The organism is Luteolibacter flavescens, from assembly GCF_025950085.1.
Lineage (GTDB): Bacteria > Verrucomicrobiota > Verrucomicrobiia > Verrucomicrobiales > Akkermansiaceae > Haloferula > Haloferula flavescens.
In genome coordinates, this window is record NZ_JAPDDS010000001.1 from 516,558 (window position 1) to 631,900 (window position 115,343).

The window sequence follows — 115,343 nt, forward strand, 5'->3', positions numbered from 1 at the left end:
CTTCCACTTGTCACCCAACAAGCTCTGGAGCTGGCCGGGATAGGAATTCCTCGCGGGATCGGCGATGCCGGAGCCCTGCGTGATGCTGTCGCCCACGCAGGCTACCTTCACGGGCTCCTTGTAATCGGCGGGATCGATGGGCTTCGGCGCGGCTGCTTGCAGCGAGCCGATGACGAAAAGAGGCGCGAGGACGCGGTGGATGAGTTTCATAACGTATGGGAACCTACCCATACGCCCCGTGGCGTCTAGGCTTTCCCCGGCAGCACGGCCCAGCGTAATTTCGCGGGGATACTGCGGGGGTTGTTCCTGCGCTCGTCAGGTCCCGCGAGGATCACCTCCCCGCTGACCTCCGCGTAGGTGCCGTCCCGCTCTCCCGTCTGGAAGGCCTTCTTCACCCGCCGGTCTTCACCGGAGTGGAATGTGAGGATTGCCACCCGGCCACCCGGCTTCACGCAAAGCGGAAGCTGCCGCAGGAAGGCATCCAGCGATGTGAACTCCTCATTCACGGCGATCCGGATGGCCTGGAAGACTCTGCGCACCGCGAGTTCGGATCGCTCTGCATCGAGCTTCGCCACTGCCGGAACGGAGCGAATCGCCGAGACCAATGCCTTCGTCGTGGGCACTTTCCTGCCTGCGAGCACGACGGCAATTTCCCCGGCCAGCGGCTCGTCGGCATTTTCCGAAAGTACCGCCGCCAACTTCTCCTCATGCACCTTGGCCAGCCAATCGGTCGCGGGGATTCCCCGCTCGGGATTCATGCGCATGTCGAGCGGCCCATCGGACTTGAAGGTGAAACCGCGCGCCGGATTGTCGAACTGCATCGAGGAGCAACCAAGATCTGCAAAGATGAAATCCACGGCTTCCAGCCCGAGGCCGTCCAGCACCTTGCGGATGCCGGCGTAGTTCGACCGCACGGCGGTGAAGGCATCTGCGCCATAGCCGGCGGCCTGCAGTCGGGCGGTCGTCTTCGGCTGCTCGATGGGATCGACATCCAGGCCGATCAGGCGTCCCCCGGGCGAAATCCGCGCCAGGATCTCCCGCGCATGGCCGCCATAGCCGAGCGTACAATCGATGCCGGTCCGGCCGGGAGCGAGGCCGAGGGCATCAAGGCATTCCTCCATCATGATCGGCACGTGCATGCCTGCCGGGGTCCTGCCCGACTCCAGCACCTTGCCCACGGTGCTCGCATAGCGCTCCGGCTCGTGCTCCTTGTACTTGTCCTCGAAGCGCCGCGGGTTCTTCCCCGAGTAGCGCTTGCGTCGCGGCGGCCGCGGCATGTCGTCCATGAAGGAAAGCGTAACGCGGGCGGATGCATTTCGCCAAGGCGAGGATGCCGGCTCAGAGGAATGACACGAGGTCAATGCCTGCGAGCCTCTCGACGACAAGGATCACTCCAGCCAACGCCACTGCCGCCGAACCGATCCGCTTCACCCAGACGAAGCGCTTTTCACCCCACCAGGCAAACGTCGCGAAGGCCATGGCCAGCACGGTGATCTGGCCGAACTCGACACCGACGTTGAAGCCGAACAACGCCGCCGGAAGCTTCTCCGGCTGACCTGCCGGCAGCAACTCCGCCAGCACACCGGCAAAGCCGAGGCCGTGGACCAGACCGAAGATGCCGACCAGGACCAGCCTCCCCTTCCCCAGTTCCTTCGCCCAGAAATTCTCGATGCCCACCCATGCAATGCTCGCGGCAATCAGGACCTCGACCGGTGTCGAGGGGAACCGCACCCAGCCCGACGCCGCAGCCGCGAGCGACAAGGAATGGGCGAGCGTGAAGACGATCGTCTGCTGCAGCAACGGCTTCCACCGCGGCACCAACAAGAAGAGGCCGAGCACGAAGAGGATGTGATCCACGCCCTCCGGCAAAATGTGGACGAATCCGAGCCGGATCCACCCCGCGAACGAGGTTTCCGCAGGCCTCATCTCCGAAGCATCCGCCGCCCTCTCGGCGACCACCGCGGACTCCCCGCTGACCAGCGGCTTCGTTTCGGCGGATGCTCCCTCGCCCGTCGTGACGATGAGATTCACGCCGAAGGGCTCCTTCCAATCGATGCCGAGTTTCGACGCTCCGGGCGGAAGCACCGCCTCGATTCGCACGGCCAGCATCGGCAGGTCCTCCGGGTCTCCCTCCTCCAAAAACCCCGGCTTTTCCTTCGCAAGATCCGGCACCGAAAGAGTCCATGCGAGGTCCGCCCCGTCCGCCTTCAGGCGAAAGCAGGACCGCCAGTAATCCTCACACTCCCCCGCTATCCTCCGCCAACCCGCCGGGTCCTGCTCCCGCAGCCACGCCAGGTCCTTCGCCTCCACATCCTCGTCCCCTCGGAACTCCGGCAGCATGTAAGCCGCATCCGCCTCCGCAATGGCCGTGACGCGATCCCCATCGAGCACCACCGAAATGGAAATCTCCTCGATCTGATGCGCAAGTCCCGCCCCGGCAAACAGCAGCCAAACCAGCAGCAGGCGGATCATGATTACCGGGCTAGGACGCTAAAAGAGCGGAGGGGGTGGGATTCTCCTCCTTCAAGCACAACACACTGAAAATCCGTCACGACTTCTACTGAAACACCCGAGCAGTGAGGAAGTATCTATTCGGGCCTTTTGTGGGCGTCGAAGAAATGCGCGGCATTAATAACCAGCATCGCAAGCGTCGACTCGGCTTCCTTGGTTTCGAGCCGGTGATAGGAACGAATCGACAGCTCGCAAAAAGTCAGCTCAACCGCAACCCATGGCCATAGAATCAGCGGCTCTCGCCATCGTCGCTGGAGTTCGGACCGCATCCAGCCACAGTAGGATATTACCACTTCCGGCCCTTTAGTCAGATTCTTCTCCCAATCCGCGAAAGCGTTTACACATTCCAAAATTCGAGCCGTCGTCACATCATCGGCTTTATCCGAAAATGAGGCCAAAACTCTGCGGGCGTAGCAGCAGGCATCCTCCTTGGTAGCCCCGCGCAGACCAGCGGCCCAGTTACCGCTGCCCATGGATTCATCCAACCATCGAGCCACTACCCGCTCGTCGGTGCCGTCTGGCACAATCATTCCCACCTTGCCTCTTTCAAATTCCTCCGGGTGCTCGTCGATATAATCGCCGACCAGTTCGTGAACGTGCTTCATAGTCTGAGATCCGCTCATTTTGCGAGTTCTTCGCTGGCATCGTAACGCAAATCCCACGCGAGATTGTGTGCCCTCGAATTCACGCGGAAGATCTTGTCCATGAAACGGGACTTCCCCTTAAAAGAGGGAATTTTATCGAAATCCGCAATGATCGACTTGAGCCGTTTCTCGATGTTTTCAGCCAACTCAGCGCGGCGAACGAGGCGAGGTTTTTCTTTCACGCATCCCAACTGCCCGACTTTCCCAATCTTGTCCAACAGTAACGATCGTTGGGCGAACTCGTCCTAACCTAGGCCCTGTTGTGATGCTTTTCTGCTAACCGCCGCTCCGAAAAATCGCACCTGCCCACACCCCGTGCTCTCGTGCGAAAATGAAAGGGTTGCCTACAATGAAGACCCTATCGAATTCACGCACTGCGGAACCAAAGTGGATTCCCTTTTGAAGGTTGTAACAGTAGGTCTCGATGTCGTAGGAAAACCAGATCTGACGGTCGAAAATAAGAAGCCAGTTTTGATCGAAGGTGCGATAGTCGCTTCGGTTTAGATTGCGAGTCTTTCTCATAATCTTGGCCGCCATTCGTTCGATCCAAAGTCTGTTCGACTCCAGAAGGTCCTCATAGGTTCCCGAGGCGGTTACGTCGATGAGCTCTTCATTGGATCGCCGTTCGTCGCGATCCTGCAAACCTCCAATATTCATCACGAACGGGGTCAGCCCTTTCTTCGATAGTTGGCCTACCCGGTGATGCTCCGACGAGGCTCCACTTGTGACCTCAAGGCCGATAGAAATCCCACCTAGATTCGAGACCATATCTGGTGATTCGCCTTCGGAATCGATGGCGTTGGGAGAAATTTGGAGATAGTTGGCCAGATAGCCCGCATCGAGCACCTCTTGATGCTTTCCCTTAGAATTCGGATTCACATTCTCCACAGACGTTTGCTGCTCGAATCAGCTTTATAGGAAGTAGTTTCAAGCCATGGCCGATCGTTCGCTTGGCCTGTCGGCCATGCCCCATAGTCAGAATGCAAGACTCTGATTACAAGCAGGATAACTGATGCTCAGCAAACTGCATTGAAGTGGCGGAGGGGGTGGGATTCGAACCCACGGTTGGTTGCCCAACTTCGGTTTTCAAGACCGACGCGATAGACCACTCTGCCACCCCTCCAGTTTGTTGTTTCCCAATCGCTTGGGAGTTCCGATCCGTCTTTCGGTGGACCGGCGACGCCTTTTTACCCGGGGATGCCCGTCAACGGCAAGCGCGCATGCAGCGGACCGCCGACAATTGCCACTCAGACCGCTTCGGCGGTGTAGATGGAGGCGACGCCGCAGGTCAGCGGAGCGGCCTGCGCCTCGCGGTAGCCTTGGGCGGTGATGAGGTCGCACATTTCCTGCCCCATCGGGAATTCCTCAATGGAGCCGCCGAGGTATTCGTAGGCGTCCTTCTGGCCGGTGAGGTAGCCCGCCATCTTGGGCAGGACGTTGTGAAGATACCAGCGGTAGGGCTTTCTGAGGGCTCCCTCCGGCAGCGAGAAATCGAGAACGAGAAGATGGCCGCCGGGTCGCAGCACGCGGCGCATCTCGCGGATGGCGGCGGCGTAATCGGCCATATTTCGCAGGCCGAAGGCGACGGTCACGACGTCGAATTCGCCGTCCTGGAATGGGAGCGCGAGGGCGTCCGCGACCAGGGTGCGGGCAAGGCCGCGGCGGCTGGCATGGGCGAGCATCTCCGCGCAGAAATCGCTGCCCGTCACCTCCGCCTCCGGACAAGCGTCCTGGATCTCCAAGGCAAGATCACCGGTACCGGTGGCCACATCGAGCACACGGCGGGGCTCCCATGCGCGAACGATCCGGGCGACCTTTCGCCGCCACAGGATATCGGTGCCGAGGCTGAGGACGTGATTCGTGGTCACGTAGCGGTCTGCGATGCGTGCGAACGCTTCGCGGACATAAGACGGGTCTTGAATGGTTCCGGCACCCACGGGGTGATCGGTACGCGGGATCGGCGGGCTGCCAAGTCCGGAGTCGGTCTGATTTTGCGAAGATCACCTTCGCAGGTGATCCGGCCGCCCTCACTTCCCGCCATTCCCCTGCTTCCGGGCTCCCAGTTTCGGCCCCTCGTCCGGGGGCATCGAGGCGTGCCACTCGACGGCAGCCTTTGAAAGTCGGGCGACTATCTCGGGCTTTTCCACCGCGATGTTCTTCGATTCCGCCGGGTCCGTAGCGAGGTCGAAGAGCCGCCCCTGCGAGCCGTCGTACTCGCAGAGCAGCTTCCAATTCCCCTCACGCACGGCGAGGTCCGGCTGGCGGCGTCCCTGCGGGCCCGTCACCTTGCGATCCGGCGGACGACGCCAGAAAATGGACGCCTTCCGCGAGGCATCCGATTTCCCGAGCAGCGTCGCGGAAAGGTCCTCACCGTCGAAAGCCACGCCCTCCGGAGCCGGAGCACCGGCGATCTTCACCAACGAGGGAGCGAGATCGAAGGCGGCGAAAACCGAGCGGTCGTTGATCCCTCCGGCCTTGCCCTCTTCCATCAGCCCGGGGGCCCAGACGACGAGGGGCGAGCGGATGCCGCCCTCCCATAGCGTGCCCTTTGCCCCGCGAAAGGAACCCGCAGAGCCCGCCCCCGGCTCGGGACCATTGTCGGAGCAGACGAGCACGATGGTATTATCCCGGATCTCCGGCGTGGCGCGGAGATGGTCGAAGAGCTTGCCGAGCTGGCGGTCCATGTTTTCCAGCACCGCGAGATACTGCGCCCGCTTGCCCTGCTTCCACGATTCGACCGGCGGCCAGAAGGGAGAGTGGACGTCGTCCGGCCAGAGATTGATGAAGAACGGCTTCTTCTCTTTCGCCGCGGCGTCGATGAAGGGGATCGCGGCATCGACGAAGCTGCCCGTGATTTTCGAGCGCAGCGTCCACGTGACCGGTCCGCCGAGGCGCTCCGCATCCTGCCAGATCTTGCCCGGCTCCTTGTCGCCGGGCTTCAGCGTCAGCGGCAGCAGCTTCGGCCCCATGCCTTCGAAGTTGGTGAGGCTCCGGTCGAATCCGTAGGAGGTGATCGCGGGCGCATTGTCCACGTCGCGCTGGCCACCGAGATGCCACTTGCCGAAGTGCCCGGTGGCGTAGCCCTTCTCCTTCAGGATGCGGGCCAGCACCGGGGCCTTCGGGTCGAGCCACTGTGCCATGCCGCGGCGCTCGTTGGCCGCCCGGTTTTCGAGGAAAGAGGTGATCTTCCACCGCTGAGGATATTGCCCCGTGGTCAAGGCACAGCGCGATGGCGAGCAGATCGACGAGTTTACGTAGAACTGCCGGAATTGCATCCCCTCTTTCGCCAGGCGGTCGATGTTCGGCGTGGATGCCTCCTTGTTGCCGAAGCACGAGAAGTCGCCCCAGCCCAGGTCATCGACGAGGACGACGACGATATTCGGCGATGGCTTGGCCGCGGCGAAACCGGCGAGCAGGACGAGGGAAATCAGGGAACGCAGGAGCATGGCAGGCGGGTAGAGCGATGGATCACCCTTACCATTTTGCAGCGGCTTGTCGTGTTCCGGATTTCTTCCGCTCGCCCCGCTCCGCGTCATTATGCAGCCGGCCCCCGCGGCCAGCGGACGCGGGGGCCATTTGGATTCACTTCGCAGCAGCGGCCTTGCCAGCGTTGTAGCTGTTGATGAGGCAGCGGTAGTTCGGCAGGTGATTCGAGAACAAGGTGCCGAGGCCTTCGACATCATTCCGCCAGTCGCGGTGCAACTCGCAGGCCACGCCGAACCAAGTCATCAACTGCGCACCTGCGGCCTCCATGCGGGACCATGCCGCCTGACGGGTCGTTTGATTGAAAGTGCCCGATGCATCGGCGACCACGAAGACCTCGTAGCCCTCCTCCAGCGCGGACAGCGCGGGGAAAGCGACACAGACCTCGGTGACGATGCCGGCGATGAGCAGTTGTTTCTTTCCCGTGGCCTTCACGGCATTCACGAAGTCCTCGTTGTCCCAGGCATTGATGTTTCCCGGGCGCGCGATGTAGGGAGCATCGGGAAACTGGGCCTTGAGTTCCGGCACGAGCGGGCCGTTCGGGCCGTCCTCGAAGCTGGTGGTCAGGATGGTCGGGAGCTTGAAGTATTCGGCGATGTCGCCCAGCGCGAGGACGTTGTTCTTGAAGTCATCCGGCGAGAAGTCCTGCACCAGGTTGGTCAGGCCGGTCTGGTGATCGACGAGGAGCACTGCGACGTCGTTCTTGTCCAGGCGGCGGTATTGGAAGTTGCTCATGGTAGTAGTTGTTGTTGGGTTGGCTGCCCGTCGTGGGCTCACGGCATCGGCAGCTTCTTCCTTGATATCACTCCGACTCATTTCGTGGAAATGCCATCGGGACATGCTGAGCATGCACACGCTACCGGGGCCTTCGCATTGTTGAGAAATTGCTGTAACCTTCCACAACTTGCCGACGAATAGCCTCTGACAAACACGCTCCATGAAATCCCTGGTCATGCCTTTTTCCGGGAAGGCGGCATTGCTCGCCCTCCTCATTGCTCCCCTTTCCTCACTCGCGGACGAAGGGAAGGATGTGCCAGCGCTTCAGGTGAGGGTCACCGGGGGAACGATCGAGGGGAGCACCGGCACCGACGCCTCGGTGCGGGCTTTCAAGGGCATTCCTTTCGCGAAGCCTCCGGTGGGCGAGCTGCGCTGGAAGGCACCGCAACCAGCCGAGGCGTGGGACGGAGTGAAGAAGGCCACGACGTATGCACCGGGGCCGATCCAGGAGAGCGTGCTGAACCTGATGCTGGGCGCGCCGACGGATTTCTCCGAGGACTGCCTCTATCTGAATGTCTGGACGCCCGCGAAATCTGCGGGCGAGCGCCTGCCGGTGATGTATTGGATTCACGGCGGTGCCTTCGCGATGGGCTCCACCTCCACCCCGATCTACGATGGCAGCCAGCTCACGAAAAGGGGCGTGGTGGTCGTCTCCGTGGGATACCGGCTCGGAGCATTCGGCTTCCTCGCGCATCCGGAGCTGACGAAGGAGGGCGGCAAGGGAAACTTCGGGCTGCTCGATCAGATCGCGGGGCTGAAATGGGTGCGGGAGAACATCGCCGCATTCGGAGGTGATCCCGGCTGCGTGACCATTTTCGGCGAGTCGGCTGGCTCGGTATCGGTCGGCCTGCTGGCGACCTCGCCAAAGGCAAAGGACCTCTTCCACCGGGTGATCGCCCAGAGCGGCTCATCGTTCTCCCCGCCGAAAACGGCGAACGAAGCAGGCCACTTCGTCCCGACTCTCCAGCTCGCCGAAGTCGAGGGCGTGAAGTTTTTGGAGAAGCTCGGCGCGAAGGACATCGCCGCAGCACGCGCGCTCCCCGCGAAAAAAGTCCTGAAGGGCGGCTTTGCCCCCATGCCGTGCATTGATGCCGATGTCGTGCCGATGGACTCACACACGGCTTTTCTCCGTGGCGAATTCAATGACACGCCCGTGATGACGGGCAGCAATTCCGACGATGGCGGGATGTTTGCGCTCGCGACCACGCCGGGGAGATTCCGCGAGACGGCCGCCACCTTCGGCGAGCACGCGGACAAGATCCTCGCTGCCTACCCGCACGCGAAATGGAGCGAGTCATCGCGCGCCGGAAAGGATGCCATCCGTGACATCTGCTTCGCGTGGCCCGCGTGGACCTGGGCACGGCTCCAATCTGCCCACGGGAAAAACAAGGCATTCCTCTACTACTACGATCATCGTAATTCGCCGGACAAGGGTGCCGACCACGGGGCGGAGATCGCCTACATCTTCGGGAATGTCGCCCGCTCAAAGCCCGCGGACCGGGCGATGAGCGACCTCGTGAGCAGCTACTGGGTGAACTTCGCGAAGACCGGCGACCCCAATGGCCCGGGCTTGCCGGAGTGGACCGCCTTCACGGGCAAGAGCGGCAAGGCGATGGATCTCGATGCCCAGCCGGGGATGCACCCGGTGCCGAACCTGGAACAGCTCAAGGTCTGGGACGCATACTACGAGTCGTGCCGCGAGAAGGCGCAGGCTCCGTAAAAGGAAAATGCCGCAGCAAGCTCCGAGATCCGGAACCGCTGCGGCATTTTTTCAAAGCAAAGCCGGTCAGGACGCCTCGCGTGCAATGTGGCGGGCGACCAGCGCCGCACCCACTGCCTGCGAAAGCTCGCCAAGCGTCGCAGGGACGATGCGCAGCGTGGTGCGCTGGGTCGGCCAGAGATACTTCAGCGCGGTCTCGCGGATGCCACCGAGGTAGCGCTCGCGGAATTCCACCGTGGTCGCATCCGGGTCGATGAGTCCTCCGCCGACAACAAAGCAACCGGGGTCCACCGCCATGGAAAGCTCGGCCACCAGCAGGCCCATCGCCTTTGCCTGGAGGTCGAAAAGCTCGAGCGCCAGAGCGTCGCCATCCTGGGCGAGGCCGCGCAGCTTCAGCACGCGCTCCTTCTTCCCGAGCGACGGATCCGCCAGCACGTGACCCGGGTAGCGAGGCAAGGCGCGCTCCAGCAGGCCCGGCAGACCGGCGAGGCTGGTATACATCTCGTAGCATCCCCAGTCGCGACCGCAGCCGCAGGTCAGCGCGTCCACACCCAGCAGATGCAGCGGCGCGGCGAGGTGGCCCGCCTCCATGCCGGCCAAAGTATCGCCATCCAGCGGCAGGCCGGAGGCATCGACATAGGCACCACCCAGACCGGAGCCGGGAGCCAGCATCACCACACTGCACTCATCTGTGCCGCGGGCACGATGCGCCTCGGCGACACCGCCGAGATTCCCGTCATTGCCCAGCGCCAGCGGCAGTATGCGGCCGGACTCGCGCTCCAGGGCGACGCGGAGATCGTGCTCCACGTTCCAGCCGTCGAATTCGGCAGGGAGATTCGGCGAGGTATCCAGCACACCGTAGCTGCGGCGCGGGCCGGGGACGGCGAGGCCGACACCCTCCACCTGCGACCACTCCAGCCCGTGCTGGGCGAGGAATTCGTTGATCGCGCCGATCCATGCCGCGATCACCGCCGCCGGGCCTCCTTCCGAGGAGGTGGGGCGCTGGAGCAGCTCGCTGGGGAAGATGGAGCCGTCGCTTTGCACCGCGGCGATCTTGGAGGTGGTGGCACCGCTATCGATGCCGATGAAAATTGGGTCGCTCATGGGTAGTTAGATCGCGGCGAAGCTACGGAGCGGCCTTCCGGCAAACAAGCCCGCCGCTGAGGAATCTTGGCATCACGGCAAAACCCAGCCCCCGTTTGCCGGTTTTCCCCGGAACTCCACCACCCGGCCGGGGCCATCGTTTCCCGTGATGCCCCTGTTCCAAAAAGGCGATTGGGCGGATGCCGGGGAATCGTGGATAGTGCCGACGTCAACCCGCCGCCATGGAACTCTATCAACTGCGCACCTTCCTCACGATCGCCGAAGAGGGAAACCTGACCCGCGCCGCGGAAAAGCTCTTCACCAGCCAGCCTGCCGTGAGCGCGCAGGTCAAGCAACTGGAGGAAGAACTGGGCGTGAAGCTCTTCGAGCGCAGCGCCCGCGGCATGGCGCTGACCCGGGAAGGCAAGATGCTACAGGAGAAGGCGCGGCGCATCGTGGAGGCGGCACGCGATTTCAAACACAGCGCCGAGAGCCTGCGGGAAACGGTCTCGGGCGAGCTTGTCTTCGGCCTGAACAACCGGCCGGAGGTGCTGAAGATCGTGGAAGTGCTCGGAGCCCTCACATCCGAACATCCCGAGCTGAACTACGATCTGGTCAATGGCAGCAGCGGGACGATCCTGGAAGGCATCGACGACGGTTCGATCTCCATCGGATTCTTCGAGGGCGTGTGCGAGTTCCCGCGGATCGAGTCGCATGTCCTGGAGCCCATCGAGCTCTGCATCGCCGCTCCTGCGGCTTGGGCGCGCGAGCTTTCCTCGCCGGATTGGAAGGTGCTGGAAACCAAGCCGTGGATCTTCGTGTCTCGGGCGTGCTCGTATTTCCGGGCGATCGAGTCAATCTGCAGCGACCAGGGGCTAAAGCTCCAGCAGCGCTTCCGCGTGGATGAATGCCTAACGGTGCTGAATCTGGTGGCGGAAGGCCTCGGCCTCACCCTGGCGGCCCGCAATCACATCGAGGCACCGGAGTTCCAAGGACGCATCATCGCCCTGCCCCATTTCCAGACCACGGTGAATCTCTCCATCGGCTACCTGCGGGAAAATGCCGACCGCCCCGCCGTCGCTGCGGCGCGTGATGTCGTCCTCGGATTGTGGAAAAACGATCTGGCGGCGCGGGATAGCTCAGTCACCCGAGGCCGGGGTATCCGCGCAGCGCGACCGAAGGGCCGCAGCCATCGCTGACCGAAAGACTGGTCCCGTTTCGCCCGGGAGAACCGTGCCCGGTTCCCCCGCCCTCAACCCTTCAATCATTCATTTCTCATGAAGATCTCCCTGAAAAACCGGGCGGTCGTGTCGCTCGATCTTTCCACCGGCGATCGGCTCAGGCTTGCCACGGATGCCGGCACCGCTTGGGTGACCATGGAAGGCCGTGCCGATGACTTGGCACTGACCGCCTCGCAGGCACTCGCTTTCTCAGGCCCTGGTCGTCTCGTCATCGAGGCGATTGATGGCGGGATGACCATCCACGCAACCAGGACGACCCATCGTCCAGTCACGGAAGGGACGACCGCGGCCCTCCCCCACACCCGCCAGGATCTGGCGAGGCGGTGAGGGATATCATGGATCGTAATTACATCCGCTCCGGGCAGCGGATGCCGAGCAGGCCGAGACCCGTGCTGAGCACGCGGCTGGTCAGCTCGCAGAGCGCGAGGCGGCTGGAGCGGACGGGCTCATCCGCCTTGAGCACCGGGCAGGCCTCGAAAAAGGAGTGGAAGGCACGGGCCAGCTCCAGGAGGTAATTCGTTAGCAGGTTCGGACGATGGTCGTCGAGCACCTGCGGCAACACTTCGCCGAAGCGGGCGAGGAGACGCGAGAGGTGGACTTCCGCGTCCTCCGCCAGATGAAGCTCCACGCCCGTCGCCTCGAAGGGGCCATCGAGCTTGCGGAAGATCGAGCGGATGCGCACATGGCTGTATTGGAGATACGGTGCGGTGTCGCCTTGAAGCGCAAGCATCCGATCCCAAGCGAACACGTAGTCGGTCAGGCGGTTCTGCGAGAGCTCGGCGAACTTCACCGCGCCGATACCGACGATCTCGGCGACCTCCTTTGCCTCGTCTGCCGGCAGGTCCGGGTTCTTCTCCGCGATGGCCGCGGCGGCGCGCTCGACCGCTTCGCCGAGCACTTCGATGAGGCCGACGTTTTCGCCGGAGCGCGTCCGCATCAGCTTGCGGTCCTCGCCGAGAATAGAGCCGAAGGCGATGTGGCGGAATTCCCCCTTCTTCCCCCAGCGGTGGGCGGCGTCGAAGATCTGGCGGAAATGGAGCTGCTGCGGGACGCCGACGACATACCAGATCTCGTCCGCTTTCCACTCGTCCACACGGTATTCCAGCGTGGCGAGGTCGGTGGTGGCATAGAGGAATCCGCCGTCGCCCTTGCGGATGATCGAGGGATTGTCCGTCCAGCCTTCCTCGCGGTGGATCTTGAAGGGGTCCTGCTCCGGAGCCTTGGTCTCGTCGGAGAAAATGCAGACAGCTCCCTCGCTGACGCGTGCGAGGCCCTTTTCCAGGAACTCCTCGACGAGACTCGGGAGGCGGTCATTGAAATAGCTCTCGCCCAGCCAGTGGTCGAAGTGGACGTCGAGGCGGTCGTAGATCTTCTGCAGGCCGGCCTTCGAGACATCGATGCAGCGCTGCCAGATGGCGAGGTTCTCGGCGTCCCCGGCCTGGAGCTTCACCAGCTCGGCCTTGCAGGTATCCAGCACTCCCGGCTGTTCCTTCGTGGCATTCACCTCGCGATAGACCCGCAGCAGCTCGGCGATGGGATCTGCGGCGAGCGCATCTTCGTTCAGAAGCGTCTTCCAGCCGTGGAGGATCATGCCGAATTGCGTGCCCCAGTCGCCGATGTGGTTGTCGGTGATGACCTTGAAGCCGAGGAATCGGGAAATGCGGGCCAGCGAGTCGCCGATGATGGTCGAGCGGATGTGACCGACGTGCATGGGCTTCGCGACGTTCGGCGCGGAGAAATCCACGACTACCGTCTTGCCCGCGCCGATGTCCGGCACGCCGAGACGGGTGTCGGCAAGCTGGGCCTGCGCGCGTGCGGCGAACGTCGCCGGGCTGATCTTGAAATTGATGAAGCCGGGTCCGGCAATGTCCGCCGTGCCGAGGTCGCCGAGATCAATGGCGTCGATCACCTGCTGGGCCAGCGCGCGCGGGTTCGTCTTGCGCTGCTTGGCCTGTGCCATGGCGGCATTGCTCTGGTAGTCGCCGAAGCGCAGGTCGGCAGCGGCCACCACGGGCGCATCGACGGATTCACCGAGCACCTGCTGGAAGGCGGCGGACAGGCGGGATTCGAGGTCCTGGATCAGGGTCATGGGAAAGAGATGTGGGATTCACCGCCAAGACGCCCGGGACGCCAAGTGCAGAGTGAGCCGGGGTGCGGGATGCATACGAAAGAGTCGGGACGAGCGGAAACGGGGCCCGGGCAGGGTCCGCCGGATCAAATCCGCGGCGAGACCGGGAAAAATCCCCGATTCAAGGAGGAAGAGCGGGCGCAGTAGAGGCAGCAGCCAAGGGGCCACGCAGACCGGATCACGCCAAGCCTGCGGCCTTTGGCGGCTTGCCAGCGAAGATATCGAGGATCTCCTGATGGCAGCCTGCCTCGCCAAGTCGTCGTCGGATCTCGGCATTCGTGAACATCTTCGCGATCGCGGCGAGGGTCTGGAGATGGAGGTGGTAGTCCTTCTTCGGCACCAAAAAGAGGATCACGAAGTGGACCGGCTTGCCATCCAGCGCCTCGAAATCGATGCCCGACTTCGAACGGCCGAAGATGGTGATCACCTTGTCCAGCTTGTCCGAGAAGGCATGGGGGATGGCAACGCCATGGCCGACTCCGGTGCTGACCTGCTCCTCGCGGATCTTCAGGGCGGCGAGGACTTCCTCGCGCATCTCGGCAGGGAGCGCACCACAGGAGACCAAACGGTCGATCAACTCCACGATGGCGGGCCAATGCTCCCCGGAATTCATCTCAAGGATGATGCGTTCGGGATTGAGCAGATTGGCCAACTTCATGCGTTTTCGATTCTTGGTAAGGTGGTTTGCTCGCCGGAGGGGGCGTCGGAGGTAACGAGGCGGCTAAGGATTTGCAAGCGGATTTCGGGCCGGGTTCCTGCGTTCCGCGTGCGGGATTGGCGCTTGCGGAGCCCGCCATGCCCTCCCTAGCCTCCCCGCTCATGAGGTGGATCTCGCGCGGACTGATGGTCGTAGGAACGATGGTACTCTGCCAATGCGCAGGATCGATGGGGGCCGGCAACATGGGCGGGCCCACGGTCGAGGAACGCAAGGCGGCCATCGCCAGCGAGCCCAGCGGGGACTTTTTCTACGGTCGCCGCTACTATATCGAGAAGACCCGCTTCTGGGGATATGTGAAGCGTCCCCGCCAATCCTGGGACAAGGCGAAGCTGGCGATCATCCGCGAGGACAAGAAGCGCCAGCCTGACCGCCTGCCTGAAAACGGCCCGCAGGGTGCCCGCTACGGCTACGACCACAATTTCGAGTATCGCCTGAACGGCTACTTCACCGGCAAGGAAGCCTACGACCCGAACAGCAACCAATTCCTCCCGGAATTCATGCTGACGGGCTATGAGGTGGTGAACCGGAATCCAGGCTGGCTCTTCCGCCCGGACGACAAGTATGATCCCTACCGGATCACGGTTTATCCCAGATAAAGCCCCCTCCCCATGAAGAAGCCCCCCCGCGACGGACTCGGTCATCAGACAGTGAATTCCAGCGGGGGGAAGTATCGTTCGGGGTCCTCGCCCCGGGCGCAGGATGGGCTCGGCTTTCAGTCTCCCGGCCGAAGGAATAGCCGGGAGACTGGATTGGGCTCTGCGCCAAGGATCGGCCACGTCCACCGCTCGGTGAAGAACCGGCGGGAGCGCGTGAAGGTCCGATATGTGACTGCGGCGATGATGTGCCTTTGCGGTGGCGCTTTCCTGCTCTTCGGAGCCGGAGTGGCGGCGGCCATCCTGTGGTGGAACGGGGATCTGGGCGGCAGCGGTCGGCAAGAAAAGTCGGCCCACGTCGCGAACAGCATTCCGGAGCATGGCAGTGTTTCCACGACATCAGTTGAATCCGACGAGCTGGTGAAGATCGTCACGGACTTCCTGGCAGCACGCACGACGCAGGATCTGGCACCCCTCGTGCGGGGAAGCAGCCTCCGCCCGGAAGAGATCGCGGCCCGCCTGGCAACGCTGGAAGCCGATGACGGGAAAGTAAGCAGGGTCAGCTACATGCGGCCGATCGACAGCCGCGCGGCCCGGCTTGAGAGCGTGATCGTCACCTTCGAGGGCGGAGGGAATCGCATCGCCCTGCTTGCTCCCGATGCGGACGGACACTGGCGCGTGGATTTCGACGCCTTCGTCCGGCACGTCCATCCGTCGTGGGACAAGATTCTCGCCGGGACTGCCGGGGAATCCACAGTGCGTGTGAAGGTCGTCCCGGACAGCTACTACAATGGCATCTACCGCGACGACAAGGCATGGGCCTGCTTTGCCCTGCTCTCGCCCGATCAGGGGACCGTGATGCTCGGCTATGTGACGCGGGGAACTCCCCAGTATGAGGCGCTGGCAAGCTCGATGAACCGGGCAGAGAGACGGGCACAAGGCGGAGCCCTGCGCATGACCCTGATGATCCGTCACACCGAGGGTGCCGAGGCGCGGCAATTTGAAATCACCCGCGTGCTCTCCGACGAATGGGCGCTCGGAGACCAACCGCTGGACGACATGCTGGCCAAGCCCGGCATGAAGTAACAGCCAGCACCCGGAATCGCCGCCCTTGGGACGACTGAAGCCGCCATATCATGAACATCCGCAAGCTCGCCGTACCACTCTGCTTTCTGCTGTTTGGCATCGTGGTGATGACGCTGGTTCTGACCGGCACCGTGAAAATCTTCGAGATTCCCACGGGCAGCATGACGCCGACCATCCAGCCGGGCGATCACGTGACGGCGACCCGGATCTTCAATCCCGCCGGCAAGGTCGAGAAGGGGGATCTCGTGATCTTCGACGCGATCAAGGCAAGTGCTCGGCTGAGCGACTCAAAATACGTCCAGAGAGTTACCGCGATCGAAGGAGATACGGTCGATCTGATCGATGGCCGGCTCCACGTGAATGGCCGGCCCTTGCCTGACCGGGATGGCAAGATTCCCGGCGGGGCGCATCCCTTCGCCCGTGACTGGCCGCAGCCCAGCTATCCCCACGTGGTGCCTGCGGGCCGGATTTTCACGCTGGGCGACAATCATGAGAACGCTCTCGACAGCCGCTATTTCGGCTCCTTTCCGGTGGAGGCCGTGACGCATCGTCCCGGCCGGATCATCTTACCGCTTTCCCGAGCCGGAAAGATCGAGTGAGCTTCCCGCCGTCCATGGACGACTTCTTCGACCAGCCTGCCCCGGAAGCCCGCATCCGCCAATTGCGTGCGGAACTTGAGCGCCACAACCGGCTCTACTACACGGATGCCGCGCCAGAGATCTCGGATGCGGAATACGACAAGCTCTTCCGTGAGCTGGAGGGTCTGGAAGCGAAGCACCCCGAATACGACGACGAGAACTCCCCCACCCATCGCGTCGGTGGCGCGCCGCTCGATAGCTTCCAGCAAGTCCGGCACCTCGTGCCGATGCTGAGCATCGACGATGTCTTCGAGCTCAAGCCACCGGATGACGCCCCCGCGGACTTCGTCGCGGAAGCCGAGCTGATCGACTTCTACAAACGGCTGCAAAAGAACCTCAGCCGCGAGCACATCGCCGTCACCGTCGAGCCGAAGATCGACGGCGTGGCAGTCTCGCTCGTCTATCGCGATGGCAAGCTCGCCTATGCCGCCACCCGCGGCGACGGCACCACCGGCGACGACATTACGAACAACGTGCGGACGATTCTTTCCGTCCCGCTGGAACTGAAGGTCCCTTCGCCCAAGGGGCTGGATGTTGACTTGGACCACCTCCTCTTCTACGATCCACCCAATGGCAGCAGCGGCTCAAGCACAGTTATTGGCGGAACGCTTGAAGACAGCCCGGCGGAAAGCCTCGGCCGCAAGCTCGCGTATGACCTCGAGCCAGATGATGGAGCAGATCTTTCGGAACGGCTCCGACGTGAAGCCGAATCCATTCTTGAATGGGGAACTGAAGCTGGACGCCTCATCGACCCCGGCAAACTCCTCGCCCTCGTAGGCGATTGGAAGAAGCTAGGGGGCCAATCCGAGCATACTGTCTTCGCCGTCGAATCGTCGAAGCGGGTCATCAAGTTCACCCTTCCCCCAAACTTCGGGGCCCAAGGGGCAGAAATGTATTTGAAGAACATCAGTTCCTCAAACCGGTTGTTCGTCGATGACATCCGTTTCCATGGTGTCCTGCAAACCCACAAAGGGCCCGCATTTGTCATTTCTCAGCCTTTCGTAAAAGGTGACGAGCCGACGTTAGAGGAAGTAGCCACATGGTTTGAATCCAATGGTTACCATTCTGTAGGACACAACCGTTGGCTGAATAAGGTCACGGGCACCGAGATCGCCGATGCCCACACTGGAAACCTTATCAAGACGGCCGACGGGGAGCTTGTTCCCATCGACCTCCAGGTGCTCACCGAAGGCGAAGGCGGGCTCATGAGCCTTGTTCTCTCATTGCCTCAATCCATCCCTTCCCTGCTTGAAGTCCGCGGCGAGATCTTCATGCCGAATGAAGCCTTTGCGGCAATGAATACGGAGCGCGACGAGGCGGGTCTGCCGACCTTCGTCAATCCGCGCAATGCGACCGCCGGCACGCTGAAGCAGCTCGATCCGAAGATGGTGGCGAATCGCCCGCTGGCCTTCCTCGCTCACGGGCTGGGCGCATATGAGGGCCCGGAACTGCCGACCGAGCACGACTTCCACGCGCTTCTGGATGCGACCGGCATCCCGCGCAACCGTCCTGTCTTCATCGCGGAGTCCCTGGATGAGTTGTTAGACGCTGTTCGGTTGATCGACCGCGAGCGGCACCACCTCGGCTATGGCACGGATGGCGCCGTGGTGAAGGTGCTTGCCCGTGCCGAACGCGAGCGACTGGGCTACACCTCGCGCGCACCGCGTTGGGCAGCCGCTTACAAGTTCCTGCCCGAGCAGAAGGAGACGCTGCTCAAGGACATCACTGTCCAAGTCGGGCGCACCGGAGTCCTTACGCCCGTGGCGGAGCTCGAGCCGGTCTTCGTTTCCGGCACCACGGTATCGCGGGCCACGCTGCACAATGAGGAGGAGATCCAGCGCAAGGACATCCGACTCGGCGACATCGTGATCATCGAGAAGGCAGGCGAGATCATCCCAGCGGTCGTGCGTGTCGTGATGGAGAAACGCTCCGCCGGTTCCAAGCAGTTCTCCTTGTTAGAACACATCAGCGGCCAGTGCCCTTCGTGCGGTGGACCGGTTTCCAAGGAAGAAGGCTTCGTGGCATGGCGCTGCACGAACTTCGAGTGTCCCGCCCAAGCGGTGTCGAAGATCCGCCAGTTCTCCTCCAGAAAGGCGCTCGACATCGAGGCCGTCGGCGGGACCGTGGCCGAGGCACTGGTGAACCGCGGCCTGTGCCGCACGCCACTCGATCTCTTCACCCTCACGGCTGATAACCTTCCGTCGCTCAATCTGGGAACCGACGAGGCTGCTCGCCGCTTCGGCGAGAAGAATGCCACGAAGGTGATGGAAGCCCTGCAAGCCGCGCGCGAGAAGCCGCTGGATCGCTGGCTCTTCGCCATGGGCATCCGCCAGGTGGGCGAATCCGCGGCGAAGGAGTTGGCAAGACTTCACGAATCGCTCCACGGCTTGGCCCATATCCAAGATGGCGAGGTGGTGTGCTCCTCCATCTTGGAAACCATCCAAGCCATCACCCGCAAGGAGGCGGAAGCAAAACTCATTTCTCCGCGCAACAAGGAGAACCCGCCAGCCGATGCCGAGGACAAGAAGTCGCGGGAAAGCGCTTATAAGGCACTCAAGGCGGAGATCGACGAACTCAAGAAGCAGAACGCCGGATATGCGGTATCAGCCGATGTCGGGCAGGTCGTTGCGGAGTCTGTCCTCGCCTTCTTCGGCTCCGAGGGTGGCAAGCACGTGCTGGAACGACTGGCAGACCTCGACATCAATCCGAAGTCCGAGAACTACCTGCCGAAGCTGGCAGAAGCCGACCTTTCCGAACTTCCCCTCGCTGGCAAGACCTTCGTCATCACCGGCACGCTCTCGAAGGATCGCGATGAGATGAAGCGTTTCCTCGAGTCCAAGGGAGCAAAGGTCTCCGGCTCCATCTCCGCGAAGACCGACTACTTACTCGCCGGTGACGGCGGAGGCTCGAAGCGCGATAAGGCGGACAAGCTGAAGGTGACGGTGATTGATGAAGCTCAGTTGAACGAGCTCCTTCAATCATGATCACGGCTTCCGGCGTTTCCCGCGGAAGCGCACGCCTTCCAGCGTGAGCTTGCCCACCAGGGCACCGTCGAAATCCCGGCTGCTGACTTGGAGCGAGGCATCCACCCCGAGGACTGATCGATTCAGAACCTCAACCCGGTCCGACGCCTCCACACCTGCAAGATACGGAGGGGACAGATCGGTGAAGCGCACCGTCACTACGTTCGGATAACGGCGCGCGTTGTAATTCCCGATGAAGGCGATCTCCAGCGAGATCCGGTCGGGGCCAATCACTTCGACAATCTGGCCCCGTACACGATCCATCAGAGTCCCATGATCACCTCGCAGCCCGGCAGCTTTTCCTTCAGCGCCTGCACTCCGGCGGCATCCACCTTGGTTTGCCAGAGGTAGAGCTTCTTGAGGTTCTTCAACTCGGCGAGCTTGAGGATACCATCGTTCGTCACCTGGGTGCCGTAGAGATTGAGCGACTCGAGCTTCGGGAGCTTCGCCAATTCGTCGAGAGCAGCGTCGGTGATGGCGGTCTCGGACAGGCGCAGCGTCTTCAGCTCGGCGGCTTCTGCGAGCAGCTTGGTGCCGGTGTCCGTCACGGTGCTGGACGAGAGATCGATCGAGACCATCGCCGGGATGACAGGCTGGAGTTTTGCGAGGTCATCGTCGCCGAATTCCTTCCGCATGCTGACGGCGGTGAAGACCAGCCCGCTGGACGCCTGTGACTCGAAATTGAGCGCGGCGGGGAACTCCTTGCGGAGACGCTCAACATCGGCAGCCACCGAATCGCGCTTCTCGGCTTCCTGCTTCTCCTCGGCCGCGGCGGTGGCCTTCTTCTCGGCCAGATCCTCGGCAGGCACGAGCTTGGTGATCGCAGCCTTGATCTCGTCGGTGGGCTTCAGGTCGGAGAGCTTCGCTTCCGGCGAGGCACCGCTGTCGATCCACCACTTGATGAGGAGCACCTCGTGATCGACCAAGTGGATGTCTTTCTTTTCCGGCGGCGGCATGTGCTCTTCATCGTCCGACGGCAATTCGATGCGAACGACGACATTGCTGTCGGCAGAGTTACCGGGGACGATGCCTTCGCCTTCCGACCCGCCCTTGAGCAGCAGGTCATACTCCTCCATGCGATACTTGCCGCGCACCTTTTGCTCGGCGCTGTGGCAGCTATAGCACTTCTGCTCGAAGATGGGGACGATGAGATTCGTGTAAACCACCGGGTCCGTAGATACCGGGGCTGGGGCCGCAGGAGTGCCAGCGGGAGCTTCGCCGGTGCCGGTGGCTGCCAGATCGGTGGCTGCTGGGGTGGGCTTGGGCTTCTCCTTTTTCTCAACCTTTTCCGGCAGACCCATCGCCTTGCGGATCGGATTCGGAGCAAAGGCGGTCAGGTAATCCTCGCCATGGGTGAGCGAGCCGCCGTCATGACTGGCGATGCCCATGACCCCGGTGCTGCCGATGAGCAGGGTCCAATAGATCCAGGTCCCCTTCCCCGCGTGGAAATCGACCCACACCTTCACGATGAATGCCGCGACCATGCCGCAGGCGAAGATGATACCGCCATAGAGGTGACGCTCGGCGAGTTCGTCGCGGTAGTTCCCCGTGCCGTAGTAAAGCAGGAGCCCGAGAATGGTAGCCACTACCGAGGACGCGGCGGCGAAGAACATCGCCATGCGGGTGGAATACCCGGCGCGATTCCGCGGGATGAAGTGGCCGATTTCCAGCACGAGCACGAGCAGCAGCATGCCGATCGGCAGGTGCAGGAAGACGGGATGGAAGCGTCCGAGGAATTTCGTGATGTCCGGGAGACCTTCTTCGGTAGGAGCGCCGGCCACGAACGGCACGGACGCGAGGGCGGCAATCACCAACAACCCGCACAGGGTCAGGAAGATGGGGCCAGTGGAGGAACGTCTCGGAGTCTCGGAATCGGTCATGGGCGGGTGCTCTACGGCGTGGAGAGACCGGCTATTGCGCAGAAATTCGGACAATTTCAAACATCAACCACAGGTCCGGGCGATTTAGCTGCTTGCTTGGATTTCTTTCCAAGGAAGGGAACGAATCTGGTCAAATCTATTCCCAAGACTCCCATCGATTTCACGAAAATCAGCAAGGCCGTGGCCTCGTCAATGATCGGCACCGGATCAAGCGGCCCGACCATCGGCCCCCAGATCAGCAGATACAGCCCCGAGAACAGGGCAAATATGAAAGCGAAGAACTTTTTCACGACGGGATATTACGCGAATATCCCGGCATTTCTAGCGACGTTAGCATCGCAGCAGACAAGGCAGATCACTCCTTCGCCTTCGCATTGCTCTCCCATCGGTCGGCCTTGATCAGCACTGACTTGGAGCCGCTGCCATTCAGCCACTTCTTGGCCGCTGGATCGCCCTTCAATTCGGCATCCCAGAATGCCGTGGTGAGGGCAAGAATCGCCCGGTGATAGCGCGTCGGTTTCGCCAGTGCGCCAGCCTTTGGCCGCTGGCCGAAATCCATGTGGGTCGCCTGGTCGAACACCACCTGCCATGCCGGGGCTTGCTTGAGGTATGGGAAGACCAGCAAGCGGCTCTCCGGCGTGGTGTTCCCGATCGGACTGTCGTCGTGCGTGCCGGTCATGAGCAGGCATGGGATTTTGACATTGGCGAATGCCCGCGCCGGGTCGCCCGCTGCCGGGGGGCTCGGGCTCATCATCACGGCGGCGTCGATCCTCGGCTCCGCGAGGGAAAGCCGCGGCCGTGCCCCCTGCCCTGCCAGAGCCTGCGTGGTGTGCGCGCCAAAGGAATGACCGGACATACCGATGTGCTCCAGATCGAGCTTGCCGGAGAGAGCATGGCCTTTCTCGCCATTCCAGCGGGTGAGCGCATCGATTACTGCCGGAACATCCTTCGCGCGATCGAGGTAGTTTTCGAGCGATGCCGCACGCTTCAAGGTGCTACGCCGCTCCACCGCTGCGGCCTCTTTCCACACCGCTTCATCACTGCCGGGATGCTGGATGAAGACGGCCACATAGCCGCGCTTCGCCCAGTGATTCCCGAGATAGGGACTATTGTCCCGCGAGCCGCCGAGACCGTGGGAGAAGAGCACCACGGGTGCCGGCTTCTTGCTCTCCGGTCCCGGCAAATAAACCCGAATCGGCAGGGTGCGACTGCGCGAGGTGTCTTTCACGTCAAAGGTCTTCGAGACCGGCTCGCCGTCTTTCACCTTCAGCGGATCATATGCTCCGGTTGGCTCCGCATGGACGATCGCGCCCAAAACGACGGCACCAGCCAGCAAGAACGGACGGATCGCTTTCATGTCGGCGAGAACCTCGGGATGCGGGCGAAGTTGCGGCCGCGGACGACTGTCAATTCCACGGCCAAGCAAAATCACTTGCACGATCAACGCCCTCGCTAACTTGGTCGGCCATATCATGACCCTCCCTCCATCCGACGACGACACCCGCATTCACATCCGCGAAGGCTACTACTACCTCATCATCGTGGAGAACGAAGTGGTCACGCACCACACGGCAAATTTCGGGCTGTCCCACGTCGAATTCGTGAAGCGAAGCGTCGGCGAATTGCCGGATGGTGCATGGGTGGGTTCGGCCACGAAGAATGACGGTCGACTCTCCGCAGTGAATTCCTTCACTTTCTACCGGAACCAGCTTCCCGGACCAGAGTCCACGCAGCGAGCAGTCTTCAAGAAGTTCCGGTGATCTGCCGGGCAGGCTTCACACCGAAAGCACCGCGCCTTCTTCCGCGCCTCCGACGAGTGCGGCGTATCGGGCCAGGTATCCTGTTCGTGATTTTGGTTCGGGCCGCTGCCAGTGTTGGCGGCGTTCGTCGAGGACGGCGTCACTCACGAGGAGTTGCAGGGAGCGGTTCGGGATATCGATCTCAATCATGTCTCCGGCTTTCACGAGGGCGATGGGGCCGCCTGCCGCTGCCTCGGGAGCGACGTGGCCGATGGCACCGCCACGCGTCGCGCCGGAAAAGCGACCGTCGGTGATCAGCGCGACACTCTCTGAAAGCCCGCGCCCCACGATCGCGGACGTGGGGGCCAGCATCTCGGGCATGCCGGGGCCGCCCTTCGGGCCTTCGTAGCGGATCACCACCACGTCGCCCGCCTTTACCATTCCCGTGAGGATTCCCGTGGTGGCCTCCTCGCCGGACTCGAAGACCACGGCGGGCCCGGTGAATTTCATCATCGCGGGGCTCACCCCCGCCGACTTCACCACGCATCCGGCGGGCGCGATATTCCCATGCAGCACGGCCAATCCGCCACGGGAAGAATAGGCCCGATCCAAAGAACGGATCACCTCGTCATCCTTCACCGTCGCGGCCGAGATCGTCTCGCCAATCGTGAGCCCGCTGACCGTGAGAGAGTCGCCGTGAAGGATCCCGGGCAGCCCGGCTAGGATCTTGAGAATTGCGAAGATGCCTCCCGCTCGGTCGATGTCCTCCATGTAGTGCTTCCCCGACGGCGCGACCTTGCACAGGTGCGGGACGCGCCCGGCCATCTCATCGAAGTCCCTCACGCCAAGCGGTACTCCGGCTTCCTTGGCAACAGCCAAGGTGTGGAGAATGGTATTCGACGAACCGCCCATCGCCATGTCCAGGGCGATCGCATTCAGGAATGCCTCGCGAGTGAGGATGTCGGAAGGACGCACGTCATCACGGACGAGGCGGACGATGGTGCGGCCCGCCCGCTCGAAAAGGGCATCGCGTGCAGGATCGGTGGCAAGGATTGAGCCATTGCCAGGGAGTGCGATCCCGAGCGCTTCGCAGAGGCAATTCATCGAGTTCGCCGTGAACATGCCGGAGCACGATCCGCATGTCGGGCAGGCATTGCGCTCGATGGCGTCGAGTTGCGTCTCCGTGATCGCATTCGCAGAGAGCTTCCCCACCGCCTCGAAGACGGATGCGAGATCGAGCGAGTCTCCCGTGAGAGGATTCTTCCCGGAGCGCATGGGGCCGCCCGAGACGAAGACTGCCGGGATATTCACCCGCGCTGCGCCCATCATCATGCCGGGCACGATCTTGTCGCAATTCGGGATGCAGACCACGCCATCGAAGCAATGCGCGCGCAGCATGGTCTCGATGCTGTCCGCGATGATCTCGCGGGACGCCAGCGAGTAGCGCATGCCGCCGTGCCCCATGGCGATGCCGTCATCCACGCCGATGCAATTGAACTCGAAGGGCACGCCGCCCGCGGCGCGAATGGCTTCCCGCACCTTCCGCCCGACCACATCGAGGTGGGCATGCCCGGGGATGATTTGAACGAAGGAATTCGCCACGGCGATGAAGGGCTTCCCCCAGTCATCCTCGGACTGGATTGCGCCCGTGGCGCGGAGGAGACTGCGGTGCGGAGCGCGGATGGCGCCCTTCTTAATCGTGTCGCTGATTGCCATGCGACAACGGTCGGCAAATCTGCCGCCATATTGGAATGACTGTATTCGTCGCCTTGTGATACCGTTTCGGTATGGACTGCTCGTTTCGCGAACTGGAGTGCTTTCTGGCCGTGGCGGAGGAATTGTCATTCACCCGTGCGGCGCAGCGGCTGAATCTCGCCCAGCCTCCCCTCTCCCGCCACATCCGGACGCTTGAGGAGAAAATCGGCGCGGACCTCTTCATCCGCGGTCATCGCGGCGTCTCGCTGACGGCAGCGGGCGATCGCTTCTACGAGGACGCCCGGACGATTCCCGGCAGGCTTTCGCGCGCGAGTGAAGCGGCTAGACGCACCGCGGCCGGGGAAATCTCGCGGCTCCGCATCGGCTTCGTCAGCGCGGTGATGAGCGATGGCGTCGTGGCCGTGCTCCGCCGCTTCCGGGCCACCGTGCCGGGCGTGCAAATCCTGCTGCACGATGCGCCGCCGAACGACCAGCTACGAGCCATCGCGGAGGGCAGGCTGGACGGCGGATTCGTGGGAATCGAAGATCCCCGAAACCAGAGCGGAATCGAGGTGATCCCGTGGCACAAGGAAGCGCTCGAATGCTTCGTGCCAGAAGATCATCCGCTGGCATCCCGCGGCAGGATCGCGCTGGATGAACTGGCCGGTGAATCGTTCGTGGCCGTGGCGCACGAGGCCGCCACGTCATTCTCAAATCTCGTCCGGCGTCTTTGCGGTGATGCGGGCTTTCGACCGCGCGTCATCCTGGAGTCGCCACGGGCACAGGCCGTGGCGGTGATGGTCGCCGCGGGATCCGGCATCGCGATCCTCCCCTCGGCACTTGCGAAGGTGGCGGGCAGCGGCGTCCGGGCCATTCCGCTGAAGGGGCGGCCTTCGATCACGCATCACTTTGCAAGGAGGGCGGGGCGAGCGGATGAGAACATGAAGAGATTCGTCGGGGTATTGAGAGGCAAGTGAGAGTGAGGATGTGGGGCGTCCGGGCCGGTCTCATGACCGGCGCTCCTAGGCGTGAAGCCCCTTCAACTCAAGCACTTCATCACTGCGTCATATTTGTCGATCAGCGGTTGATGGATGCAGCAGTGAGGGTGACTCGGGCGGAATGAATTCCGCGCTCCCAGTGGGAGGCAAGAGAAAGGGCGGACCTTGCGGCCCGCCCTTTGCGTGACGTTTCGTCAACCTGAGGTCAGCCCTCTTCGTCTTCGCCGCCGTGGTTGAGGATGAACTGGAGGTCTTCCAGTCCGAGGTTCGAGGCGAAGCCTTCGTCGCCGAGGACGTTCGTGACGAGCTGGGTCTTCTGGTGCTGGAGGATACGGATCTTCTCTTCCACGGTGTCGCGGGTGAGGAGACGGTAGGCGATGACCTTGTTCTTCTGGCCGATACGGTGCGTACGGTCGATGGCCTGGTTTTCCACGGCCGGGTTCCACCACGGATCGTAGAGGATGACGTAGGACGCCGAGGTCAGGTTCAGACCGGCACCACCAGCCTTCAGCGAGAGCATGAAGACGGACGGGTCCTTGGTCGTCTGGAAGCGCTCGATCTCGCCCTTGCGGTCCTTCGTCTGACCGGTGAGGTAGTGGAACGGGCGGGCTTCCAGCTCGAGGCGCGCCTTGATGAGGTCGAGCATCGAGACGAACTGCGAGAAGACGAGCACCTTGTGGCCTTCCTCGTGAAGCTGGTCCAGGAGGTAGAAGAGCGACTCCATCTTGGCGGACTCTTCCTTGAGATACTTCGGATCGATGAGGCCCGGGTGACAGCAGATCTGGCGCAGGCGCATCAGGCCTTGGAGAATGGCGAAGGAGTTCTTCTTCACCGCTTCATCCGAGTCGAGGCCGAGCAGGGCCTTCTGGATGCGCTTCAGCTCCGCCTTGTAGAGCTCCTGCTGGATGTTCTCCATCTTGGAGTAGACTTCCTCTTCCGTTCTCGGCGGCAGGTCTTGTGCCACCTGCAGCTTGGTGCGGCGGAGCAGGAAGGGACGCAGGCGGGCAGCCAGGCGGTTCTGCGAAAGCGGGTCCTTCCGCTTGTCGAAGCGCTTCTTGAAGTAGGCGCGGCTCCCCAGCACGCCGGGCATGGCGAAGGCCATGAGCGACCACATGTCGAGCAGGCGGTTCTCAATCGGCGTACCGGTGAGGACCAGGCGGTTCGCGGAGTCCAGCTCGCGGGCGCACTTGGCGGCCTTCGAGTCCGGGTTCTTGATCTGCTGGCCTTCGTCGAGGATGGTCGTGAGCCACTTGATCTCGTTGAGCAGGTCGCCGCAGACGCGGAGCTGGGCGTAGTTCAGCACCAGCATGTCGATATTCTCCTGCGTATCCTTCACGTCGAGGTCCTCGCGGTTGCGGAGCACCTTCACGCGGACACCGGGGGCGAACTTCTGCGCCTCGCTCGCCCACACGTCCAAGACGGACTTCGGACAAACGACGAGCACCGGTCGGTGCATTTCCTTGCTCTTCTCCGCCTCCTCGATGAGCCAGAGGACGTAGGTCAGCGACTGGATCGTCTTACCCAGACCCATGTCGTCAGCGAGGATGCCGCCGAAGCCATTGGTCGAGAGATATGCCAGGAACCGGAAACCATCGACCTGATAAGGACGCAGCGTCGCATTCAGCTTCGTCGGCACGTCGGGAGTGACCTCGATCTGGATGTCGCCGGCGCGGTCCTTGATGCGTTTCCACGCCTTCGGATCGAATACATCGGCAGCCTTCGGGTCGGCGAGCTGCAGCGCGTGCATGCGGTGCGTCTCGCCGGAAAGATCGAAGGGATCGAGACCCAGGCGGGTGACTGCCTCGCGCTGGTCGGCATCGAGCTTGATCTCAAGCCGCATCCACGAGCCGTCCTCCATGCGGACGTAGCCGCCACGGGCAGCGACGAGCTGGCGAATCTGCGCCTTGGAAAGATTGACGCCTTCCACATCGATGACGATGCGCAGGTCGAACCAGTCGATCTCCTGATTGACCACCTCGAAGCGGACCGCGGCGGTGACCGGGTCGGAGAGGATGGACTTCAGGCGCAGGTCGATGTCGAGGTCCACGGACTCCGGCATCGCCTTGATCCACTCGGCGAATTTCTCGGGGAACTGCTTCGTGATGCGCGACTTGAAGGAAAGCAACTTCTCGTCGTAGGTGAGGCCCATCTCGTCCAGCAGGCTGGGCACGGGATAGAGCTCTTCACGGGCGAAGCGCAGGAGCTGCTTGCCCTTGAGCGGCTGTTGCTCGACGAGCTCCCAGCCTTCCTTGGTGAGGCGCTCGGTGCGGCGCTCCTTCGACTCGATCGCGGTGACATCCACCACGAGGTGTTCGGTTTCGGCGGCGGTGAGACCGGCGACGAGCTTGAGCTCGAACTTCGGCTTCAGCTCCAGGTCCACCACGCGCTTCTTCAGCGACTCGGGTAGCGTGGCACCGATCTTGCGGAGGAATTCGACGCCCTCCAGCGAATCGATCACGCGCTTCGGGATAAGGTAGCGCGGCATCACTTCCGTCTCCTCGAGCCAGCGGGGTGGGCCGGGGAAAACGGTCTCGTCGGACTGATAGAGTTCCTTGCGGCCCGGCAGCATGCGCACCGAGTGGGAGACATTCTCGCCACCGGCGGTCACGAGTTGCAGCGCGAAGCTGTTAGGATCGTACGGATCATCCTCGCAGACCCACTTGAGTGCATCGGTGACGACCTTGAACTCGCGCTCGTCAAGGTTCACCAGATAGCCCTTCAGGGCCGGCTGGCGGAAGACGCGGTTCATGAAGCGGCAAGCTTCTTCCTGGTCGAAGTCGAAGGTGATGTCGTTCTGGTCGCGGTAGTAGGCGAGGAAGTGCTCCCACAGCACCTGGCTGGAGGCGTCCATGCGGAGCGCCGCCTGATGGTGCATCTGCACGAGGCGCTCGATGTCGCCCTTCTCGCGAATCTGGGTCCAGAGGCCATTGACGCCTTCTTTCACCTCGACGCGGGCCTCGTTGATCGTGGCCACGAGGCGGAAGGCGACTTCCACCGGAGGATCCTGCGGCGGGCGTTCGTTGACCTGCTCGATGCGGTCATACCAGGAGGCGACCTCGCGCTCCTGCTCCCAATCCGCCATCTTCTTCTGAACATGAGCGAGATCGGTGATCACGTTCATGAACTCCGGGTAAGGGAGCTTCTTCTTGTAGAAGGCGTAGGCGAGGTAGTTCCAGAACTCGAGGATATCGCCCGGCGGCATCGGCCACAGCTCGAGCGGCTCGTAGGTGGTGATTTCCCAGCGCGGCGTGATGCGGACCATGTCGTGGTCATGCAGCTCGCCTTCGATCACGTAGCGGCGGTAGCGCTTCTCGATCTTGGAAACGAAGTCCGCCTCCTTGTCGTCCAGCTCGCGGCCCAGCTTGTCCTCGATGATGTCGAGGATCGGTGTGTCGTCGAATTCATTGGGCGACTCCGGCAGGTCCTCGCCGCGGTGCATCCGCTCCATCATCGTCGCGTACTGACACGCGGCGGATATCACTTCGTCCTCCGCGGTGCAGGAGCCGAACCAGCGGTTGCCCTGGAGGCGGAGGCTGGTGCGGAAGACGCCGGTCTCGTCCTCGACGCGACCTTGGATGAAAAGGTGATTGCCGAAGATCTGGGTGACGGCGCCGTCTTTCTGGAGGCGCTCACCGCGCTTGCGCGCTTCCTCGGGGAAGCTGTTCAGGAAATTCAGCGTCGCTCTGTCCGGATTCATGGCTCGAAAAACCGCCGAGCGTGTCTCTCCGGCACCCTGCAAGAAGGACGCGACAGCGGGCCGCGACGATAGACCCCGAATTTCAATCGCCGCAATAAAAACCTCAGTCGCAATTTCTGCGGAATTTCACGCATGCAGCAGGCCGCAGGCCTTGAAGCGCTTTATTTCAGGGCTTCTCCGAGGAACTGTAACAGCATCGCCATGCAGATCCGTGCCAAGGCAGGGTTGTAACGCGGCCCCTCGTCCCGCAGGAAGGCGTGCGCGGCATTGAATTCATGCCATTCAAAGTGGCGGCCGCTTTCTTCCAAGCGGGCATGAATGAGCTCCCTGCCCTCGCGCGGGATATGCGGATCCTGCCGGCCCCAGACGAAGAGCATGCGCGCGTCGAGATCACCGATCCGCTTGAGCGTGTCGTCGCTCTTCCCCGCGCCGAGCGTGGCGGAATGAACGTCAGTGGGATAGAAGCATGCCACCGCCGAGATGCCGTCGTGGAATCCGGAGCGCAGCGAGAGATGGCCGCCGAGGCAGACGCCATGGCTGGCGATCTTGCCTGTGCAGGACTCGTGTGCCTGCAGCCACTTCACCAACACGTCCACATCCTCATCGTAGGAGTCGAGTTCCTTGGTGAACTTCAGCTCATTGCCACGGTCGGAGCCCGCCTGATCGTAGGCGAGAACGCAGCCGAGTGGCTCAAATTCATGATACACCTCCGGCACCGCGACCAGACACCCCTCGCCTGCCAAGGCAGCAGCCATCCGGCGGATGGGCCCGGTGACCTGAAAGATCTCCGAGAAAAAAATCACCGCCGGATACTTGCCTTCACCGGTCGGCGTGAAAGTGTGCACGCGCATCGCGCCGCGGGTGGTGGTCAGGTCGGTGAATCCTTCGGTCAGCGTGGCCATGGTCGGGAGCAACCTTGGCTGGCGATCCCGAGCGGGTGAAGGGGAAAGCCGGTCACTGACACCGCTCGCTTGCAAGTCGTTGCGGCCCGTTCAGGATGCCGCTGATTTGGAAAAGGATCGAGATTCAGCGATGGGAACAAAGCGACTGCTCTTCCTCTGCTCGCGCAACCGCCTGCGCAGTCCCACCGCGGAGGCGATCTTTGCCCGCGACGGGATCGAGACCGATTCCGCGGGGCTCAGTCCGGACGCGGAGGTGATCCTCAGCGACGAGCAGATCGAGTGGGCGGACCTGATCCTCGTGATGGAGACCAGCCACCGGGTGCGGCTCAATCGCGACTACGGACGCCATCTGAAGGGCAAGCGCATCGTGGTGCTCGGCATCCCGGACCGCTACGATTTCATGGAGCCCGCGCTGGTCTCGTTGCTTGAGGTACGATGTGCCCGTCACGTCACTTGAGGAAGGCCGTCCGCACGCAGGGGCGGCCATGACGCGATCGATAGACCTCTGCTCTTCAACCCCGCTTCGGGCCCGAAGTCTCGCAATTTTGCCGAAAAGTTAAATTCCGCTTACTCCAGACACAAATCACTAAACCTTTGTCGCTTCTGGTCGTAACTCTACCGTGAAGCCATCCATCCTCTCCTGCGCCGCCCTGCTGGCGGTCGCCCCCTCCCTGCTGGCTGCGGCCGAAGTGACCAAGGGCCACCGCCCCTCCGACTTCGGCTTCAAGCTCGATCCCGTTCTTCCACCCGCGATCAACGACGCAGCGGCCAAGGCCACCTTTTCCATCATCGATGGTGAGAAGGACGGCAACAGCCCCGATCTCGCCGTGCTCAAGGACGGCAAGGTCCCGACCGGCGAGGACCAGCCCGCCGCGAACTTCTTCTTCGGCGGCGATGGCGGACGGATCGGTGTCGATCTCGGGGACGTCATTTCCGTGAAGAGCGTGGCCAGCTACTCTTGGCACGGTGAGAACCGCGGCCCGCAGGTTTACAAGCTCTACGCCGCTGACGGGAAGGCGGAGGGCTTCAATGCCACGCCGAAGAAGGGCACCGACCCGAAGAGCGTCGGCTGGACGCTGCTGGCCGAGGTGGACACCCGCCCGCGGACCGGCAATGGCGGTGGCCAACACGGAGCCGAGATCGCGAACCGGGGCGGCAAGCCGCTCGGCGACTACCGGCACCTGCTCTTTGACGTCTCCAAGACCTCCGAGCGTGGCTTTGCGAACACCTTCTTCAGCGAGATCGACGTGATCGATGCGAAGCAATCCGACCTGCAACGCATCAAGCCGATCGAAAAGATCGTGAAGAACTACCGCTCGAAGGACGGGAAGTTCCGCTACACCATCGACAGCACGAAGGCACCGGCACTGACCGAGTGGAGCGAGAAAGAACTGCTGCCCGTGATCGAGGAGTGGTATCCCAAGCTCGTCGCCATGATGCCGAGCGACGGCTACCGCGCTCCGGATCAGGTACTCTTCGAGTATCGCGATGACATGGGCGGCACGCCTGCCTACGCGATCGGCAACCGCATCGCTCTCAGCGCCCCGTGGTACAAGGGCCAGCTCACGAACGAGGCGAAGGGCTGCGCCGTCCACGAGATGGGCCACGTGGTGCAGAACTACTGGCGCGCCCGCCAGACGAACCGCAATCCGAAGGACACCCCGGGCTGGGTGACCGAGGGTATCTGCGACTACATCCGCTGGTTCCTCTACGAACCGCAGAGCCGTGGTGCCCACGTCCGCGACGTGCGCCAGGCGAAGTATGACGCCAGCTACCGCACCACCGCGAACTTCCTCGACTGGGTCATCAAGGAGAAGGACAAGGACCTCCTCAAGAAGCTCAACGCCGCCGCCCGCGAAGGCCGCTACGAGGAAAAGCTCTGGAAGGACTGGACCGGCCTGACCGTCCAGGAACTCGGCGAGGAGTGGAAGAAGGCCGTCGCCGACGGCAAGCGCTGAGTCCCCTCACCGCTCATCCGACTGATCTGCCAAGGACCTCGCCCGAATCTCGGGCGGGGTCCTTTCAGTTTCCGCGCAGCACCTCCACCAACCTCGGCACCGGCAGGCCCATGACATTGTCGAAGGCACCGTCGATGCCCTCGACGATCATTTCCCCGCTGTCCTGGATGCCGTAGGCGCCCGCCTTGTCGAGAGGGTTCGTCTTCCCGAAGTAGGCGGTGATCGTCTCTTCATCGAGCACCCGGAAGCGGACGGCGGTGAGTTCGTGGAATCGCACGACCCTCCCCCCCGGAAAGACGACACAGACACCGGTGCACACGGTGTGCGCGCGGCCGCTGAGCTTCCGCAGCATCGCCCGGGCGGCCTCCAGGTCGCGAGGTTTTCCCAGCGGTTCGCCATCGATGTAAACGAGCGTGTCCGCGCCGATCACCGCGGCCTCGGGATGATCTGCGGCAATGTCGAGCGCTTTCAGCTCGGCATTCTTTTCACACAGCACGTCGAGCGGGATCGAGGCATCGTGGATCTCCTCCGCCGGGGAAGGCACGACTTCAAAGCTCACACCCGCCGCGGAGAGAAGTTCGCGCCGCCGAGGGGAAGCCGATGCCAGGATCACATTCATGCGCCGGGTCTAACGGCCAGACCTCACATTGCAAATCCGCTTCTCACCAAATCTCCTCCGGAAATGCCATCACCGGCTGCTGGCTGAACTGGAACTCCACACGCCATCCAAGACTTTCTTGCGGGCTAAGCGAGGAATCCCGGGATGATCTTCGCAGGCTTCACGCCGGTGAGCTTCTGGTCGAGGCCTTGGAACGGGAATGCGAGCCGCTGGTGCTCGAAGCCGAAGAGGTGTAGCAGCGTCGCGTGGAAGTCCCGGAGATGCACCGGATCCGAGGCGACGTGGTAGCCCATGTCGTCCGTCTCGCCGTAGGTGAAGCCCGGTTTCACTCCGGCCCCCGCCATCCAGATGGTGAAAGCATTCGGATTGTGGTCTCGGCCCGTGTAGCGGTTGCCATCGCCGCCGCCACGGTTTTCCTGCATCGGCGTGCGGCCGAATTCCCCGCCCCAGACGACTAGGGTGTCCTCCAGCATGCCGCGCTGTTCCAGATCCGTGAGCAGCGCCGCGATGGGCCTGTCGATGTCATGGCACTTCTTCACGAAGCCGTCGTTGAGTGCCTCGGAGGCATTCGAGCCATGGGAATCCCAGCCCCAGTCGAAGAGCTGGATGAAGCGCACGCCGGACTCGGCGAGACGGCGCGCAAGCAGGCAATTGTTAGCAAACGAATCCTTGCCCGGCTCCGTGCCATACATCTCGTGGATGTGCGCCGGCTCGTCCTCGATGCTCATCACTTCCGGCACGGAGACCTGCATGCGGTAGGCCATCTCATACTGGGCGATGCGCGTGACGGTCTCCGGATCGCCGAAGTCCTGATGCGATTTCGCATTGAGCTTCGCCAGCGTATCGAGCGCGGCCCGGCGAACCTCGCGATTGATGCCCGCGGGATTGGTCGTATTGAGGATGGGATCGCCAGCCGAGCGGCACTGCACTCCCTGATAGACGGATGGCAGGAAGCCGCTGCCCCATAGCGACGCACCCGCGCGGGGAAACCGCCCGCCCGAAATGAGGACCATGAAGCCCGGCAGATTCTGATTCTCCGTGCCGAGGCCCCACGTGAGCCAGGAGCCCATGGCCGGGTAGCCGAGGTTCTGGTTGCCCGTGTGGAGGAGGAGCTGCGCCGGGCCGTGATTGAACTGGTCCGTCTGCATCGTGCGGATGAAGCACAACTTGTCCACGTGCTTCGCCAGTTCCGGGAGACGGTCGGAAACCCATGCGCCGCACTGCCCGTGCTGCTTGAATTCGAATTGCGGTCCAAGCATCTTCGGCACTCCCTGGATGAAGGCGAAGCGCTGGCCTTCCAGATACTCCTGCGGGCACTCCTTGCCATTGTACTTCGCTAGCACCGGCTTGTAGTCGAAGAGTTCGAGCTGGCTCGGCGCGCCATCCATGTGCAGGTAGATGATGCGCTTCGCTTTTGGCGCGAATGATGGCAGCAGCGGGGCAAGCGGAACCGAGGGATCATGGGAGATCTTCAGCTTTCCAGCCGCACCGGAGATCCCTTGTGCCGCGAGCCACAGCCCGCCGATGCCCCCGGGGCAATCGCGCAGGAAGCGGCGGCGGGTGACGTGCCGGAGTCGTTCGGTCTGAAGATCGGGGAACATGGCGTGATTCAGCGGATCAGGGCTTCATCGAGATTGAGCAATACGGAGGCGACCACCGTGTAGGCCGCGCCGTCGGGCGTGCCCGCCATCCCTTTCATCAGGTCGGGATCCGCGGCATAGTCCTTCTCAAGCTTCAGGAAGAGCGTGCGCAGCTCGGCGAGACGATCAGGGGTGATCGCCCGCGATGTCGCCGTGCGATAGCCAGCCGAGAGCCGGGCATCGGTGTCACCGGTGGTGCCGTATTTCATCAGGCGGGCGAGGCCCTTCGAGCACTCGTGGAAGGCAGGATCATTCAGCACCGCGAGCGCTTGCAGCGGGGTATTCGAGAGAATGCGGCGCTTCGAGCAAAGTTCACGCGAGGGAGCATCAAAGGTGGCCAGCGTGGGATACGGAATACTACGTTTCCAGTAGACATACACGGACCGGCTGTAGCGCCCGGGATTCCCCTCCGCCGGAGTCGTCCACCGGTCCCCGGAGTCGAAGGGCTTCCACACGCCGGACGGCAGCGGCGGATTCGTAGGCGGACCGCCATCCCGATGTGCGATGAGACCTGCCACGGAGAGTGCATGATCGCGGGCCATCTCACCGGTGAGGCGCTGCCGCGGACCGCGGGTGACCAGCCGATTGTCCGCATCGCGCTCGGCAATCCCTGCGGAGATGGTCGCGTCCTGTCGGTAGGCCGCGCTGCTCACCAGTTCGCGCAGCAGGGACTTCATGCTCCATTTCATCCCGGTTTGGAAGCGCACGGCCAACGTGTCCAGCAGCTCGGGATGCGTCGGTCGCTCACCCGCGGAGCCGAAGTCCTCGGGTGTGGGCACGATGCCCGTGCCGAAGAGCTCCAGCCAAAAGCGATTCACCGCCACGCGAGCGGTCAGCGGATTCTCCGGTGATGCCATCCAGCGTGCCATCGCGAGGCGGTCCGGCGTCGTGCCTGCCGGCATTGGCGGAAGAACCGACAGAGTCCCCGGCTTGTCGATGACCTCGCCCTTGTCGATCCAGTTGCCGCGGATGAACTCCCGCGTCTCGCGGGCGAGATCCGGCGGCAGGTCGCTCATCACCGGTGTCGTCGTGAAAGGAATGCCGACCAGAGCCTTTCGGGTCTCGTCGAGTTCCTTCTTCATCGCCTCCACCCCGGCATCCGGAGTTGTCCACGCGACGTCATCCGTCAGGGCGATCCGCCCGCGCTTTGCGATGAGCGGGTAGGCTCCGCCCGCCGAATCGGTCGCGTGGGAAATCACGAATCTCAGCGTCGCTCCCTCCTGCAGATCCAGCGGCTCGCGCAGTGTCACGATGGCATGCCGTGGCTGAAAGATTTTCGTGTATTGGCCCCAGCCACGGTTCGATCCCTTGAGCGAGAGATTGGGATCAAATACCGGATGCGCCTCGTCCGCGATGATCTCCGCAAGCTGAACCGGAGAAACCACCCCATCCGGCCCCACGGCCTGCAACTCGATCTTCCGGATCATGGCACCCCACTCCGGCGTGTGGATCGCCGTTGCTTCATCGATGGGCCGGATCTCCAACCGGAAAGCGGTGAGCTTCTGGAGGGTCGCTGGCTTCGGAATGTCCAAGGTGTGGATCGCCCCGGCTGCCACATTGCCGACGGTGCGGAATTCCTCCACGCCATCGTGCTTCACGATCTCCAATTTTGCACGGCGACTGCTGCCGGTCATGCCCGCCGGATCCGTCCAAGACGAGCGTGAGGCGACGCCGCGACGCGTCTCGTGCAACTGCTCCTCCATGCGCCGGATTTTGTCCTGCAATGCACCGGCCTCAGTATGTCGTGCCGGATCGAGTGGCACGCGCAGCACCGGATGATTCTCCGGTACGTCATTGTCGGTGGCCTGGTTGAAGAAGGCCATGAACCGGAAATAGTCGCGGTGCTCGATGGGGTCGTAGGGATGGCTGTGGCATTGCACGCAACCCATCGTCACGCCCTGCCACACCTCCCAGGTCGTGGCGACCCGGTCCATCGTCGCGACCACGCGGAACTCTTCATCATCAGTGCCGCCTTCATTGTTCGCCTGCGTTAGCCTGTGAAAGGTGGTGGCGATCCGCTGGTCCAGCGTGGCATCCGGCAACAAGTCACCGGCAAGCTGCTCGATGGTGAACTGGTCGTAAGGCAGATCGCGGTTGAATGCGGAGATCAGCCAGTCCCGGTATTTCCAAACGTCGCGCCGGCTGTCGAGGCCCAGGCCTTCCGAGTCGGCGTAGCGGGCGAGGTCCATCCACACGCTTGCCCATCGCTCGCCGAATCGCGGGGAATCCAGCAGGCGGCTCACCTGCTTTTCATAGGCATCCGGCGACTCATCCGCGGCAAAGGCATCCAGTTCGGCGAGCGAAGGAGGAAGACCTGTTAGATCAAGCGACAGCCTCCGCAGCAGCGCCGCCTTGTCCGCCTCTTTCGAAGGTTTCAAGCCCTCCTGCTCCATGCGGGCCAGCAGGAAGCGATCGACATCATTGCGCGGCCAGGTCGCGTCTTTCACCACCGGCGGGACATGCTCCACCGGCGGGACGAATGACCAATGCTCGCCCCACTTCGCGCCTTCCTGAATCCACTGCCGCAGGGTGGCGATCTCGGTGTCCGCGAGGCGCGGGCCGTGCTCGGGCTTCGGCATCACCTCGTCCGGATCTGTGGAAAGAATGCGAGCCATCATCTCCGATCCATCCGGGTCCCCCGGCACGATGATCGGCTTTCCCGAGTCCCCCTTGCCCAGTGCCTTCTCCCGATAGATGAAGGAGACATCGCCCGCTTCCTTCACGCCACCATGGCATGACGTGCAGTGGGCATTCAGCAGCGGGCGCACGTCCCGCGCGAAATCGACTTCGCCGTGAACGGGCAAGGCAAAGGTGGCAAGCGCCGGGAGGAGGGCTTTCGACATCATTCGGCAAAGATGCGGATTTCATTCAATCCCCCGCCTTGGCACGGGTGATCGGCGGTTCGCTTCGTGTGGCGATAGTGGCCCGTCACCACGAGCTTCACATAGCGGGCTTCGACCTGAGCGAAAGAGAAGTCATGGAAGGGAAACGCGGAACCCTTCGATTCATTCACACGAGGCAACTCGCCTTCGGCCAGGGGGAAGAATGACTTGTTATCGAGCGAACCGAGCAGCGCGAAACTCGCGACTCCGCGATCATTGATGCCGCGGTTGCTTGTGTTCTGCAGGGAGATCCTGCCGACCATTTCGGGTTGCAAGAGGTCCACGGTGAATTCCCCGCTCTCGCCATCCGGGGCGAGCCAGAAGGACCAATCGCCCGGCACGCCGCTGTCGTTCAGGCGACCGTCTGTTAGATTGTCCGGCGGGAAGATCGAGCCGTGCGGACGGGTGCAGTATCCCTGGCTGAAGACCGGCTTACGGAATGCCAGGTTCCCCTCCGTCGAGGACTGCCCTGGCAATTGCCGCACATGATTGACCAGCATCACGGGCGACTCATCCAGATCCGCGAGCAGCCTTGGCTTTCCATCGTCCCGAACCAGCACGCGGCTCTCGCCGTCGGTCAGGCGAGTCTTCGTCGCCTCGATCTCGACCTCTCCCTTGAAAACCTCCGTGAGCACCACCGGGGTCATGCCATCGCTGCCGACCGCGAGGCCGAATTCCGTGCCGAGGTCAACGAAGCGCCCGCCTGGAGTATCGATGCGGAATCCTTCCGCACCATCCGGCGTGTGAACCGATGCACGACCATGCAGCACCGACAGCGCCTCCTTCTCATCGAGACGGAAGCGACATGGCGCCTCCAGCGTCACATTCGCGCCGCTGGGGAAGCCGACACGCACGAAACCGCGGGTGATCTCCAAGGGCACGGCTACCGGGAGACGGCCCGCCTCAGGAGCGGAGGATCCCTCCGCCCATGTCACCCCGCGGGTCTCCAGAACATTCGCAACCGGTCCCCGGGGACGGAGAGCCAGATAAGAAAGGCCTCCGGCAAGGATCGCCACCGCTGCCGCCACGCTGGCCCATCGACCGGGAAACTTGGTCACTTTCGCTGGCGGAGGAGCTTCGAAATAGGATGGAGAGGCCGCCTTGCGGGAGAGCGCCGCATGAATCGCCGCGACACGCCGGTACCGCGCGCGGGCGGCGGGATCTGATGCCAGCACCGAGTTCAATTCCGCACGCTCGGAATCACCGAGGCTTCCCTCGAAGAGCGCATGCAGCAGGAGATCGAGACGGTCTTCCTTCATGGCGTGGCAAGTTTGCGTTCGATGCAGGTCTCCAGGGCCTTCCGAATGCGCATCAGCGCGAGAGACAGGGCGGTCGGTGTCTGCTTGCGCTCGGTTGCCAGATCCTGCACGGAGGCACCGGGAGCATAGCGGGCTAGGATCAAGCGGCGGTTGGTTTCGGAAAGTTCGCCGAGGCACCTCTCCAGCGCCGCATCCAGGTCACCCTCGCGCGCGTCCTGCTCGCGATGCTCCACCGCGAGCAACTCGACCAGCAAGTCATCGAAAACGTGGCGATCCCGCCCCGAGTCGCGGCGCGCCGCTTTCACCTGATACCACGCGATCGTCAGCGCCCATGGCAGGAAAGGCTGGGCTGCATCATATTCGGAGGCCTTTCGCCAGAGGACCAGATTGGTCTCCTGCAACACATCATCCGCCAGCATCCGGTCCGGCAGCAGAGACAGGATGTAGCGATGAATCTCCGGCTGATGCCGGGCGATCAGGCCCACGATCCTCTCCTCGGCGCTATGTGGTTCTGCGGACATCTCCGCAGGAAATTACCAGCCGCCGGGCAAATCTTTCGCGGAAATTTTCATCCGCCTCACCGGACTACGAAATACGCCGCCAGATCGAACAAGACTGGCCGCGAACCACCTTTCCCGCCGGATGCGGCTCCCGTCGGAAGAGCCACACCGGCTCCCGCTCTGAAAAGCACTCGAAGCGGTCCGGCGGCTGGAATCGCTGCACGCCACCCCTGCCCCACCATTCCAAGACCATCTCGGGCTGCTGCCAGTCCCCGACCCGGCAATGACCAAGGGATGGGACGTTGCGAGGAAGCAGGCCAACCGGGCGCTCAGCAGGAACCGAGGAGACAACCGTCATGAGTTCATATGAACACAATCCGGAGGTTTGTCAATCCGGCTTTTCCCGGGGGCCTCACGCCTCCCTGCGCCGCCATCCACCTCGGCAATCCGGCACCTCCATAGGGAAATCATCCCGCAGAGGAAAGCGCTCCTCCGAGGCCACGACGTCACGCAATTCCGCGAAGCGGAAGAAGCGCCATGACTCCCGCTCAAGACACCAACCCGCGAGTACCCAAGCGCGCGTACACTTCGCCTGTAGCAGACCGTAGGGCTCGATGCGAAACTCCCGTCCCTTGCACCAGAAAGACACGATCCGCCGCCCTTGGATGGCACTGCGGAGCGAGCGGATATTCGGGAACGAGCGACGGGGAGGCATGCGCCAAGCCTACCGGAACGGGCTCGGCGCTGTAAACCGGAGGGCTTTGCAAGCTCGCGCCATGGCTAGCGCTGGATTGCACTTTCCTGCACCTCTCCACCGCGATGCCGCGGCGATCTGCTAGAGCGGATTCCCCGCTATCCTTGGGCGTCGCTGTTCCACTGCCAGCCCGGGTGCTTCACGTAGGCGAGCGCTTCCTCGCTGCGAATGCCGCGGGACGCCTCGATTGCGAATTCAGCCTTCCGTCGCTGCCATGCTTGCAACTCCTCGGCAGTGGGCTGATGCCGCTTCTGGTAGGGCACCTGATTGCCCACCATCATCACGAGGAAGCCCTCGAGTCCGAAGTCATTCTCCGATCGCGGCAGACGGTAGCGGCAGAAGCCGGTGGGGCCGTTTTCCTGGTAAAAGTCGATGAAGTCCTGGATACCGGAAACGTCGGTCTGCTCCCGGGCGGTGCGCCAAAAGGGCGTGTCCAGCTTGCCGTTGAACTTGTAGTGCAGCGAGAGGAACTGCCGGATATCGTCCCACGTGTTGGCCGTTTTCTCGTTGTAGAGCGCACGCATCGTCGGCGTGGGCTCCAGATCATTGTGCTTCAGGAAATCCACCAGCATCTGGATGTGCGAACACAGGATCATGATGGCGGTGGACTCCAACGGCTCCACGAAGCCCCCGGCATTCCCGAAGGCCACCACATTCCCTACCCACTGGCGCTCATAGTACCCGGATCGAAAATTCACGATGCGAGGCTCCACTTTCGCCTTCGGGTTCTTCCGCTGGAACTCCACGGCGGCCTCGTCGTCCGAGATGAAGTCGGGGCAATACACGTATCCGCGGTTGATGAGGTGCTCGTGGTCGATCCGCCACGCCCAACCGGCGTCCATGGTCTCCGCCGTCGTATAGGGCAGGATGGGCTCGTCATGCGCCCGCTCCCATCCGCCAATGACCGCCTTGCGGCAAAAGAGCGATTTCTCGAAACTGACGAACGGCTCCTCCAGCGCCTTCCCCAACAGCTCGCTGCGGAAGCCGCTGGCATCGATGAAAAGGTCCGCCGTCAGCCGGCGTCCGTCTTCCAGATGCACCGCGGCGATCCCCTGTTCCCCGCGCTCGCTGCCGGTCACCTTGCCATCCGTGACTTCCACGCCTTCCTCCTTGGCGATCACCTCGAGGATCTCGATGAACTTCTTGTTCTCGATGTGGAAGGCGTGCCACGGATGGATGTCCGGCGCGCCATTCGCTTGACGCGGGAAAGCCATGTCGCGGCGCATCAGCGCGCCGGGCAGGCTGGCGTCATTGAAGTCATCGTCGCAGTAGTAGCCCGTGGGCTTCTTCAGGTCCCCGTAGTGCGAATCGAGCTGGAAATTGAACGTGTAGTCGAAGCTCCCGCGCGATCCCCAGAGGAAGCGGATGCCCAGCTTCCACGTCGGCTGCGCAAGCGCGTAGAAGCGCTTCCGAGAAATGCCGAGGTAGTCGAAGAGATGGCGCGGGAAATTCGGGGTGGTGCTTTCCCCCACGCCAATGACGCCGATGGCCGTGCTGCGCACCACCAGCACCTTCAGTTGCGGGATCTTCCGCTTGATGGAGATGGCCGCGAGAAAGCCGGCGCTGCCACCGCCGAGAACGAGGACTTCTTGGATCATTGGGTTTTTCTGACTTGGGTCTTGGGTTTGAAAGCGTGGCCTCCGTCAGGGCCGCACCAGGCGATCCGGAGCTTCCTCACGCACCTTCATGCGCTGGAAGAGGCTCAGCAGCGGACCGGTCATGGCGGTGGTCACAAGCGCCATGATCACCAGCATCGCGAAGATGCGCGGCGAAAGGATGCCGAGATCGTAGCCGATATTCAGCGCGATGAGTTCCATCAGGCCGCGGGTATTCATCAGCGCGCCGAGCTGCAGCGAGTCCCTCCAGCTCATGCCGGTGAAGCGCGCGGTGAATGCCGTGCCGCCCAGCTTGCCCGCAGTGGCCACGGCGATGATGGCGAGGCAGATCATCCAGCCGCTGAAGTCATTCAGCAGGCCGATCTGCGTGCGGAGGCCGGTGAAGGCGAAGAAGAGCGGCAGCAGGAGCACCGTGCTGAAATTCTCCACGCGCACCGCCAGCTTGTGCCGGAAGCCCGCCACGTCCGGCATGATGGCACCGGCGAGGAAGGCCCCGAAGAGCGCGTGAATGCCCACCACTTCCGTGCAGAGCGCGGCCACGAGCACCGAGCAGATAACGATGGCCAGCGTGCGCTTCGACGGATCAGGTCGCTCCAGTTCCTCGCGGCCAAAGATGCGCGGCAGCATCGGGCGCAGGCCCCAGATCATCGCGACGATGAAGACGAGAACCAGTGCCAGATTCAGCGCCGATCCCGCCACGCTGGTGGATCCGGCGATGGCCACGACGAAGGCCAGCGCGCTCCACGCCGTCACGTCATCCACCGCGGCGCAGGTCACCGCCGTATTCCCCAGGAAGGTCTGGGACATGCCGCGCTCCTGCAGGATGCGTGCGAGCACCGGGAAGGCTGTGATGCTCATGGAGATGCCCATGAAGAGGGCGAACGCCGTGAAATTCGTGCCCGGCTGCGCCAAGCTACTATACACGAAGTAGGCAAGCCCCACGCCGAGGAAATATGGAGCCACGATGCTGGCGTGGCTCACCACCACCGCCGTGTGTGCCTTGTTCCGCACCTGCTTCACATCCAGCTCCATGCCCACACAGAACATGAAAAGACAGACGCCGATCTGGCTGAGCAGCTTCAGCGTGCCGAGCGAGGACGTCGGGAAGACGAACTGGAACATCTCTGGCGAAAGCCAGCCGAGCAGCGAGGGTCCGAGCAGGATGCCCGCCATCATCTCGCCCACCACGGCAGGCTGGCCCATCTTCGTGAAAAGCCCTCCCGCCACGCGCGACGCGGCGATGATCACGAGGAGCTGGATGAAGAGATGGCTCAGCGGGTGACTCAGGTTCGTGGTCAGCGAGGCGAGCATCGCGCCAAAGGCCGATGTGGGAGCAGCGGTCGCGACAGGAACTGCTGCGGCAGCAGTCGCAGCGCGCGCGTGCTCCAGCGCGAGGGATGACTCCGTATGAATCGGAGCGGGCAGCCCTGCACCCAGCTTGATGATGCCGAGGATGCCTCCACCGACCACGATTAGGACGGTGAGGTAGAAGATGATGTTGCGATTCATGGATGGAAAAGTGGGGCTTCGCTCGGAAGAGGTTCTGCGGAGTCATCCCCCCGCTGCGCAAAGCCACAGGGGAAGGCAGGAAGTCGTGGAAACGTGAAAGGGCAGCTTATCATGAGCTTGATCCTCCTCGGGATTTCCGGACGCCCTGCCTTCTCTCCGGGACTCTGCGGTGAGCGGCACGGGATGGCTTTCGCTTGTTTAGACCTTTGCTTCGACCTTCGCGGGGGTCGGGATGAGATCGTCCTCGTCGGGCGTAAACCAGGTGTAGAAGCCCTCGGTCAGCTCCAGCTTCAGCCAGTCGAAGAGCATGCCGCCGAGGCGGAACATGTCCTTCCGCTCCAGGGTGAAGCCGCTGAGCATGCAGCGCTGTTCCTTGTTCGTCCGGCCTAGCAAGCCGTGCTTGCGGCGGCGCTTGGCCATCGCGGCGAAGCGGCGGTTGTAGCAGCTCATCAGCGCGGAGAAGACCCGCCCGCTCGGAGGTGAGAAGGGCGGCATGGTCAGCGCCATCTCGCCGTCCGTGAAGGGTGGCACGACCACCCCCCAGTAGTAGAGACTGAGATCCAGGCGGAAAGCCAGGCTCATCAGGTCATACTCGGCCATGTAGTGATACTTGTCCTTGTAGACCGAGTTGAACCACCGGCGGTGGCAGGTCGCGAAGTCGCGGTTGTGCCGGTCCACCAGCGGTCCCGCCGCTTCGCCCTTCCGGATGCGCGTGATGAGATGCGCGGCACTGGTGGTGCTGAAGGAAATCCAGTCCATGCCCGGGCTGTAGAAGGGGTCCATGAAGGCCGCGGCATCCCCCACCAGCACGAAGCCGTCACCGGCAAAGGTGGTGCTGTAGTAGGCTAGATTCCGCCGCCAGTGGATGTCCTCTTCGTCGTAGGTCGCGTCCGCGATGAGTTCGCGCGCCACCGGATGCTCCATTAGGAATTCCTTCAGGCGATCCGCCACCTTGCCGCCCTCCTTCCACTCCACGATGCGCTGGTCGAAGACGACGCCGACGCTGGTATCCCCGCCCTTTAGCGGAATCCACCAGCTCCACCAACCGTCGCCGATGATGTGGTTCGTGGCGGTGCCGCGCACGCTGTGGCACTGCTTCACCCACTCCGGATACTTCTCCGCCAGTTCGCGGCCGTCCCAATCCTTCAGGCCCCGCCAGCGGGACCATGCGGCGGCGGTGGGGTGCTCGTCATTCCGCACCCACCAACCGTTCTTCCGCGCCAGCAGCGCGGCCACGCCGGAGGCATCCACCACCCAGCGTGCCTTCATGGTCTTCACCTCTCCCGCGTGCTTCAGCTCCACCACCTGCTGACCACCGGCGTGCAGCTCCACATTCCGGATCACCGCGGGACGCAGGATCTGAGCCCCGGCTTCTCCCGCGCGTCGCAGCACCTCCTCGTCAAAGGTCTGCCGATCGAGCTGGTACGAGGGAAGGCGTACTTGATACTTCGCGCCCAACTCGCTGGCCTGCGAGATATTCTCCACCTCATCGTTCTTGAACCAGAAGCGCAGACCCTGTTTGCAGATGTGGTGCTCATTCAGGTAGCGCGTCAGCCCCAGCACGCGGCCCATGAAGTACGCGCTCACCTCCACGGTGGCCTCGCCGACACGGCGGCCCAGGCGCTCGGTGCGCTCGATGATCAGCACGCGGATGCCCGGATTGTGCCGCAGCAGGAGCGTGGCGGTGGCCGCGCCGGAGAGCGCGCCGCCGAGCACGATCACGTCGTAGTCGTCTCGCAAGTCGGTGTTTTCCATCGTCATCAAGAAATCAAGAAACCAGGGTCGGGGTCTTCGCGTCCGTCTTCTCCGGAGCCTTTGCCAACGGCACGGCGAGCGGGTCGGAGAAGTCGATCTTCTTCACGATCGTCTTGCGCCGGTGAATCGTGCACACGGCGTAGAAGGCCCAGACGTGCAGGCGCAGGCGCCAGCCCATGCGGGTATTGCCCGCCACGAGATTGTTCACCGCCCACTCCATCCCCTTAGGCGGATGCTCGTCCATGAAGACCTCGAAGGAGTCGTTGTCGTAGAACATCCGGATCATGTTCAGGAAGACCTCGCACATCTCCCCCACCCGCTTCGTGTAGCGTTTCTGCGCGCGGGGCGTCAGTGCCGTGCCCTTCGCATCCGCCGCCACGATCTCCTTCGCCGCGGCATGGCCGGAGCGGATGGCCAGCATGACACCGGAGGAGAAGATCGGATCAATGAAGCCCGCTGCGTCGCCGATGAGCAACCAGCGTGGCCCGGCATTTTGCAGGTGCCGGTAGGTATAGTCGCCGGCGAAGTTGTATTCGTTTACCCGCTCCGCGCCAGCCATGCGCTTCTGAAGCTCGGTGGAGGTGGCCACCACGTGCTCGAAGCACTCGCCGGGACTCATGCCCGTCGCCTTGAAGTGCTCCAAGGTCTGCACCAGGCCGATGGATGTCTTCTCCGCGTCCAGCGGGATCATCCAGAACCAACCGAAGTCCAGGCGAACGATGGTGATGTGGCCGTGATACGGCGCATCATTCCGCTTCACGCCTCGGAAGTGGGCGAAGGTGGCGAATTTTTTCGGCAGGCCCAGATCCGTCTTCGGCAGGTTCATCTTCCTGCCGAGGAAGGCGTCGCGCCCGCTGGCATCCAGCACCCAGCGGGCGGAGACCTCGTGGACCACGCCGTCTTTCTCACAGGTCACCGTGACGCCATCGTCCGTGACCTTCGCGTCCTTCACCTTCGTCTCCTGCCAGACCTCGCACCCGAGCGACGCGGAGTTTTCCAGCAGCAGGTTGTCGAACTTCGCGCGCTCCACTTGGAAGGTCTGCGCGTAGCGGTCCTGGAGGTAGCGCCCGAAGATGATGTTGATGCCCGCTCTCGAACTTCCGAGCACGAACTCCGCACCCAGCTTCTCCATGAAGCCATGCGCGACCATCTTGTCCCACGCGCCGATCTCGCGCAGCACGTCATTCCCATACGGGATGAGCGACTCGCCCACGTGGAAGCGCGGGAAGCGCTCGCGCTCCAGGATCAGGACTTTCTTCCCCGCCTGCGCAAGTACGCTACCTGCCGTACTTCCGCCCGGGCCGCCGCCGATGATGATCGCGTCGTAGCTCATGGCGTGGCCATCCCCGGGCCGGGACGGAGTGATGTCTCAAGACGATGATGCACGATAATTTCGTGCAAACATGCGGTCGCCATCGTCGAGGCATTTCATAATGGAATTGCATTTTGCAATTTCCAAAAAAGTCTCCATTACTCACGTCGAACTAGAAACGCACATCACACTGATCTGCGCCGCGAACTCACTCGCCAGGCCAGAAAAGAAACCCAAGGCACCACGAATCCGAGCATCACCAACCAGTGCGGGATGAACACACGCCATGCGTGCCGAGGCTCACCAAGCATCCCGGACTTTAGAGCATCATGGAAGGTCGGTAGCGCGTCCTTCGCATAGTCTGGCAAACGATTTGAGTCATCACCCTCCCCTCCGCGCATCAGTAAAGGTGGAGGCATCGGCGAAACCGTCATCTCGGTTAACAACGTGAACTCATCCCGCCTCATATCGTAGCCGATCGGAATCCCCCGCGTGGAAAACCCTATCCGTTCGAACAACAGACCGCCGCCGATATTACCGGCGTGGTAGTCGTCTTTCAGAACGACAGTCGAAGCGAACCGCAACGAATCACTCCATATCCAAACCAGCGAGACCACCACAAACAGCCCGAGCCAAAAGCTTCTCCATCGATAATATGGGCGTCGGTCCGTCACGAGAAACCAACCTCGCAAATGGCGGGCGGGAAAAGGAAGACATTTGGCTAATCGATGCCAAGCCGCCTCTCGACTTTTCCCATCGCTGAAACCCTGCCTTGAGACAAAAAATTTAGCGGTGCTGCTTCACCGCAAAGCTGCGGACGTTTACAGATCAAAGGAACCTGACTCACCTGTCGAAGTCAGGAAGTTCCGCAAGATGAGAGCGCGTGCTGTGGACCATACACGCTCCACCTCATCGCCTTTATAAACGACGAGACCTGCCCGCCTGATAGGGCGGGCAGGATCACTCGGAGAGGTTCAACCTACGCTCGGCGGGTGGTCAGCATGGAGACCAACCAGACAATCAAGAAAAGAACGAAACACACCTTCGCGATCGTAGCGGCAGCGCCTGCAAGGGCACCGAAGCCGAGGACTGCTGCGATGATGGCGACGACGAGGAATACAAGTGACCAGTGGAGCATAATTTTGTGGGGTTTATTCTACCCGCAATCTCAATTGCATCACGGATGCCAACGAGTTTCAGCCTCGCTTCACAGCATGGCGGAAGGCGCGCAAGCCCTAGTGAAATCAAGGATCACGCGGTATCCCGGCATTCTTCAGTCGGCCAAAATGCGGCTCGATTTTCCATCGGGCGAAATGCAAAACGCCGAAATCGTCGCGCACTCTGCACGTTGGCATGCGGCAACAGTTGAATCGCCTTCGTTAACGATCCTGGACTGGTGCGAGAGACACGAGTTCGCGTGTCGATGGATGACGTTTGCACCTTGCCCATTCACCGATGCACTCCGCCTTCCAGAGGATGGATCGCGAGCCTGAAGACATTGGGAGAACGGGGAATTGAGGAGCAGGGAACATCGGCATGGTGACTGCGAGAAGCTCGAAGCAACCACCGACCAACTCTTCCGATGAAAGCGATCCATCTCACTTTGACTTCGGCAATCTCTTCCATCGCCATCCTCACGCAGATGGCATCAGCCGACGATTTCACGATGAAGGACGGAAAGCTCATGGCCATCGAGGACGGCGAGTCTATCGAGGTCATGCAAGGCGTCACATTGCAGGACGGCACCGAGATCACCCGCGGGGGCGACGTCACCTCAGCCGACGGACGCACTTGGAAACTCCAGGAAGGAGACAAGCTCATGGAGGACGGAACCTTCCGAGCGCGCATCTTCATGAATGGCGTCCTGAAGGAGAACGGGAACGTCCTGATTGTTCGCGCAGGGGAAAAGCTGGAACTCTCCAAGGAAACCACACTGACCGACGGGACCCGAGTCATGACCGACGGGAGCGTCATTCCGAAGGATGGCGAGAAGTGGAGCCTGAAGGACAATGACGCGATCCTCATCGACGGCCGCCCCCTTCTGGAAGGCTCGGTGATCATCAAGGATAGCAAGCCCCACCTCGTGAAGGAATGCATGGGCGAACCTCTGGACGAGAAAACCAAACTCGGAGACACGGAGATCCATCCGGATCTAACAGTGGACTTCAAAGGCGATGGCGATGAGACAGCGCTCAAGGAAGGTGATATCGTCAAGCCGGACGGCACGATTCTCCGCGCTGACAGGACCAAGAAATGATCACCGGTATGCGCAACCTGCGATCAGTTCTTTCGCGACGCGCGATCCTTCGCGATAATGCCTTCGATCATGCCAATGTCGGGGCGCGTCGTATGAGAACCCGAGCGCATCCATGCTCGGCCGAATGCGCGCACCCACCGGTAGTCGGCGCGGGTCACGATGCCCACCAATTCGCCTGCCGCAGTGACAACGGGTCCACCGCTGTCACCAGCGACCACCGGAGCGGACAGCTTGAGATCGGAGTGTCGGTTTCCATCACCTGTCGGGCCGCGGCTGATGATCTGTCCTTGGCTCGGCTTCCACTCACCGCCGCCGAAGCCGAAGGTGAAAATGCCGGCACCGTTTGCAAGGGAGCGATCCTTCGCCCACTTCACGCCGGGAGTATCGACATCGGCATGGAGGATCGCGAGGTCCGCAGCCTTTTCGGTCCACACCACCCGGTAGGATCGAACCACCGGCTTTCCGGACTTGTCCATGCAGAAGAGTCCTCCGTGACCTTTCAGGGGAACGTGGGCGGCAGTAAGGAAATAGCCGTCGCCGAGAGCGACCGCGGATCCGTAACCATCCGACCCGGGCATCGCAAAGCGGACGTCATCACCGGCACCCGGGGTGCTCACCATCATGGGCATGCCGCCGTCGGAGAGGATCGCGCTGTGCCGGTGGAAGAACTGCTTCACCGGACGCCCGTCGATGCGGTCATGCACGGTCCTCGCGGATGCCTCGGACTTCCGTTTCATCGAGTCCCGCGAGACCCAGGATGAGACGGGCTCGTCCTTGCGGACTTCGATGGAGGTGCATGCGGCGCACACTATGAGTAGTGCGCAGGCGAGGATACAACGGATGAGACGGTGGAACTCGTTCACGATCGGATAATCCGGATGCCGCAGGAGACCTTCCTCCCCGGAAGCCGGTCGCTTGATGCCGTATCCGGCGAAAAAGCGCAAACCGAAAGCCGCCCTAACATTCTAACACTTTGGAGGTTCCCGCTATCGTCGGATTGCACAAGGCAATCATGGGCTCGCCCTCCATCACTCCGGCCCGCTTGTCGCGTCGAATCAAGCCGGACTCACCTCTTGAAAATGAAGGTGCCCACGGTCCCTCCCCGAACCGCGGGCACCGTGCGTTTCCGCACTTGGCTGAAACATTCCCCACAATGGAGGAAAAGCAAATGGGAGCGGGGTGCGGGATCTACGAATACCGCGGCTCGGTCGCTTGCTTCACAGCTTCATCGATCAGCGCCACATCGAGGCTCTCCATGAAGCTCTCGCCCGAATAGTCGAGCATCACGGTCGTGAACTTCGCGAGATCATGCAGCGCCCGCTCACCCAGCTCGGCGAGCTGCGAAAATTCCCCTCTCAACGGATAACCCTGATCCGCACGCAGCATTGCGAGAGCGAGCACACCAGGCTGGAGCTTGTTCTTCACCTCATGGGCGACAGCACCGGCCAAATGACGGAGATTCCGAGAGGTTCTCTCGGATCGGGCCGCGTGATAGCGCGAGAGATCGAGCAATGCGGATCTGATCTCGGTGGCGAGTGCTGTCATGGTCGACGGCCATGGAGCGGAGCGGCCGCGGATCTCCGCCTCGCGACCGACATTTCCAGGCACCGAGAGATCGCGGGCACATGGCAGAAGGCTCACCTTTTCATCGCGAAATCCAACCAGCCATTCGCCCCTGCCCAAGGGGATCGCAGCCACCCCGGCCGCCCGTGGCAAGCAGCCAGCGAGTGATGAGAAGAGGTCTGCAGCACCGTCCGTGATGCGGGTTTCACGAGAAGCCATTTCCTTCAGCTCATCATGAAAGCTGGAAAGCATCGCGCGGTCCGGAACCGAGCCGACCGAGTGGATCGCTTCGACTGACAACAAGGCGACTCCATCAGCCTCCAAAATGCGGAGGAAGCCTTCCAACGATTTGCCCAGATCCTCCAGAAACCCGGCGTCGGAAGTGATGTCCGCGACGACGGATGAAGCTGCCGCACGAGCAACCGCCATGTCCTGCAACTCCGCGGCACGCTCTCGCAACGCCATCTGGTCCGAGAAGACCCGCACACCCAGGCTCGCGGCCAATCGCTGCTCATGGGTGAGATATTTCCGCCGCCGATGCTGGCAAACCACGAGCCCCCACAGCCGATCACTCACCACGAGCGGCAGCGTCAGACCGGACGTTACTTCCAGCGCAGCCAGGTGGCGCACCTGCGCGACAGGCAGGCTACGGAGCACCGCCCGCGATAGATCCGGCAGCGCCCCCGCATGCGGACATGCCGAGGGGATGAGCGGGACCGGCGAAGCTGCGGCGTCGAAGTAGTAACGTGGTCTTCCCGCCAGGAACTCCTCCCGACTGTCCGACGCCATGCCAGCAGCTTGAATGCGCAATCCCAGCAACGACGCCATGCCTACCCCATGCTCGTCGGCGACAATCTCGCCGCTGCCGTCTTCGCCAATCCTCTGCACCATCACGCGGTCAAAGCCGATGAAGCCCCGAACTTCCCGGGCAAGGGCACGCGCCGCATCCACCGGGAGCACATGTCCGGACACGGCAGCAAGCGAGCGCCGCACAAAACGCAAGCTGGAGTCGGGACCCGGCGAGGGAGAGCTCCCATCCGGGAGCACCGGGTCCCGCTCCAATTCCACAACCGCGCACCCGCCGGACAAGCGATGGATGATGCCTTCGAAGGCCACGCCTTCCCTTCCGTCGCCCGTCAGCATGGTTGCACGGAAACTCTCCGGATCACGGTCGGACGATTCCCGCAAGGCCGCCTCCACCACGCTTCGCGAGCGTGGATCGACCAACTCAGGAAGCGTCTTACCGAGGAGCTCTGCGGGACGCCTTCCGATAAGCCGGGAGCAGTTCGCGCTCGCCTGCGTGATCAGGAAATCAGTCCCATGCAGCACGAAAAGCAGCCCGTGCGGCTGGATGCCTGCGGCTTCCAGCGCGATGATATTGCGCGCATCCGCCTCCTCCATCATCCCTGTCGGGTTGGTGTTCCGATGGTGCCGGTTGACTGCCAAGCAATGGGGCGAAGGCCTCCCTCCCCTGTTACGGAGATTCTACTACTAGGTTTCACGTAGTATGCAGGAGGGAGGATGCGTTCAGGGGTCATGATCCGGGGGCGGGTCCATCTGCCGGGAAGGGCGTGCAAGGCACGAGGCAATGGAACCGGAGAGCGTATTCCCAACTCGCCGGAACCGGCAACAAGAGCCTTCCGAAGGGGGCCTTCGGTTTTTCCGATGGCACTTTCCCGGATGTCAAAATCGGGTTGCAAGCGCATCATCCGTTGTTAGATCGTGCGGCACCCCGGAGCGGGATCTCCCATGAATTTCAACCACCTGCACTACTTCCACGTGGTTGCCCAAGAGGGCACGCTGGCACGCGCGGCCAAGCGACTGAACATCACCCAGCCCACGCTGAGCGGCCAACTGAAGCAACTCGAGGAGCACTTCGGCCACAAGCTCTTCGACAGGGCCAGCGGTGCCCTGCGGCTGAACGCGAACGGCCGCAAGGCCTTCGAAGTGACGCAGGAAATGTTCCGCCTATCCTCCCGTCTCGACGACATTTTCCCCGGTCGCGATGCCGAGCCACGGGTGCGACTGGAAGTGGGCATTGCCACCACGGTTGGACGCTCGTTTGCCGTGGAGCGCTTTATCACGCTCTTCAAAAGCCAGCGCATCCTGACCCGGGTCAGGCAGGGCGACCACGAGTATCTCTTCCACGAGTTGCTGGCGACCGGCCTCGACCTTCTCATTACCGACAGCCTGCCGCACCGGAGAAAGGAGCGCGGCACCGACTGCCGGAAGCTGAGCTCACCCGAATTCGTCGTCGCAGGCGGACGGAAATTCGTCTCCAGCCTGAAGGAGCCGACCATCGAGGGACTGCATGGCCAGCCTTTCATCCACTACACCTCGCACAGCGCCTACCGCTTTGAGATCGATCAATACCTCAGGCAGAAACGGGTGGAACCTCGCGTGGTTGCGGAGGCAGACGACGTCTATGTCATCCGGGACGCCATCGCCGCGAATATCGGAGCGGGAGTGCTGCCGCGCGGAGTGATCGAGGAGTCGAAGAACAGCAGGCAATTCCAGGTGCTCGCCACCTTAGAGCGGAAATTCGAGATCTATGCGCTCTTCAGCAAGCGGGATCCTTCCGAGGAAGTGCTGACCGCCCTGGAGATCCTGGCCGGGGCCGGAGGCTCGGGGCCTTGTTGAGGTCCCTAGCATATTCATGGAGCTTGATGGTCGGACAGTCCGCTAAGGCTTTGGCGTACTGAAGAAGTGGCGTTTTCCACGAACGACAGGGGCGAGGGGCTTCTCCTATGCTGGGGCGCATCCTCCCGACCCCCTTCTCGCTCGCTCCCCTCTCCCCAGGTCGCCATGCAGAGAGCCCATCGCTCCCAGATCGCCATCCCGCTCCCCCGCCCGGAGCGGGCACGGCTCATCGCGGAGGTCAAATCGGACCTGCCACAATCGAGCAATTCCGAGATCGCAGCGGCGCTGCGCCTCGCATCCGCCTTGCTCGGGCCTGCTGTTGATCGTCCCCGGCTGTTGGCGGTCACAAGAAGTCTCCTCGCCCCTTTCTAGAACCTAGAACCGCAGCAAAAGACCTGAAAAGGTCACCCGGCTCCCGCCTCTCCGGGAACCGGACCACCCTCCCCCAACAACCCAGAAACGCGGGTGCTCTCCCTGAGGGCACCCGCCGTTTTTTGCAGGTATCGCACGGGTAGGGTCACCTTGTCAGCCAGTCGGTTGGCCAGAGATGTAGGCCGTTCACGGTTCACATGGTCGGAGCCTCGTCGCAGAGGCCCAGCAATCGCCGGTCAGCCAGATACACGACGGCAATCATGGAAATATTTTCATTTCCATGACTCAATCGAGGTCTGTTTGAAACTGGTGAAATCTCCTTACGACAGGAGAGCTGAATCCACCTACAAGGGACGAACCCAGTCCCGGACAAGATCTCGGAGAACGACCACAGTGAGATTCCATCCACACCCGGTCTCTGCCTGATATGACGGAGGATCAGGAAATCCACGCGCGTTCCCTCGTGCGCCGCCATCCAATCCGGCATCTAACACCTGCCCGGAGTCTACAGGATCATGCATCATGCATTAACCTAACATCATCCTTGCCATCGGCTAAAACGAGCCGATATGAGCCTGACCATGAGCAACAAGAAGAACGCCACCAGCTCCCTCCGGGGAAAGCGCTACACTCTGCAAGAGAAAGCGGATGTGCTGGAGTTCGTCGATCGCTACAACGCCGAACACGGCCGCGGCGGGCAGACCGCAGCCACGAAGAAGTTCCAATTGTCCCCACTCAGCATTTCCTCGTGGAGGAAGCAGGCCATCAGCCGTGGCACTCTTCCCTACCACTCACCGTCCGCCAATCTTCCCGTCGGGCGCATGATCTCTCAATTGCAGGAACTTCACGAAAGGATCATCGAGCAGGAGCAGGTCATTCAACGGCTGAAGGCGAAGTTCGATGCGTTGAAGGCTTCGCTCTAACGCCATCGTGCGATTCGCGACGAACCTCTGATGCTGCGCCTTGGCAGGGAGCCATCAGACCGCCGGGAATTGTCATTGATTTCCAGACGATTGAAAGCTCGCCCCCAGTATCTAACGGGCTTTCATTTCGGATGGCACGATGTCTGCATCCCTAGGATTTATGAGGATCCGGAACGACATCATCACGCGGATCGAATTCGTTGGAGGCCCTGAAGATGGCAGGATTTTGGAACTCGACGAATTGCCTGTGCCTCTTGCCACTGGCGAGGATCGGGAAGGAAGCAGGGTCCCGATGCTACTGGCCTTGGACAATCAGAACCGACGCGCTGACGAGGGCGAGTTCGTGGTCATCATCCTCGGCCATTATGTATCCCACCGAAGTGAAGGGAACTGCGCGAAATTCGACTGGTTTCCCCTGCGCTGAAAATCAAGCTGGAAGAGCGCCGGTCTCGACCACCTCGGGAATGGCCGGGAATTCCAAGACAAAGGCGGCACCTTCGCTGACCGTTTCTGCAGTGATGGTCCCTCCGTGAGCCTCCATGATGCGCCTCGCGTAGGCGAGTCCCAACCCGTTGCCCGGAAGATGCAATGCATTCTCCCCGCGCGCACCGGATTCGAAAATTGCCTCCAGAGCTTCCGCGGGCACGCCGACGCCCCGGTCCGAGATCCTAACCGCAATGCGGCCATCAGGCTTCAACTCGCCCGCAATGGAAATGAAGGGCACACCGATACCGGCATACTTGATGGCATTCTCCATCAGATTGATGAAAAGTTGGACCAGCATCGTGTAGCTCCCGCGCACCTCAGGCAGGGCACCCACCTCGATTCGTGCCTGCCGGTCGGCCACCAGCGGAGCGAGATTCAGCTTTGCCGACTTCACCACGTCGTCCAAGATCACAGCCTTCATCTCGCCGGTCTTGTTCCGCAGCAAAGCATCCGCGTGAAGTTCGCGGATGAGCGCCTCCATCTGGCGCAGCGATTGAACTGCTTGGCCCAACTGGCCGGCCAGGACCGGATTGCCGCTCCTTTCCGCCGACTCCCGAGCCAGTTCGGTGGTGAAAAGCGCGCTATTCAGCGGATTACGGAGGTCATGGGTCACCATCCCGGTGAAAGCTTCGAGGTCCCTGTTGCTGCGCTCCAGGGCAGATTCCGCCAGGCGGGTTTTCTGGAGCTGCTCTTCGAGATTGGCATTCGCCCGCTGTAATCCGGGGAGCTGGATGGCCTGCGGAGCGATCCGAAGCAGGGCGATGACCGTAGACCAGGAAGCCACGGCTGTAACCACCTTCATCAAGGCCGAGAAACGATAGATCGGGTGGTAGAAGATGATCGCCTCAATCACGTGCGTGCTGCCGCAACTGAAAATGAAAGCGGCGAACAGCCAGAAAAGCCTCGGGAAGACCAATTCACCCCGCTTCAGAAGCCAATAGCCTGCGAGCGCGACGGGGATGACTGAGTAGGCCGCCGCTATCGCCAGATCGGCAATGATGTGGAACCACCCGTGTACGGGCGACCAATGCCCGCAATTCCAGCGGGCAGGAAAATCGGACGTATCGAAAAGTTGGCCGAGGCTCGCCAATGCCAAATCCATGCAAAACGCCTATCAGGTTTGCATGCCATCACAAGGTTTAGCAGGGCCATCCGGGCGGAATTACCTGCCTTGTGGCACTACTCCACCCCTTTTTAAATCACGCCGACCAAAACCCAAATCGAGCTACGATCCATGCTCTATATCAACGATCTACATCAAATCACCTCTCCGTCCAAAGCCCTCCAATGCAAAGCGAAGCGGTGAATACGCTGATTCTCGCTTCATTCTACATCGAATTTCAGAACCGTTGAAACCAGCTCTCTGCCATTTCGATCCAGAGTTATGATATGCACATCATCGACGAGGCTGCTGCGGCGGGAGATCCACGCGTCCTCCGATCGGGGCCGATTCACCTCCGGCAGGCTCTCCGGTAGCCAGCGCTTGGGCACCCGGATCTGCAGCACGATCCGACACGGGGCGAGAGTAAGAAGAACAGGCGGCGAGGCTTGAGATTCCCAATACCACACCCAAGTTTCTGAAACCGGTAATCGCTTTCATGACGACTGGAGAAGCATTCCTTGTTCCCCGATTCCCGATCTCGACCGAGCATTCACCATCAGTCGCTAATGACGACACCCAGCGAAGCAGGAACGCGCACGGGATTGCATTCGTCCATCTTTCAACGTGCATTCGGTTGCATGTAATACCGGTCAGCTAATCTCAATACCGCAATCTCCGCTGACGTTGCCGATTGCGACGAGGTCCTTGCATTTTGCCGACTTCGCAAAGACAGCTTTAGTGAGAGTGCTAGCAGTGAAAGCAGATCTGCCTGTTAGAGAAGTGGCATATGAATTGCGAAAGCGCGTTCGCCATGTCTGCCGCACTCAGCACCCTCTACTTCGGGAAGCTTCGCATGCTCTACTGCAGCGAACTTCAATTGATCAGCTTTCTTCCCGAACTTGCTGCCAATGCGCGAAAGAAGACGCTGCGGGCGGCATTCCAGCAGGAGCTCCAGCTTTCGCGCCACCGTCGGGATGTCTTGGAGTTCATTGCTGCTTCTCATGGCATCTGCTCCGCCGGCGATGACTGCAGTTCGATGCGCCGGCTGATCGCCGAAAGCCGGAAAGCTCTGCGCGAGGCCTCGTGGAATTTCCCGGGCGACGAAGACCTGCGCTCCATCAGTGGCGGCCTGCATCGTCACCAGATCTTGAACTACGGTGTTGGCCGTAGTTTGGCGAACCGCGTGCGCATGAGCGATGACGTGGAGAAGCTCGACGGACTGCTTGATATCCTGCTCGACGGCCATCCGGAAACCTGTGCGATGCCCGTCTCCGCAAGCATGCTCGTGCGAGCCTAGGCCTGCCTGATGGCGGACTCAACTGGCGCGGCTCTTTTTGAAATAGCTATCCAGCACGGTTCGCAAGTCGTCGGGGGCCACGGGTTTGACGAGATGCTCGTCAAACCCCGCATCTGACGAACGGCGGCGGTCATCACGACTCCCCCACCCGCTCAGCGCGACCACCACCGCCTGCGGCAGCATCGCGCGGATCCGCTTGCATGCCTCGAAGCCATCGATCTTCGGCATTCCGAGGTCGAGGACCACCAGATCCGGCTGGAAGGATTTCGCGCGCGCCACGGCATCCTCGCCGTCGTACGCCACCTCGACCTCGAAGCCCTCCATGTGGAAAAACATTCCCATGATGTCCGCAGCGGCGCGGGAGTCATCCGCGATCACGACCCGCAGCGCTGAGGAGGCGCTTGCCTGTGCCGGAGAGAGCGAGTCAGACACCGAAGCTGGCTCACCCGGCAATAGGACGGGCAGGCGCAGCGTGAACTCGCTTCCGAGCCCTTCGCCATCGCTCAGGACCGAGACCGAGCCCCCGTGCATCTCCGCGAGGGACCGAACCAGCGTCAGCCCGATGCCCAGGCCATCCGATGACCCGCTGGTACCCTGATCGAACAATTCGAAGATCGATTGCTGGAACTCCGCGGGAATCCCTTTCCCATTGTCCTTCACGGAAATCTTCAGGTGCCCGTCCGCCTCCGGTAAAACCGAAAGCCGGATCTGCCCCCCCGCCTGCGTGTATTTGGAAGCATTCGAAAGCAGGTTGGAAAGCATCTGCGCCAAACGGTGCGGGTCGGCATCGACCATCAAGCCGACCGAGCCGACATCCACGGTCAGATCCTGCCCGTGCCGCTGGATCAGCGGATTAACCGCTTCCATTGCCCGCTCCAGCACTTCGGAAAACGGCACCGCCGACTTCCTCAGTTCGATCTTGCCAGTGGTGATGCGCGAGATGTCCACGAGGTCGTCGATCAGACGCGCCATCTGATCGACTTGCCGTTTCATCATGGCGGCCACGCCTGCGACCTTCTCCGGGTCATCCGGCGAGCGCAGGATGATGTCCACGCCGGGCAAGATCGGGGCGAGCGGGTTGCGCAGTTCGTGAGCGAGTGTGGCGAGGAAGGCGTCCTTCCGCTTGCCAGCTTCTCGAAGCGACTCCGCTTGGCGGCGCTCGGTGAGATCACGCGTGATCTTCGCGTATCCGCGGAGCTCGCCGCTGTGATCGTGGAGTGCGGTGATCAGCACGTGCCCCCAGAAGCGGGTGCCGTCCTTTCGCATCCGCCAGCCCTCCTGCTCCGCACGTCCCTCCCTCAGTGCCTGCGCCAGCAGCTTCTGCGGCACTCCTCCTTCGAGCGCCTGAGTGGGATAGAAGACCGAGAAATGCCGGCCCACGATTTCTTCCTGATCGTAGCCCTTGATGCGTCGCGCGCCGATATTCCAGCTCATGACGTGGCCTTCCGGGTCCAGCATGAAGATCGCGTAGTCGCTTACGCCCTCCACCAGCAGGCGAAATCGCTCCTCGCTCTGGCGAAGCGCCTCCATCGTCAACCGGCGCTGGGTGAGGTCCCGCGTGATCTGGAGAAAGCCCTGAATATCGCCCTCCGGTGAATGAAGCGCGGTGATGGTGACGTGTCCCCAGAAGCGCTCGCCCCCTTTTCTCAGCCGCCATCCCTCGCCAGTGAATGATCCGTCCTTCACCGCTGAGTCCAGGATACCAGCCGGCAGGCCATTCGCTCGCTCGACTTCCGAGAAGAAGCACTCGCTCGGCATCCCGATCACCTCGCCCGCGGAATATCCCATGATGCGCTCGGCTCCTACATTCCAATCCAAGACCACGCCGGAAGGATCCATCGTGAAAATCGCGTAGCCCTCGACCACCGCCACGATCTCATCGAAAGCGAGAAGTCTGCTCTGCAGCCACGAAGGCCCTGCATCGGGGGAAAGGGGAAGGTCGGAAGGCACGGTCATACTCGGTTCATCGGGGAGAGGTAACCTCAGGCCGTCCACTTGAGCCGAGGGGATGGAAATTTCTAGCAAACAAAGTGCCTGCGGGAAATTTCTGGAGCGGGACGGCACCCCTCATTCATGGGTCGCAATTTGCGTCCCGGCAAACCAGAGGGCCGTGCATGGTGCACAGGCCCCGTTGCCCCTCATATGCGGACTGACGTGTCCACCATCTCGATCTTCGGGTCGTAGGGATTGAAGCCCTCCCTCGCCGCACCGAAAGTCTCAAGCAAGATGTCCACGTCCCGCATCTCGGCGAGCCGGAAGTATTCCCAGCGTTCCTCGGGATGAACGGTCCAAGCGCAGAGAACGAAGGCACGGGTCTTCCGGAAATTTCCAAAGAGATGAGGCTCCGCGATCACCTCGACCTTCCGGTAAATGAAGCGGATGCGACGACGTTGATTGATCGAGCGCCGGATTTCGTCGAGCGAAGCGTGGGAGAGTACGGACATGAGGAAACGCGGGTGGGTTTGATCGGCCACGATTTCACCGGGCCAGAATCTCCCACGCATAATCCGGGCCGCTCCCATTCTCAACCGACTCACCCTATGCCAACCCACCCTCCGCCGCCTACGTCATCCGCATAGCCCTCCTCAACCGGTACTGCCCGCCTTTTCAAAGACGGCCGAGGGCCCGAGGGGCACGATGCCCGATGGATTCAGATCGCGATGGGTCCCGTAATAGTGACGCTTGATGTGGTCGAAACTTACCGTCGCGGCAATTCCGGGCTGAAGGTAGATGTCGCGCATGAACCGCAGCAACGGCGGCCAGTCAATAATGCGGCGAAGGTTGCATTTGAAGTGCCCGTGATACACGGAGTCAAAGCGGATCAATGTGCAGAAGAGCCGCAGGTCACTCTCCACCATGTGCTCGCCGAGGAGAAACGTGGAGCGCTCCAGGCGGACCGCCATTTCATCAAGGGCGAGGAATAGATCACGAACTGCTTTCTCGTAGGCTGCCTGATCGGTAGCGAAGCCTGCGCGATACACGCCGTTGTTCACTTTCTCGTAGAGGTAGTCGCTGAGAGCCGCTTGCTCTTCCGCCAGATGCAGCGGGAACAAATCCCGCGCCTCCGCTCCGGCAAAGCATTCCTGAAACATCCGGCAGATATCGTCCTCCGAGTTGTTCACGATGCGCCTGACCTTCTTGTCCCACAGGACCGGCACGGTGTAGCGCCCATGAAAATCGGGATCGCTGGCGTGATAAGCTTCACTGAGAAATTCGAAGCCCTCCGCTTCATCGGGGTGATGTCCATTCCCCTCCCGGAATGCCCAACCGCGTTCATCACGCATCGGATCGGCCACGCTCACTCCGATCATTTCTTGCAGGCCGAGAAGTGATCGCACGATCAGCGTCCGATGAGCCCACGGGCATGCGAGCGAGATGTACAAGTGATAGCGTCCCGCCTCAACGGGCGGTCCACCATCCCTGCCTACCCATCCACGGAAGGCGTCTTCCTGTCTCTCGAATCGCCCCTCCTGCATCTCGTCTGGAAAATCAGCCATTGAGACCGGATAGCATCGCTTTGCCGTCCACGCATCCTTCTTCGTGGTTGCACGCTGCATCGGCGGGACGCTCGCCTTGCACGTCATGAGAGCAGGCATGGGACGACAAGGCCTTGAATTAACAGGGGTTTCAGCATCGGAACGATTCGAGCGGAGAGTTCCTTCATGAAATACCGCACGCCCTCGCCATACATCGTCTCCGCCATCGCGGCGGCAGCAATGATTACGCTCCCCCCCGCAATGATGGGCCAGGAGCCCGCAAACCCGGGATCAACCCCACTCAAGGATCGCTCAGAGAAGGTCTCACCACGATCGCAGCCGGTCGAGGACAAGTCCCGTCGGGCCAGCACCGAATCCACCCCGCTCGAAGACGAGAAGCGCGAAGCCGGCGACCGGACACAACCGGCCGGCAAAGATGCGAAGCCAATCAGGGATGACGATTTCAAGGCGAACCGCCGGTCCACCCCGGAGCGCGACACGAACGAAAAGGCCAGCCCAGATGCCGAGAAGACTACCGATCGCTCCCCTCAGAAAGCTTCACCGGATGCCCGGAAGACGACCGACCGCACCAGCGACAAGGCAGATCCTTATTCTGCGAAGGTGCGCGACAGCGATGCCAAGAAGGCCAACTCCGAATCACGCGTTACCTCCCCGGATCAACGGCGACGTACTGCGCCCAACGAGAATCTACCCGCCCCCGAAATCGGCACCGCCGAGTCGGATGTGATGAAGGCCCGGGATGAACTCGCAGTCGCCCACGATCAGCGGAAACTCGACATCAAGGGACGTGCCGACGCCGGAAAGATGGTGCAGGAGATCCTGGGCAAGCACAGCAACCTTTCTCGCGCCGAAATGAATCGGTCGAATCAAAGCGCTGCACGTCGCCAAGCCCGAGGTGATCGTCGGATCGCAGCCGACTTTCTCCGCCAACGCTTGAAAGGCGAGGCGGACTTGCGGCAGATGCCACCGTTCTTCCGCAACGCGGCCACAGACGAAGATGAAAAGGAAATCGGCAGACCGGCGGTTCCGGAACCCTACTTCGTTCATGAGGGACGCCGCCATGCCTTCTATCCGTCCCGTGAGGATATCCCCGCGGTCCTCCTTGCCAGCGGGGCCCTGGGTCGGGTGACTGTCACCTCGGCAGGTGAACTTCAGTCGCCCGTGTTCGCCGCGCACATCCCGGCCGAGTACAGCCAGCGCGACGTATGGGTCGTGTCCTATCCCGTGGCGACGGACTCCACGATCACGAGTCATGATATTCTCTTCCGCGAAGGCTCCACCGAATTCGCGGACGGGCATGCCTACGACATGGTCCTGGCCCTGACAGACGCGATGCTTGATCCTGGCTTCGCCCAGACTCGCTTCGTGATCGAGGGCCACGCGTCTGCGGAGGGAACCACCTCTGACAACCAGTTACTGTCGCAACTTCGTGCCGAGGCTATCGTCCGGGAATTGGTCCGTGGCGGCGTGTCGGCCGATCGTCTCATCCCGGTAGGATACGGCGAAAGCGAGTCGCATCATCCGGCCGACGCACCGGAGAAACTGCTTTCGCAGGATCGGCGGGTTGTCATCTCGCGGATCGACGGGCCGATGGATTGATGGTAGTGTTCCTGCCTAATCACATGAGCGAGGTCATTGATCAGACAGGGCGCGGGCGTTTCGAACTTGAGGAAGAAGGAGCGCTCGCCTTTGCCGCTTACCGTCGCGAGGGAAACCTGCTCATCATCCCCCATGTCGAGGCGGATCCTGCGCTTCGCGGTCGAGGCACAGCGGGCCGGCTCATGGCAGGCATGCTGGAGATCATCCGTGCACGTGGGGAGAAAGTCCGCCCCATCTGCGGCTACGCGGTCGCATGGATCGGGCGGCATCCCGAGTATCGCGACTTGGTGGAGTAAGTCCATTCGCGCCCGGTCAAGATTGGGCCTGTTAGATCGTCCGAAATGCCGCGGGACATGGTTCGGATGAGGATTGGCGAAGTGCATCGTGCCTGTGGCCAATTGCGCCGGGCGTCATTCAAAGGCGCGCCAACACACCCCATAACACTCTCTTCATCAAAAGATTTCATACCTCATCACACAAGGCACGTGAACGGCTTGAATAGAAACCAATCACCGGGATGAACCCGATCCCGCGAACTTCAACCCCAACCCGCCATGATTATGAACAGCGACTACACGATTGCCCGGAAGCGCGAGTACGAGCGTCGCTTCGGACCCTACAATGACAACGATTTCCGCACCCCGGAGCAATGTCCGGAAGACCGGCGTGAACTCGTTGCCGAGATCAAGGTAAGCGCGGCGGCGGTCCCCCTCTCGGATCACCTCCTCGACTACGCTCATGGCGAGTATCCGATGCCGCTGTCTGAACAGCTTGAGCCGCTCTTTCTAAAGATCCTCGCTTGGGATCGCTACCTGCCCCGTCACAACCAAGCGATGGTAATCCAATGAATGGACAGCGCCGGACGAATCTCAAGGCCCGGGTTTTCCATGGCCGGATGCGATCGCTCGCATCGCCCGGGCCTTGATCTCCCGACCCGCTGCCCGGGCCTGCACTTGGGTGAACTCCGCGCCGAAGAGGAGGATGGCTGACGAGTAATAGAGCCAGCTTAAGACGACGATTAGCGATCCGGCGGACCCGTAGCTGGAGGCCATCGCTTCACGGCCGAGATACCATCCGATCAGCGACTTCCCCACGGCGAAAAGTCCGGATGTAAAGATCGCACCGGTCCACACGTCGCGCCATCGGATCACGACGTCAGGCAGGACCTTGAAAATCGCCGCGAAAAGCAGGGCAATCAGAGCGAAGGAAATCACTCCTCCCACCGCCGCCCAGATAGGAGCAGGGACATTGGCGATCTGACCCACCTTTGACCCCACTGCATGTAGCATGGTGGATACCACCATGGACACCAGCAGCAGGAAGCCGGTCCCCAGCACCATTGAGAAAGAGAGGAAGCGGCTTTTCACGAAATTCCTCACTCCGTGGCCCTTGCGGGGTGGCACGTTCCACATCGCATTCAGCGCCGACTGGAGTTGCCCGAAAAGCCCGGCGGCACCGAAGAGCAGGACAACGAGTCCGACCAGCGACATGACCACCCCCTGCTGAGGATCGCGCGCATGTGCCACCATGTCTTCCAGCACCGCCGCACCGCTGTGACCGAGATCGCGGCGGATCTCATCATACAGCATTCCGCTGACGGCATCATCCCCGAAGACCAGTCCCGCGATCGACAGCACGATCAGCAACAGCGGCGCGAGCGCGAATGCGGAATAGTAGGCAAGCGCCGCACTCAGACGAAGGCCCTCGTCCTCGATGAATCCCTCCGCCGTTTCCTTCAGCAGCGCGAAAATGCTGGCGCTTTCGGGTAGTGGTTCTTTCTCCATGGATATGACCGGAAGTGAAATTGATGGGAGAGGGCTGTGTGCGGTCGCGTGGAATTCACGCGATGATCACTTAATCTATCGCTACGGAAGCCAAGCTGCCGCCTGCTTTCGCGATCCCTCGCGTCGTTCGTCCCGCCTTGCAAGCAACGTGCCGCTCAGCCGTCTCGCGACCTCTTGCAGGGGTGGTGCAAATTGCCGCTTAGTGTGGCGCATCGTGCCTGCTTGTTTGCCGGATTGCGGGGGTGAATCCCCATTCCCAAGTGCGTCGAGTCCTTGATATCGCAAGGATTCAAGCGACTCGGAAGATTGGCCCGTGCCTTGCAAAAACATCTCGTGATATGAGAACTCAAAAATTTCCACAGACCCAGAATCCGGAGCACCTTGAGTCACACGCCGAGCGGAACGGCAGCCAAAATGGCAGCCATGACGTCTCCACCCGCCACGCTCACTGGGATGATCTTCACTCAAGCAGCAACGGAACCACCCGCCACTTCCTGACGAACCTGCGTCACGAGATCTCTCGTCGCCCGTGGACGGATATTGCTGTGGCTGCTGCGGCCGGTTTCGCTGCCGGATGGCTCCTCTCGGGGCGTCATCGTTCCCATGCTGTCCGTGACCTCTTCCTCGGCTCGCTTCTGCCAGCAGCCTCCAAGAAGGTTCATCACGCCTATGATGCGATCCGGGACAACGGTTCGCTCCGTGAGATCGGCCACCAATTCGACAAACTCAAGTCCCGCTGGTAAAACCCTATGCAACTCCACGATCTCAAGTCCTCGCAGGTGCTCGCGGCCGCGCAGGATACCATCAATGAGCAGGCGCGGCGCATCGCCGGCCAGATCTCCCGGAATCCCGCGGTGGGCATTGCCGCCTGTTTCGGAATTGGATTCATCGCCGGAAAGCTTCCGCTCTTCCGCTTCATCACGGGAAGCGTGCGCATGGCGCTTCCACTCGCGCCTCCACTACTCGCAGCGGTGGGGGCTGTGCGGGTATGGAATTTGGTGTCTCCTCGTAATTCCGCTCTTTCAGGTTACCCCGCGAGGGAAGAAGGAGAGGCACTCAATCAACTGCTGGCGATGGAGCTCGCCAGCCTCGAGAGCTACACTCGCACCGCACCGCGTTTCGACGGCGAGGACCGTAGGGTCATCGAGCACCTGAAGGCAGTTCACGAAGATTCGGTCCGCCATCTGAAGAACGCAGTACAGGACGCAGGAGTTTTCCCTCTGCTCGGAAACAGCCCATGGGAAAGCCTCGTGGATCAGCTCGCGCATGTCTCGGGAGGCCGACTCGTGGATTCCACGCTTTTTTCGCTGATGCTCGCAGCAGAGGAATCATCGATCCGGCATTTCGAGTCGGCATTGCTAGAGTCGTCTCTCAGTCAGGATCACCAGACCCTGATTCGGAGACACCTGCTCCCTCGGGCCCACGAGAATGTGAACAGCTTGCTGCGCCTGCGCTCTCAACAAGCCCAGCAGCCGCAGCATGCGACGGCCTGATCGGTCGTCTCGCACGATAGTACCCCATTCTCATGATCGTTCATCGCACCTAATTGGCGCGATGAACGATGTTTTTTGCATGTGAAAGGCACGAACTTTCGCGAGCAAATGATAGCCCCCATCTTACGGCCGAGCATTTTGCACCACCACTCGCGAGGGATTGCGGCAAGGAGATGTTTTGATCTAACATCGCTCCATGAGTCGTCGCCGATTCCCCTCCCTGATGTTGTTTGTCGTGGCGCTGTGGTTCTTCACGATATGGTCTGCCAGTCCTTCTCACGCAGCCACCTTTTCTGATTCCGATTGGTCCAGCCTGCGGGGAGCGACGGGAACGAATGGCCGGGTGCAGGCCTTGGCTAAGGATGCCGCCGGGAATATCTATCTCGGAGGCCAGTTTACCACGGCGGGCTCCATCACGGCTCAATCCATTGCCAAGTGGGATGGCTTCGCCTGGTCGGCGATGGGTTCCGGGATACCAGGTGGCAATGTGAAGGCCATCGTGGTCGTCGGGACCGATGTTTATGTCGGGGGCGACTTCACGGCTGTCGGAAGCATTCCCGCCAACCACATCGCGAAATGGAATGGCACGACCTGGTCAGCGGTCGGCACCGGCATGAATGGCCCCGTCAACGCATTGGCCGTGGACAGTGCAAACAACGTGTATGCCGGAGGAGCCTTCAACATGGTGAACGGCTCTCCGGCCAATGCAGTCGCACGCTGGGATGGCAGCACCTGGGCAGCACTGGGCAATGGTGTCGCCGGATCGGTGAACGCTTTGGCAGTTCACGGAAGCGAGGTCTTCGCCGGAGGAGCGTTCACGCAGGCGGGTAGTTCATCCGCCATGTATATCGCGAAATGGAACGGGATCTCGTGGTCTGCTGTCGGCAGCGGGATGGACAATTTCGTCCACGCCCTGGCCTCGGACGGGACCAATCTATATGCTGGCGGCCAGTTTTTGACCGCTGGCGGGGTAACCGCACGCCGCGTCGCCAGATGGAGCGGATCCGCATGGTCTGCCATGGGAGAAGGGATCAATAGCACGGTGCGCTCGATTGCCACCGGCGAGGGTAGGATAATGATTGGAGGCTCATTCAGCGCCACCGGTCCGCTTGCACTGAGCAACTACGCGGAATGGTTCGGCAGCTACTGGAGCGGTGCCGGGGCGGGAATCGGGAACATCAGCTCGGAAGTATCCGCCCTCCTCATCCATAACGGCGGGATGCTCGCAGGCGGCACCTTTGCCCAATGCGGCAACGTGACCGTGAACAATATCACCGGATGGGGCGGAGCCATCGGCGTGACCTCCGCCTTCGGTTGGCAGAGGCTTGGCAACGGCGCGAATGGCATCGTCCATGCCATCGCCATCTATGGAGGCACAGTCTATATCGCCGGTGAATTCACCGCCGTGGACGGCGTGAGGGCGAACCGCATCGCACGCTGGACCGGTTCCACTTGGGAGGCACTCGGGAGCGGTCTGAACGGCACGGCGAAGTGTCTCGCGGTCAATATCCCGGCGGGAGAGATTTATGTGGGCGGTGAATTCACCACTGCAGGCGGCATCACCGCCACCATGGTGGCGAAGTGGAGCGGCAACCCGGGATCGTGGTCGGCGATGGGTGGCGGCATTGTCGCCAATGGCTTCACGAATGCCTCGGTGAACGCCCTCGCTGTGGATGGCTTCCGCGTGTATGCGGCGGGGAATTTCTGGGGAGCCACGAATTTGTCCGGGGAATTCATCTCGCGGAACATCGCCGTGTGGACCGGCTTCCAGTGGCAGACCATGGGTGCTGGCTTCAATGTTCCGCTGCATACACTCGCGGTGAACGGGTCAGACGTGTATGTCGGCGGAGCTTTCTCACTCACCACCTCCGATCCCGGAAATCGCGTGGCGAAATGGAATGGCACGGCATGGTCGCCGGTGGGCGATGGCTTCAACAGCGAGGTCTTCACCTTGGCCTTCAGCGGTGGACTCCTCTACGCGGGCGGCAGCTTCACCATGTCCGGCATCACTCCTGTCAGCCGCGTCGCCGTCTGGGACGGGGTCTCCTGGCGCGCCCTCGGGCGAATGGGACCGACCGATCAAGTGCGATCGCTGGTCGTCCACAACGGAAATGTCTATGCCACCGGCTTCTTCCATACCGTCGGCGGCTTGAAAACCGGCCACATCACGAAGTGGAACGGTAGCTGGTGGACCACGCTTGCATCCGGTCTGAATAGCTTCGGCGGACGGGCGCTGGCGATCTCTTCAAGCGGCCATGACCTCTTTGTCGGAGGATATTTCACCACTGCGGGTGGCACCGTGATGCCTAATATCGCAAGGGCCTACTTCTTCAATGCCCCTACCCCCACCCCGCTCCAGGCGTGGCGCATGCAGCACTTCGGCAGCTATGCGAACAGCGGTGCCGGCGCGAACGATGCCGATGCGGACGGAGACGGCATTTCCAATCTGGTTGAGTGGGCATTCCTCACCGATCCGACGGTGCCTAACGCCTCGCCAATGCAGTTCACCCTCAGCCCGACGCAGGTCGGTATCTCCTATCCGCTTTCCGTTCATGCGGTGCAGATGAATGCGGTCGGCTTCGTGGACTTCAGTGACACCTTGCTGCCCAATAGTTGGCAATGGACGCAGGTCTCTGGCGGGTTCTCATCCCCCAACTCTAACGTGAACACGCTCGACATCACCCATCAGATCCCACGCGCCCAGGTGCCGAAGCGCTTCTACCGCTTGCGGGTGAATGCTCCTGCTGAATAGTGTTTACGCCTCTTTCGCTGCTCCCCGCGAGTGCCATCCGGGCAGAAGGAAAATCGAGAAGGCCATCGAAAGCAGGATGCCGATCACGGCCACCTGACCGAGGCTGGCCAGCGCATCGCTTGAGGAAAACATCAGCGAGCCGAAGCCGATGACATTCGAGGCACCGCAGAAAAGCAGCGCCTTGCCCGTGCCATTCCAGAGTTCCTTGAAGCACATGCCGGTCCGGCGCAGCGTGAGGGTCACATGGATGGCGTAGTCGATGCCCGTGCCGAGCAGCAGCGGCGTGGCCATGAGGTTCACGAAATTCCACTTCAACCCGAAGAGCGTCATCACCGCGAGCAGCACGAGCGTGCTGATGATCATGGTGAACAGCGCCAGCCCGACATCGCGCACGCGGCGGAAGATGATGAACATCATTCCTAACAGGATCACCCCCATCGGCAGCAGCATACGGGTCACGTCCTCTTTCACGAGACCTGCGATAGCAGGCTTGAAGAGGCTCCATCCGCTGAGCCAGATACCCTCGGCATTCAGCTCGCGCAGCCGCGGATAGCCCGGCGTGAGAGGATCGACAGACGGGTCCGGCAGCACCGAGCCGAGGACGAGTCCCCCACCCTCGTCATTCCGTTGAACGAAAAGGCGCATGATCTCACGCGCGGCGGGCGAGGCCGGGTAAAAGCCAGGCTCGGCTTTCTCCAGGAAAGCGAAGACCTGCCGTCCCAGCGCGGTGCCCGCTTCCGTGAAGCCTGTCTCATCCGCAGCGGCGAGCAGGCGCGGAGCATCCCGTGCGATGGCGAGCAGCGCATCCCGATTCGCCTTCTGCTTCTCCGGATCCGGCCACCATGCGGACGGCAGCGCTGCCTCCATGAGCACGCCTCCCTTTTCCGCTGCTGCCAGCCTCGACTCCGCCTCGGCAAGCCGCGAGAGCATCGTCGTATCGTCAGATGCCTGCACCACCAGACGGAGCAAGCGCGGGTCCTTGTCCGGGAATTTTTCCCGCATGCGCTCGAAGGCTTCCATCGCCGTGCTGTTGCGAGGGCGCATGATCTTCGAGTCGAATTCCACGCCCGGCATGCCCTTCCACGCGAGGATGGCGAAGGCAGCCATGCAGATGCCGACAGTGATCATCCATGATCGGCGGCGGCGCGGGATCCACTTCGCCTCGTCCTCGGCCGGTGCTCGGTCCACGCCGAACTTCGCCACCCACGGGAGGTAGAAGTGGATCATGAGAATGCCCGCGGCAAGCAGGCCCCAGCCGACGATCGAGCCGAGCTGCGCCATGCCGGGCAGGCCGCCGAGATTCAGCGCAGAGAAGACAATGGCCGTGGTGAGCGCACCGCAGAGGACCGGCCGACCGCTCGCGAGCAAGAGCTTCTTGCGATCGTGCCCAGCCACCTTTGCCTCCTGGCAAATCACCAAACCGTAGTCCGTCGCGAGGCCGATCAGGATCTCCGCCGAGGCCAGCGCCATGATGGACAGCTCGCCATAGATCCAGCCCGCGACACCGAGCGCCACGGCAAAGACGAGGCACAGCGTGAGCACCAGTCCATGCAGCAGCATCAGCCGCCGCTGCATCCACCAGAAGAGCAGCGCGATCAGCGTGAGCGTGAGGCCGATGGAGCCGCTCATGTCCTTCTCCATCGCCATGCCGATCTCCGAGGAAAACGCGGGTTCACCTGTTAGGGAAACGCGCGCGATCTGGGGTCGATCCTCGGGCTGCAGTGACGATGAAGAGGGATCAGGCTCATGGGTCGAGGTATCGAGGGACGCCTGCCAATTCCTGATCGAGCCGCGGACGGAATCGAGCCACGCACCGGCCTCGCGATAGCCGGGCACCTCCCCCGGAGCATCCAGGAAGATGAGATGCGCGGTGCCGTCGGCGCTGGTGAAATTCGCCCCACCTCCGCCGCCGGACGAGCCAAGCACGTCCGCCACCGCGGGATGACCGAGAAAGCCGAAGGGATCGTGCGCCTGCATCGCGAGGTCCTGCCCCGAGAGCGAGGTCGCGATTTCCTCCAAAGCGGCATCCAGGGTGGCCTGCGATTTTTCCTCGGAAAGCCGCTCCGCAAGCGCGCGGACATCGTCAGGGTCACCATTCAGCCACAGGTAGGCGAGCAATTCGGAGAGGCCTTGGGGATCGGCCACCCACTGCGGCTGCCAGCGCGCGCGCTTCACCACGCCGTCTTTTTCCAGATGCGCGGCCAGCGATTCGGCGAGCTTCGTCGGTGCGTGGTCTTCGTCTGTTGAATCCGTCTCAAGCAGGAGGATCGCCTCATCCTGCCGTGCGAATGCCTGATGCTGCGCCTTCAGCCCCTTCACCTCCGGCAGCTCGCCGGGAAGCATCGAGAGGATGTCCGTGTCGAATTTCAGCCGCGTGATTCCCAGCGCCGCCACGGCAATCGCCGCGACGAGCATAAGGTGAAGCCACCATTTCCGCATGGCGCGGAGGCTAGGAGGGAATGCGCGAGCGCCAAGACGCAAAACCGTCCACCTGCCGGTGGCTTGCGAGGCTTACTTCCAAACTGCTTCCTGACCGAAATCGACCCGGATATTCTCGGCGGACCTCCGGTTCCGGGAGACCCAGCGGGCAAGGACGCTCTCAAGGATGAAAAGAATTAAGCCTGCGACAGCGAGGAGCTTCCAGATTTCGCGGCCGAAGCCCTTGCCCTGGAGCACGCCGACCATGTCCGCCACGGACGAGGGCTGCAGGAGGTCGGCATGCTTCCGGACGAGCGCCAGATCGTCGGGCGTGCGTGATTCGAAACGGCTTTCGCCCGGATCACTGAGAACCGCGACGGGAAGCGTGGACTTCTCGGGAATGCCTAGCAGTCCCTGAAGTTCCTCATCCGGCGTGACCTGATAGATCCCCGGCACGGCAGAGCCACCGATGGCCAACTCCCGCCCGACTCGTGCGGGCCTCAGCATCGCCTGGCGGGGAGATCCCGTGGGATCGACCACGCGCATCGGCTCACCAGCTTCGCGGACCTTCTCCGGCCGGAATGCATGAGCCGGAATGATTTGGCGGGTGCCACCGGGAGGCGTCCAGTAGAGGCGGGCGTAGGCATCCCCGCCTTCTTCATAATACTTCGCAATGAATGGCACGGCCTTGCCTTTCTCCAAGGTCACCTTGCCAAGCTCCTTCCGACCCCAACCGGTCTCGTAGGATTTGTCGCCGATGCGGAGTTGCAGCACGTCGTCCACCTCGGCGGTGAGCTCGTATTCCCCCGTCTCCGCCGGGAGGAGCTGACCGCGCCACTCGATGGAGAAGCGGTCATTTGGCAGGCGTTTGTCCGGCTTCTGATCGCCCCAGCGGAAGTCGATGGAGGAATCCGTACGCACGAACTTTGGCTGCCCCTTCCACTCGCGGTTCGCCCAGTAGCTGGCAGTCAGCCCGCCTGACGAACCATGCATCGCCACGGACGGACTCCACGCAGCCTCCACATTCAGGTCCACTCCCCTGCCCGCCGACCATGCGACCAGCTCGTGGACCAGCGGGACGAAGCCACGCAGCGCCGGGAGATTGCCCGAGCGGGCATCGAAGGCGCAGGTGGCGAGCAAAGTACGACCATTGCCGTAGTTCTTCGCCGCCAGGAAAGGATCGCCATTCAGGAAGGCCGCGACGGGCACCCCTCCGATCGCCTCGCCGGTCTTCCGCCACTGTTTCACCTTGGCCGTCGCGAGGTCTGAATTCTTCTCATCCTTGAAGAGAGCCACCGCCTCATGAAGAAAGGTCGCCGGAGAAGGCGACACCCCATCGGCGTCCACCGCCACATCACCCAGCGGCATCGGCAGCAGCGGACCATCGCCCCCGGTCCATTGATTGTAGAAGGCAGCCTCGGCGCGTGGTCCCGCGATGATCATGAGGCCCGCGCCATCATTGACCGCGGCGGCGATCTTCGACGCAAGCCGCTCCGGCAAACGGGGGACGTCCGCGAGGACGATCACCGCACGCCCTTCGAGATCGCCGTCCTTCAATTCCGGAGCCGGAATCACCTCGGGATCCATCAGGTAGTCCTTGCCAGCGGTCTTGCCGCGGCGCAGGTCGGACGTGGGGGCGAGAGCCAGAGCCGAATACCCGGCAGCCCTTTCGAAGAACGAACCCGCGGGATTTCCATCCACCAGCAGCACCGGGAGATTCGCCCGCACGTTGACGACACGCTCCGCCTCATCATCCGCGGCGAGGTCGTCGCGGGCATCGATCCGCACCGTGATTGCCTGCGGTCCGGGTTGGGAAAAACGATGGCTGAATTCGACGCTCTCCCTCTGCCCCGCGACGAGCAGCCCCACCGGTTTCTCACCTGTCTTCGCTCCACCGATTTCCAGGCTCACCGCCCCGGGAGTGACGGCTTCCGTGCCGGTATTCTCCACCGTCACGCGCAGCGTCACCTCGCGATCCGTGCCCACCACGCTCCTGGAAAAATCGATGCCCGCGATGGAGACATTCCGCAGCGTCGGCGAGACGCCGTAGTCGCGCAGCAGGAGCTTCGGCTTCGAGGGCATGGCCTGCCAGGCCTCGCCGAGACCGTCCCACGCATTCGGATTGTCGAATCGCCAACCCGCACGCTGGGCATCGGTGAATACGATGATTTCCTTCGAGGCATTCGTCCCTTCTGCAAGTCCGAGCGTCGCAACGCCCAGCGCCTCATGCGCGCGGAACGTGCCGCCGATCAGCTTGAGCGAATCCAGCACGCCGAGCACATCGGCGCGATGCGTGAGAGGAGCCGCGGTCTTCGCCTCCGGCGCCGGGCCGCCGAGCACGACGAGGAATGCGGTGCCGCGTGGCGCGTCTTTCACGAGTTGCTTCGCCTCCTCCACCGCCTTGCTGAAGACGGTCCTGCCATCCAGTGACAGATCCATCGAGGACGAGGCATCGATGACCAGCGCGACGTCGCGACGCCCGCTCGCTTCGAAGCGCTTCAGATTCAGCGTGCGCTCCATGAAGACCAGGCCGACAGCCGCGAGCAGAAGTACGATGGAGGACATCCGGAGGATCCATTTCCCCTTTCCACCCAGGACAAACGATCCCCCGAACAAAGCGATCCCGACCAGTGCCGCGGGCAGCACGAACATCCACGGGACGCTGGAATCCGGCGGCACGAAGGGCCGGGCGATGGCCAATGCCACCAGACCTAACAGGAGGCAACGCGCGGCCATCAGCAGCAGGTCCTCCCACTCCATTTTCCGGCGGCGCATCGCCACCGTGTCGAAGAGGAAACGCATCGCCCCCCAGTCGATCGGCTTCGCGGCCTGCCGCCGCACGAGATGGATGACGATGGGAATCGCCACCGCGCCGAGGCCAGCCAGAAGCCATGGATTGAGGAAAAGCATCTACTTCCGCCCTCCCAGATAGCGCAGCAGCGTATCCTGCAGCGGGGTTTTCGTATTCACGGCCACGTAGTCGGCGCGGAGCTTGCCACATGCGGAGTCGATGCGCTTCACGAAGTCGCGGATCTTCTCGAGATAGGCCGCACGGACCGCCTGCGGGTCGATCCGCAGCATGGCATCGATACCCTCCAGATCGCGGAAGCGCTGGAAGCTCTTGAAGGGAAAGGTCAGCTCTTCCTCCGCCATCAAGTGGAAGATGACCAGCTCATGCTGGCGGAAGTCGAAGTGATGCAGCGCCTCGATGACTTTCACCGGATCGTCAAAGAGATCGCTGATCAGGATCACCAGCCCACGCCTGGGAATGCGTTCGGCCACGCCATGGAGCACACCGCCGACATCCGTATCGGCTCCCGCTTCGGTCGCATGCAGGTCTTCCAAGATACGACGCACCTGGCTCGGCCTGCTACCCGCGCGGATGAAGCTGCGGACCTCCTTGTCAAAGGTCACCAGCCCCGCGGCGTCGCCTTGCTTCACGAAGAGATACGACAGCGCGGCGGCGAGGTGCTTGGCATACTCCAGCTTGGAAAGCGGCACCTCCCCCATCTTCGCGGCGTGGTCGCCCGTGTATTTCATCGAGCCCGACACATCGATGGCGAGGGTTGCGCGGAGGTTCGTCTCCTCGATGTACTGGCGGATCACGTTGCGGTCGCTCTTCGCGATGACGCGCCAGTCGAGGTCCTTCGGATCATCCCCGGGGACGTATTCGCGGTGCTCGGCGAATTCCACCGAGAAGCCCTTGTCCGGCGAGCTGTGCCGGCCCGTCAGCGTGCCTTGCATGCGGCGCCGCGCATACCACTCCAGCCGCTTCATCACGCCCATTGTCTCCGCCGGGAGCAGGCGCATGCAGTCGGGGAGCTTGAGGGAATCCATGGGGGAAGTTGAGAGTGAGGGGTTGAGAGTTGAGAGTCAGAAGTCAGAGAGTGGGCATCGGTTGATAAGGAGTGCCGGGTTTGATTGCCTTTCACTCTCGACCCTCAACCCCACACTCTCAACTCCTCTTCAAACCACCAGTTCCTCGCGCGGGGCGAGGGTCTTCACGAGGCGCTTGATCACATCGTCGCTCGTCACCCCGGCAGCTTCCGCATTGAAGGTGGTGAGCACGCGATGACGCAGCACCGGCGTGGCGATGGCCGCGACGTCCGACGTGGTGGCGTGGAAGCGACCCCGTAGCACCGCGTGCGCCTTCGCCGCGGAAATCAGGCTGATGCCGGCGCGCGGACCCGCGCCCCAGCCGACCATCTCCTTCACGAAATCCGGTGCCGATGCATCCTTCGGCCGGGTCGCCCGCGCGAGCTTCGCAGCGAAGTCGATCACATGGTCGCCCACCGGCACCCGCTTCACCACCTGCTGGAGATGGATGATTTCCTCCGCACTCATCAGCGGCGTGATCTCCGTGTCGCCCGGGCTCGTCACCCGGCGGATGATCTCGCGCTCCTCCTCTTCGCTTGGATAGTCGACAAGGATGTTGAAAAGGAAGCGATCAAGCTGCGCCTCCGGCAGCGGATAGGTGCCCTCCTGCTCGATGGGATTCTGCGTCGCGAGGACGAAGAACGGCTTCGGCAGGTTCAGCGTGTGCTCGCCCACGGTCACGTGATGCTCCTGCATCGCCTCCAGCAGGGCCGCCTGGGTCTTCGGCGGCGTGCGGTTGATCTCGTCCGCCAGCAAGAGGTTCGTGAAAATGGGTCCGTGGACAAAACGGAAGCCACGGCGGCCGGTCTCGGGATCGATTTCCAGCACATCCGTCCCCGTGATGTCCGCCGGCATGAGGTCCGGGGTGAATTGGATGCGCTTGAAGCCCAGGTCCAGCGCACGCGACAGCGTCGCGACGAGCAGCGTCTTTGCCAAGCCGGGCACCCCCACGAGCAACGCATGACCGCGGCAGAAAATCGCCATCAACGCCTGCTCCACCACCTGCTCCTGACCGACGATGACCCGGCCAAGCTCGGTCTTCATCTGCCGGTAGGTCGCATGGAGCTTCTCCACCGCCGCCTTGTCGTCGTTGCTCATGATCCCGGCGACTACGCACCGGAGCGTATCCAAATTGCAGGCGAAAAACTGGGAACCGTCATTTTCCTCAAAGTGGCACATCAAGCGGTCGCGCTGGTCAAAGGGCGGCGTCCCCACTTACCCTCCGTCCGTGGCATTCCTGCGGTTTCTCGGCAGCTTGGTGACGGGGTTTCTCCGGTATCTCGGAGAAGTCGGGATTCTTGTGAGCGGGATCGCGGGCTCCTTCCTGAAAGGAAAGATCCGCTGGAAGCTCGTGATGCAGCAGATCGCCGAGATCGGCTATCGTTCGCAGCCGGTCGTGATGCTCACCGGGGCCTTCACCGGGGCCGTGCTGGCGGCGCAGTCGCTTTTCCAATTCTCCGCGCTGAACATGGAAACCGGGGCCGGGGCGCTGGTCAGCGTGGCCATGCTGCGCGAGCTCGGCCCTTCCGTCACCGCGCTCATGCTTGCCGGTCGGGTGGGAGCGGCGATGGCCGCGGAAATCGGCACCATGCAGGTGACGGAGCAGGTGGACGCGCTGCGCTCGATGGGCGTGCATCCGGTGGACTATCTCGTCACCCCGCGGGTCATCGCCATGGTCATCGCCATCCCCCTGCTGATCGGGGAATCGGCGGCGCTAGGCATCGGAGCATCGGTGCTGGTCGGCACCGGCCCCTTCAATGTGAACCCCGCCTACTGGATGGACCAGATGGGCAAGCACACGGACCTGACCGACGTCTCCATCGCCCTGATCAAGGGCCTCGTCTTCGGCCTGCTCATCGTGGCCATCTCCTGCCACCAGGGACTGCGTGCGAGCGGTGGCGCGGTGGGTGTCGGACGCTCGACCACCCGCGCGATGGTTTACTCCGCCCTCGCCATCCTCGTCTTCAATTTCTTCCTCACGCTGCTGCTCAACATGATCTTCCCCGCCGGCCTCAGCCGCATCTGAGGGCTCCTAGCGGGGAAGTAAAATCCGGCCATCCGGACCGCCTTCGCGACTTGGCATCCCGCAATCCCTAGCCAGAATCCCGGCGTGAGCCCAGAACGCTTCCTCTCCCCCGACACGACCTCGCTGAAGATCTGTGGTGTCACGCTTGCCGATGACGCCATGCGATTGACCGCGCTCGGCGTGGAGGCCCTCGGTGCGAATTTTTGGCCGCACTCGAAACGCTACCTCGCCCCGGAGCGGGCAGCATTCCTCAGGGAACTGGAAGGGCGCATCCTGCGCGTCGGCGTCTTTGTAAATGCCGACCTCAAGCTCCCCGCCCGCCTCTTCCGCGAGGGCTACCTCGATCTCATCCAGCTCCATGGCGACGAGACGCCGGACGACGTCGTGCGCTTGAAGGAAGCAGGCATCCCCGTGATCAAGGCCCTCGGCGTTCGCGCGCTGGCGGACCTTGAGCGCGCCAGCGACTTCCAGGCCGATGGAATCCTGCTCGATGCCCACGCTCCCGGCGTCTATGGCGGCACCGGCGAGACGATCGACTGGACCTTGGCCCGGCGTTTCGTAGAGGAAAATCCCGCCTTGCCGGTCATCCTCGCGGGTGGGATCACGCCCGACAATGCCGCCGCCGCGGTCTCCGCCGTGCGCCCTGCCGCCCTCGACATCGCCTCCGGAGCCGAGGAAAGCCCCGGTGTGAAGGATTTCGGCAAGGTCGCAGCGTTGCTGGCCGCTTGCGGACAGTGAGTTCATACCGCAAACCGCTTGCATCTGCGGCCCTCCTGCGTGAAGGATTCCGGCGACGATGCGCGGATCACCCCTGATGCGAACCTTGGCCGTTCTGGTCGCCCTGTTGCTTGCCGGCATCGCGCTGGCCCGGCTGACCGCTCCGGCACCCGTGCAAGCGACCGCCCCATCGCCGGAAGAAACACCTGCTGCGACCGAGGCTTTGCCCTCTGCCGCATTCGAGCTGCTCCTTTCCGGGACGGCCAAGCGGGTCTCGCTGGCCGCTGGCGGTGACACCGCGGACTTTGAAAACACGGCCGGTCCATTGACAGGCAAGCTCGGGCTCGGCTCGGACAAGCCGACGATCTTCCTCGAGGTCGAGTGGGCCGATGCAGCCGCCGGCCATCGCTTTGCAAAGCTGCGGCTGGAAGTGCCGGGCGAGGAAACCCGCGAGCACGTTTTCAGCGCGGCCGCCGATATCGACGACATCTGGGAACCATGAGCCACGAGCACCACGACTGCTGCGCGCATCACACCCATCACCACGAGCTGGTGATCGATTCGGTGCGCGTCCACTACCGGGACACCGTGGCGCTGGACAATGTCTCCTTTGCCACTTCCTGCGGCAATCGCGTCGCACTGGTCGGGCCGAATGGTGCGGGCAAGAGCACGCTGCTCAAAGCCATCGCCGGGCTGGTCCCGCGAACCGGCGGGAGCATCCTCTGGCGAGGCAGCGCGGTGGGCCGCTGGTCGCGCGAATTCGCCTACCTGCCCCAGCGCGAGGAAGTGGACTGGTCCTTTCCCATCACCGTCCGCGGCTTGGTGGAAATGGGCCGCTATCCTCAGACGGGCATGTGGCGTCGCTTCCGTGCGGAAGACGACGCGGCGGTGGATGCCGCCTTGGCAGCACTTGATCTGCTCGACTTGCAAAAGCGCCAGATCCGCGAGCTCTCCGGCGGGCAACAGCAGCGGGCTTTCCTCGCCCGGGCGCTCGCCCAGGAGGCTCACGTGCTCTTGCTCGACGAGCCATTCACGGGGCTGGATCGCAATGCGTCGCGCCAGCTCGGCGACCTGCTGGCAAAGCTCTCGCACGAGGGGCGATTGGTCATCGCGTCGCACCACGACCTCGCCACCGCTCCGAAGCTCTTCGACGAGGCCCTGCTCTTGAAAACGAGGCCACTGGCATTCGGTGCCGCCGCGGAGGCATTATCGGAGGAAAACATCGATCTCGCCTTTGGCCACATCAGCGATGAGGAGGACCGCGCGGCTCCACAGCCCGTGGCCTCGGCTCTCTAACCTCTCCACACCTTGGACCTTCTCTCCAATCCCTTTTACCAACGTGCGCTCGCCGCGGCGATCCTCATTGGTTTCACGAATGGCTTCTTCAGCGGCATCGTGATCCTGCGGCGGAATGCCCTGTCCGTGAGCGCGCTGTCGCACACCATGCTGCCCGGCATCACGCTCGGCATCCTCATCACCGGCGTGCTCACGCAGCTCAGCGCCTTCGTCGGTGCCTTGTTCGCGGCGCTGATGGTCGGTCTGGGATCGGTGGCGGTGGCACGGGGAAATCGCGTTGCCCAGGGCACCGCGCTGGCCGTGATCTACACCACCGCCTTCGCCGCGGGCGTGGCGCTGCTGCCTCGCCTCGATACCCGGCAGGAGCTGGAGCACTGGCTCTTCGGCGACATCATGGCCGTGGGAAATGCCGACCTGTGGGTAGCCTTCGGCATCGGTGCCTTCACCCTCCTGATCGCGAACCTGCTGATGCGCCCGCTGCTGCTCACCATGTTCGAGCCGAATGTGGCGGCAGCGCAGGGCGTGCCGGTACGATTCATCCAATACTTGATGTTCGCCCTGCTGGTGCTGTCTCTGGTCGCCTCTCTGCAGGCGGTCGGTTGCGTCCTTTCCGTCGGCATGCTGGTCGCTCCCGCTGCCACCGTCTCGCTGCTCACCGACAAGACCTCCGCCCTTTTCTGGGGAGGAGGCGCGGTTGGGGCGATCGGCGCTGCGGCGGGCGTCTTTCTCTCCGGCCCGCTCGGCATGGCGCCCGGGCCGGTGATCGTGATGCTGCTCGGCGTGCTGTTCCTTCTCGCGTGGCTTTTCAGTCCCCGCTACGGCGTTCTCGCTTGGCGAAGATAGCCCGCCTCACGGGACCTCGGTTGCTTCCAGGCGAAGGAATCCCTTCTCGCCAAGCGGCAACCATGCACGCCGCTGCTCGGTGACTCCGTCCGTCGAGATCATCTCGTCATTCTCCGCAGGCACCCAATCGAGCAGGCCAGCCGATTGAGAGGCCGAGAGTATGCCATCGTCGCGGTCGCGGCGCAGCGAGTAGTTCAGCTCGAATCTCGTCCCTCCGGCATCCAGACCGGAGACCAGCGGTGTTTGAGCCGATGGATTGCTGCCCATCAGATACTCGGTCAGATTGGAAAGACCATCCTGATCCGGATCCGAGCCTGCATCACCGGACGCGGAGGTGCCGAGGCCCGAGGAAATACGCCAGGCATAGTAGCCGGCCACGCCGCTGCCGGGTCCCGGAGTGGAGGCACTCCATGCGGTCGGGTCGCTGCCCTGCCTGCGGACTCCATTGCGTCGGATGGACGAACCCGTTCCCGATGCCGTCGTCGGCCAAGGAGCCTGGGCCAGATAGTTCACCTCGTCCTCAAGCATCAGCCCGATGTATCCCGGCTCGTCCTCCGGTGGCGGCACGGTCCGGCGCAGGCGCACGGTTCCGGAGGTATTCCCCAGTGAAGTCCCCACTGACCAAGGACCGACCAAGCGCACCTGGGCCGCCACGCCATACTGGCTGCGGAAAGCCGTGACCTGCGAGGTCTGCACCGCGGGGTCGAAGGCCACCATCACGATCGCCTCGCCGGGAGCAATGGTGAAGCCCGCCGGGAAATCAAAGTCCACGTCGCCGCGCATCGTCCAATTTGCGAGCGACTCGGCGATACCTCCCGTATTCGAAATCTCCACGAATTCCGGCGTGCTGCCCGAGGGATGATAGTGGATCTCCGTCACTTGCACCGGACCCACACGCGGCACTGTGTTTGCAGCCAATGGTGTGAAGCTCGCAAGCGGGACGAGCGGACCACTGCCATCCGGCGAACGACCGTAGGCCACGCCAGGACTCACAGGCGTCCATCCTTCCTGCTGCTCGAAGTGCCGCAGCCTGCCGCTCGCGGGGTCGGCAGAGATCAGCCAGAGCGATCCACCGCGCCGCCCATCCAACGAGAACTCCCCTTCCCCGGGTGTCCCGGGCGAGGGATTCCATCCGCCGTTCGGATTGAAGTCGGTCTCATCGAAGACGACGTAGCCGCCCGCCGGGATCACCGTGCCGTCGGGAATCCGGAAGCGCCGGTAATCCTCCTCGCTGATCGCTTCCACGATGTTGCTCAGATACCAGCCACTGAGATCGACAGCGCTCGATCCATTGTTCCGCAGCTCGATCTGGTCCAGCTCCGGGGAAACGGGATTGGCCAGAAGCTCATTGATCACCACTGATGACGGCGGCGCCGCGGGATCGATACCCGGGCTACCGTGGACCGATGTGCTCGCAGCCCAATTCGCAGGGTTCGCATAGTCCGCTGCGGTGTGGGTGGTGCCCGTGTAAGCGAGCGCGCTGCCCGGGCCATCCGCCCGGACCGGCCAATCGCCGCTGTCGCCATACTCGAAATTCGCGATGGTCGTGCCCATACGATTCACCAGCAGGATCTCCTCGCCGCTGTTGCTGAGATTGGCACTGCCCGTCCAGCGTCCGGCAATGCGTGCGGCTGCGGCGCTGCCATAACGCTCGGCAAATGCGGCCGGATTTTTCACGATCAACGCACGTTCACCGGGCGCGAGCGTGAATGGTGCGAGCGTGACAGCCGTCACCGGCTTGCCATCCATCAGCTTCACCCCGTCGAGGTTCACCGGAGTCGCCGAGGAGTTCTTCAGCTCGATCCACTCGAATTCCCCTCCCTCGACGCTTGGCAGGGCTGTCAGTTCAGCGGTCGTCGGTTCCATCGGATGATAGTTCACCGCGCTGACCATCAGATTCGAAGAGGACGCAAACACCTCGTCCACCAGATAGAGAGCCTCGGCCGGACCGCTCCAATTCGTCGCGGGCATCGAGTAGCTTCCCGAGCGGAAGGCACGCGCCTTCACCCGCAGCGTGGCGGGGATGGAAATCGTGGAGCCCGTTGAATAGGCGATCGCCGTCGGCGAAACACCGCCACCCACCGCACGCGGATCACTACCATCGAGGGTGTAGTAAACCGTCGTGCCGGAGGGCACCGCGATCATGGTCGTCTGGCCCGCCGTCACGACTCCGGACGGCCGCGCGATCACGGGCTGCGAAGCGAATTGCGAGTCGATCCAGGAGCTTCGGTTCGTCAGCCAGGTGAGCAGCTTGTTCGTCTCGGTCGCGATGTTGTTGGAGCTTGCACCATACCATCTCGTGTAGTCGCGGGTCGTCGGATTGTCGGAGTCTGACGTCCTGAATTCGGCGAGGTAGCCACTGAGCACCGCCTGAATGTTCGTGGTCGCCAAGGGGCCGCGGCGCAAGGCCTGCCAGCGGTCCACGTAAAGCTGGCGGAACTCGATATCGGCGAAGAGGCGGTCCCACCAGGCGTAGGTGAAGTAGTTCGTCGCATCGCCCCCACCTGGCCAGGTCGCGAAGTCATCGTCGCGCCAGTCGGTCGAGTTTGCCGAGCGGTCGAAGTCCCACAGAGGCCCTGCCACCATCACCCCGCCTCGGTCCTTGTGGAAATAGGCGCTCAGCCGGAGCGCATCGACGTTCTTCGTCACGCCCACGAAGATATTGTGATCCACCCACGACTCGGAATCGATGAACGACCGATAGTTCCGCGTGTTGAAGCCGGAGGCGGCCTCGTTGAACAAGGTGTCCTCAAAGTCCTGGAAGTAATTCACCATGTACGACGACTGCTGGACAGGCAGGTTCGGCAGCTTCGGACGGTAGATCACGAGGTTGTCCAGCGGCGGCAGGGCGCGATTGGTAGTCCATGCGAATTCATCGGAATCCTTCCGGTCCACCTTGAAGATGTAGCCGCCGGTGACTCCCGGTGACGTGGTGTCGGAGGGCTCGATGCCCGTCACATCGACGCGGTCATTGTCGCGGCGGATCGACTCGCAGAGGATATACACGCCGCGGTAGTCCGCATACTCAAGCGAGTCGCCGTCCTGGTTGAAATAGACCTCCACCAATCGCGTCCGCGGGGCCCAGCGCCCCGCCTGCCGGCTGATCTCGTAGATCCAGGCATTCCGCATGAAGGCGCGGTCAAAGTCGTAGCAACTGATGAGCGCCCAGTCCGACCCCGCAGGCATGCCGAGCAGCGGCGAGTCCGTCTCGGTACCGCTCTCGTCGAGGAATTCGATGCCGTAGGATTTCTTCGGGAAGCTGGCCGAGCTGCTGCCGCGGAGCTTAACGCCCACGTTCCGCGTGAGCGAAGGGGTGGCCGTGGCTGCGAGCGATGCATAGCCCGAGGCATCCCGGTCATAGACTTGCATGCGGGCACTGCGGGCGACGTTGTCATTCGCGATCTCGCCGCCGCCCCGGTTGTTCAGCACCACCACTGGCAAGGCCGATTTGAAGGCCGCATTGGAGGACCGGTAGTTCGACATGCTGGAGTCCAGCTTCTCGTAGTGGCCCGCGGAAATCAGACCCAGTGCTCCCGTCGTCGGATTGTAAACGCGGGCGCGGATGAGGGAGCTGTTGGTAACGGAAATGGCACCGGTGTAGAGAGTGGAGGTCGCGCCGGGCAGGCTGCCATTCGTGGTGTAGCGGATCTGCTGGCCGGCGAGCGCACCGGTCAGCGTCAGATTGAAATTCGACGCAAAGGTCCCGGAAGCCCGCGAGAAATTCACCGGCTGGGGAATGACCGTCCCGGCCACTCCCGGATTCCTGGCACCCGGGGTCGGCGTGCCGAAATAGGCTGGATCGGGATTCCCGGTCCCTTCCGACTCCGCTTCCAGCGTCACGCGGAAGAGCAGGTCGCTGCTGTTCACACCGCGGTTCAGCACTTGGAAAGCGAGAGCATTCTGCCCCGCCACCAGATTGGAAGCGCTCTCGGTGACGATGAAATCTTCATAGACCAGCGCCTCGGGATCCTCGTGGGTTTGGGTCGCCTCGCTGTTCCAGAGCAGCGGTGTAGGAGCATTCCGCCGCACCTGTGTTCCGTTGGAAAGCAGCGGCTGGCCGTTCATCCAGGAAGCGAATCCATCATCATATTTCACCCGCAGGCGCAGGCGAGTCGGCGTCAGACCGGCGGGCATGGTGAAAGGCATCCGCACGTAGCACGAGGTGCGCAGGCCATACATCGCGTTCTCGGTATTCCCGTTCGATCCGATCTCCGGCAGGAAGTTGATCGAGGTATTTCGATCATAGCCGATCCCCTGGGTCGCATTGACCCAGCCCGATGCGGGATAGTTGGTGGTGATCCATGAACTGTCCGGATTCGTCGCCGACAATGGCACGGCCCACAGTGCCTGGGACGTCTCCGATACCAGCGTGGTGGTCACCACATTGCTCGGTCGCCCGTAGGAAATATCCGCATATTGCGGAGGGTAAGTCGGCGAGAATTGGGATGCCACCCCGACGCCATTCGCCCGGATCAGCCCGAGGTATTCGCCATCCGCGGATAGCGAGAAATTCGTATGCAACGGCTGTCCCGGAACCCGCCGGTCTTTTCCGGACGCAAATACCACCAGATAGCCGCCCGGCGGGATCGTGACGGCAGGGAATCGCCACTTGGTCTTCGAGCCCGAATTGTCGGTCAGATACCAATTTGTGAGGTTCGCCGTGGTGGTGTCCGGATTGTAAATTTCCACCCAATCCGGCCTGTCGCCGTCCTCGTCCTCCAGTCCGTTCTGGTTGCTGGCGCAGAACTCATTAATCACCGGATCCGCCTTCAATGGCGTTAATGTCACCAAAAATAGACTGCAAATCAGGGAAATGGGGCGCATTTTCAGGAGGGGATCTAAAGGGCTTTCCAGAGGCACTGGATTTTTCACGTCACCGTGGCAAGGACGGTTTACCGTTCGTTTGGAGCGGCATGCGTCATCCGGCATTGATCATGGCGACATGAGATACGGAAACATACACAATTCCGAAGTGGACTACGGAGGGCCGAGAGCGTATGCGGATCTTACCCATGGCTCATTTCCCTGAGATACCCAAGATCGCCTACGAAGGCCCGAAGTCGAAAAATCCGCTCGCATTCAAGCACTACAATCCCGACGAGATCATCGAGGGAAAATCGATGCGGGATCACCTCCGTTTCGGTGCCGCCTATTGGCACGTGATGCGGAACTCCCTGTCCGACCCTTTCGGCGGGGGCACCGCCGTAATGCCGTGGGACGACTACTCGGACTCCGTGGACAACGCGAAGAACCGCGCCGATGTCTTCTTCGAGTTCCTCGATAAGATCGACATCGACTACTACTGCTTCCACGACCGCGACATCGCGCCGGAGCTGAATGATTTCACCAAGTCCACCGACGCGCTCAATGCGGTGGTGGCGCACCTCGGAGGCCTGCAAAAGGCCACCGGCAAGAAGCTCCTCTGGGGCACCGCCTGCCTCTTCTCCCACGGCCGCTATTCCCAAGGTGCCGGCACTTCGCCGGATGCCCGCGTCTTCGCCTATGGTGCCGCGCAGGTGAAGGCTGCCATGGATGCCACCCACGCGCTGGGCGGCGAAGGCTACACCTTCTGGGGCGGCCGCGAAGGCTACGCCACGCTGCTGAATACCGACATGAAGCGCGAACTGGACCACCTCGCCGCCCTGCTCCACATGGCCGTGGACTACGCGAAGAAGATCGGCTTCACCGGACAATTCTACATCGAGCCGAAGCCGCGCGAACCCTCCACGCACCAGTATGACTCGGACTCCGCCGCGTGCCTGAACTTCCTCCGCGAATACGGGCTGCTCGATCACTTCAAGCTGAACATCGAGACCAACCACGCGACGCTGGCAGGCCACACGATGGAGCACGAACTGACCGTGGCCCTCGCCGCCAATGCGCTCGGCTCGATCGATGCGAACCAGGGCGACACCCTGCTCGGCTGGGACACCGACCAATTCCCGACCGACCTCTACGGCACCTCGAAAGTGATGCTGAAGGTGCTGGAAATGGGTGGCTTCACCACCGGCGGCCTGAACTTCGACGCGAAGCGCCGCCGCGAATCCCACGAGCCGATCGATCTCTTCCACGCCCACATCGGCGGCATGGATGCCTTTGCCCGCGGCCTGAAAGTCGCCGCCGCCGTCCGCGAGGATGGCCGCATCGCCGAGATGCTGAAGACGCGCTACTCGAGCTGGGATACCGAATTCGGAGCGAAGATCGAGGCGGGCAAGTCCAGCCTCGACGAGCTGACCGAGTGGGTGAAGGGCCAGCCGGAGCCGGTGATCGCATCGGGCCGCCAGGAGCTGCTCGAGAACATCCTCAACGACCTTCTGTGACCGGAGGCGGGTTCACGCCCGCTGAATCGTCACCTTCCAACGGGTGCCAAACGGCCCGGGACTTGCGTCCCGGGCCGTTTACTTTCCAGCAGTCTAACTACGAAATTCACCAGGCAGGCAGGAACGTTCCCGCCGAAGCCTCATAGCGGAAATCCGCGCCGTCCGGCTGATAGCGGACGACGATGACGTGCTTGCCCGGAGACAGCGTGGCCTTGCCATCCTTCACCGGGGTGCCGTCGATCCACGCGCCCTTCACGTTCGCGGGCAGCTTCAACGAGATGTCGGTGGAGGAAGCAAATTCGATGCGTGTCGCGGCGAAGACTTCCTTCGCATCGCCAAGCATCGGAGCCGCCTCGCTGGCCAGCAGGCGACCATTGACCGTGCCGGTAATGGACATCCACGGGAGGGATGCGTCACCCTTCTCGGCAGCACCGGCGGGCAGTGCGTCCGTCGCGGCAAGCAGGGCCCACACGCGGGGTGCCCGGCTCTTCGTCGCGTCATAGTCACCCGGCTTTCCAAGCTGCGAGAGAAACTTGTAAAGATCCGCCTGCTCCTGTTCGGTGAGGCTGGCGGTGAGACCGGCGGGCATCAGGCTGCCGGAATCCGTGCGCTTCAGGATGGCATCATCTGCGAGCGTGATTTCCTGGCCCACGGAGTCCGCGATGACGGTCTGGCCGCCACCGCTCTTCAGCAGGCGACCCATGATCGTGCGGCCGTCGCGGGTCTCGATGACCACCGCGTGGTAGCCTTCCTTCACCTTCACCCCGGGCAGGACGACAGACTCGACGAGGTAGTCGAGGGGAGCGCTGGCACCGATCGAGGTCATGTCAGGACCCACCTTGCCACCGGCGCCACCGAGGGCGTGGCAAGCGGCGCAGGCGAGCATGGGACGGCGGTAGATCAGTTCGCCGCGGGCGGCATCGCCCTTCGCCGCCGCCATCTCGGCGATGGCGTGGATCTCGTCGGACGAATGACCTCCGGGAGCGGTTGCGGCACCGGCTTGCTCGCGCAGTGCGCCCAACAGTCCGGCGTGCTCATCGATGTCCGGGACGGCCGGGAGATTCAGCGCGGCGGTCTTTTCATCCAACGGCTGGGCAAGAAATGACTTCGCGAGGTCATCCGAGAGTCCGCTGAGTGAAAGCGCCTGCTGCCAGAAGGCGCGAGCCTCCGTCGGGTCTTGGAGATCCGGCAGTAGCGAGCGGATCGCGACCAGCGCGTCGGAGCGGTGATTTTTCACGAGGGCCAGCGCGGCCACCCGCTTCAGCGAGGCGGGCGAGGCCGAGCCGACCACTGCCTGCAGGGCTTCCTTCGCCGAGGAATCCGCGAAGTGCGAAAGCCCATCGAGCGCGGCAATCCGGATCGGCTCCGGAGTGCTCGCCTTCGCAGCGGTGGCGGAAAGATCAGGCTGCAATGCAGCCACCCGCAGCGCTCCGGCGAGGCGCAGTGAAGCAGCCACCACCTGGGCATCCTCCGCGGCGAACATCGTGCGGAGTTCCGCGGTCCGGTCCGCAAGCTTCACGCCGCGGCCGGAAACCGTGGCTTCCAGATCGCCGAGAATCTTGACCGTCACCTTGTTGTCGAAGCCTGCCCACAGGGCCTGCTTGTAAACGGCGTCCAGCAGCACGGGATCCGCGGTCTTGATCGCAAGGCCCACCCACGGGCCGGAGCCGTCGCGCGGCAGCGGGCTCGGCATCAGTTTGCGGAGGCCCTCCATCCCCTGCCCGCCCGGCAGATTCGCCAGTGCGAACTCCAGGGAAGCCTCGCGACCATCCAGCGGCAGCTTGCCATCCAGCAAGGCCGAGAGCCATGCAGAGCCGCGCTCGTAGGTGGTGAGCCACAGCGCGTAATCGAGGAAGCGGTCCCGCGGCAGCTTGAGCGCCTGCAGGGCGGCATCGGTCGCCTCCGGGGTATTCAGCTTGGCCAGGACGCGCACGGCCTCCAAGCGAACCCGCGGATGCTCGTCCACGGCGGCCTTTGCCAGGCGCGCGAATCCTTCTTCCGCGCTCAGCGCAGAAAGCCGGTCGCCCAGCGCCCTTACCCCGGCGGCACGGATGCGGCCATCGGCATCATCCAACACCTGCTCGTAGAGCTTCGGATTCTTCCAGCCCAGCGCCTCGCCCAGCCACAGTGCGGCGAGGCGGCCATCGCCATCTTTGACAGATCCCAGCCACTTCTCGGCGGCATCCTTCTTTTTCTGGGACTCCGGACGCGAGACAAACTCGGCAAGCGCTACATCGCGATGATGGCGGTGCGGCGAGGTCATCGCGGTGAGCAGGGACGACTCGGGGAGCTTCGTGAAATCCGGCACCTTTTCCTTCGCGGCAGCCTTCCGCGTGACCCGCCAGATGCGGCCGTGCTCGCGGTCGCGGCGCGGGTCGCGGAAATCGACCTCGCCGTGGTTGATGATCGGGTTCGACCAGTCGGCGATGTAGAGCGCGCCATCCGGGCCGATCTTCGCGTCGATGGGGCGGAAGCTCACGCTGTTCGAGCGCACGATGTCGCCCACCTCCTGGGCCGCGTAGCCGGAGCCCTGCTCGGAGATCGCGAAGCGGACGATGCGGTGCGCGCGGAAGTCACAGGTGATCATCGAGCCCTGCCAGCCCTGCGGGAAGTGCGGGGACTCGACGATCTCCAGGCCGCAGAACTTCGGATAGCTGCCCGGGCTGATGCTATCGAGCGTCTTCGGCGCGCGGGCGTAGGTGAAATACATCGCACCGGGCACGCCCCAGTTGATACCACCGCCGCCGGCACCGTCGGTCATGAAGGACTGGCCGTAGCGGTCGAATTGATGGCCCCACGCGTTGCACCAGCCGAAGAAGACGGTATCGAGCTTGTTCGAGCGGGGGTCGAATTTCATCACGCCGCCGCTTTTCAGGCGCATCACGCCGTGCGGCGTTTCGGCATCCGAGCGAGTGTAGATGCTCTGGTTGAACCAGATCTTGCCATCCGGCCCGCGGCGCAGCGTGTGGATATTGTGGTGGGTATCCTCCGTGCCGAAGCCGCTCAGCACGCGCTGCTTCACGTCGGCCTTTCCGTCGCCATCGGTGTCGCGGAAGTAGAGCAGGTCCGTGCTCTGGCCGACATAGCAGCCGTCATCGGTCGGCAGCAGGCCGGTCGGCATCAGCAGCCCCGTGGCAAAGGCCGTGGACTTCTCCGCCTTGCCGTCGCCATCGCGGTCCTCGAGGATCAGGATCTTGTCATCGGCCGTCTGGCCGACCTCGACCTGCGGATAGGTCTCCGCACTCGCGACCCACAGGCGGCCCTTCGAGTCGAAGTTCATCTGCGTCGGCTTGTAGAGCAGCGGATTCTCCGCCCACAGCGAGATTTCGTAGCCATCGGCCACGGTGAATTCCGGATGAGGCTGCGGCGTGTGGGCCGCCACCGCGGAGGTCGTCCGGGGCTTCGGCTCGGCCACCACCTTGGAAAGCGATCGCATCTCCGCGATACGGCCTTCCTCCTCGGCGACGAGCTTGTCGAAGGCGAGGATCTCACCCGCATTCCGCCCCTGCTCCGCCTTCCGGAAGCCGAAAATGTAGGCCATGTTCGCCGGGCGCGAACGGTGGAAGAACCACTCGTTCTTCCGCAGGATCGCGCGGCGCAGCGCCACGGCTGGCTTACCCTGCTCCCACTTGCCGGCACCCCAGCCGAGTTCTTTTTCGATCAGGCGCGCGGCGGCGCGGTAGCCCGCGGAATTCAGGTGGATACCATTGTCGGAGAGGTCCTTTTGACCGGCCAGCGGCTGGAGGGAAACGAAGGGCAGCCCGCGCTTCTCCGCCACCTCGCGCAGCACCGCATCGATTGCGGCGAGCGAAGCCACGTGCGCCTTCACCTCCTCGTCCGTGTCTCCTGCATGCGGGAAACGCGGCGGCGCGCCGAGCACCAGCACCCGCATGTCCTTCGCCTCGTCCAGCAGGCGCTCGAAATCCTTGCGGAACTCCTCCGGGGTTGGCCCGCCGGGCAGCGATGCGGCCATGCCGTAGCCGGTCACCAGCACGTTCGGCTGGTAGGTCTTGAGCTGGTTCTGCAACTGACGCCAGCCTTCCTCCGGTGGCTCCATGCCCGCCTGCAGGAGGCTCAGGCCACAGCGCGAGGCACCGTCCGGCAAGTCACCGCTCCACCCGAGATTCCGGAAAGTGACCGCGCGATCCGCGAAATGCGTCGTCGCCGCCATCTCGATCCACCCTTCATACTGCTCGCGCTCGATGAAGCCGTCGCCAAGGAATGCCACCCGGTCCCCGTCGCGGAACTCGAAGCGAGGCGCAGCGGTGACGGCCACCGTGCAGCCGAGGAAAATCAAGAAGCGGATCATGCGTGGAAACGGTCTACCCAAGTCAGGAGCGAATTGCATCCTACTGAATTCCATAGGACCGCACCTGTTTCCCGGGAACAGTAGCGCCAGTTATCACATAAATCACTGATGCCGAGAAGAGAATCACCTCACGCCAGCCCTCACGCGATAATTCGGGATGAGGAATCGTTTCACAATATTGCACTCCCTCTCCGGAGTGAGGTATCTCCTGTTTCAATCACCCGAAGCTTCCGGCCCCTCGTGACCCTGATGGTTAGCACATTTGCTATCTTTGGCCTCCTTTCCCCCATCGCGGCCCAGGAGAAGGAGAAGCGGCCTAATATTCTCTTCATCTTCGCGGACGACTGGGGACGCTACGCCGGGATCTATCACAAGCACGGCGCGCCCGGCTCGCCGCTCGCCGCCCTGAATGAATTCGTCAGCACGCCGAACTTCGACAGGCTCGCGTCGGAGGGAGTTCTCTTCCGCAACGCGCACGTCAATGCCCCGTCCTGCACCCCCTGCCGCAGCGCTCTGGTATCCGGACAGTATTTCTGGCGGACGGGCCGCGGGGCAATCCTGGTGGGGGCCAAGTGGGACCCGACCATCCCGTCCTTCCCTCTCCTGCTGCGTGACTCCGGCTACGACATCGGAAAGACCTACAAGGTCTGGGGGCCGGGTGAGCCGGTGGATGCCCCTTTCGACGGCGAGCGCCATGCCTTCGAGCAGGCAGGCAGGCGCTTCGGCCAGTTTTCCCAACAGGTGACGAAGATCGCCGCGAAAGGCAGGCCGGTCGAGGAAGCGAAGGACGTCCTGTATGCGGAGGTGCGTGGGAACTTCCGCCGTTTCCTCGCAAGCCGCGAGCCCGGGAAGCCCTTCCATTATTGGTTCGGCCCCACCAATACCCATCGCCATTGGCAGCAGGGCAGTGGCAAGGCGCTGTGGAAGATCGACCCCGAAAAGCTCAAGGGCAAGGTCCCGCCCTTCCTTCCTGACGTGCCGGAAGTGCGTGAGGATCTGGCCGACTATCTCGGCGAGGTGGCCGCTCTGGATGGCGCGATGGGCGCGCTGGTGGACGAGCTGAAGAAAACCGGCGAATACGAGAACACGTTGATCGTGATCAGCGGAGACCACGGAGCACCGGGCTTCTCCAACGGGAAGTGCAATCTCTACACCTTTGGCACCGGAGTTTCGCTCTCCATCACGGGACCGGGCGTAAAGGGCGGCCGGGTGGTGGATGATTTCGTGAATCTCACGGACATCGCGCCTACCCTGCTGGAAGCGGCGGACGTGGCCGTGCCACCCGTCGTCACCGGTCGCAGCCTGTGGCCTCTGCTTCGCGCTGAGAAGTCGGGGCAGATCGATCCAGCCCGGACCTGGACGCTCACCGGCCGGGAGCGCCATGTGGAAAACGCCCGCGAAGGTTCCCTGCCCTATCCCCAGCGGGCGATCCACTCGGGACAGTATCTTTACATCATCAATTTCAAGCCCGACCGCGATCCCATGGGTCGCCATGAGATCCTGGACAAGGACGGAGGACCGCCGATCGAGCGCGTGCGACAGGATACCCGGGTGGTGCTCGCCGACATGGACGCGGGCCCGACGAAGGCCTGGCTGGTGGCAAACCGGGCGACGGAATTCGGCAAGCCCTATTTCGACCGGGCCTTTGCCAAGCGCCCGAAGGAAGAGCTCTACGACCTCTCCAAAGATCCCTACGAGACGGTGAATGTCGCGAACCATCCCGCCTATGCGAAGACCCGGGCCGAGCTCGAGACCAAGCTGTTAGATGAGCTCAAGCGCAGCGGGGACCCGCGTGTGGTGAATGACGGTGCTTACTTCGAGAACCCGCCTCTTTCCGGACCGGTGAAGTGACGCAGGGAGAGCCAGTTCATGGAGTTTTCATGATTCCCTGCTCGACTGAGCGACTGCAGCCCCGGACGCTGGAGACTGATGAAACGCCTGCTTCTCCTGCTTTCCGCCTGCATGCTTCCCGCCACTGCAGCACCGGAAAAAAAGATCATCGATGGCGTCACGTATCACCTGCTCTCCGCAAAGCCCTCCCAGATCCGCATGGTATGGAAGGATGCGAAGGGCGGCCAGATCGAGACTTTCCCCCAGGCTGTCGCCCACCTCGCGAGCGAGAAGGAGACGCCGGAGACGATCATGAACGGAGGCATCTACGAGCCCGGTGGCATTCCCAGCGGGCTCCTCATCCAGGACGGGCGCGAGCTGACCCCGCTCAATCCCCGGAACGGCAAGGGCAACTTCTTCCTCAAGCCGAACGGCATCTTCCTCATCGGGGACAAAGGCGCCGCAGTGATCGACACCACCGAATATCCTCCCGCGGGCGTGAAAGTGACGCAGGCCGTCCAGTCCGGCCCTCTGCTGCTGCGGCGCGGGATCATCCATCCGGAATTCCGCGCCGGATCACCGAACCGCCTCCATCGCAACGGCATCGGAGTCGCGAAAGACGGCACCGTGGTCCTCGCGATGACGGATATCCGCTCGCCGAAGTATCCGAATCTCCACGAGTTCGCGAAGCTCTTCGCCGACCTCGGCTGCGAGGATGCTCTCTTCCTCGATGGCGACATCAGCCAGATGCGATCCGGAGAGGCGCTTGGGAAACCAAGCGGCCCCTTCGGGTCATTCATCGCGGTGGTGAAGGAAGTGAAGCCTGCGGACGAGGCTCCCTGAAGCGGAGGCTCACCTTGTCACCCGCAGGTCCAGCGTGACGGGGAATTCCATGCCGGGATCTTCCGGCGGGGACTCCACGTAGCTGACCAGCGGGCCGCCGGCGCGCTCTTCCACGCGGTGGTATCCGGCAATGCCCGATGTCGCGGGCTCGATCACCCCGGGCGTATGGCCATGCTGCCAGAAGCGGCTGACGCGGCGGGATTCCGCCTCGTAGGCATTCACCGGGAAGGTGTCGTAATTCCGGCCACCCGGATGAAGCACGTGATACACGCAGCCGCCGAGCGACCGCTTGTTCCAGGTGTCCACGACGTCAAAGGTCAGCGGCGTGTGAATGCCGATGGTCGGGTGCATGGAAGACCACGCATCCCACGCCTTGTAGCGCACGCCTGCGACGTATTCCCCCTTCCTGCCGGTGGGCATCAGCGGGATGCGGCGGCCATTGCAGACCAGCACGTGCCTGCCCTCGACCGCGCCGCGGACCTTCACCTGGATGCGCTCCACCGACGAATCGACGTAGCGCGCCGTGCCCTGAGAGGTGCTTTCCTCGCCGAGCACGTGCCATGGTTCCAGCGCCGCACGGATCTCGATCTCCACGCCGTGGTGGACGACGCGACCATAGACCGGAAAGCGGAACTCATGGAATGGCTCCAGCCAGTCCGCTTGGAAAGGAATGCCCGCGCTCTGCAGGCCACGCGCCACGTCCTTCATGTCCTCCCGGATGAAGTAGGGCAGCATGAAGCGGTCGTGCAGCTCCGTCCCCCAGCGCACGAGCTTCTTGTGATACGGCTCGTTCCAGAACCACGCCACCAGCGAGCGCACCAGCAGCATCTGCACGAGGCTCATGCGTGGATGCGGCGGCATTTCGAAGGCACGCAGCTCCAGGATGCCCAGGCGACCGCTCGCGGAGCCAGGTGCGTAGAGCTTGTCGATGCAGAATTCGGCACGGTGCGTGTTGCCCGTCAGGTCCGTCAGCATGTTCCGCAGGATGCGGTCCACCATCCAGGGCGGGTCACCGGCTTCGGGCAATTGCTCGAAGGCGATGTCCAGTTCGAACAAGCGGTCGTCCCGTCCCTCGTCCACCCGCGGTGCCTGGCTGGTCGGGCCGAGGAAGAGGCCGGAGAAGAGATAGGACAGCGCCGGATGGTGCTGCCAGAAGGTGATCAGGCTGCGCAGCACGCCCGGCTTCCTGAGGAAAGGACTGCGGTCCGGAGTCGCACCGCCGAGCGTGACGTGATTGCCGCCTCCGGTGCCGGTGTGGCGACCATCGAGCATGAATTTCTCCGTGCCCAGACGCGTCTGCCGTGCTGCTTCGTAAAGCGTCGTCGTATTGTCCACCAGCTCCCGCCAGTTGGTCACGGGGTGGACATTCACCTCGATCACACCCGGGTCCGGCGTCACCTTGATCCGCTCCACGCGGCGGTCCCATGGCATCTCGTAGCCCTCGATGATCACGGGCAGCTTCAACCGCGTGGCGGCATTTTCCACCGCCTCCAGCAGCGAAAGGTAGTGCTCCAGATGGGTCACCGGCGGGAAGAAAACGTGCAGCTTTTCATTCCGCGGCTCCACGCAGATCGCGGTCGTGGAGGTCAGCGCCCCACCATCGGCGGCGACCGGTGGCGCGGGACGGAATCCCGCGCTGGTCTGCAGCGTGCGACCGGCAGGCAGGATCTCGCCGTGCGGCGGGAGTGCATTCGACGCTTCCATGGGCGACGCCTCCAGCGCGGCCTGCTTCGAGCGCACTTCCTTGCTGGCCATCGCCAGTGAATCCAGCGGCAGGCGGAAGCCCATCGGCGAGCCTCCGGGAATGAGCGACATGCGTCCGCGGCGGAAGGTCCACAGGCTGCTCTTCCACTCGCCCGTGTCGGCATCCCACTCCACCGGCAGGACGAATCCGGTCGGCTTCGAAAGCCCGCGGTCCAACAGAGTCGCCAGGTAGCGCCGCTCCAGCGGGTCATCCAGATCCGCCGAATAGGGGTCCACGTTCGTCGGCAGCGTGCTCTCTTTCCACGCGTAGTAAAAGGCGTCCTCGAAGCCCGCGATGACATGCGCCTGCTGGCAGCCCAGCTCATCCGTCACCATCTCGGCAAAGCGGCGCGCCTCCTCGATGCCGTGGCCGGGATCGGAATTCGGGTCCGCCAGCAATGCCTCATCCTTCCACAGCGGTTGGCCGTCCTTCCGCCAGATGACCGTGTAGGCCCAGCGCGGCAGCGGCTCGCCCGGATACCATTTTCCCTCGCCGTAGTGAAGCAGCCCGCCAGTTCCAAAGGCATCCTTCAGCCGCTTCAGGAGGCCGAGCGCCAGCTTCCGTTTCGCCGGGCTGTCGGCCGTGAAATTCCACTCCGCGCCCTCCATGTCATCGATCGACACGAAGGTCGGCTCGCCGCCCATGGTCAGCGCGACATCGCCCGCTTCTAAAAGCTGGTCCACCTGCTCGCCCAGCGCTTCCACCGCGGACCATTCGGTCTCGGTGTAGGGCTTCGTCACGCGCGGATCTTCGTGGACGCGCTTCACTTCGTTCACCCAGAGAAACTCCGTCTCGCACTCGTCCACGCCACCCACCACCGGAGCGGCGCTCGCAGGCTCGGGCGTGCAGGACAGCGGGATATGGCCCTCACCGGCGAAGAGGCCAGAGGTGGGATCGAGCCCGATCCACCCGGCACCGGGAATGTAAACCTCTGCCCACGCGTGCAGGTCGGTGAAATCCTCCGTGGGACCGCTCGGCCCATCCAGCGACTCCTGGTCAGCCGTGAGCTGCACGAGGTAGCCGGACACGAATCTCGCCGCCAGGCCGAGGTGCCGCAGCGTCTGCACCAGTAGGTAGGCGGAGTCGCGGCACGAGCCCTTGCCCCGCTCGAAGGTCTGCTCACAGGTCTGCACGCCCGGCTCCAGGCGGATGACGTATCCCACCGCCTGATGGACCCGGAAATTCACGTCCACGAGGAAGTCCACCGTTCGCTTCTTCTCGCGCGGGATCGTTTCCAGCCACTTCGTGAAAAGCGGGCCGTCATCTTTGATCTTCAGGTAGGGAGCGAGCTCGTGCTTCAGCCCCGGCGAATACTTGAAGGGAAACTCCTCCGCCTCCTTCTCCAGGAAGAAATCGAAGGGATTGATCACCGTCATGTCCGCGACGAGATCGACTTCGATGCGAAAGTTCCGGGTCTTCTCCGGGAACACCACCCGCGCGGCCCAGTTTCCGAAGGGATCCTGCTGCCAATTGATGAAGTGGTTCGCCGGCTCGATATTCAGCGAGTAGGCCAGCACCGGAGTGCGCGCATGCACGCACGGCCGGAGCCGGATGACATGGGGCGACAGATTGACCTCGCGGTCGTAGCGGTACTCGGTGACGTGGTGAAGTCCGACTCGGATAGCCATGGGAAAGGGAGCGCGGCCATGAAGCGCCCGCCGTGCCAAGCGTGGCAAGGATGAACGGGTGTCGAGTCAGCGACCCGCCGTCAGCCCTTCACCACCTCGTAGCGCAACTCTGCCATGCCACTCCCCATCTGCCTTGCCGACGTGAGCCGCAGCGCCGGACTCAGCACCCGGCGGGGAAACAGCGGCTTGCCCTTCCCCAGCGTGACCGAGCCGATCTGTACAATGATCTCGTCCAAAAGACCCGCATCATGAAATTGCCCGGCAAGGTCGCCACCACCCACGATCCACAGGTTCTTCCCACCCGCCGCCGCGGTCATTTCCGCGTGAACCTTCGCGACATCGCCTCGGACGAAACGGATGTCAGCGCCCTCGATCACCGGGAGGTCGCGGCTTGAGAAAACCCATGCCGGCTGGCTGTAGGGCCACGGAGATCCGACTTCTGCAATCACCTGCTCTGCATTGCGCAGCATCCATTCGTAGGTGCCCGAGCCCATGGCCAGAGCGCCGACGTCCGCGATAAAGGCCGGATAGCTCGAGTCATTGAGGTCGCCGAGCGGGAAAAGCCACTCGAGCGAATGATCCTCTGTGGCGATGAAGCCATCGAGACTCGTCGCGGTATAATACTGCGTCTTCACGGACACCTCTCTAACAGCCCTCCAGGATCACTCCAAGTAGCCGAAGTCGAAGATCACGATTTCCTCGATGGGATCGGTCCAGCTCTCGAAACCGGGCGTGGCGCTTTTCAGCGGCAGAATGGTGATCTCGTTGTAAGTGGTCTCGCCCTTGTTGCGGGCCAGGCAGCGCACCTTCAGCGTCTTGGGGGCAGTGGAGGTGATTGCTGCAATCAGCGGCTCGCCGTCCTTGAACTCGATCTTGAGGTAGGGCCGGTCCTCGGGAGCCTCCTTGACGATCTTCGGTCGCGCGAGTCCATCCGGCGCCTCGGCAAAGCGAGCGATCACCGTCTCGCCCTTCTTGACCACCACCTTCTCGGTCAGTTCGTCGGGAGACTTCGGCTCGTCGGGCACCTTCACGCGCACGCCGGGCTTCTTGTCCTCTTCCTCCTCGGCCTTCAAGCGGGCGGTTTCGGCTTCCTTCTCAGCGATGACCTTCTTTACCGCCGCAATTCCCGCGTCACTGAGCCGCGCGAAGGGCAGGTCAAATTCCTTCCCATCCGCTCGGCGGATTTTCACGGAGTCGTCATCCGCCGAAATCACTTCCGCCTGGATGGTCTTCCCGTCCTTGCCCTCGATCGCGATCGTCTTCGCCGCGTCTGCCGCGGGCGCATCACCCTCTTGGGCGAAGGCTGCACCCGACAGCAAAGCCATGAACCAGATCGCACGCATACCCCTCGCTTTCATGAGGGATACTTCTGCCACCGGATCACCACCGCGACAAGGGGCGACTCCGCCCTCTCATGTCAGCAAGCATCAGGCCTGCCGACGCAGCGGGACCGTGATGCGGAAGGCCGCACTCTCGCCCGGATGACTGAGCAGCACGATGGTGGCCCCCTCGTTCTCCAGCAGCGACTTCACGATGGAAAGCCCGAGGCCGGCCGAGGTCTCTCCGCCCGGAGGCTTGGCGCTGAGGGTGGCGTAGCGTTGGAAGATCTTCGGATAGTCGTCCGCCTGGAAGCCCGGTCCGTCGTCCTCGACGTCGATGATCGCAGCTTCGCCCACCTGCTTGATGCGGATGCGCACCTCGCCGACGTTGCTGAAGCGGACGGAATTCGAAATGAGATTGTCGAGCACCTGCATCAGCACCCGGTGCGGGAGATCGAGGGCAATCGGATCGCCCGGAGCATCGACGCGGATCTGGATGCCGCGTTCTTCGGCCCGCGGGCGCATCAGACGAACCGCAGCTTCCACGGTGCCCTGGAGGTCATCGCATTTCGTCGGCTTGGTGCTGCGGCCCAGCAGCGCGGCGATCATTGCCGAGGCCTGGTCGGCATTGCCCTTCAGGGACAGCGCGAGGGTATCGAGCGGCTTCGGAAGTTCTCCAGCACGCGCCGCGAAAACGTCAGCCGCCTTGCGGATGCGACCCAGCGGACCATTCAGATCGTGCAGCAGCACGTCCGTCAGAAGCTTTTGATACTCACGCGCCAGGTGCTGCTCGATCATCGAGGAAACGATCGACGTGAAGCCACGCACGATCTCGATTTCATCGTCGCCCCACTGTCGGACCTCAGTATCCACCGCGCACACCGCGCCGTAGAGATGCTGGCCCGCTCCCAACACGGGGAAGCCGAGATAGGCTCTCACGCCGAACTCCTCGATCGCGGGATTCTTTGAAACCAGAGCGTTCTTGCGGGCGTCGGAAATCACCAGCGGCTGGCGCAGGTTCACCGTGTGCTGGCAAAAGGAATAATGGATCGGCGTCTGCCTGGACGAGGCGAGGTCTCCGGAAAGCCCGCTCGCACCGGCGAACACCTGGCGATCCCGGTCCACGAGGGAAACGAGGGAGATTGGAACACCGGTGGCCTTGGCCGCCAGCTCCGTTACCTTGTCGAAATCAATGCCGTGCGAATCGCCTAGCAGGCCGGAAGCCTTCAAGCTCTCAAGCCGTTCGCGATTTGCATCAGTGGGTCCGAAACGCATGACATCGACCTATATTCCCGCCTGTTGTCAGACAAGCGATATTGCCCGACATACGCAGGATCACGGTAGTGGCGAAATGCACCCGACCCAAGGTGGAATCAAGCTTCTAGGTAATTTACCTAGGACAAGCTAACGGAAAACGCCTATCATATATGATATATCTCAACAATCGCAAAATCGGCAAACGCCGGGCGAACGATTAACATCTGACGAATCTTTCAACGCATTCTTGAGAAATCGATTTTTCCGCGCATCGTCGTTCACGAGCGGATGGAAAAGGTGGCAAACAATCGTGGAAACCAGCGGCTTCTCTTCCGTCTGGAGGATCCGCTGACCGCGCGTTTCGGCTCCCCGTTCTTCGCAGCGCTGCCGGAGAGTCCGGGCGTTTATTTCTTCACGGGCGATGCCGAGCGCCTGCTCTACATCGGCCAGTCGGCAAATCTCCGCGCGCGCCTCGGCAGCTACCGGCACGTCGCGCCGGGACGTCACCCGAAGCGCTCCCTGCGGCTCGTGGCAGGCATCCGGCGCATCGAGTGGGAGCTCTGTGACTCGCCACTGCACGCCATCGAGCGGGAGCGGGAGTTGCTGCTGGAGCGACGCCCACCCTTCAATCGCGCCGGGGTATGGATCGGTCCGCCATGGTGGCTGTCCGGCGAACCCGGCCCGGGATCGCTGCGGCTCCACCTTTCCCGGGCACCGGGGGAAATCGGGCCCTTGTCAACCTCCTTCCGCTACCTGCTCGGCCCCCTCGCCCGCGGCGTGGTCCGGACCATGATGCCCGCGCTGCCCATCCACGCCTACCCGCACGGCCTGTCACGGGCGACCGTGCCGCTTTCGCTTACCCTTCCCCTGCCCGACCCCGCGCTGGCCTGGCGGCTCGTTTCCGGATTCGCAGGTGGGGACACCGGCCCCTTGCTCGGGCTGCTGGAGGCGCTGCCGGTTCCGGCGTCGGAAGCGCTCGCGGAGTTCTGGGCCGAGGAAGCCCAGAGCCTGACGAGCTATGTTTACCGTCAGGTCCCCCTTCCTCCCGCCTCGCAGGCGATCCCGGAAGTCCCGCCAAAGATCCGCCTCATCACCGCGGATCTTTTCTAGCCGTCGCGCGCAAGATCGCAGGGAAACGTAGCCCGCCCTTGCATCCCTGCCGGACCGCGACGAAAAGGAAGCCCGACGCCTCTCTCCAATGATCCCTGCCCGCTTCCTGATCGCCGCTTGCTGTCTCTCCGTGATGCCTGCCGTGCAGGCCGCGGAGTTCTCCTTCGACTCGCTCCGGGCAAAGGCCCGCGATCTGGCCGCCAAGCCCTATGAGGCGAAGGGAACGGGCCTCGCGGAATATTGGGCGAATCTCACCTACGACCAGCACCGCGACATCCGCTTCAAGATGGAGTCCGGCCTCTGGTGGCATCAGGGCCCCTTTTCCATCGACTTCTTCCACCCCGGCTGGACGGCGAAGAAGACGGTGACCGTGTCCGAGGTCACGGGCAGCCAGGCCAGCCCGCTCGCGTTTGACACCGCGCTCTTCGACTACGGCAAGAACGTGATCCCGGAAGGCACCGCGCGCCCACCGGGCTACGCGGGCTGGCGGGCACGCACGCAATTGAACTCGCCGGACTACATGGACGAGTTCCTCGTCTTCCTCGGGGCCAGCTACTTCCGCTCCATCCCGAAGGACGCGCCCTACGGACTCTCCGCGCGCGGACTCTCCATCAACAGCGGCCTGCCGGGCGTGGCGGAGGAATTCCCGGACTTCACCGAATTCTACCTGGAGCGCCCCGTGAAGGACGCGAAGACCCTCGTCGCGCACGCGCTGCTGGAAGGCGAGAGCGTGGCCGGTGCCTACAAGTTCACCGTCACGCCGGGCGTCGAGACGGTCATGGACATCGAGGCGGAGATCACCCTGCGCCGCCCGGTCCAGCAGCTCGGGCTCGCGCCTTTCTCCAGCATGTTCTGGTTCGGCGAAAACACCCATCCCCGCCCCTACGACTTCCGCCCGGAGGTGCACGACAGCGATGGTTTCCTGATGGAACTCGGCAGCGGGAATCTCCACTACCGCCCGCTGGAGCACACGCACAACCAGTTCCGCCATTGTGTCTTCACCATGGACAACCCGCGCTCGTGGTCACTCGTCCAGCGGGACCGCTCCTTCACCTCGTATCAGGACGTGGAAGCGGCCTACCACGATCGTCCGAGCGTCCGCGTCGAGCCCGTGTCCGGCTTCTCGAATGGCAAGCTCCACCTGATCGAGATGCCGACCATCGACGAGACGAATGACAACGTCATCCTCGTCTGGGAGCCCACCCCGGGCCCGGAAGTCGGCAAGCCCTACCACTTCCACTACCGCCTGAAGTGGATGCGCGACCCCGCGCCTTCCGGTCTCTTCACCGTCCGCGACACCCGTCTTGGCAATCCCGTGCAAAAGCCGGACGAGATCCTGGTCGCGATCGATTTCGCCAAGCCGCTCGTTCCCGAGAAAAAGGTCGGGGACCCGAAGTGGGACGACATCACCAAGCTCAAGCCCGTGGTCACCGTGAACCAGCCGGGCGTGAAGGTGATCCACGTGGGCCTCAGCGACATGAGCATGGCGAATGTGGACGCCCTGCCCGCCGGCCTCGGCCATAGCAAGGAGGTCCACATGCCACAGGTGCTCCGCGCGTTCTTCGTGCTCGACCCCGGCAAGGACGTGAACGACCTCGACATGACCTGCGAACTGCAGGACGAGGACGGCAAGGTGGTCTCCGAGCGCTGGCTTTACTACTGGAAGAAGACCCACTGACGACCTTCATGAACCAATCCCCCGAGCAGCGCTTTTCAAACCGCGTCGAGAACTACGTCCGCTACCGCCCCAGCTATCCGGCGGAGCTGGTGCACTTGTTGGAGCGCGAAGCGCGACTCGGGCCGGAGAGCATGATCGCCGACATCGGCTCGGGCACCGGCATTTCCGCGGAGCTTTTCCTGAAGGCGGGCCATCAGGTCACCGGAGTCGAGCCGAACCAGGCGATGCGGGAGGCGGCGGAAAGCTTGCTCGCCGCTTATCCGAAATTCCGCAGCGTGGACGGCACGGCACAGGCGACCACGCTGGCGGATGGCAGCATCGATCTGGTGATGGCCGCGCAGGCGTTCCACTGGTTCGACACGCCGGAAGCGCGGGCGGAGTTCCGCCGTATCCTCAAGCCCGGAGGAAAGATCGCGCTGATCTGGAATGAGCGGCACCTCGACACCACGCCTTTCCTCCGAGGCTATGAGGCACTGCTCCGCCACTTTGGCACGGACTACGCCGCGATCCGCCACGAGAATGTCGGCAAGGAATCGCTGCAACTTCTCTTCCCCGGTGGCTACACCACGCACTCATTTCCGAATTCTCAGGCATTCGACCTCGAAGGACTGAAGGGACGCCTCCTGTCCTCTTCCTACACGCCTGCCCCCGGCCATCCGGATCACGAGCGCATGCTCGACGAACTCGTGCGCCTCTTTGACGAATGCCAGGAGGACGGCAAGGTCTCGATCGACTACGATGCGCGGGTGCACCTCGGCGGCTGAACTACGATACCGGTCGTAGTTCCTCCTCCAGCGCGGGGAAGCAGCGGAGGAAATCCGCATCGGCAGGTGCCGTGATCTCCAGGCTCTCGCCCGTGACCGGATGCGGCAGGATGAGCGACTTCGCCTGAAGCAGCATCCGGGTCCCGGTGCCGAGGGCATCACCCAGTTTCATGCTGTGCTCCGCACCGGCGTAGCGGAAGTCCCCGATGATCGGGTGCCCTGCCTCGACCAAGTGCCGCCGGATCTGGTGATAGCGCCCGGTGTAGGGCGAGGCCTTCAAGAGCGATAGCGAGAGATCCGGCACGCTGGCATTGAATCCCTCCGCGATCACGGCCAGTCGTTCGAAATCGGTTTTCGATGGCTGCGCCGGTTCAGACGGTGTCCGCTGGAGAGGCTTCTCGCAGGTCCACTGCAGCGGGCTCGTCCCCTCGGCCACGGCGAGGTAGGTCTTCTCCACCTGCCGTCTTTCGAAAGACTGCTGGATCCGCACACAGGACTCGGGAGTCAGCGCGAAGAGCAGGACGCCGGAGGTCGGCCGATCGAGCCGGTGGACGGGATAGACCTGCTGGCACAGCATGTCCCGCACGCGCTTCATCGCGATCCATTCCGGGCCTTCCTCATCGCGTCCCGGATGGACGATCATGCCTGCCGGCTTGTCGATGGCGACAAGGGCTTCGTCCAGATACAGAATGGAGACCGGCAACACGGCGCGAATCAATCGCTTACGGGGCGGTGGCTTCAAGGCGAATAAATCGCTTCCCGCCGCCGCCCATGGCCACGGTGTCCCGGTAGGTCCGGGTCCGCAGCCCCCCGGCGACCGTATTCGACGTCTCGATGACGGCGCTGGAAGACCAGGTGGACAGATTCGCGCCAGCCTTCACCGAGTAGCTGGCACCCTCCGGCGCAGGCTCCGGGACCGCAAAGGTGAGCGTGAGATAGCGTTGGCTGGAAACCACCGCAGTGCCCGTCGTGATCCGGCCTCCATGGAGCTGCGCGGTCACCGGGATGCCGAGTGCAAACTTCATCTCATTGACCACGCCATCTCCGGATGGGTTCGCCGTCTTCGCCCCCAGGCCGCTGCCATCCACCGGCAGGTTGTTCGCGACAAGCCACTCCGCATAGGTGATCCCGGGAGTCGTCCCACCGCTCGACGAGCGAAACTCGTAGGCCCCGAGGTCGTAAGGAGCGGTCCTTGCGAAGCCCGTGATGTCCGTGGCAGGCGCGTCCGTCGTGCTGCCTGCGTCCTTTGCGGGCGAGGTGGATTTGAGCGAGAAATCCAAGGCGGCGTGGTCCGTGAAATGCGTGGAGTAAGAGGTGGTCGTGAGGTTATGAGACAAGGTGGAGCTGCCGCTCACGGCTTGGATGGCGCTGGCGCTGATGTTGTTCCGGATCACATTTCCGGAGGCGGGTGTGGTGCGGGTCTTGTGTTTCTCGATCTTGATCCACGGCTTCATCCCGTCATGGGGACCACTGAATGGATTCTCCACGACCGTGTTGTTCACGATCCGGCAATTGATCGCCCCGTAAACCGAAATCCCGTGATAGTGGTCGGTCACGACCAGATTGTTCTCGATGACCCAGCCCTCGAAATATCCGTCGAAGAGTCCCAGTCCGTGAGGGTCCGTGCGATGGCTGCCGGATGAACCCGTCGCGCTGATGAACTTGTTCCCGCGCACCGTGACGCGATACACCGTGCCCGTCCCTGTCCCACTGACACCTTCCGTCGTGGACCAGCTTTGGAAAAAGTCATCGTGCTGGCTGCCGGAGTGATCATCGTTGTTCACATAGGCCTCCGTGACCGTATTGCCTTCGTATAGACAGTCGTCGGCGAGTGCCACGATCGCATCGTGGGAAAAGTTCCGGATCGTGTTTCCCGTGAAGCTGGAGAACTTCGCGGGCTTCTGGATCGATAGTGCGAACTGGCAATTGGAGATCCGCGAATCGGCCAGCACCGTGTAAGGAGCGTCGCTCCGGAATGCCCGGCCGACCTTGTCATCCCAGTCCGACAGTCCCCACCCCGCAATGCTGTCCGCTCCACGGATATCGCAATCCCTCAGCGTGATCCGGCTGGAACTGCCAGCCACATACACGAGGCCGTTACGATCCGTGTAGGTCGTCCCGGCGGCGGAATTTTCCGGACAGATATCGAGCCCCGAAATGTCCCAACGCGAGGCGGAATTCACCGAGAGATTTCGCAGCCTGGGTGTGGCACCGGCTGCGGGACGGATAAATACCACGGCGGAATTGTCGCCCTTGATATTCGGCGCGCCGTGATATCCGGAATAGAGGAGAATCTCGTCCCCTGCCGCGAACTTCTTGTTCGCTGAGAATACCGCCTCAAGGGTGCTCCATGGTTTCCCGGAGCTGCCGTCATTCGACATGCTGCCCGTGGCGGGATCCACGTGATAAGTAGCGGCGACAGCGGATGAGGCGGATATAAGCAAGACCGCAACAACCCTCTTCGACAGACAAAGGAATGCGTTATTTAAAGAGTAAATGGCGAGCAATTTGAACCGGGGTTTATTTACGAACGAGATTAAGTTCATTCCGCCGCCAGTCCACCATGGTTAGATTCGCGGATTTACGAATCGTGACAAACAACCGTTAAACACGCCGTAATATCCAGCTTATCCGGACACTGAAATGCCACCCATGAATCGCCGCAACTGCCTGAAACGACTGGCTGTCACCCTCCCCACCTTGGCATTGCCGACCGGATGGGCCGAGACAATCGAGCGGTCGGGGAAAGAGGCGGCGGACATCGGAATCATCGCGAAGAAATTCATGACCGAGCATTCCGTTCCCGGTCTGTCCGTGGCATTCGCCCATCGGGAGAGGCTCGTATTCAGCGCTGCCTATGGCCTCGCGGACGAGGCGAAGGGCGAAAAGCTCACAAGCAATCACACCTTCCGGATCGCGAGCGTCTCGAAACCGATCACCGCCGTGGCAATCTTTGCATTGATCGAACAAGGAAAGCTGAAGCTTGGCGACAAGGTCTTCGGCGAAGGCGGACTGCTCGCGGTGAAGAGCCTCGATAAACTCCCGCCCAAAGTGAGCGACGTAACCGTCCAGCACCTGCTCACGCACACTGCCGGAGGCTGGGGAAACGAGCGTGCCGATCCGATGTTTCAGCATCCGGAACTCCGTCACTCCGACCTAATCGCCCGCACCTTGCAGGATCATCCGCTGGAGCACGATCCCGGCACAAGCTACTCCTACTCGAATTTCGGCTACTGCCTGCTCGGGCGCATCATCGAAGAAGTGACCGGCAAGGGCTACGAGGAGCACGTGCAACAAGCCGTGCTCGATCGCTGCGGCATCCGCACCATGAGGATCGCGGGTAATACCCTGGCGGATCGAGCCCCCGGAGAGGTGGTTTACCATGGCCGCGGCGGCGAAGATCCTTATGGCATGAATGTCCGCCGCATGGACGCCCACGGCGGCTGGCTCGGCAGACCGGAGGATCTGGTGAAATTCCTGATCCGGGTCGATACCCGCGTCGAAGTTCCGGACATCCTCAAGGAGCCGTCCTTGAAGCAGATGTTCCAAGCCTCGGCGGCGAATCCCGGCTACGCCTGCGGATGGGCGGTGAATGCCGCGCCGAATCGCTGGCATGCAGGCAGCCTGCCCGGCACGACGACCATCGCCGTGACCACGGCGAGCGGGATGAGCTGGGCCGGCTTCACTAATGCCCGTGGACCTGACATCAATGCGGCGCTGGACCGCATGATGTGGGAAATGGCGAAGGCAGTCCCCGCATGGAACGCGTGACGTCCCCATGATCGGGAACGTCCGCGGCGCGCCGGATCACTTCTTCTTCGGTGCCGGCTTGGGAGCCGGGCGAGTCGCAGGAGCAGCCGGAGCCGTCCTCGGCTTCACCACACCTGCGTCACCAAGTGGGAAGCGGACGACCATTCCGTCGTCAGCGGTCTTGTGACCTTGGTCGGAGACTTCCTGGAGGCGATACACCAGCAGACCATACTTCTTGTCCCCGGTCTTCCCGATGGCGAAGTTCTCCTTGATGGTGCCAAAGCCGGACTTTTCCTCGAATTTCCACTCGTGGCCGGTCCATGCACCCAGCGTGCTGTTCGCATCGGCAGCCACGTCCTCGATCCGCTTGAGTTCGCCATTGGGCGACTTGAAGGAATCGGTCTTCGGGTCGAACTTGAGCGTCGAAAGCGTGGCGGCACGTCCACCCACGATGATATTCCAGCGACCGTCGCTACCCGCGCTCAGGCGGATCGGAACGGCTTCGATGCCCTTGAACTCGCGCTTGCCCCAATACTTGAGGTAGTCGTCGTATTCCTCCTTGGTCAGGCCGAGACGCTCGTCAAAGGGCAGCGGCACGCCAGGCTTGCCCTTCTTCGCGTGCTCGCGGAACCACTCGGGATCCTTGCGGGCGGACTCCTCGACCTTGACGATGTACTTGTCGAGTTCCTTGGGCGGCACCACGACCACGATCTCGCCCTTGATCATCGTGTTCGGGATCAAGTAGTCGGCGAGGGCCTTCGGAGCCTCCGCGGCGATGACGGCGGGAGCGACGAGGGCGAAGACGGCGGCGAAAGTGGATTTCATGGCGTGCGGACGTGGGAGCATTCCCGGCCGGGCCGGAAACTCAAGCGGCAATCCGGCGATCTCCGCCCGCATCGGGACGGATGATCGCCTTCAGGCAAACTGCAGCGATCAGGGAGCGCCTTTCTCGATGATGTCGAGGAAGCTCTGCGGCTCCAGCGAGGCACCGCCGATGAGCGCTCCGTCGATGTCCGGGCAGGCCATCAGCTCGGCGGCGTTGCCGGGCTTCACGGAGCCACCGTACTGGATGCGGATCTTGGCCGCGGAGTCGTTGCCGAATTGCTCGGCGACGAGCGAGCGGACGAAGGCGTGTGCCTCTTGCGCCTGCTCGGCAGTGGCGGTGACGCCGGTGCCGATGGCCCAGACGGGCTCATAAGCGATGACCGTGTCGAGCAGGTCGCGCTCACTGAGACCCTTCAGGCCGAGGCTCACCTGGGTGCGGAGCACCTTCTCGAGCTGGCCGGCCTTCCGCTCCTCGAGCGTCTCGCCGATGCAGAAGATCGGGCGGAGATTCAGCTCGCGGGCCTTGCGGACCTTGACGTTGATGACCTCATCGGTCTCGCCATAGATCGCGCGACGCTCGCTGTGGCCGAGGATCACGTAGTGGACGAAGAATTCCTTCAGCATCATCCCGCTGATCTCGCCGGTGTAGGCTCCGGAGTCGAATTGCGAGCAATTCTGCGCGGCCAGCGCGATGCTGGAGACATTGCCGAGGATCTCGGCGGCCTTGGCCAGCGAGACGAAGGGCGGCGCGATGACGATGTCGCAGGGGAAAGTCCGGTTCTGGACCTTCGACAGGAAGCTCTTGGCGAAGTCCTCGGTCTCGGACGGACCAAGGTTCATCTTCCAGTTTGCGGCAAAGATGGGCTTACGGATCATGAATCGGGGATGGATACAGTGGGACGGCGTGGGACAGCGGGATTCGGGCCAAGTCAGGCTTCAGTTAGGGCAGCTACGCCGGGAAGCACCTTGCCTTCAAGCAATTCCAGCGAGGCACCGCCACCGGTGGAGATGAAGGTCATCTTCTCGTCGAGACCGTACTTGTTCACGGCGGTCACGGAGTCGCCGCCGCCGACGATGGTCACGCCATCGTTCGCGGCCATGGCTTCCGCGACGGCCTTCGTGCCGTGGCCGAAGCTGTCGATTTCGAAAACGCCCATCGGGCCGTTCCAGATGATGGTCTTGGCCTTGGCGACCTCGGCCACGAACTCGCCGATGGCGACGTCGCCGATGTCGATGCCTTCCCAGCCATCCGGGGTCTCGCCGCCGTTTTCATAGGGAGCGGTGCACTTGGTCTCGGCACCTTCCTTGAATTCCTGGGTGATGCGGGTGTCGGCGGGCAGCAGGAAGCCCACGCCCTTTTCCTTGGCGGTTGCCAGAATGCTGAGGGCGAGGTCGAGCTTGTCGGCTTCCACGCGGCTATTGCCGGTGTGGTATCCCTGCGCCTTGCGGAAGGTATTGGCCATCGCGCCGCCGATCAGGAAGGCGTCGGCCTTTTCCATGAGGCGGTTGATCACCTGGATCTTGTCGGAGACCTTCGAGCCGCCCATGACGACGAGGAAGGGACGCTCCGGGTTCTCCAGCTTGCCTTCGAGGTATTCCAGCTCGCGCTCGACGAGGAGGCCCATGGCGCTCTTGGAAACGAAGTGCGTCACGCCTTCCGTGGAAGCGTGGGCGCGGTGGGCGGTGCCAAAGGCATCGTTCACGTAGATTTCGGCGGTGCCGGCGAGGTCCTTGGCAAAGCCGGCCTCGTTCGCCTCTTCGGCAGGGTAAAAGCGGGTGTTTTCGAGCAGCAGCACCTGGCCGGGCTGGAGTGCGGCGCGGAGGGCGGCCACTTCATCGCCGACGCAGTCAGGGGCGAGCTTCACTTCCTGACCGATGAGTTCGCCGAGACGGGCGGCGGCAGGAGCGAGGGAGAACTTCGGCTCGGGGCCACCCTTCGGACGACCGAGGTGGGAGCAGAGCACGAGCTTCGCGCCGCCCTTGAGAAGGTGCTGGATGGAGGGAACCGCGCCCTGGATGCGGGTATCGTCGGTGATGACGCCGCCTTCCAGCGGGACGTTGAAGTCCACACGCATGAGGACTTCCTTGCCGTTGACGTCGAGGTCGCGGATCGAGAGCTTGGCCATGGCGCGGGACTGCCCGAAGACGCCGGGCAAGTCAAGCACCGCTCGGGACTGATCCTGTCAGAGAGGCCGTCCTTGCCGGGGCTTCCTGGACCACCCCGGGCAGCACCTCCACCGCCACAACACACACATCGTCATCGTGATGGCGTCGCTTCTGATAGGCGGCTACCTCGCATACGATCTTTGCAGGCATCGCGGCCAACGGACCGTCGAGCGACTCGTCGAAGGTGGAAATCAATCGCGGCATCCCGAATTCCTTCCCGCCCGGATTCTCCGCCTCCACCACCCCGTCGGTGAAAAGCAGGAACACGTCCCCCGCCCGGATCGCCGAGGTCGAGGTGTGATAGACCATGTCCGCAACCAGCCCAAGCGCCGGTTGCTTCAGCGCACCGCTCCACAGCGCCTGCGGTGGATTGCCCGTGCTGCGGCGGGCGCGGAGTGGCGCGGGATGCCCGGCGACAGCCCACGTCACCTTTGCCTCGCGGGTATCCAGCACCATGAAGAAGGCAGTGACAAAGAGCGTCTGCTGGCTGCGCTCGATCACTTCATGAAGCTCGCGATTCAGGATGCCGAGGAAGTCCCCCGGATTCCCCGCCGAGATCACATGATTCCGCACCACCGCCCGCAGGATAGCCGTGACGAGGGCGGATCGCGCGCCGTGCCCCATCACGTCCGCGATGAGCACGCCGGTCCGGTGCTCATCCAGCTCCATCAGGTCGAAGAAATCACCGCCGACCGTGGAGGCAGGCTGATAGAAATGCGCGAAGCCGAGCCGCAGGGGATCGGTCCGCAGCGTCGTATCCGGATAGCCGGAAGGCAGCAGGGCATTCTGGAATTCACGCGCCATTTCCAGTTCCTCACGGAGCAATGCCGTCTTTGCATCTACCTCGGACTCAAGCTCGCGATGGTAGCGCATCACACGCGAAGTCATGATGCCGAAGTCCGCGGCCAACTCCTCGACCTCGTCGCCCGTCTTGATCGATTCGATACGCTCCAGGTCTTCCTTTGCCGCACGCCGCCTCGAGTCCACCTCGCTTTCGGAAAGGGTGGGATCACGGCGGAGATTCACCGTCTCGGCGAGGGCCCGCGTCGCTTGGCTCAGCATCGCCACCGGTTGCAGGATCTTCCGATCCACCAGCGCATACCCCGCCAGCACACAGGCACCGGTGGCCAGCCCTGCCGCCAGGCCGATGAGCATGACCTGCCGCCGCAGGGGCGCGACCACCGCATTCTTCGGCGAGGAATATAATACATAGCCGCCGGGCTCGAAGAGCTTGCGATCGATCTCCGGGGACTGGATTGCCGCGAAGCCGGTCATGCGCTCGTCGATCGTCCCCTTCCCCGTGAGCGTCCAGCCGGTGCGACCGACCCGCATGCTGAGCAGCGCGTCCGGCTCCAGCTTTTCCTTCAGCGACTCGAAGCCCTTGTCATTCGTGCGGGCGAGGATGTGCCCGTCGGGCAGCAGGATTTCCAGCCGCGCCTGCTCGTCATCGTCCGGTGCATGAAGCCCCAGGAAGAGCGGCGAGACATCCAGCACCAGCTTCGCGACGCCGAGGAACTCGTGATCGCGATGCAGCGGCAGGACGAGATCGAGCGAGAAGACATCGGCGCTCGCGTCGAAATGCAGCACCTCCGCCCACATCCCGCCCTCCCTGAGGCTGCGGCCGATGGTCCACCATTCCTCGTCGGCCTGATCGTAGTCGGTCGTCTTGCGGGTGGCCGCCACCACCCGGCCCGCCGTATCGGTCACCAGGATCTCCGCGGCCTGCGGATGGGAGGCGGCGTAGCGGGACAGGCTCAGCGATGCCGGATTGCCGAGGATCTCCCGCAGCAAAGGATCATCGGCGGATAGCTTCGGCCACTGCTTTTCGACGGCGGCGGTTTCCTCAGGCGAAAGCGAAGGCCTCGGGATGGACAGGAAATCCGGCAGCGCGGGATCCGCGGCGATCCAGCTCCAGAAATGCCCGGACTGAGACTCCACCGCCATCTCAAGCGAGCGCGACAAGGCCCGCGCCTCGGACTCATAGAGCCGCCCCTTCGTGGCGAGCAGATGCCCGAATCCGAAGGTCTCCAACGCGATAAGCCCCACCACCAGCGGCAGCAGCGCGGCGATGGCCAGGGCCAACGCGATCTTCGCGCGGAGTCCGAGGGGCGGAAGTCTCACAGTAGGCATCTAATGCCCGGTCCGGGCGAATGGCCAGCAGCTTTTGAGTCGTCGCCACCACTGCGCCTTGCCTCTATATAAGAGGACGCCCTGGGCTCCCGGTGGAATTCGACTTTCCCCCGCTCGGTCCGGCGCCCAGACTGGCCGCCACCCAAAGATGCCCGGAGCACCCGTCAACATCATCTGCATGAAGTGGGGGACGCGATACCCGTCCCGCTACGTCAATATCCTCTACCGCTCGATCGGCCGCCATCTACGGCGTCCCTTCCGCTTCGTGTGCCTCACGGACAATATCGACGGCCTCGTGGAGGGCATCGAGACCCACCCCTTTCCTGAAAACCCGGGCGTCACGCAGGCCCGCTGGCCGAATGTCTTCCTGAAGCTCGTGATGACACGCGACGGCTTCGCGGGTCTGGAAGGCCCCACTCTCTTCCTCGATCTCGACCTCGTCATCCTGGACGACATCGACTGCTTCTTCGACTACAAGCCGGGGAAGAACTGCATCATCCACAACTGGATCGAGCGCCGGAAGCAGATCTTCCGCAAGCGCCCGGACATCGGGAATTCGTCGATCTTCCGCTTCGAGGCCGGCCAGTCGCAGTACATCTACGATACATTCCTCCGCGAGATGGACCGAGCGCAGGACCGCTCGATCTTCCAGACCGAGCAGGCATTCCTCACCTACGCCATGAAGGAGCGCTACTGGTGGCCGGAGGAATGGGTGCGCAGCTTCAAGTACAACTGCCGCCCCGCCTTCCCGCTGAATCTCTTCGTCCCGCCGCAGAAGCCGAAGGGCGCGAAGATCCTCGTCTTTCACGGCAAGCCCGACCCGCCGGATGCCGCAGACGGCGTCACCACCGGCAAGATCCACCACAAGGTGCTCCCCGCCCCGTGGGTGGCGGAGCATTGGAAGGAGTAGCCCTTCCCTCTGCCCGCCCCCAAATTCCCTCCCCTTTGTTTTGGATCGCCCAGGCCATGACCTCCCTTGAAGCCCTCGTCGCGCTCAACCAACTCCCAAAGATCGGCCCGATCCGGGTCCGCCGCCTCCTAGAACGCTTCGACTCCGCCGAGGCCATCCTTTCCGCGACGAAGGACCGGCTGATACAGGTCGATGAAATCGGCGAACAGACGGCAAACATTCTCGTGAAGTGGCAGGACCACGCCGACCCGGTGAAGGAGATCGGCGAGGTGAAGCAACGCGGCCTGTCCATCATCACGCCGGAGGATGCCGTCTTCCCGCCCTCGCTCAGGCAGGCCTACGACGCGCCGCTGCTGCTCTACGTGTGGGGAAAGCTGGAGGAGCGCGACCGCCACGCGATAGGCGTGGTGGGCACCCGGCGCATCACCCACTACGGGCGCGAGGCGACGAAGAAGCTCTCCTACCAGCTCGCACACGCCGGCTTCACCATCATCTCCGGCCTCGCTCGCGGGGTGGACACCGTGGCCCACGAGGGAGCGATCGCAGCAGGCGGACGCACGGTCGCGGTGCTTGGTTCGGGCTTGGCCCAGCTCTTCCCGGCGGAGAATCTGGGACTGGCGGAGAAGATCGCCTCCGGTCACGGCGCGGTGCTCAGTGAATTCCCGCTACACACCCCTCCTGACAAGCAGACCTTCCCTCAGCGGAACCGCATCGTCGCCGCGTGGTCGGAGGCCCTGCTGGTGACGGAGTGCCCGCTGCGCTCCGGCTCGCTGATCACCGCGAATCTCGCCAGCGACTACGGCAGGCAGGTCTATGCCGTGCCCGGGCCGATCAATGCGCCGACCTCCATGGGCTGCAACAAGCTGATCCGCGACGGTGCCACGCTGGTGATGGACGCCGGGGACATCGTCGAGGATCTCGGCGAGCTGCCTTTCGCGCGGCAATCATCGCTTCCGGAAAAGGACAGCCACGCCGTGCCGGAACTCCCTCCCGAGGAGGCCAAGGTCTTCTCCGCGCTCGGCGAGGGCGAATCCGGCGTGGACCGCCTGATCGAGCGCACCGGCCTCCCCGCCCAGACTGTCTCAGCCACGCTGATGAAGCTGGAGATGCGAAGGCTGGTCCGGGCCCTGCCGGGATTCAGGTATGTGAAGCGGTGAAATGTGAGCGAGGGGGACCGGAACAGGCCCACAATATTCCATCCCCTACGGGGATTGCCCGGCTCTTTCAGGAAAGCCCTTGCCAAGTTGGCCCCGGCACGTCTAGTGCGTCGCCGACGTCCGACCCGCTTATTTCATGGGAAAAATCCTCATCATTGCCGAGAAGCCATCCGTCATGACCGACCTGAGCAAGGCTCTGGCCAAGGCTTTGGGGAAGTTTGAAAAGGAGGGATCGGGCCGTGATTCGTGGTTCGAAAATGACAATGCGATCATCACCTCGGCGGTCGGCCACCTCGTCGAGCTGCGCATGCCGACGGGCCCGAATGGCAAGAAGCTGCCTTGGAAATTCGACGTCCTGCCGGCGATCCCGGAACGCTTCGAGCTCGATCCGATCCCGGATTCCGAGGCCCGCCTGAAGCAGGTCCTGAAGCTGGCGAAGCGCAAGGACGTGGACCAGATCGTGAACGCCTGCGACGCCGGCCGCGAGGGGGAACTGATCTTCCGCTACATCATGGACATCGGCGGGATCCAGAAGCCGGTGAAGCGCCTCTGGATGCAGTCGATGACCAACCAGGCAATCATCGACGCCTGGGAAAAACTCCGCTCCGACGAGGAAATGCGCCCGCTGGCCGATGCCGCGAAGTGCCGCTCCGAGTCCGACTGGCTGGTCGGCCTGAATGCGACCCGCGCGCTCACCTGCTTCCGCTCCCGCCACGGCGGCTTCAATATCACCGCCGCCGGTCGCGTGCAGACGCCGACGCTGGCCATTCTCGCCGCCCGCGAGGCGGAGATCCAGGCCTTCAAGCCGAGCCCCTATTATGAAGTGCACGCCACCTTCGGCGTCGCCGCCGGGGACTATCTCGGCAAGTGGATCGACGAGGCATTCAAGCGCAACGAGGCGAACCCGCACGGCCGTGCCGAGCGGATCTGGGATCAGGAGGCAGCCGAGGCGGTCAAGGCGCGTTGCGACGGCAAGACCGGCACCGTCTCCGAGGAAAAGAAGGCGCAGTCGCAGATCGCCCCGCAGCTCTACGACCTCACCTCCCTGCAGCGCGAGGCGCCCTTCACCGCGAAGGGCACGCTGGCCATCGCCCAGGCGCTGTATGAAAAGCATAAGATGATCACCTACCCCCGTACCGACTCCCGCTACCTGCCGGAGGACTACGGGGACACCGTGCGCGAAACCCTGCGCGACATCGCCAACTCCGACCTCGGCGTGGCAGACTACGCCAAGGCGGTGCTCGATGGCAAACAGGAGGCGGGTCCCCGCTTTCACAAGTCGAAGCGCGTCTTCGACTCGAAGAAGGTCTCGGACCACTTTGCCATCATCCCGACCGGCAAGTTCGTGAAGCTCAGCGACACGGAGGAGAAGCTCTACGACATGATCGTGAAGCGCTTCATCGCCGTCTTCTTCCCAAGCGCGGAATTCGAGCAGACGACCCGCCTGACCCGCATCACGACCGGCGACGTCACGGACACCTTCAAGACGGAAGGCCGCGTGCTGGTGAAGCCCGGCTGGCTGGAAGTCTATGGACGCCGCCCGGGCGTGGCCTCCGGCAAGGACGAGCTGACGCAGGTCGCCGCAGGTGAAAAAGCCCCGGTGAAGGAAATCGAGGTCCACCACGAGCAGACCAAGCCCCCGGCGCGCTTCAATGAATCCACCCTGCTCTCCGCCATGGAAGGCGCGGGCAAGCTGGTGGATGACGAGGCACTGGCCGAGGCGATGTCCGAGCGTGGCCTGGGCACACCCGCCACCCGCGCGGCGATCATCGAAGGCCTCATCGCCCAGAAATACATCGTCCGCGACGGCCGCGACCTCCACGTCACGCCGAACGGGATGCGCCTCATCCACATCCTCAATGAGATGAAGATCGCCGGCCTCACCTCCCCCACCATGACCGGCGAGTGGGAGTACAAGCTGCGCCAGATGGAGCAGGGCCAGCTCCAGCGGAAGGCCTTCATGCAGGAGATCGAGGACTACACGAAGGACATCGTGGTCCGCGCGAAATCCCTCGCCACCGAGATCAAGAACCGCGCTTTCCCCGACCTCCAGGCGACCTGCCCGAAGTGCGGAACGGAAGGCCTGAAGCAGACCGACGACACCTACGAGTGCCGGACCCCGGACTGCGGCTTCAAGGCGAAGAAGCACATCGCCGGCCGTGCCCTCTCCGAGGACGAGGCCCGCGAACTCTTCAGCAAGCGCCTGGTGGGCCCTCTGGAGGGCTTCAAGAGCAAGTTCAACAAGCCCTTCGACGCCGCCCTCGAACTGGACGACAAATTCAAGATCAACTTCGTCTTCGGC

General features: G+C 62.7%; 91 protein-coding genes and 1 tRNA gene (2 of these 92 cut by a window edge). 37 read left to right on the forward strand and 55 right to left on the reverse strand.

Annotated features, from left to right (window positions below; all coding sequences use genetic code 11):
- The 10 genes from OKA04_RS02175 to ycaC all read right to left on the reverse strand — a co-directional run.
- Window positions 1-210: the 5' portion of a GDSL-type esterase/lipase family protein gene (locus OKA04_RS02175; RefSeq protein ID WP_264499476.1), read on the reverse strand. Its footprint begins 492 nt before the window's first position; the window shows 210 of its 702 coding nt (coding positions 1-210); its start codon is at window positions 208-210; the stop codon falls past the left edge of the window.
- 35 nt (window positions 211-245) lie between these two features.
- Window positions 246-1,286 (reverse strand): 16S rRNA (cytosine(1402)-N(4))-methyltransferase RsmH, encoded by a 1,041-nt coding sequence (rsmH, locus tag OKA04_RS02180; RefSeq protein WP_264499477.1) that lies wholly within the window; start codon window positions 1,284-1,286, stop codon window positions 246-248.
- A gap of 52 nt (window positions 1,287-1,338) precedes the next feature.
- Complete coding sequence (locus tag OKA04_RS02185) at window positions 1,339-2,472, reverse strand: HupE/UreJ family protein (RefSeq protein WP_264499478.1); 1,134 nt, start codon at window positions 2,470-2,472, stop codon at window positions 1,339-1,341.
- Between the two features lie 116 nt (window positions 2,473-2,588).
- Window positions 2,589-3,116, reverse strand: a complete 528-nt coding sequence (locus OKA04_RS02190) for a hypothetical protein (protein ID WP_264499479.1) — start codon at window positions 3,114-3,116, stop codon at window positions 2,589-2,591.
- Window positions 3,117-3,130: 14 nt separating this feature from the next.
- Window positions 3,131-3,337, reverse strand: coding sequence for a hypothetical protein (locus OKA04_RS02195; protein WP_264499480.1), 207 nt, complete (start codon window positions 3,335-3,337; stop codon window positions 3,131-3,133).
- Window positions 3,338-3,431: 94 nt separating this feature from the next.
- Complete coding sequence (locus OKA04_RS02200) at window positions 3,432-4,034, reverse strand: hypothetical protein (protein ID WP_264499481.1); 603 nt, start codon at window positions 4,032-4,034, stop codon at window positions 3,432-3,434.
- A 156-nt stretch (window positions 4,035-4,190) separates the two neighbouring features.
- Window positions 4,191-4,278, reverse strand: a tRNA-Ser gene (locus tag OKA04_RS02205).
- A 124-nt stretch (window positions 4,279-4,402) separates the two neighbouring features.
- Entirely contained in the window at window positions 4,403-5,092 is a 690-nt protein-coding gene (locus OKA04_RS02210; RefSeq protein ID WP_264499482.1) for a ubiquinone/menaquinone biosynthesis methyltransferase, read from the reverse strand.
- Window positions 5,093-5,182: 90 nt separating this feature from the next.
- Complete coding sequence (locus OKA04_RS02215; protein ID WP_264499483.1) at window positions 5,183-6,601, reverse strand: sulfatase family protein; 1,419 nt, start codon at window positions 6,599-6,601, stop codon at window positions 5,183-5,185.
- A 136-nt stretch (window positions 6,602-6,737) separates the two neighbouring features.
- Window positions 6,738-7,373 carry an isochorismate family cysteine hydrolase YcaC gene (ycaC, locus tag OKA04_RS02220; protein WP_264499484.1) on the reverse strand — a complete coding sequence of 212 codons (636 nt, stop codon included), beginning with the start codon at window positions 7,371-7,373 and terminating at the stop codon, window positions 6,738-6,740.
- 202 nt (window positions 7,374-7,575) lie between these two features.
- On the opposite strand from ycaC, the gene OKA04_RS02225 reads away from it, so the two are divergent.
- On the forward strand, window positions 7,576-9,135 hold the full coding sequence (locus OKA04_RS02225) for a carboxylesterase/lipase family protein (protein ID WP_264499485.1): 1,560 nt from the start codon (window positions 7,576-7,578) through the stop codon (window positions 9,133-9,135).
- Window positions 9,136-9,201: 66 nt separating this feature from the next.
- Here the strand turns inward: OKA04_RS02225 and OKA04_RS02230 are convergent, their stop codons facing one another.
- Complete coding sequence (locus OKA04_RS02230; RefSeq protein WP_264499486.1) at window positions 9,202-10,239, reverse strand: ROK family protein; 1,038 nt, start codon at window positions 10,237-10,239, stop codon at window positions 9,202-9,204.
- A 221-nt stretch (window positions 10,240-10,460) separates the two neighbouring features.
- Here OKA04_RS02230 and OKA04_RS02235 point away from each other — a divergent pair, with 221 nt between their 5' ends.
- Complete coding sequence (locus OKA04_RS02235; protein ID WP_264499487.1) at window positions 10,461-11,417, forward strand: LysR family transcriptional regulator; 957 nt, start codon at window positions 10,461-10,463, stop codon at window positions 11,415-11,417.
- Between the two features lie 78 nt (window positions 11,418-11,495).
- A complete protein-coding gene (locus tag OKA04_RS02240) occupies window positions 11,496-11,786 on the forward strand; it encodes a DUF2917 domain-containing protein (RefSeq protein WP_264499488.1) in 291 nt (96 codons plus the stop codon).
- Between the two features lie 19 nt (window positions 11,787-11,805).
- On the opposite strand, the gene argS is transcribed toward OKA04_RS02240, so the two are convergent.
- A complete protein-coding gene (gene argS / locus OKA04_RS02245; protein ID WP_264499489.1) occupies window positions 11,806-13,548 on the reverse strand; it encodes an arginine--tRNA ligase in 1,743 nt (580 codons plus the stop codon).
- A 217-nt stretch (window positions 13,549-13,765) separates the two neighbouring features.
- Window positions 13,766-14,245 carry a PTS sugar transporter subunit IIA gene (locus OKA04_RS02250; RefSeq protein WP_264499490.1) on the reverse strand — a complete coding sequence of 160 codons (480 nt, stop codon included), beginning with the start codon at window positions 14,243-14,245 and terminating at the stop codon, window positions 13,766-13,768.
- 161 nt (window positions 14,246-14,406) lie between these two features.
- On the opposite strand from OKA04_RS02250, the gene OKA04_RS02255 reads away from it, so the two are divergent.
- The 4 genes from OKA04_RS02255 to ligA all read left to right on the forward strand — a co-directional run bounded on the left by OKA04_RS02255 (window position 14,407) and on the right by ligA (window position 19,606).
- Complete coding sequence (locus OKA04_RS02255) at window positions 14,407-14,901, forward strand: hypothetical protein (RefSeq protein ID WP_264499491.1); 495 nt, start codon at window positions 14,407-14,409, stop codon at window positions 14,899-14,901.
- Window positions 14,902-15,114: 213 nt separating this feature from the next.
- On the forward strand, window positions 15,115-15,984 hold the full coding sequence (locus OKA04_RS02260; protein WP_264499492.1) for a hypothetical protein: 870 nt from the start codon (window positions 15,115-15,117) through the stop codon (window positions 15,982-15,984).
- Between the two features lie 50 nt (window positions 15,985-16,034).
- The gene (lepB, locus tag OKA04_RS02265; RefSeq protein WP_264499493.1) at window positions 16,035-16,583 is read left to right on the forward strand and encodes a signal peptidase I; all 549 of its coding nucleotides are present in this window, start codon (window positions 16,035-16,037) and stop codon (window positions 16,581-16,583) included.
- Window positions 16,584-16,597: 14 nt separating this feature from the next.
- Window positions 16,598-19,606: an NAD-dependent DNA ligase LigA gene (gene ligA / locus OKA04_RS02270; RefSeq protein WP_264499494.1), complete on the forward strand. Its 3,009-nt coding sequence runs from the start codon at window positions 16,598-16,600 to the stop codon at window positions 19,604-19,606.
- Here the strand turns inward: ligA and OKA04_RS02275 are convergent, their stop codons facing one another.
- The 4 genes from OKA04_RS02275 to OKA04_RS02290 all read right to left on the reverse strand — a co-directional run bounded on the left by OKA04_RS02275 (window position 19,607) and on the right by OKA04_RS02290 (window position 22,882).
- Complete coding sequence (locus OKA04_RS02275) at window positions 19,607-19,879, reverse strand: hypothetical protein (RefSeq protein ID WP_264499495.1); 273 nt, start codon at window positions 19,877-19,879, stop codon at window positions 19,607-19,609. It abuts the gene before it with no gap.
- Window positions 19,880-19,908: 29 nt separating this feature from the next.
- A complete protein-coding gene (locus tag OKA04_RS02280) occupies window positions 19,909-21,525 on the reverse strand; it encodes a c-type cytochrome domain-containing protein (RefSeq protein WP_264499496.1) in 1,617 nt (538 codons plus the stop codon).
- Window positions 21,526-21,581: 56 nt separating this feature from the next.
- Window positions 21,582-21,815 (reverse strand): hypothetical protein, encoded by a 234-nt coding sequence (locus tag OKA04_RS02285; RefSeq protein WP_264499497.1) that lies wholly within the window; start codon window positions 21,813-21,815, stop codon window positions 21,582-21,584.
- A gap of 65 nt (window positions 21,816-21,880) precedes the next feature.
- Window positions 21,881-22,882 (reverse strand): alpha/beta hydrolase family protein, encoded by a 1,002-nt coding sequence (locus tag OKA04_RS02290; RefSeq protein ID WP_264499498.1) that lies wholly within the window; start codon window positions 22,880-22,882, stop codon window positions 21,881-21,883.
- Between the two features lie 115 nt (window positions 22,883-22,997).
- Here OKA04_RS02290 and OKA04_RS02295 point away from each other — a divergent pair, with 115 nt between their 5' ends.
- Window positions 22,998-23,285 carry a hypothetical protein gene (locus OKA04_RS02295; RefSeq protein WP_264499499.1) on the forward strand — a complete coding sequence of 96 codons (288 nt, stop codon included), beginning with the start codon at window positions 22,998-23,000 and terminating at the stop codon, window positions 23,283-23,285.
- A 15-nt stretch (window positions 23,286-23,300) separates the two neighbouring features.
- Here the strand turns inward: OKA04_RS02295 and ilvD are convergent, their stop codons facing one another.
- Window positions 23,301-24,980 (reverse strand): dihydroxy-acid dehydratase, encoded by a 1,680-nt coding sequence (ilvD, locus tag OKA04_RS02300; RefSeq protein ID WP_264499500.1) that lies wholly within the window; start codon window positions 24,978-24,980, stop codon window positions 23,301-23,303.
- A gap of 71 nt (window positions 24,981-25,051) precedes the next feature.
- On the opposite strand from ilvD, the gene OKA04_RS02305 reads away from it, so the two are divergent.
- Window positions 25,052-25,936, forward strand: coding sequence for a LysR substrate-binding domain-containing protein (locus OKA04_RS02305; RefSeq protein WP_264499501.1), 885 nt, complete (start codon window positions 25,052-25,054; stop codon window positions 25,934-25,936).
- A gap of 226 nt (window positions 25,937-26,162) precedes the next feature.
- Here the strand turns inward: OKA04_RS02305 and OKA04_RS02310 are convergent, their stop codons facing one another.
- Together OKA04_RS02310 and OKA04_RS02315 are read right to left on the reverse strand one after the other, a co-directional pair.
- Window positions 26,163-29,654 (reverse strand): DEAD/DEAH box helicase, encoded by a 3,492-nt coding sequence (locus tag OKA04_RS02310; protein WP_264499502.1) that lies wholly within the window; start codon window positions 29,652-29,654, stop codon window positions 26,163-26,165.
- 161 nt (window positions 29,655-29,815) lie between these two features.
- Window positions 29,816-30,556, reverse strand: a complete 741-nt coding sequence (locus OKA04_RS02315) for a dienelactone hydrolase family protein (protein WP_264499503.1) — start codon at window positions 30,554-30,556, stop codon at window positions 29,816-29,818.
- A 130-nt stretch (window positions 30,557-30,686) separates the two neighbouring features.
- Here OKA04_RS02315 and OKA04_RS02320 point away from each other — a divergent pair, with 130 nt between their 5' ends.
- Window positions 30,687-31,013, forward strand: coding sequence for a low molecular weight protein tyrosine phosphatase family protein (locus OKA04_RS02320; protein WP_264499504.1), 327 nt, complete (start codon window positions 30,687-30,689; stop codon window positions 31,011-31,013).
- A gap of 163 nt (window positions 31,014-31,176) precedes the next feature.
- On the forward strand, window positions 31,177-32,514 hold the full coding sequence (locus OKA04_RS02325) for a basic secretory protein-like protein (RefSeq protein ID WP_264499505.1): 1,338 nt from the start codon (window positions 31,177-31,179) through the stop codon (window positions 32,512-32,514).
- Window positions 32,515-32,578: 64 nt separating this feature from the next.
- On the opposite strand, the gene OKA04_RS02330 is transcribed toward OKA04_RS02325, so the two are convergent.
- The 12 genes from OKA04_RS02330 to OKA04_RS02380 form a co-directional block, all read right to left on the reverse strand.
- Window positions 32,579-33,133 (reverse strand): Maf family protein, encoded by a 555-nt coding sequence (locus OKA04_RS02330; protein ID WP_264499506.1) that lies wholly within the window; start codon window positions 33,131-33,133, stop codon window positions 32,579-32,581.
- A 125-nt stretch (window positions 33,134-33,258) separates the two neighbouring features.
- Window positions 33,259-34,734, reverse strand: a complete 1,476-nt coding sequence (locus tag OKA04_RS02335; protein ID WP_264499507.1) for a DUF1501 domain-containing protein — start codon at window positions 34,732-34,734, stop codon at window positions 33,259-33,261.
- Window positions 34,735-34,742: 8 nt separating this feature from the next.
- Window positions 34,743-37,619: a PSD1 and planctomycete cytochrome C domain-containing protein gene (locus OKA04_RS02340; protein WP_264499508.1), complete on the reverse strand. Its 2,877-nt coding sequence runs from the start codon at window positions 37,617-37,619 to the stop codon at window positions 34,743-34,745.
- The gene (locus OKA04_RS02345) at window positions 37,616-38,914 is read right to left on the reverse strand and encodes a discoidin domain-containing protein (RefSeq protein WP_264499509.1); all 1,299 of its coding nucleotides are present in this window, start codon (window positions 38,912-38,914) and stop codon (window positions 37,616-37,618) included. Before OKA04_RS02345 ends, OKA04_RS02340 begins: the two co-directional genes overlap by 4 nt.
- Entirely contained in the window at window positions 38,911-39,435 is a 525-nt protein-coding gene (locus OKA04_RS02350; protein WP_264499510.1) for a sigma-70 family RNA polymerase sigma factor, read from the reverse strand. The genes OKA04_RS02345 and OKA04_RS02350 overlap by 4 nt, the downstream gene beginning before the upstream one ends.
- A gap of 391 nt (window positions 39,436-39,826) precedes the next feature.
- Window positions 39,827-40,129, reverse strand: a complete 303-nt coding sequence (locus OKA04_RS24710) for a WYL domain-containing protein (RefSeq protein ID WP_425503646.1) — start codon at window positions 40,127-40,129, stop codon at window positions 39,827-39,829.
- A gap of 137 nt (window positions 40,130-40,266) precedes the next feature.
- Window positions 40,267-41,766 carry a tryptophan halogenase family protein gene (locus tag OKA04_RS02355; RefSeq protein ID WP_264499511.1) on the reverse strand — a complete coding sequence of 500 codons (1,500 nt, stop codon included), beginning with the start codon at window positions 41,764-41,766 and terminating at the stop codon, window positions 40,267-40,269.
- Window positions 41,767-41,811: 45 nt separating this feature from the next.
- Window positions 41,812-43,293 (reverse strand): cation:proton antiporter, encoded by a 1,482-nt coding sequence (locus OKA04_RS02360; RefSeq protein ID WP_264499512.1) that lies wholly within the window; start codon window positions 43,291-43,293, stop codon window positions 41,812-41,814.
- Between the two features lie 198 nt (window positions 43,294-43,491).
- Window positions 43,492-45,048, reverse strand: coding sequence for an NAD(P)/FAD-dependent oxidoreductase (locus OKA04_RS02365; protein WP_264499513.1), 1,557 nt, complete (start codon window positions 45,046-45,048; stop codon window positions 43,492-43,494).
- A 13-nt stretch (window positions 45,049-45,061) separates the two neighbouring features.
- Window positions 45,062-46,381: an NAD(P)/FAD-dependent oxidoreductase gene (locus tag OKA04_RS02370; protein ID WP_264499514.1), complete on the reverse strand. Its 1,320-nt coding sequence runs from the start codon at window positions 46,379-46,381 to the stop codon at window positions 45,062-45,064.
- Window positions 46,382-46,545: 164 nt separating this feature from the next.
- Window positions 46,546-47,034, reverse strand: coding sequence for a hypothetical protein (locus OKA04_RS02375; protein ID WP_264499515.1), 489 nt, complete (start codon window positions 47,032-47,034; stop codon window positions 46,546-46,548).
- Window positions 47,035-47,339: 305 nt separating this feature from the next.
- Window positions 47,340-47,498, reverse strand: a complete 159-nt coding sequence (locus OKA04_RS02380) for a DUF1328 domain-containing protein (protein ID WP_264499516.1) — start codon at window positions 47,496-47,498, stop codon at window positions 47,340-47,342.
- 444 nt (window positions 47,499-47,942) lie between these two features.
- On the opposite strand from OKA04_RS02380, the gene OKA04_RS02385 reads away from it, so the two are divergent.
- The gene (locus tag OKA04_RS02385; protein WP_264499517.1) at window positions 47,943-48,617 is read left to right on the forward strand and encodes a DUF6799 domain-containing protein; all 675 of its coding nucleotides are present in this window, start codon (window positions 47,943-47,945) and stop codon (window positions 48,615-48,617) included.
- A gap of 23 nt (window positions 48,618-48,640) precedes the next feature.
- Here the strand turns inward: OKA04_RS02385 and OKA04_RS02390 are convergent, their stop codons facing one another.
- The gene (locus OKA04_RS02390) at window positions 48,641-49,480 is read right to left on the reverse strand and encodes a S1 family peptidase (RefSeq protein WP_264499518.1); all 840 of its coding nucleotides are present in this window, start codon (window positions 49,478-49,480) and stop codon (window positions 48,641-48,643) included.
- A gap of 325 nt (window positions 49,481-49,805) precedes the next feature.
- The gene (locus OKA04_RS02395; protein WP_264499519.1) at window positions 49,806-51,584 is read right to left on the reverse strand and encodes a GAF domain-containing protein; all 1,779 of its coding nucleotides are present in this window, start codon (window positions 51,582-51,584) and stop codon (window positions 49,806-49,808) included.
- A gap of 345 nt (window positions 51,585-51,929) precedes the next feature.
- Between OKA04_RS02395 and OKA04_RS02400 the strand changes: the two genes are divergently transcribed.
- The 3 genes from OKA04_RS02400 (at window position 51,930) to OKA04_RS02410 (ending at window position 54,539) form a co-directional block, all read left to right on the forward strand.
- Window positions 51,930-52,820: a LysR family transcriptional regulator gene (locus OKA04_RS02400; protein ID WP_264499520.1), complete on the forward strand. Its 891-nt coding sequence runs from the start codon at window positions 51,930-51,932 to the stop codon at window positions 52,818-52,820.
- 941 nt (window positions 52,821-53,761) lie between these two features.
- Complete coding sequence (locus OKA04_RS02405; protein WP_264499521.1) at window positions 53,762-54,115, forward strand: hypothetical protein; 354 nt, start codon at window positions 53,762-53,764, stop codon at window positions 54,113-54,115.
- Between the two features lie 139 nt (window positions 54,116-54,254).
- Window positions 54,255-54,539, forward strand: a complete 285-nt coding sequence (locus OKA04_RS02410; RefSeq protein WP_264499522.1) for a hypothetical protein — start codon at window positions 54,255-54,257, stop codon at window positions 54,537-54,539.
- Between the two features lie 3 nt (window positions 54,540-54,542).
- Here the strand turns inward: OKA04_RS02410 and OKA04_RS02415 are convergent, their stop codons facing one another.
- A complete protein-coding gene (locus OKA04_RS02415) occupies window positions 54,543-55,703 on the reverse strand; it encodes a sensor histidine kinase (RefSeq protein ID WP_264499523.1) in 1,161 nt (386 codons plus the stop codon).
- Window positions 55,704-56,514: 811 nt separating this feature from the next.
- On the opposite strand from OKA04_RS02415, the gene OKA04_RS02420 reads away from it, so the two are divergent.
- Window positions 56,515-57,000, forward strand: a complete 486-nt coding sequence (locus tag OKA04_RS02420) for a DUF892 family protein (protein WP_264499524.1) — start codon at window positions 56,515-56,517, stop codon at window positions 56,998-57,000.
- 18 nt (window positions 57,001-57,018) lie between these two features.
- On the opposite strand, the gene OKA04_RS02425 is transcribed toward OKA04_RS02420, so the two are convergent.
- From OKA04_RS02425 to OKA04_RS02435, 3 genes are all read right to left on the reverse strand, one after another.
- Window positions 57,019-58,956, reverse strand: a complete 1,938-nt coding sequence (locus tag OKA04_RS02425) for a PAS domain-containing hybrid sensor histidine kinase/response regulator (protein WP_264499525.1) — start codon at window positions 58,954-58,956, stop codon at window positions 57,019-57,021.
- Window positions 58,957-59,138: 182 nt separating this feature from the next.
- Window positions 59,139-59,444 (reverse strand): WYL domain-containing protein, encoded by a 306-nt coding sequence (locus tag OKA04_RS02430; RefSeq protein WP_264499526.1) that lies wholly within the window; start codon window positions 59,442-59,444, stop codon window positions 59,139-59,141.
- Between the two features lie 141 nt (window positions 59,445-59,585).
- The gene (locus OKA04_RS02435) at window positions 59,586-60,557 is read right to left on the reverse strand and encodes a glutathione S-transferase family protein (protein WP_264499527.1); all 972 of its coding nucleotides are present in this window, start codon (window positions 60,555-60,557) and stop codon (window positions 59,586-59,588) included.
- Window positions 60,558-60,662: 105 nt separating this feature from the next.
- On the opposite strand from OKA04_RS02435, the gene OKA04_RS02440 reads away from it, so the two are divergent.
- From OKA04_RS02440 to OKA04_RS02450, 3 genes are all read left to right on the forward strand, one after another.
- Window positions 60,663-62,096, forward strand: coding sequence for an OmpA family protein (locus OKA04_RS02440; RefSeq protein ID WP_264499528.1), 1,434 nt, complete (start codon window positions 60,663-60,665; stop codon window positions 62,094-62,096).
- A gap of 23 nt (window positions 62,097-62,119) precedes the next feature.
- On the forward strand, window positions 62,120-62,392 hold the full coding sequence (locus OKA04_RS02445) for a GNAT family N-acetyltransferase (RefSeq protein ID WP_264499529.1): 273 nt from the start codon (window positions 62,120-62,122) through the stop codon (window positions 62,390-62,392).
- Window positions 62,393-62,656: 264 nt separating this feature from the next.
- Window positions 62,657-62,944, forward strand: coding sequence for a hypothetical protein (locus tag OKA04_RS02450; protein WP_264499530.1), 288 nt, complete (start codon window positions 62,657-62,659; stop codon window positions 62,942-62,944).
- Window positions 62,945-62,965: 21 nt separating this feature from the next.
- Here the strand turns inward: OKA04_RS02450 and OKA04_RS02455 are convergent, their stop codons facing one another.
- Window positions 62,966-63,880, reverse strand: coding sequence for a YihY/virulence factor BrkB family protein (locus OKA04_RS02455; protein ID WP_264499531.1), 915 nt, complete (start codon window positions 63,878-63,880; stop codon window positions 62,966-62,968).
- Between the two features lie 338 nt (window positions 63,881-64,218).
- Between OKA04_RS02455 and OKA04_RS02460 the strand changes: the two genes are divergently transcribed.
- From OKA04_RS02460 to OKA04_RS02470, 3 genes are all read left to right on the forward strand, one after another.
- Window positions 64,219-64,623 carry a hypothetical protein gene (locus OKA04_RS02460; RefSeq protein WP_264499532.1) on the forward strand — a complete coding sequence of 135 codons (405 nt, stop codon included), beginning with the start codon at window positions 64,219-64,221 and terminating at the stop codon, window positions 64,621-64,623.
- 36 nt (window positions 64,624-64,659) lie between these two features.
- Window positions 64,660-65,373: a hypothetical protein gene (locus OKA04_RS02465; RefSeq protein WP_264499533.1), complete on the forward strand. Its 714-nt coding sequence runs from the start codon at window positions 64,660-64,662 to the stop codon at window positions 65,371-65,373.
- Between the two features lie 196 nt (window positions 65,374-65,569).
- Entirely contained in the window at window positions 65,570-68,125 is a 2,556-nt protein-coding gene (locus OKA04_RS02470) for an autotransporter outer membrane beta-barrel domain-containing protein (protein ID WP_264499534.1), read from the forward strand.
- A 3-nt stretch (window positions 68,126-68,128) separates the two neighbouring features.
- On the opposite strand, the gene OKA04_RS02475 is transcribed toward OKA04_RS02470, so the two are convergent.
- The 4 genes from OKA04_RS02475 to OKA04_RS02490 form a co-directional block, all read right to left on the reverse strand.
- Window positions 68,129-70,564 carry an MMPL family transporter gene (locus OKA04_RS02475; RefSeq protein ID WP_264499535.1) on the reverse strand — a complete coding sequence of 812 codons (2,436 nt, stop codon included), beginning with the start codon at window positions 70,562-70,564 and terminating at the stop codon, window positions 68,129-68,131.
- A 72-nt stretch (window positions 70,565-70,636) separates the two neighbouring features.
- Entirely contained in the window at window positions 70,637-73,453 is a 2,817-nt protein-coding gene (locus tag OKA04_RS02480; protein ID WP_264499536.1) for a PA14 domain-containing protein, read from the reverse strand.
- Window positions 73,454-74,380 carry a DUF58 domain-containing protein gene (locus tag OKA04_RS02485; RefSeq protein WP_264499537.1) on the reverse strand — a complete coding sequence of 309 codons (927 nt, stop codon included), beginning with the start codon at window positions 74,378-74,380 and terminating at the stop codon, window positions 73,454-73,456.
- Window positions 74,381-74,509: 129 nt separating this feature from the next.
- Complete coding sequence (locus OKA04_RS02490; RefSeq protein WP_264499538.1) at window positions 74,510-75,517, reverse strand: AAA family ATPase; 1,008 nt, start codon at window positions 75,515-75,517, stop codon at window positions 74,510-74,512.
- A gap of 130 nt (window positions 75,518-75,647) precedes the next feature.
- On the opposite strand from OKA04_RS02490, the gene OKA04_RS02495 reads away from it, so the two are divergent.
- From OKA04_RS02495 to OKA04_RS02515, 5 genes are all read left to right on the forward strand, one after another.
- The gene (locus tag OKA04_RS02495) at window positions 75,648-76,445 is read left to right on the forward strand and encodes an MlaE family ABC transporter permease (protein ID WP_264499539.1); all 798 of its coding nucleotides are present in this window, start codon (window positions 75,648-75,650) and stop codon (window positions 76,443-76,445) included.
- 84 nt (window positions 76,446-76,529) lie between these two features.
- Window positions 76,530-77,183: a phosphoribosylanthranilate isomerase gene (locus tag OKA04_RS02500; protein ID WP_264499540.1), complete on the forward strand. Its 654-nt coding sequence runs from the start codon at window positions 76,530-76,532 to the stop codon at window positions 77,181-77,183.
- Window positions 77,184-77,259: 76 nt separating this feature from the next.
- Window positions 77,260-77,664 carry a hypothetical protein gene (locus OKA04_RS02505; RefSeq protein ID WP_264499541.1) on the forward strand — a complete coding sequence of 135 codons (405 nt, stop codon included), beginning with the start codon at window positions 77,260-77,262 and terminating at the stop codon, window positions 77,662-77,664.
- On the forward strand, window positions 77,661-78,458 hold the full coding sequence (locus OKA04_RS02510; RefSeq protein WP_264499542.1) for a metal ABC transporter ATP-binding protein: 798 nt from the start codon (window positions 77,661-77,663) through the stop codon (window positions 78,456-78,458). Before OKA04_RS02505 ends, OKA04_RS02510 begins: the two co-directional genes overlap by 4 nt.
- Before the next feature lie 12 nt (window positions 78,459-78,470).
- Window positions 78,471-79,301 carry a metal ABC transporter permease gene (locus OKA04_RS02515; protein ID WP_264499543.1) on the forward strand — a complete coding sequence of 277 codons (831 nt, stop codon included), beginning with the start codon at window positions 78,471-78,473 and terminating at the stop codon, window positions 79,299-79,301.
- Between the two features lie 6 nt (window positions 79,302-79,307).
- Here the strand turns inward: OKA04_RS02515 and OKA04_RS02520 are convergent, their stop codons facing one another.
- Window positions 79,308-84,089 carry a lamin tail domain-containing protein gene (locus tag OKA04_RS02520; protein ID WP_264499544.1) on the reverse strand — a complete coding sequence of 1,594 codons (4,782 nt, stop codon included), beginning with the start codon at window positions 84,087-84,089 and terminating at the stop codon, window positions 79,308-79,310.
- Between the two features lie 224 nt (window positions 84,090-84,313).
- On the opposite strand from OKA04_RS02520, the gene xylA reads away from it, so the two are divergent.
- On the forward strand, window positions 84,314-85,621 hold the full coding sequence (gene xylA / locus OKA04_RS02525) for a xylose isomerase (RefSeq protein WP_264499545.1): 1,308 nt from the start codon (window positions 84,314-84,316) through the stop codon (window positions 85,619-85,621).
- Between the two features lie 106 nt (window positions 85,622-85,727).
- Here the strand turns inward: xylA and OKA04_RS02530 are convergent, their stop codons facing one another.
- Window positions 85,728-89,930, reverse strand: a complete 4,203-nt coding sequence (locus OKA04_RS02530) for a PVC-type heme-binding CxxCH protein (RefSeq protein WP_264499546.1) — start codon at window positions 89,928-89,930, stop codon at window positions 85,728-85,730.
- A gap of 249 nt (window positions 89,931-90,179) precedes the next feature.
- Between OKA04_RS02530 and OKA04_RS02535 the strand changes: the two genes are divergently transcribed.
- Together OKA04_RS02535 and OKA04_RS02540 are read left to right on the forward strand one after the other, a co-directional pair.
- Window positions 90,180-91,781, forward strand: coding sequence for a sulfatase family protein (locus OKA04_RS02535; protein ID WP_264499750.1), 1,602 nt, complete (start codon window positions 90,180-90,182; stop codon window positions 91,779-91,781).
- Window positions 91,782-91,859: 78 nt separating this feature from the next.
- Window positions 91,860-92,603 (forward strand): phosphodiester glycosidase family protein, encoded by a 744-nt coding sequence (locus tag OKA04_RS02540; protein ID WP_264499547.1) that lies wholly within the window; start codon window positions 91,860-91,862, stop codon window positions 92,601-92,603.
- A 9-nt stretch (window positions 92,604-92,612) separates the two neighbouring features.
- On the opposite strand, the gene OKA04_RS02545 is transcribed toward OKA04_RS02540, so the two are convergent.
- From OKA04_RS02545 to OKA04_RS02560, 4 genes are all read right to left on the reverse strand, one after another.
- Window positions 92,613-95,975 carry a transglutaminase family protein gene (locus OKA04_RS02545; RefSeq protein ID WP_264499548.1) on the reverse strand — a complete coding sequence of 1,121 codons (3,363 nt, stop codon included), beginning with the start codon at window positions 95,973-95,975 and terminating at the stop codon, window positions 92,613-92,615.
- An 80-nt stretch (window positions 95,976-96,055) separates the two neighbouring features.
- A complete protein-coding gene (locus OKA04_RS02550) occupies window positions 96,056-96,610 on the reverse strand; it encodes a dihydrofolate reductase family protein (RefSeq protein WP_264499549.1) in 555 nt (184 codons plus the stop codon).
- Window positions 96,611-96,637: 27 nt separating this feature from the next.
- On the reverse strand, window positions 96,638-97,300 hold the full coding sequence (locus tag OKA04_RS02555) for a hypothetical protein (protein WP_264499550.1): 663 nt from the start codon (window positions 97,298-97,300) through the stop codon (window positions 96,638-96,640).
- Window positions 97,301-97,402: 102 nt separating this feature from the next.
- Entirely contained in the window at window positions 97,403-98,569 is a 1,167-nt protein-coding gene (locus OKA04_RS02560; protein ID WP_264499551.1) for a sensor histidine kinase, read from the reverse strand.
- Window positions 98,570-98,839: 270 nt separating this feature from the next.
- Between OKA04_RS02560 and OKA04_RS02565 the strand changes: the two genes are divergently transcribed.
- The 3 genes from OKA04_RS02565 to OKA04_RS02575 all read left to right on the forward strand — a co-directional run bounded on the left by OKA04_RS02565 (window position 98,840) and on the right by OKA04_RS02575 (window position 102,103).
- Window positions 98,840-99,661, forward strand: a complete 822-nt coding sequence (locus tag OKA04_RS02565; RefSeq protein WP_264499552.1) for a GIY-YIG nuclease family protein — start codon at window positions 98,840-98,842, stop codon at window positions 99,659-99,661.
- An 88-nt stretch (window positions 99,662-99,749) separates the two neighbouring features.
- Complete coding sequence (locus OKA04_RS02570) at window positions 99,750-101,339, forward strand: OpgD/OpgG family glucan biosynthesis protein (RefSeq protein WP_264499553.1); 1,590 nt, start codon at window positions 99,750-99,752, stop codon at window positions 101,337-101,339.
- Window positions 101,340-101,347: 8 nt separating this feature from the next.
- A complete protein-coding gene (locus OKA04_RS02575) occupies window positions 101,348-102,103 on the forward strand; it encodes a class I SAM-dependent methyltransferase (protein ID WP_264499554.1) in 756 nt (251 codons plus the stop codon).
- Between the two features lies 1 nt (window position 102,104).
- Here OKA04_RS02575 and OKA04_RS02580 read toward each other — a convergent pair whose 3' ends face one another.
- Window positions 102,105-102,809 carry a pseudouridine synthase gene (locus OKA04_RS02580; protein WP_264499555.1) on the reverse strand — a complete coding sequence of 235 codons (705 nt, stop codon included), beginning with the start codon at window positions 102,807-102,809 and terminating at the stop codon, window positions 102,105-102,107.
- 16 nt (window positions 102,810-102,825) lie between these two features.
- Window positions 102,826-104,505, reverse strand: coding sequence for a right-handed parallel beta-helix repeat-containing protein (locus OKA04_RS02585; RefSeq protein WP_264499556.1), 1,680 nt, complete (start codon window positions 104,503-104,505; stop codon window positions 102,826-102,828).
- Window positions 104,506-104,755: 250 nt separating this feature from the next.
- On the opposite strand from OKA04_RS02585, the gene OKA04_RS02590 reads away from it, so the two are divergent.
- On the forward strand, window positions 104,756-105,874 hold the full coding sequence (locus OKA04_RS02590) for a serine hydrolase domain-containing protein (protein ID WP_264499557.1): 1,119 nt from the start codon (window positions 104,756-104,758) through the stop codon (window positions 105,872-105,874).
- Between the two features lie 36 nt (window positions 105,875-105,910).
- Here the strand turns inward: OKA04_RS02590 and OKA04_RS02595 are convergent, their stop codons facing one another.
- From OKA04_RS02595 to OKA04_RS02610, 4 genes are all read right to left on the reverse strand, one after another.
- Window positions 105,911-106,678, reverse strand: a complete 768-nt coding sequence (locus tag OKA04_RS02595) for a hypothetical protein (RefSeq protein WP_264499558.1) — start codon at window positions 106,676-106,678, stop codon at window positions 105,911-105,913.
- Window positions 106,679-106,786: 108 nt separating this feature from the next.
- The gene (gene tpiA, locus OKA04_RS02600) at window positions 106,787-107,554 is read right to left on the reverse strand and encodes a triose-phosphate isomerase (protein ID WP_264499559.1); all 768 of its coding nucleotides are present in this window, start codon (window positions 107,552-107,554) and stop codon (window positions 106,787-106,789) included.
- A 53-nt stretch (window positions 107,555-107,607) separates the two neighbouring features.
- Entirely contained in the window at window positions 107,608-108,804 is a 1,197-nt protein-coding gene (locus OKA04_RS02605) for a phosphoglycerate kinase (RefSeq protein WP_319800594.1), read from the reverse strand.
- A gap of 31 nt (window positions 108,805-108,835) precedes the next feature.
- The gene (locus OKA04_RS02610; RefSeq protein ID WP_264499561.1) at window positions 108,836-110,965 is read right to left on the reverse strand and encodes a SpoIIE family protein phosphatase; all 2,130 of its coding nucleotides are present in this window, start codon (window positions 110,963-110,965) and stop codon (window positions 108,836-108,838) included.
- 187 nt (window positions 110,966-111,152) lie between these two features.
- Between OKA04_RS02610 and OKA04_RS02615 the strand changes: the two genes are divergently transcribed.
- The 3 genes from OKA04_RS02615 to OKA04_RS02625 all read left to right on the forward strand — a co-directional run.
- The gene (locus OKA04_RS02615; protein ID WP_264499562.1) at window positions 111,153-111,884 is read left to right on the forward strand and encodes a hypothetical protein; all 732 of its coding nucleotides are present in this window, start codon (window positions 111,153-111,155) and stop codon (window positions 111,882-111,884) included.
- Window positions 111,885-111,940: 56 nt separating this feature from the next.
- The gene (dprA, locus tag OKA04_RS02620; RefSeq protein WP_264499563.1) at window positions 111,941-113,041 is read left to right on the forward strand and encodes a DNA-processing protein DprA; all 1,101 of its coding nucleotides are present in this window, start codon (window positions 111,941-111,943) and stop codon (window positions 113,039-113,041) included.
- A gap of 136 nt (window positions 113,042-113,177) precedes the next feature.
- Window positions 113,178-115,343, forward strand: partial view of a DNA topoisomerase III gene (locus OKA04_RS02625; RefSeq protein WP_264499564.1) — the 5' portion only. Its footprint extends 357 nt past the window's final position; 2,166 of the gene's 2,523 nt are visible here — the first part of the coding sequence; it begins with the start codon at window positions 113,178-113,180; the stop codon falls past the right edge of the window.

Coding starts and splice junctions, on each gene's coding strand:
- rsmH (WP_264499477.1), bottom strand. CDS start 1,286: ATGGACGACATGCCGCGGCCGCCGCGACGCAAGCGCTACTCGGGGAAG.
- OKA04_RS02185 (WP_264499478.1), bottom strand. CDS start 2,472: ATGATCCGCCTGCTGCTGGTTTGGCTGCTGTTTGCCGGGGCGGGACTT.
- OKA04_RS02190 (WP_264499479.1), bottom strand. CDS start 3,116: ATGAAGCACGTTCACGAACTGGTCGGCGATTATATCGACGAGCACCCG.
- OKA04_RS02215 (WP_264499483.1), bottom strand. CDS start 6,601: ATGCTCCTGCGTTCCCTGATTTCCCTCGTCCTGCTCGCCGGTTTCGCC.
- ycaC (WP_264499484.1), bottom strand. CDS start 7,373: ATGAGCAACTTCCAATACCGCCGCCTGGACAAGAACGACGTCGCAGTG.
- OKA04_RS02225 (WP_264499485.1), top strand. CDS start 7,576: ATGAAATCCCTGGTCATGCCTTTTTCCGGGAAGGCGGCATTGCTCGCC.
- OKA04_RS02230 (WP_264499486.1), bottom strand. CDS start 10,239: ATGAGCGACCCAATTTTCATCGGCATCGATAGCGGTGCCACCACCTCC.
- OKA04_RS02235 (WP_264499487.1), top strand. CDS start 10,461: ATGGAACTCTATCAACTGCGCACCTTCCTCACGATCGCCGAAGAGGGA.
- OKA04_RS02240 (WP_264499488.1), top strand. CDS start 11,496: ATGAAGATCTCCCTGAAAAACCGGGCGGTCGTGTCGCTCGATCTTTCC.
- argS (WP_264499489.1), bottom strand. CDS start 13,548: ATGACCCTGATCCAGGACCTCGAATCCCGCCTGTCCGCCGCCTTCCAG.
- OKA04_RS02250 (WP_264499490.1), bottom strand. CDS start 14,245: ATGAAGTTGGCCAATCTGCTCAATCCCGAACGCATCATCCTTGAGATG.
- OKA04_RS02255 (WP_264499491.1), top strand. CDS start 14,407: ATGAGGTGGATCTCGCGCGGACTGATGGTCGTAGGAACGATGGTACTC.
- lepB (WP_264499493.1), top strand. CDS start 16,035: ATGAACATCCGCAAGCTCGCCGTACCACTCTGCTTTCTGCTGTTTGGC.
- ligA (WP_264499494.1), top strand. CDS start 16,598: ATGGACGACTTCTTCGACCAGCCTGCCCCGGAAGCCCGCATCCGCCAA.
- OKA04_RS02280 (WP_264499496.1), bottom strand. CDS start 21,525: ATGACCGATTCCGAGACTCCGAGACGTTCCTCCACTGGCCCCATCTTC.
- OKA04_RS02290 (WP_264499498.1), bottom strand. CDS start 22,882: ATGAAAGCGATCCGTCCGTTCTTGCTGGCTGGTGCCGTCGTTTTGGGC.
- OKA04_RS02295 (WP_264499499.1), top strand. CDS start 22,998: ATGACCCTCCCTCCATCCGACGACGACACCCGCATTCACATCCGCGAA.
- ilvD (WP_264499500.1), bottom strand. CDS start 24,980: ATGGCAATCAGCGACACGATTAAGAAGGGCGCCATCCGCGCTCCGCAC.
- OKA04_RS02305 (WP_264499501.1), top strand. CDS start 25,052: ATGGACTGCTCGTTTCGCGAACTGGAGTGCTTTCTGGCCGTGGCGGAG.
- OKA04_RS02310 (WP_264499502.1), bottom strand. CDS start 29,654: ATGAATCCGGACAGAGCGACGCTGAATTTCCTGAACAGCTTCCCCGAG.
- OKA04_RS02315 (WP_264499503.1), bottom strand. CDS start 30,556: ATGGCCACGCTGACCGAAGGATTCACCGACCTGACCACCACCCGCGGC.
- OKA04_RS02320 (WP_264499504.1), top strand. CDS start 30,687: ATGGGAACAAAGCGACTGCTCTTCCTCTGCTCGCGCAACCGCCTGCGC.
- OKA04_RS02330 (WP_264499506.1), bottom strand. CDS start 33,133: ATGAATGTGATCCTGGCATCGGCTTCCCCTCGGCGGCGCGAACTTCTC.
- OKA04_RS02335 (WP_264499507.1), bottom strand. CDS start 34,734: ATGTTCCCCGATCTTCAGACCGAACGACTCCGGCACGTCACCCGCCGC.
- OKA04_RS02340 (WP_264499508.1), bottom strand. CDS start 37,619: ATGATGTCGAAAGCCCTCCTCCCGGCGCTTGCCACCTTTGCCTTGCCC.
- OKA04_RS02345 (WP_264499509.1), bottom strand. CDS start 38,914: ATGAAGGAAGACCGTCTCGATCTCCTGCTGCATGCGCTCTTCGAGGGA.
- OKA04_RS02350 (WP_264499510.1), bottom strand. CDS start 39,435: ATGTCCGCAGAACCACATAGCGCCGAGGAGAGGATCGTGGGCCTGATC.
- OKA04_RS24710 (WP_425503646.1), bottom strand. CDS start 40,129: ATGCCTCCCCGTCGCTCGTTCCCGAATATCCGCTCGCTCCGCAGTGCC.
- OKA04_RS02355 (WP_264499511.1), bottom strand. CDS start 41,766: ATGATCCAAGAAGTCCTCGTTCTCGGCGGTGGCAGCGCCGGCTTTCTC.
- OKA04_RS02360 (WP_264499512.1), bottom strand. CDS start 43,293: ATGAATCGCAACATCATCTTCTACCTCACCGTCCTAATCGTGGTCGGT.
- OKA04_RS02365 (WP_264499513.1), bottom strand. CDS start 45,048: ATGGAAAACACCGACTTGCGAGACGACTACGACGTGATCGTGCTCGGC.
- OKA04_RS02370 (WP_264499514.1), bottom strand. CDS start 46,381: ATGAGCTACGACGCGATCATCATCGGCGGCGGCCCGGGCGGAAGTACG.
- OKA04_RS02380 (WP_264499516.1), bottom strand. CDS start 47,498: ATGCTCCACTGGTCACTTGTATTCCTCGTCGTCGCCATCATCGCAGCA.
- OKA04_RS02385 (WP_264499517.1), top strand. CDS start 47,943: ATGAAAGCGATCCATCTCACTTTGACTTCGGCAATCTCTTCCATCGCC.
- OKA04_RS02395 (WP_264499519.1), bottom strand. CDS start 51,584: ATGATGGAGGAGGCGGATGCGCGCAATATCATCGCGCTGGAAGCCGCA.
- OKA04_RS02400 (WP_264499520.1), top strand. CDS start 51,930: ATGAATTTCAACCACCTGCACTACTTCCACGTGGTTGCCCAAGAGGGC.
- OKA04_RS02405 (WP_264499521.1), top strand. CDS start 53,762: ATGAGCCTGACCATGAGCAACAAGAAGAACGCCACCAGCTCCCTCCGG.
- OKA04_RS02410 (WP_264499522.1), top strand. CDS start 54,255: ATGTCTGCATCCCTAGGATTTATGAGGATCCGGAACGACATCATCACG.
- OKA04_RS02415 (WP_264499523.1), bottom strand. CDS start 55,703: ATGGATTTGGCATTGGCGAGCCTCGGCCAACTTTTCGATACGTCCGAT.
- OKA04_RS02420 (WP_264499524.1), top strand. CDS start 56,515: ATGTCTGCCGCACTCAGCACCCTCTACTTCGGGAAGCTTCGCATGCTC.
- OKA04_RS02425 (WP_264499525.1), bottom strand. CDS start 58,956: ATGACCGTGCCTTCCGACCTTCCCCTTTCCCCCGATGCAGGGCCTTCG.
- OKA04_RS02430 (WP_264499526.1), bottom strand. CDS start 59,444: ATGTCCGTACTCTCCCACGCTTCGCTCGACGAAATCCGGCGCTCGATC.
- OKA04_RS02435 (WP_264499527.1), bottom strand. CDS start 60,557: ATGCAGCGTGCAACCACGAAGAAGGATGCGTGGACGGCAAAGCGATGC.
- OKA04_RS02440 (WP_264499528.1), top strand. CDS start 60,663: ATGAAATACCGCACGCCCTCGCCATACATCGTCTCCGCCATCGCGGCG.
- OKA04_RS02445 (WP_264499529.1), top strand. CDS start 62,120: ATGAGCGAGGTCATTGATCAGACAGGGCGCGGGCGTTTCGAACTTGAG.
- OKA04_RS02450 (WP_264499530.1), top strand. CDS start 62,657: ATGAACAGCGACTACACGATTGCCCGGAAGCGCGAGTACGAGCGTCGC.
- OKA04_RS02455 (WP_264499531.1), bottom strand. CDS start 63,880: ATGGAGAAAGAACCACTACCCGAAAGCGCCAGCATTTTCGCGCTGCTG.
- OKA04_RS02460 (WP_264499532.1), top strand. CDS start 64,219: ATGAGAACTCAAAAATTTCCACAGACCCAGAATCCGGAGCACCTTGAG.
- OKA04_RS02470 (WP_264499534.1), top strand. CDS start 65,570: ATGAGTCGTCGCCGATTCCCCTCCCTGATGTTGTTTGTCGTGGCGCTG.
- OKA04_RS02475 (WP_264499535.1), bottom strand. CDS start 70,564: ATGCGGAAATGGTGGCTTCACCTTATGCTCGTCGCGGCGATTGCCGTG.
- OKA04_RS02480 (WP_264499536.1), bottom strand. CDS start 73,453: ATGCTTTTCCTCAATCCATGGCTTCTGGCTGGCCTCGGCGCGGTGGCG.
- OKA04_RS02485 (WP_264499537.1), bottom strand. CDS start 74,380: ATGGATTCCCTCAAGCTCCCCGACTGCATGCGCCTGCTCCCGGCGGAG.
- OKA04_RS02490 (WP_264499538.1), bottom strand. CDS start 75,517: ATGAGCAACGACGACAAGGCGGCGGTGGAGAAGCTCCATGCGACCTAC.
- OKA04_RS02505 (WP_264499541.1), top strand. CDS start 77,260: ATGCGAACCTTGGCCGTTCTGGTCGCCCTGTTGCTTGCCGGCATCGCG.
- OKA04_RS02510 (WP_264499542.1), top strand. CDS start 77,661: ATGAGCCACGAGCACCACGACTGCTGCGCGCATCACACCCATCACCAC.
- xylA (WP_264499545.1), top strand. CDS start 84,314: ATGGCTCATTTCCCTGAGATACCCAAGATCGCCTACGAAGGCCCGAAG.
- OKA04_RS02530 (WP_264499546.1), bottom strand. CDS start 89,930: ATGATCCGCTTCTTGATTTTCCTCGGCTGCACGGTGGCCGTCACCGCT.
- OKA04_RS02535 (WP_264499750.1), top strand. CDS start 90,180: ATGGTTAGCACATTTGCTATCTTTGGCCTCCTTTCCCCCATCGCGGCC.
- OKA04_RS02540 (WP_264499547.1), top strand. CDS start 91,860: ATGAAACGCCTGCTTCTCCTGCTTTCCGCCTGCATGCTTCCCGCCACT.
- OKA04_RS02545 (WP_264499548.1), bottom strand. CDS start 95,975: ATGGCTATCCGAGTCGGACTTCACCACGTCACCGAGTACCGCTACGAC.
- OKA04_RS02555 (WP_264499550.1), bottom strand. CDS start 97,300: ATGGCTTTGCTGTCGGGTGCAGCCTTCGCCCAAGAGGGTGATGCGCCC.
- OKA04_RS02560 (WP_264499551.1), bottom strand. CDS start 98,569: ATGCGTTTCGGACCCACTGATGCAAATCGCGAACGGCTTGAGAGCTTG.
- OKA04_RS02565 (WP_264499552.1), top strand. CDS start 98,840: ATGGAAAAGGTGGCAAACAATCGTGGAAACCAGCGGCTTCTCTTCCGT.
- OKA04_RS02570 (WP_264499553.1), top strand. CDS start 99,750: ATGATCCCTGCCCGCTTCCTGATCGCCGCTTGCTGTCTCTCCGTGATG.
- OKA04_RS02575 (WP_264499554.1), top strand. CDS start 101,348: ATGAACCAATCCCCCGAGCAGCGCTTTTCAAACCGCGTCGAGAACTAC.
- OKA04_RS02590 (WP_264499557.1), top strand. CDS start 104,756: ATGAATCGCCGCAACTGCCTGAAACGACTGGCTGTCACCCTCCCCACC.
- OKA04_RS02595 (WP_264499558.1), bottom strand. CDS start 106,678: ATGAAATCCACTTTCGCCGCCGTCTTCGCCCTCGTCGCTCCCGCCGTC.
- tpiA (WP_264499559.1), bottom strand. CDS start 107,554: ATGATCCGTAAGCCCATCTTTGCCGCAAACTGGAAGATGAACCTTGGT.
- OKA04_RS02605 (WP_319800594.1), bottom strand. CDS start 108,804: ATGGCCAAGCTCTCGATCCGCGACCTCGACGTCAACGGCAAGGAAGTC.
- OKA04_RS02615 (WP_264499562.1), top strand. CDS start 111,153: ATGAAGTGGGGGACGCGATACCCGTCCCGCTACGTCAATATCCTCTAC.
- dprA (WP_264499563.1), top strand. CDS start 111,941: ATGACCTCCCTTGAAGCCCTCGTCGCGCTCAACCAACTCCCAAAGATC.